General features: G+C 43.0%; 119 protein-coding genes and 1 riboswitch (2 of these 120 running past the window's edge). Of the genes, 78 read left to right on the forward strand and 41 right to left on the reverse strand.

What is annotated here, in order from left to right; translation table 11 throughout:
• Together L3V37_RS09240 and L3V37_RS09245 are read left to right on the forward strand one after the other, a co-directional pair.
• On the forward strand, positions 1-36 hold the final stretch of the coding sequence (locus L3V37_RS09240) for a glycosyltransferase family 2 protein (protein ID WP_130544843.1). Its footprint begins 897 nt before the window's first position; 36 of the gene's 933 nt are visible here — the last part of the coding sequence; the start codon falls outside the window, past its left edge; the stop codon is at positions 34-36.
• Positions 33-896 carry a hypothetical protein gene (locus tag L3V37_RS09245; RefSeq protein ID WP_053303381.1) on the forward strand — a complete coding sequence of 288 codons (864 nt, stop codon included), beginning with the start codon at positions 33-35 and terminating at the stop codon, positions 894-896. The genes L3V37_RS09240 and L3V37_RS09245 overlap by 4 nt, the downstream gene beginning before the upstream one ends.
• Before the next feature lie 48 nt (positions 897-944).
• On the opposite strand, the gene L3V37_RS09250 is transcribed toward L3V37_RS09245, so the two are convergent.
• The 12 genes from L3V37_RS09250 to L3V37_RS09305 all read right to left on the reverse strand — a co-directional run bounded on the left by L3V37_RS09250 (position 945) and on the right by L3V37_RS09305 (position 13,120).
• Entirely contained in the window at positions 945-1,625 is a 681-nt protein-coding gene (locus L3V37_RS09250; protein ID WP_237306203.1) for an acylneuraminate cytidylyltransferase family protein, read from the reverse strand.
• A 2-nt stretch (positions 1,626-1,627) separates the two neighbouring features.
• Positions 1,628-2,263 (reverse strand): HAD family hydrolase, encoded by a 636-nt coding sequence (locus tag L3V37_RS09255; RefSeq protein WP_237306204.1) that lies wholly within the window; start codon positions 2,261-2,263, stop codon positions 1,628-1,630.
• A complete protein-coding gene (locus L3V37_RS09260; RefSeq protein ID WP_237306205.1) occupies positions 2,247-3,857 on the reverse strand; it encodes an aldolase catalytic domain-containing protein in 1,611 nt (536 codons plus the stop codon). Before L3V37_RS09260 ends, L3V37_RS09255 begins: the two co-directional genes overlap by 17 nt.
• Positions 3,858-3,960: 103 nt before the next feature.
• Positions 3,961-5,235 (reverse strand): lipid IV(A) 3-deoxy-D-manno-octulosonic acid transferase, encoded by a 1,275-nt coding sequence (gene waaA, locus L3V37_RS09265; protein ID WP_237306206.1) that lies wholly within the window; start codon positions 5,233-5,235, stop codon positions 3,961-3,963.
• Positions 5,229-6,284, reverse strand: coding sequence for a lipopolysaccharide heptosyltransferase II (waaF, locus tag L3V37_RS09270; protein WP_237306207.1), 1,056 nt, complete (start codon positions 6,282-6,284; stop codon positions 5,229-5,231). Before waaF ends, waaA begins: the two co-directional genes overlap by 7 nt.
• Positions 6,281-7,003: a glycosyltransferase family 25 protein gene (locus L3V37_RS09275; protein WP_237306208.1), complete on the reverse strand. Its 723-nt coding sequence runs from the start codon at positions 7,001-7,003 to the stop codon at positions 6,281-6,283. Before L3V37_RS09275 ends, waaF begins: the two co-directional genes overlap by 4 nt.
• Positions 7,000-7,986 carry a lauroyl-Kdo(2)-lipid IV(A) myristoyltransferase gene (lpxM, locus tag L3V37_RS09280; RefSeq protein ID WP_086459295.1) on the reverse strand — a complete coding sequence of 329 codons (987 nt, stop codon included), beginning with the start codon at positions 7,984-7,986 and terminating at the stop codon, positions 7,000-7,002. The genes L3V37_RS09275 and lpxM overlap by 4 nt, the downstream gene beginning before the upstream one ends.
• A 127-nt stretch (positions 7,987-8,113) precedes the next feature.
• Positions 8,114-9,055, reverse strand: a complete 942-nt coding sequence (gene rfaD, locus L3V37_RS09285) for an ADP-glyceromanno-heptose 6-epimerase (protein ID WP_017634969.1) — start codon at positions 9,053-9,055, stop codon at positions 8,114-8,116.
• A 147-nt stretch (positions 9,056-9,202) separates the two neighbouring features.
• Positions 9,203-11,398: a YjbH domain-containing protein gene (locus tag L3V37_RS09290; protein ID WP_237306209.1), complete on the reverse strand. Its 2,196-nt coding sequence runs from the start codon at positions 11,396-11,398 to the stop codon at positions 9,203-9,205.
• Positions 11,398-12,153, reverse strand: a complete 756-nt coding sequence (locus L3V37_RS09295) for a capsule biosynthesis GfcC family protein (protein ID WP_237306210.1) — start codon at positions 12,151-12,153, stop codon at positions 11,398-11,400. The genes L3V37_RS09290 and L3V37_RS09295 overlap by 1 nt, the downstream gene beginning before the upstream one ends.
• On the reverse strand, positions 12,150-12,830 hold the full coding sequence (locus L3V37_RS09300) for a YjbF family lipoprotein (RefSeq protein ID WP_130544834.1): 681 nt from the start codon (positions 12,828-12,830) through the stop codon (positions 12,150-12,152). Before L3V37_RS09300 ends, L3V37_RS09295 begins: the two co-directional genes overlap by 4 nt.
• Positions 12,831-12,898: 68 nt before the next feature.
• A complete protein-coding gene (locus tag L3V37_RS09305; RefSeq protein WP_130544833.1) occupies positions 12,899-13,120 on the reverse strand; it encodes a hypothetical protein in 222 nt (73 codons plus the stop codon).
• A gap of 397 nt (positions 13,121-13,517) precedes the next feature.
• Between L3V37_RS09305 and L3V37_RS09310 the strand changes: the two genes are divergently transcribed.
• The 12 genes from L3V37_RS09310 to L3V37_RS09365 all read left to right on the forward strand — a co-directional run bounded on the left by L3V37_RS09310 (position 13,518) and on the right by L3V37_RS09365 (position 28,441).
• Positions 13,518-14,036, forward strand: a complete 519-nt coding sequence (locus tag L3V37_RS09310; protein WP_165401602.1) for a porin family protein — start codon at positions 13,518-13,520, stop codon at positions 14,034-14,036.
• Positions 14,037-14,101: 65 nt separating this feature from the next.
• Positions 14,102-16,870: an SLBB domain-containing protein gene (locus L3V37_RS09315; protein WP_237306211.1), complete on the forward strand. Its 2,769-nt coding sequence runs from the start codon at positions 14,102-14,104 to the stop codon at positions 16,868-16,870.
• 181 nt (positions 16,871-17,051) lie between these two features.
• Positions 17,052-17,978: a Wzz/FepE/Etk N-terminal domain-containing protein gene (locus tag L3V37_RS09320; RefSeq protein WP_237306212.1), complete on the forward strand. Its 927-nt coding sequence runs from the start codon at positions 17,052-17,054 to the stop codon at positions 17,976-17,978.
• Between the two features lie 109 nt (positions 17,979-18,087).
• Positions 18,088-19,431, forward strand: a complete 1,344-nt coding sequence (locus tag L3V37_RS09325) for an O-antigen polymerase (RefSeq protein ID WP_237306248.1) — start codon at positions 18,088-18,090, stop codon at positions 19,429-19,431.
• Entirely contained in the window at positions 19,415-20,539 is a 1,125-nt protein-coding gene (locus L3V37_RS09330) for a CDP-glycerol glycerophosphotransferase family protein (protein ID WP_237306213.1), read from the forward strand. The genes L3V37_RS09325 and L3V37_RS09330 overlap by 17 nt, the downstream gene beginning before the upstream one ends.
• 11 nt (positions 20,540-20,550) lie before the next feature.
• A complete protein-coding gene (locus L3V37_RS09335; RefSeq protein WP_237306214.1) occupies positions 20,551-21,939 on the forward strand; it encodes an oligosaccharide flippase family protein in 1,389 nt (462 codons plus the stop codon).
• Positions 21,932-23,218 (forward strand): glycosyltransferase, encoded by a 1,287-nt coding sequence (locus L3V37_RS09340; RefSeq protein WP_237306215.1) that lies wholly within the window; start codon positions 21,932-21,934, stop codon positions 23,216-23,218. The genes L3V37_RS09335 and L3V37_RS09340 overlap by 8 nt, the downstream gene beginning before the upstream one ends.
• Position 23,219: 1 nt before the next feature.
• Positions 23,220-24,197, forward strand: a complete 978-nt coding sequence (locus L3V37_RS09345) for a hypothetical protein (RefSeq protein ID WP_237306216.1) — start codon at positions 23,220-23,222, stop codon at positions 24,195-24,197.
• Positions 24,197-25,234 carry a nucleoside-diphosphate sugar epimerase/dehydratase gene (locus L3V37_RS09350; protein ID WP_237306217.1) on the forward strand — a complete coding sequence of 346 codons (1,038 nt, stop codon included), beginning with the start codon at positions 24,197-24,199 and terminating at the stop codon, positions 25,232-25,234. Before L3V37_RS09345 ends, L3V37_RS09350 begins: the two co-directional genes overlap by 1 nt.
• 2 nt (positions 25,235-25,236) lie before the next feature.
• Positions 25,237-26,109 carry an SDR family oxidoreductase gene (locus tag L3V37_RS09355; protein WP_237306218.1) on the forward strand — a complete coding sequence of 291 codons (873 nt, stop codon included), beginning with the start codon at positions 25,237-25,239 and terminating at the stop codon, positions 26,107-26,109.
• Positions 26,106-27,236: a non-hydrolyzing UDP-N-acetylglucosamine 2-epimerase gene (gene wecB, locus L3V37_RS09360; protein WP_237306219.1), complete on the forward strand. Its 1,131-nt coding sequence runs from the start codon at positions 26,106-26,108 to the stop codon at positions 27,234-27,236. Before L3V37_RS09355 ends, wecB begins: the two co-directional genes overlap by 4 nt.
• Positions 27,236-28,441 carry a glycosyltransferase family 4 protein gene (locus tag L3V37_RS09365; protein ID WP_237306220.1) on the forward strand — a complete coding sequence of 402 codons (1,206 nt, stop codon included), beginning with the start codon at positions 27,236-27,238 and terminating at the stop codon, positions 28,439-28,441. Before wecB ends, L3V37_RS09365 begins: the two co-directional genes overlap by 1 nt.
• Positions 28,442-28,502: 61 nt before the next feature.
• Here L3V37_RS09365 and wecA read toward each other — a convergent pair whose 3' ends face one another.
• Together wecA and L3V37_RS09375 are read right to left on the reverse strand one after the other, a co-directional pair.
• Positions 28,503-29,585: a UDP-N-acetylglucosamine--undecaprenyl-phosphate N-acetylglucosaminephosphotransferase gene (wecA, locus tag L3V37_RS09370; protein ID WP_237306221.1), complete on the reverse strand. Its 1,083-nt coding sequence runs from the start codon at positions 29,583-29,585 to the stop codon at positions 28,503-28,505.
• 137 nt (positions 29,586-29,722) lie between these two features.
• Positions 29,723-31,048 carry an MBL fold metallo-hydrolase RNA specificity domain-containing protein gene (locus L3V37_RS09375; RefSeq protein ID WP_237306222.1) on the reverse strand — a complete coding sequence of 442 codons (1,326 nt, stop codon included), beginning with the start codon at positions 31,046-31,048 and terminating at the stop codon, positions 29,723-29,725.
• Positions 31,049-31,914: 866 nt separating this feature from the next.
• Here L3V37_RS09375 and tviB point away from each other — a divergent pair.
• From tviB to L3V37_RS09440, 13 genes are all read left to right on the forward strand, one after another.
• A complete protein-coding gene (gene tviB / locus L3V37_RS09380) occupies positions 31,915-33,195 on the forward strand; it encodes a Vi polysaccharide biosynthesis UDP-N-acetylglucosamine C-6 dehydrogenase TviB (RefSeq protein ID WP_237306223.1) in 1,281 nt (426 codons plus the stop codon).
• A gap of 43 nt (positions 33,196-33,238) precedes the next feature.
• Positions 33,239-33,613: a four helix bundle protein gene (locus tag L3V37_RS09385; RefSeq protein WP_047009463.1), complete on the forward strand. Its 375-nt coding sequence runs from the start codon at positions 33,239-33,241 to the stop codon at positions 33,611-33,613.
• A 51-nt stretch (positions 33,614-33,664) separates the two neighbouring features.
• Entirely contained in the window at positions 33,665-34,687 is a 1,023-nt protein-coding gene (locus L3V37_RS09390) for an NAD-dependent epimerase/dehydratase family protein (protein WP_130544815.1), read from the forward strand.
• 38 nt (positions 34,688-34,725) lie between these two features.
• On the forward strand, positions 34,726-35,994 hold the full coding sequence (locus tag L3V37_RS09395) for a lipopolysaccharide biosynthesis protein (RefSeq protein ID WP_267135803.1): 1,269 nt from the start codon (positions 34,726-34,728) through the stop codon (positions 35,992-35,994).
• A gap of 7 nt (positions 35,995-36,001) precedes the next feature.
• Complete coding sequence (locus L3V37_RS09400) at positions 36,002-36,880, forward strand: glycosyltransferase family 2 protein (RefSeq protein WP_130544813.1); 879 nt, start codon at positions 36,002-36,004, stop codon at positions 36,878-36,880.
• Positions 36,881-36,882: 2 nt separating this feature from the next.
• On the forward strand, positions 36,883-37,902 hold the full coding sequence (locus L3V37_RS09405; protein ID WP_130544812.1) for an EpsG family protein: 1,020 nt from the start codon (positions 36,883-36,885) through the stop codon (positions 37,900-37,902).
• Between the two features lie 43 nt (positions 37,903-37,945).
• Positions 37,946-39,097: a glycosyltransferase family 4 protein gene (locus L3V37_RS09410; protein WP_130544811.1), complete on the forward strand. Its 1,152-nt coding sequence runs from the start codon at positions 37,946-37,948 to the stop codon at positions 39,095-39,097.
• Positions 39,094-39,690: a sugar transferase gene (locus L3V37_RS09415; protein WP_130544810.1), complete on the forward strand. Its 597-nt coding sequence runs from the start codon at positions 39,094-39,096 to the stop codon at positions 39,688-39,690. The genes L3V37_RS09410 and L3V37_RS09415 overlap by 4 nt, the downstream gene beginning before the upstream one ends.
• The gene (locus L3V37_RS09420) at positions 39,683-40,321 is read left to right on the forward strand and encodes an acetyltransferase (protein ID WP_130544809.1); all 639 of its coding nucleotides are present in this window, start codon (positions 39,683-39,685) and stop codon (positions 40,319-40,321) included. Before L3V37_RS09415 ends, L3V37_RS09420 begins: the two co-directional genes overlap by 8 nt.
• Before the next feature lie 26 nt (positions 40,322-40,347).
• Positions 40,348-41,523 (forward strand): DegT/DnrJ/EryC1/StrS aminotransferase family protein, encoded by a 1,176-nt coding sequence (locus L3V37_RS09425; protein ID WP_130544808.1) that lies wholly within the window; start codon positions 40,348-40,350, stop codon positions 41,521-41,523.
• Positions 41,524-41,798: 275 nt separating this feature from the next.
• Positions 41,799-43,787, forward strand: a complete 1,989-nt coding sequence (locus tag L3V37_RS09430) for a nucleoside-diphosphate sugar epimerase/dehydratase (RefSeq protein ID WP_130544807.1) — start codon at positions 41,799-41,801, stop codon at positions 43,785-43,787.
• 168 nt (positions 43,788-43,955) lie between these two features.
• The gene (locus L3V37_RS09435) at positions 43,956-46,055 is read left to right on the forward strand and encodes a YjbH domain-containing protein (protein WP_237306225.1); all 2,100 of its coding nucleotides are present in this window, start codon (positions 43,956-43,958) and stop codon (positions 46,053-46,055) included.
• 151 nt (positions 46,056-46,206) lie between these two features.
• Complete coding sequence (locus L3V37_RS09440) at positions 46,207-47,373, forward strand: nucleotide sugar dehydrogenase (RefSeq protein WP_237306226.1); 1,167 nt, start codon at positions 46,207-46,209, stop codon at positions 47,371-47,373.
• A gap of 95 nt (positions 47,374-47,468) precedes the next feature.
• On the opposite strand, the gene tpiA is transcribed toward L3V37_RS09440, so the two are convergent.
• On the reverse strand, positions 47,469-48,239 hold the full coding sequence (gene tpiA / locus L3V37_RS09445; RefSeq protein ID WP_005384863.1) for a triose-phosphate isomerase: 771 nt from the start codon (positions 48,237-48,239) through the stop codon (positions 47,469-47,471).
• A 269-nt stretch (positions 48,240-48,508) separates the two neighbouring features.
• On the opposite strand from tpiA, the gene L3V37_RS09450 reads away from it, so the two are divergent.
• The 3 genes from L3V37_RS09450 to L3V37_RS09460 all read left to right on the forward strand — a co-directional run bounded on the left by L3V37_RS09450 (position 48,509) and on the right by L3V37_RS09460 (position 50,705).
• A complete protein-coding gene (locus tag L3V37_RS09450; RefSeq protein WP_237306227.1) occupies positions 48,509-48,856 on the forward strand; it encodes a 5-carboxymethyl-2-hydroxymuconate Delta-isomerase in 348 nt (115 codons plus the stop codon).
• A 162-nt stretch (positions 48,857-49,018) separates the two neighbouring features.
• A complete protein-coding gene (locus L3V37_RS09455) occupies positions 49,019-49,441 on the forward strand; it encodes a DUF805 domain-containing protein (RefSeq protein WP_033905993.1) in 423 nt (140 codons plus the stop codon).
• A 973-nt stretch (positions 49,442-50,414) separates the two neighbouring features.
• Positions 50,415-50,705, forward strand: a complete 291-nt coding sequence (locus L3V37_RS09460) for a GIY-YIG nuclease family protein (RefSeq protein WP_080276962.1) — start codon at positions 50,415-50,417, stop codon at positions 50,703-50,705.
• Here the strand turns inward: L3V37_RS09460 and L3V37_RS09465 are convergent.
• The 3 genes from L3V37_RS09465 to glpX all read right to left on the reverse strand — a co-directional run bounded on the left by L3V37_RS09465 (position 50,699) and on the right by glpX (position 53,222).
• The gene (locus L3V37_RS09465; RefSeq protein ID WP_237306228.1) at positions 50,699-51,049 is read right to left on the reverse strand and encodes a DUF3135 domain-containing protein; all 351 of its coding nucleotides are present in this window, start codon (positions 51,047-51,049) and stop codon (positions 50,699-50,701) included. The two genes, L3V37_RS09460 and L3V37_RS09465, sit on opposite strands and share 7 nt — an antisense overlap.
• Before the next feature lie 160 nt (positions 51,050-51,209).
• Positions 51,210-51,830: a metalloregulator ArsR/SmtB family transcription factor gene (locus L3V37_RS09470; RefSeq protein WP_213885605.1), complete on the reverse strand. Its 621-nt coding sequence runs from the start codon at positions 51,828-51,830 to the stop codon at positions 51,210-51,212.
• Positions 51,831-52,214: 384 nt separating this feature from the next.
• Entirely contained in the window at positions 52,215-53,222 is a 1,008-nt protein-coding gene (gene glpX / locus L3V37_RS09475; protein ID WP_047101877.1) for a class II fructose-bisphosphatase, read from the reverse strand.
• A 348-nt stretch (positions 53,223-53,570) separates the two neighbouring features.
• Between glpX and zapB the strand changes: the two genes are divergently transcribed.
• Positions 53,571-53,813, forward strand: a complete 243-nt coding sequence (gene zapB / locus L3V37_RS09480; protein WP_005379536.1) for a cell division protein ZapB — start codon at positions 53,571-53,573, stop codon at positions 53,811-53,813.
• Positions 53,814-53,948: 135 nt separating this feature from the next.
• Here zapB and rraA read toward each other — a convergent pair whose 3' ends face one another.
• The 7 genes from rraA to priA form a co-directional block, all read right to left on the reverse strand.
• Positions 53,949-54,455, reverse strand: a complete 507-nt coding sequence (gene rraA / locus L3V37_RS09485; RefSeq protein ID WP_005379537.1) for a ribonuclease E activity regulator RraA — start codon at positions 54,453-54,455, stop codon at positions 53,949-53,951.
• A 76-nt stretch (positions 54,456-54,531) separates the two neighbouring features.
• Positions 54,532-55,449, reverse strand: a complete 918-nt coding sequence (locus tag L3V37_RS09490; protein ID WP_237306229.1) for a 1,4-dihydroxy-2-naphthoate polyprenyltransferase — start codon at positions 55,447-55,449, stop codon at positions 54,532-54,534.
• 1,449 nt (positions 55,450-56,898) lie between these two features.
• Entirely contained in the window at positions 56,899-58,230 is a 1,332-nt protein-coding gene (gene hslU, locus L3V37_RS09495; RefSeq protein ID WP_006742475.1) for an HslU--HslV peptidase ATPase subunit, read from the reverse strand.
• Positions 58,231-58,253: 23 nt separating this feature from the next.
• A complete protein-coding gene (gene hslV / locus L3V37_RS09500; protein ID WP_005383176.1) occupies positions 58,254-58,805 on the reverse strand; it encodes an ATP-dependent protease subunit HslV in 552 nt (183 codons plus the stop codon).
• A 115-nt stretch (positions 58,806-58,920) separates the two neighbouring features.
• Complete coding sequence (gene ftsN, locus L3V37_RS09505; RefSeq protein WP_017820300.1) at positions 58,921-59,469, reverse strand: cell division protein FtsN; 549 nt, start codon at positions 59,467-59,469, stop codon at positions 58,921-58,923.
• A gap of 225 nt (positions 59,470-59,694) precedes the next feature.
• Positions 59,695-60,723: a DNA-binding transcriptional regulator CytR gene (gene cytR / locus L3V37_RS09510; protein ID WP_254901949.1), complete on the reverse strand. Its 1,029-nt coding sequence runs from the start codon at positions 60,721-60,723 to the stop codon at positions 59,695-59,697.
• Positions 60,724-61,026: 303 nt separating this feature from the next.
• Positions 61,027-63,231, reverse strand: coding sequence for a primosomal protein N' (priA, locus tag L3V37_RS09515; protein ID WP_237306230.1), 2,205 nt, complete (start codon positions 63,229-63,231; stop codon positions 61,027-61,029).
• A gap of 296 nt (positions 63,232-63,527) precedes the next feature.
• Between priA and rpmE the strand changes: the two genes are divergently transcribed.
• The 29 genes from rpmE (at position 63,528) to rplQ (ending at position 77,864) form a co-directional block, all read left to right on the forward strand.
• The gene (gene rpmE, locus L3V37_RS09520) at positions 63,528-63,749 is read left to right on the forward strand and encodes a 50S ribosomal protein L31 (protein ID WP_005379546.1); all 222 of its coding nucleotides are present in this window, start codon (positions 63,528-63,530) and stop codon (positions 63,747-63,749) included.
• 455 nt (positions 63,750-64,204) lie between these two features.
• Positions 64,205-64,516, forward strand: a complete 312-nt coding sequence (gene rpsJ, locus L3V37_RS09525) for a 30S ribosomal protein S10 (protein WP_004410492.1) — start codon at positions 64,205-64,207, stop codon at positions 64,514-64,516.
• 14 nt (positions 64,517-64,530) lie between these two features.
• Complete coding sequence (rplC, locus tag L3V37_RS09530) at positions 64,531-65,160, forward strand: 50S ribosomal protein L3 (protein ID WP_005379555.1); 630 nt, start codon at positions 64,531-64,533, stop codon at positions 65,158-65,160.
• A gap of 17 nt (positions 65,161-65,177) precedes the next feature.
• Positions 65,178-65,780 (forward strand): 50S ribosomal protein L4, encoded by a 603-nt coding sequence (rplD, locus tag L3V37_RS09535; protein ID WP_005379556.1) that lies wholly within the window; start codon positions 65,178-65,180, stop codon positions 65,778-65,780.
• Positions 65,777-66,079 (forward strand): 50S ribosomal protein L23, encoded by a 303-nt coding sequence (gene rplW, locus L3V37_RS09540; protein ID WP_004398471.1) that lies wholly within the window; start codon positions 65,777-65,779, stop codon positions 66,077-66,079. Before rplD ends, rplW begins: the two co-directional genes overlap by 4 nt.
• A 15-nt stretch (positions 66,080-66,094) precedes the next feature.
• On the forward strand, positions 66,095-66,919 hold the full coding sequence (gene rplB / locus L3V37_RS09545; RefSeq protein ID WP_005383168.1) for a 50S ribosomal protein L2: 825 nt from the start codon (positions 66,095-66,097) through the stop codon (positions 66,917-66,919).
• Between the two features lie 21 nt (positions 66,920-66,940).
• A complete protein-coding gene (gene rpsS, locus L3V37_RS09550) occupies positions 66,941-67,219 on the forward strand; it encodes a 30S ribosomal protein S19 (protein ID WP_004394525.1) in 279 nt (92 codons plus the stop codon).
• A 10-nt stretch (positions 67,220-67,229) separates the two neighbouring features.
• Entirely contained in the window at positions 67,230-67,562 is a 333-nt protein-coding gene (rplV, locus tag L3V37_RS09555; RefSeq protein ID WP_005383164.1) for a 50S ribosomal protein L22, read from the forward strand.
• 18 nt (positions 67,563-67,580) lie between these two features.
• Positions 67,581-68,279, forward strand: coding sequence for a 30S ribosomal protein S3 (gene rpsC / locus L3V37_RS09560; protein ID WP_005383161.1), 699 nt, complete (start codon positions 67,581-67,583; stop codon positions 68,277-68,279).
• A gap of 11 nt (positions 68,280-68,290) precedes the next feature.
• Positions 68,291-68,701 (forward strand): 50S ribosomal protein L16, encoded by a 411-nt coding sequence (gene rplP / locus L3V37_RS09565; protein WP_005379577.1) that lies wholly within the window; start codon positions 68,291-68,293, stop codon positions 68,699-68,701.
• On the forward strand, positions 68,701-68,892 hold the full coding sequence (rpmC, locus tag L3V37_RS09570; RefSeq protein WP_005379576.1) for a 50S ribosomal protein L29: 192 nt from the start codon (positions 68,701-68,703) through the stop codon (positions 68,890-68,892). Before rplP ends, rpmC begins: the two co-directional genes overlap by 1 nt.
• Positions 68,892-69,146, forward strand: a complete 255-nt coding sequence (gene rpsQ / locus L3V37_RS09575) for a 30S ribosomal protein S17 (RefSeq protein ID WP_005379575.1) — start codon at positions 68,892-68,894, stop codon at positions 69,144-69,146. The genes rpmC and rpsQ overlap by 1 nt, the downstream gene beginning before the upstream one ends.
• Before the next feature lie 162 nt (positions 69,147-69,308).
• The gene (gene rplN, locus L3V37_RS09580; protein WP_004410450.1) at positions 69,309-69,680 is read left to right on the forward strand and encodes a 50S ribosomal protein L14; all 372 of its coding nucleotides are present in this window, start codon (positions 69,309-69,311) and stop codon (positions 69,678-69,680) included.
• Between the two features lie 13 nt (positions 69,681-69,693).
• A complete protein-coding gene (gene rplX, locus L3V37_RS09585; protein WP_005379574.1) occupies positions 69,694-70,011 on the forward strand; it encodes a 50S ribosomal protein L24 in 318 nt (105 codons plus the stop codon).
• Between the two features lie 23 nt (positions 70,012-70,034).
• The gene (gene rplE, locus L3V37_RS09590) at positions 70,035-70,574 is read left to right on the forward strand and encodes a 50S ribosomal protein L5 (RefSeq protein WP_005379573.1); all 540 of its coding nucleotides are present in this window, start codon (positions 70,035-70,037) and stop codon (positions 70,572-70,574) included.
• Positions 70,575-70,591: 17 nt separating this feature from the next.
• Entirely contained in the window at positions 70,592-70,897 is a 306-nt protein-coding gene (rpsN, locus tag L3V37_RS09595; RefSeq protein WP_004410442.1) for a 30S ribosomal protein S14, read from the forward strand.
• A gap of 29 nt (positions 70,898-70,926) precedes the next feature.
• Positions 70,927-71,319 carry a 30S ribosomal protein S8 gene (gene rpsH / locus L3V37_RS09600; RefSeq protein WP_005379572.1) on the forward strand — a complete coding sequence of 131 codons (393 nt, stop codon included), beginning with the start codon at positions 70,927-70,929 and terminating at the stop codon, positions 71,317-71,319.
• 13 nt (positions 71,320-71,332) lie between these two features.
• On the forward strand, positions 71,333-71,866 hold the full coding sequence (gene rplF, locus L3V37_RS09605; RefSeq protein ID WP_005379570.1) for a 50S ribosomal protein L6: 534 nt from the start codon (positions 71,333-71,335) through the stop codon (positions 71,864-71,866).
• A gap of 9 nt (positions 71,867-71,875) precedes the next feature.
• Entirely contained in the window at positions 71,876-72,229 is a 354-nt protein-coding gene (gene rplR / locus L3V37_RS09610; protein WP_005379568.1) for a 50S ribosomal protein L18, read from the forward strand.
• A 14-nt stretch (positions 72,230-72,243) separates the two neighbouring features.
• Positions 72,244-72,747 carry a 30S ribosomal protein S5 gene (rpsE, locus tag L3V37_RS09615; protein ID WP_004745894.1) on the forward strand — a complete coding sequence of 168 codons (504 nt, stop codon included), beginning with the start codon at positions 72,244-72,246 and terminating at the stop codon, positions 72,745-72,747.
• A 7-nt stretch (positions 72,748-72,754) separates the two neighbouring features.
• A complete protein-coding gene (gene rpmD, locus L3V37_RS09620; RefSeq protein WP_005379565.1) occupies positions 72,755-72,931 on the forward strand; it encodes a 50S ribosomal protein L30 in 177 nt (58 codons plus the stop codon).
• A gap of 5 nt (positions 72,932-72,936) precedes the next feature.
• Positions 72,937-73,371 (forward strand): 50S ribosomal protein L15, encoded by a 435-nt coding sequence (rplO, locus tag L3V37_RS09625; protein ID WP_005383155.1) that lies wholly within the window; start codon positions 72,937-72,939, stop codon positions 73,369-73,371.
• A 20-nt stretch (positions 73,372-73,391) separates the two neighbouring features.
• A complete protein-coding gene (gene secY / locus L3V37_RS09630; protein ID WP_005379562.1) occupies positions 73,392-74,726 on the forward strand; it encodes a preprotein translocase subunit SecY in 1,335 nt (444 codons plus the stop codon).
• 38 nt (positions 74,727-74,764) lie between these two features.
• Positions 74,765-74,878, forward strand: a complete 114-nt coding sequence (rpmJ, locus tag L3V37_RS09635) for a 50S ribosomal protein L36 (RefSeq protein ID WP_000868186.1) — start codon at positions 74,765-74,767, stop codon at positions 74,876-74,878.
• A 149-nt stretch (positions 74,879-75,027) separates the two neighbouring features.
• Entirely contained in the window at positions 75,028-75,384 is a 357-nt protein-coding gene (gene rpsM / locus L3V37_RS09640) for a 30S ribosomal protein S13 (RefSeq protein ID WP_005383154.1), read from the forward strand.
• An 18-nt stretch (positions 75,385-75,402) separates the two neighbouring features.
• Positions 75,403-75,792, forward strand: a complete 390-nt coding sequence (rpsK, locus tag L3V37_RS09645) for a 30S ribosomal protein S11 (protein ID WP_001118870.1) — start codon at positions 75,403-75,405, stop codon at positions 75,790-75,792.
• Between the two features lie 27 nt (positions 75,793-75,819).
• Positions 75,820-76,440, forward strand: a complete 621-nt coding sequence (gene rpsD / locus L3V37_RS09650) for a 30S ribosomal protein S4 (protein ID WP_005383146.1) — start codon at positions 75,820-75,822, stop codon at positions 76,438-76,440.
• 24 nt (positions 76,441-76,464) lie between these two features.
• Positions 76,465-77,457 carry a DNA-directed RNA polymerase subunit alpha gene (rpoA, locus tag L3V37_RS09655; RefSeq protein WP_005383143.1) on the forward strand — a complete coding sequence of 331 codons (993 nt, stop codon included), beginning with the start codon at positions 76,465-76,467 and terminating at the stop codon, positions 77,455-77,457.
• 26 nt (positions 77,458-77,483) lie between these two features.
• On the forward strand, positions 77,484-77,864 hold the full coding sequence (gene rplQ / locus L3V37_RS09660; protein ID WP_005383141.1) for a 50S ribosomal protein L17: 381 nt from the start codon (positions 77,484-77,486) through the stop codon (positions 77,862-77,864).
• 135 nt (positions 77,865-77,999) lie between these two features.
• Here rplQ and L3V37_RS09665 read toward each other — a convergent pair whose 3' ends face one another.
• Positions 78,000-78,479 carry a DUF2780 domain-containing protein gene (locus L3V37_RS09665; RefSeq protein ID WP_017820297.1) on the reverse strand — a complete coding sequence of 160 codons (480 nt, stop codon included), beginning with the start codon at positions 78,477-78,479 and terminating at the stop codon, positions 78,000-78,002.
• A gap of 154 nt (positions 78,480-78,633) precedes the next feature.
• Entirely contained in the window at positions 78,634-79,254 is a 621-nt protein-coding gene (locus L3V37_RS09670) for an FKBP-type peptidyl-prolyl cis-trans isomerase (protein WP_005383137.1), read from the reverse strand.
• Positions 79,255-79,486: 232 nt separating this feature from the next.
• Between L3V37_RS09670 and L3V37_RS09675 the strand changes: the two genes are divergently transcribed.
• The gene (locus L3V37_RS09675) at positions 79,487-80,083 is read left to right on the forward strand and encodes a LysM-like peptidoglycan-binding domain-containing protein (RefSeq protein WP_237306231.1); all 597 of its coding nucleotides are present in this window, start codon (positions 79,487-79,489) and stop codon (positions 80,081-80,083) included.
• Between the two features lie 91 nt (positions 80,084-80,174).
• On the opposite strand, the gene L3V37_RS09680 is transcribed toward L3V37_RS09675, so the two are convergent.
• Positions 80,175-80,636: a GNAT family N-acetyltransferase gene (locus L3V37_RS09680; RefSeq protein WP_017820295.1), complete on the reverse strand. Its 462-nt coding sequence runs from the start codon at positions 80,634-80,636 to the stop codon at positions 80,175-80,177.
• A 142-nt stretch (positions 80,637-80,778) separates the two neighbouring features.
• Here L3V37_RS09680 and dbpA point away from each other — a divergent pair, with 142 nt between their 5' ends.
• Complete coding sequence (dbpA, locus tag L3V37_RS09685; RefSeq protein ID WP_005379583.1) at positions 80,779-82,158, forward strand: ATP-dependent RNA helicase DbpA; 1,380 nt, start codon at positions 80,779-80,781, stop codon at positions 82,156-82,158.
• A 54-nt stretch (positions 82,159-82,212) separates the two neighbouring features.
• On the opposite strand, the gene L3V37_RS09690 is transcribed toward dbpA, so the two are convergent.
• The gene (locus L3V37_RS09690; RefSeq protein WP_213871821.1) at positions 82,213-82,791 is read right to left on the reverse strand and encodes a Crp/Fnr family transcriptional regulator; all 579 of its coding nucleotides are present in this window, start codon (positions 82,789-82,791) and stop codon (positions 82,213-82,215) included.
• A 97-nt stretch (positions 82,792-82,888) separates the two neighbouring features.
• On the reverse strand, positions 82,889-84,850 hold the full coding sequence (gene cpdB / locus L3V37_RS09695) for a 2',3'-cyclic-nucleotide 2'-phosphodiesterase (RefSeq protein ID WP_237306232.1): 1,962 nt from the start codon (positions 84,848-84,850) through the stop codon (positions 82,889-82,891).
• Between the two features lie 275 nt (positions 84,851-85,125).
• On the opposite strand from cpdB, the gene cobA reads away from it, so the two are divergent.
• The 5 genes from cobA (at position 85,126) to cysC (ending at position 91,035) form a co-directional block, all read left to right on the forward strand.
• Complete coding sequence (gene cobA / locus L3V37_RS09700) at positions 85,126-86,001, forward strand: uroporphyrinogen-III C-methyltransferase (RefSeq protein WP_031780800.1); 876 nt, start codon at positions 85,126-85,128, stop codon at positions 85,999-86,001.
• Between the two features lie 59 nt (positions 86,002-86,060).
• On the forward strand, positions 86,061-86,969 hold the full coding sequence (gene cysD, locus L3V37_RS09705; RefSeq protein WP_005379592.1) for a sulfate adenylyltransferase subunit CysD: 909 nt from the start codon (positions 86,061-86,063) through the stop codon (positions 86,967-86,969).
• 17 nt (positions 86,970-86,986) lie between these two features.
• Positions 86,987-88,417, forward strand: a complete 1,431-nt coding sequence (cysN, locus tag L3V37_RS09710) for a sulfate adenylyltransferase subunit CysN (protein WP_017633444.1) — start codon at positions 86,987-86,989, stop codon at positions 88,415-88,417.
• A 251-nt stretch (positions 88,418-88,668) separates the two neighbouring features.
• Positions 88,669-90,393: an SLC13 family permease gene (locus L3V37_RS09715; protein ID WP_005379596.1), complete on the forward strand. Its 1,725-nt coding sequence runs from the start codon at positions 88,669-88,671 to the stop codon at positions 90,391-90,393.
• 24 nt (positions 90,394-90,417) lie between these two features.
• Positions 90,418-91,035, forward strand: a complete 618-nt coding sequence (gene cysC, locus L3V37_RS09720) for an adenylyl-sulfate kinase (protein WP_005379598.1) — start codon at positions 90,418-90,420, stop codon at positions 91,033-91,035.
• Positions 91,036-91,124: 89 nt separating this feature from the next.
• Here cysC and L3V37_RS09725 read toward each other — a convergent pair whose 3' ends face one another.
• From L3V37_RS09725 to L3V37_RS09755, 7 genes are all read right to left on the reverse strand, one after another.
• Positions 91,125-92,030 carry a TIGR03899 family protein gene (locus L3V37_RS09725; RefSeq protein ID WP_237306233.1) on the reverse strand — a complete coding sequence of 302 codons (906 nt, stop codon included), beginning with the start codon at positions 92,028-92,030 and terminating at the stop codon, positions 91,125-91,127.
• Positions 92,031-92,352: 322 nt separating this feature from the next.
• Entirely contained in the window at positions 92,353-92,847 is a 495-nt protein-coding gene (locus L3V37_RS09730) for a DUF3299 domain-containing protein (protein ID WP_237306234.1), read from the reverse strand.
• Positions 92,848-92,851: 4 nt separating this feature from the next.
• Positions 92,852-94,111, reverse strand: coding sequence for an ABC transporter permease (locus L3V37_RS09735; RefSeq protein WP_237306235.1), 1,260 nt, complete (start codon positions 94,109-94,111; stop codon positions 92,852-92,854).
• The gene (locus tag L3V37_RS09740; protein ID WP_017820286.1) at positions 94,108-94,836 is read right to left on the reverse strand and encodes an ABC transporter ATP-binding protein; all 729 of its coding nucleotides are present in this window, start codon (positions 94,834-94,836) and stop codon (positions 94,108-94,110) included. Before L3V37_RS09740 ends, L3V37_RS09735 begins: the two co-directional genes overlap by 4 nt.
• A gap of 52 nt (positions 94,837-94,888) precedes the next feature.
• Positions 94,889-95,542 carry a DUF2796 domain-containing protein gene (locus L3V37_RS09745; RefSeq protein ID WP_237306236.1) on the reverse strand — a complete coding sequence of 218 codons (654 nt, stop codon included), beginning with the start codon at positions 95,540-95,542 and terminating at the stop codon, positions 94,889-94,891.
• Between the two features lie 134 nt (positions 95,543-95,676).
• Complete coding sequence (locus tag L3V37_RS09750) at positions 95,677-95,976, reverse strand: DUF2607 family protein (protein ID WP_080996158.1); 300 nt, start codon at positions 95,974-95,976, stop codon at positions 95,677-95,679.
• A gap of 227 nt (positions 95,977-96,203) precedes the next feature.
• Positions 96,204-96,755, reverse strand: a complete 552-nt coding sequence (locus tag L3V37_RS09755; protein ID WP_005383122.1) for a YtfJ family protein — start codon at positions 96,753-96,755, stop codon at positions 96,204-96,206.
• Positions 96,756-96,970: 215 nt separating this feature from the next.
• Here L3V37_RS09755 and L3V37_RS09760 point away from each other — a divergent pair, with 215 nt between their 5' ends.
• Entirely contained in the window at positions 96,971-97,171 is a 201-nt protein-coding gene (locus tag L3V37_RS09760; protein WP_005379612.1) for a DUF1107 domain-containing protein, read from the forward strand.
• A gap of 70 nt (positions 97,172-97,241) precedes the next feature.
• On the opposite strand, the gene msrA is transcribed toward L3V37_RS09760, so the two are convergent.
• Complete coding sequence (gene msrA, locus L3V37_RS09765) at positions 97,242-97,880, reverse strand: peptide-methionine (S)-S-oxide reductase MsrA (RefSeq protein WP_005379620.1); 639 nt, start codon at positions 97,878-97,880, stop codon at positions 97,242-97,244.
• 167 nt (positions 97,881-98,047) lie between these two features.
• Here msrA and L3V37_RS09770 point away from each other — a divergent pair, with 167 nt between their 5' ends.
• The 4 genes from L3V37_RS09770 to L3V37_RS09785 are packed head-to-tail and all read left to right on the forward strand — an operon-like array spanning position 98,048 to position 104,324.
• Positions 98,048-99,760: an autotransporter assembly complex family protein gene (locus L3V37_RS09770; protein ID WP_053349698.1), complete on the forward strand. Its 1,713-nt coding sequence runs from the start codon at positions 98,048-98,050 to the stop codon at positions 99,758-99,760.
• Entirely contained in the window at positions 99,757-103,521 is a 3,765-nt protein-coding gene (locus tag L3V37_RS09775) for a translocation/assembly module TamB domain-containing protein (RefSeq protein WP_237306237.1), read from the forward strand. The genes L3V37_RS09770 and L3V37_RS09775 overlap by 4 nt, the downstream gene beginning before the upstream one ends.
• Before the next feature lie 44 nt (positions 103,522-103,565).
• Positions 103,566-103,922 carry a gamma-glutamylcyclotransferase gene (locus L3V37_RS09780; protein ID WP_130544797.1) on the forward strand — a complete coding sequence of 119 codons (357 nt, stop codon included), beginning with the start codon at positions 103,566-103,568 and terminating at the stop codon, positions 103,920-103,922.
• A 39-nt stretch (positions 103,923-103,961) separates the two neighbouring features.
• Entirely contained in the window at positions 103,962-104,324 is a 363-nt protein-coding gene (locus L3V37_RS09785) for a DUF2799 domain-containing protein (protein ID WP_130544796.1), read from the forward strand.
• Positions 104,325-104,397: 73 nt separating this feature from the next.
• Here the strand turns inward: L3V37_RS09785 and ppa are convergent, their stop codons facing one another.
• A complete protein-coding gene (ppa, locus tag L3V37_RS09790; protein WP_005379635.1) occupies positions 104,398-104,928 on the reverse strand; it encodes an inorganic diphosphatase in 531 nt (176 codons plus the stop codon).
• 127 nt (positions 104,929-105,055) lie between these two features.
• Complete coding sequence (fbp, locus tag L3V37_RS09795) at positions 105,056-106,072, reverse strand: class 1 fructose-bisphosphatase (protein ID WP_005383114.1); 1,017 nt, start codon at positions 106,070-106,072, stop codon at positions 105,056-105,058.
• A gap of 312 nt (positions 106,073-106,384) precedes the next feature.
• Between fbp and mpl the strand changes: the two genes are divergently transcribed.
• The 5 genes from mpl (at position 106,385) to thiQ (ending at position 111,958) form a co-directional block, all read left to right on the forward strand.
• Positions 106,385-107,743 carry a UDP-N-acetylmuramate:L-alanyl-gamma-D-glutamyl-meso-diaminopimelate ligase gene (gene mpl / locus L3V37_RS09800; protein WP_237306238.1) on the forward strand — a complete coding sequence of 453 codons (1,359 nt, stop codon included), beginning with the start codon at positions 106,385-106,387 and terminating at the stop codon, positions 107,741-107,743.
• Positions 107,744-107,748: 5 nt separating this feature from the next.
• A complete protein-coding gene (locus tag L3V37_RS09805; RefSeq protein ID WP_025768362.1) occupies positions 107,749-108,387 on the forward strand; it encodes a flavin prenyltransferase UbiX in 639 nt (212 codons plus the stop codon).
• A gap of 37 nt (positions 108,388-108,424) precedes the next feature.
• Positions 108,425-108,561, forward strand: a riboswitch (TPP riboswitch).
• Positions 108,562-108,633: 72 nt separating this feature from the next.
• Positions 108,634-109,626: a thiamine ABC transporter substrate binding subunit gene (gene thiB / locus L3V37_RS09810; RefSeq protein WP_130544794.1), complete on the forward strand. Its 993-nt coding sequence runs from the start codon at positions 108,634-108,636 to the stop codon at positions 109,624-109,626.
• 41 nt (positions 109,627-109,667) lie between these two features.
• A complete protein-coding gene (gene thiP / locus L3V37_RS09815) occupies positions 109,668-111,254 on the forward strand; it encodes a thiamine/thiamine pyrophosphate ABC transporter permease ThiP (RefSeq protein WP_017820277.1) in 1,587 nt (528 codons plus the stop codon).
• Positions 111,254-111,958, forward strand: coding sequence for a thiamine ABC transporter ATP-binding protein (gene thiQ, locus L3V37_RS09820; RefSeq protein ID WP_005379648.1), 705 nt, complete (start codon positions 111,254-111,256; stop codon positions 111,956-111,958). The genes thiP and thiQ overlap by 1 nt, the downstream gene beginning before the upstream one ends.
• Positions 111,959-111,976: 18 nt before the next feature.
• Here the strand turns inward: thiQ and L3V37_RS09825 are convergent, their stop codons facing one another.
• Positions 111,977-112,924 (reverse strand): LysR family transcriptional regulator, encoded by a 948-nt coding sequence (locus L3V37_RS09825; protein WP_213971575.1) that lies wholly within the window; start codon positions 112,922-112,924, stop codon positions 111,977-111,979.
• A 92-nt stretch (positions 112,925-113,016) separates the two neighbouring features.
• On the opposite strand from L3V37_RS09825, the gene L3V37_RS09830 reads away from it, so the two are divergent.
• Positions 113,017-114,073 carry the 5' portion of an alkene reductase gene (locus L3V37_RS09830; protein ID WP_025768366.1) on the forward strand. 20 nt of this gene lie beyond the right edge of the window, so the window shows 1,057 of its 1,077 coding nt (coding positions 1-1,057); it begins with the start codon at positions 113,017-113,019; its stop codon lies beyond the right edge, outside the window.

The following is a 114,073-nucleotide window of genomic DNA, read 5'->3' on the forward strand; positions in this document are numbered from 1 at the left end:
CGAACGGTTTTAAAAGTTTTGCGTAGGTTAAGATGAATAAAATTAAAAATATAAAGCAATCGATAAGTATGAAGAGGCATTTTTCTTCAACTTTCCGTTCATTCAAAAAGCGAAGCGATAAAAGCACTGATTCACCTAAAGACTTTTATCGTACACATGAGAAATGTACGGTTTTAGGTAATGGACCATCCTTAAAGTCAGATATTAATAGTATTGGTACAGATAGTGATGTGATTGCTGTTAATCATTTCTCAGAGTCTGAGCATTTTACGGCGTTGAAACCTAATAAATATATTTTAATTGATAGCTATTTCTGGGATGAAACCACCCATAGCTCTCTGGTGGAAAAAAGAGATAAATTGTTTAAAGATCTAAATGAACTTGTGTCTTGGGAAATGCAATTGATTATTCCTGACTTTGCTGACAGAGAGTTCATTCAAGGCAATATCAAAAACAGCAACATAGCGATAAAAGTGCTGCGAGCAATTCCTAGTAATGTAACTAATATTAAATATGGCCCAATGGCACTATCTTCTGGTATCGTCGCACCTCCAGCTGTCAATGTGCTTATCTTTGCTGTGTATGTAGCAATTCTATGTGAATATGATTCAGTGGAAATATTTGGAGCGGATATGAGCTTCCATAATGATGTCCATGTTGATCAAGAGAGCAACCGGCTTTATATGGTCTACAAGCATTTCTATGGAAAAGAAGAGAAGTTGCCGCTCCTAGAAAATCCTCAAAAGGTCAAACCTTTTAATATGACGGACTTGATGCGATTAACTTTCTTGACGTTTTATGCACATCAATTGTTAAATAAATGGGCTGAGCTCAAAGGGGTAAAAATCGTGAATAGGTCTAGTTTCTCTATGATCGATGCTTATCCTAGACGATGAAATGACAGGTAAATAGACGCTACAATTGTAATGTCTATTTACCGATGATCATTTATTTTTCTGTAACCACATAGATTCAGCGAAAGTAAAGTCCTCTGGCCAATCTATATCAATTGAGCTCTCTGCATCCTGTATGTACATCGAAGGCTTTAGTCCAATTCGATCATTTAGCTTTTTGTAGTTTTCTACACTATTTAAAAAGACTGAGCTATCGATTTCATAAAGAGGTTCAATTGTCTGAGTTCTAGGCCATTTTTCTATATTACGATCGTAGCTAATCGGTCTGTCTTTATTCCAAATAAACCCACGTAGTTCTTTGACCGTCATTAATGAATCATAACCTTCCGTGAGTGCTTGATTATACTGTTTGATAATAGCGCTATAACCTGACTCGTCTAAGAATGGTGAGGTTACATGAGTCCAAAGTACGTGACCCGTAGTAATAATCGAAGGAACATATCTAATAAGATCATCAGTGCTTGTTGAACTTGCCCCTAGGTGCTCTGGGCGTTCATCTATTCGTATGCGAGAATCTTTATATGTTGAAGCAAACTCTAGAACAACGTCATCGTTTGAAGATACGACTATCGAATCCAGATCATTTATATTGATTAACTGATCCAGTTTGATTTTTAGCAACCCACCTTTTACACCAGCAAAGTCTTTGGTATTTTTGTTTGGGATACGTTCACTGCCTTTTCGGCATGGTAAAAAGACATGGACACTCATGCTTACCAACTCCTTAGAATATTGAAACCTTCACTTTTTGATAAGCTTTCAAGCTCTTCTTTTACATTTGAAAAAGGAAGATAGCCAAGAAAATCAATATTATTCTCTTTGGCTGCGTGAAAGTCTGATAATGCGTCACCGATCATTAGAGCCGCGCCTGAAGACTCCTTTAGGATGGTTGCAACGTTATCTGCTTTCGCGGTAGGTGATCCTAGAATTAACGTAAAATATTGCGCCAGCTCTCTTTTAACAAATACTTCTCGTAATTCGTCTTGAGCAGATCCACTCGCTACATAGAGTTTGGCTGGGCAATCTGTAATTGCTGCAATAAAATTAGGCGTCAGTTGAGCTTCCATGTATAGCTCTTCACACTGCTTTGAGTAGCAGTTTAGTATACGTCCGTACAATGCTTCATCTGCATTTGTGATGAAATGTTCAACAAAGTAACTCACATGATGAAAACGCGATTTGCCAAAATTAGCTTTGAAATAATTGCAACAATTGTCTATTTCAAGCTCTGATACTTGGGCCATGCGTAAAGCATTACGCATGGCATCAATTTTAAGGTTATTTGAGTCTAGGATGACACCATCACAGTCAAAAATAACAGTATCATAGCCATCAAATAGTGGGTGCATAAATAGACCCTGCTTTTATTGGATAAGTGGTAGGGGTTAACGCTTGAATTGGTGTACTTCCAAACTGCTGACTAACCATGCTAAAGATCTCATTCATTTCCATTTGGCGTCGGTCAGTCACATCATAACCATCAAAACCAACGAGAGATATCTTCTGCGCTTGACCTATAAAAGCAATACATAACGCATATGCCGCGGTATTGTCATACGGTAGTGTGCAGTAGTTTTTATGAGCGGAGAGAGTATCCTTCTCTATAGTGCTACTGTAATCAATCATCGCAATATTACTAAATTTATTTAGCTCGTCTTCGTCAAAGCGGTTCTTTGGTAAAAAGACGGGCTTGGCTACCTCAGAATAGTGGCTGCTTTCTGACAAGTATTTAGAGTTATGAGATACAGCAAAGTAATCAAAAAGCTCAGTGTTAATCTCATGCTTTGTATTGATGCCAATTACAATAGGCTTTCGAGTCTTAATATATGTCTCGATCGCGACTCTATGTGTTGCCGTATTGGGCGTATTAGTGACCAGTAAGACTTCTTTTCCTGAAAAGATACCTGATAGATCTGATTGGCTTTCAGTCGGTTGGCTTATTTTCCCTACAGTAAGCGCTTCTTCTAAGACATCACCATTATAGCTTGTCGTACCTTCTAGCTTTTTTAAATGCTCGATAGCACCAACAATTTCTTCTGTTCCGTAATTAGGATTAGAAAGCATATTCTGGATATAAGTTGGGTGAATATCGTTTTTGGCCCCCAAGTAATATAGAAGGCTTGAGCCCCAACCATATCTTCTTTGCATTGGCTCAAAATGGCGAATAACTAGTTCATATATTGCTGTTGGCAAGTATTTATCTAGTCCATCAAGTTCGGCGAGCAGGTTTTCGGTCTGGGCATTCCCAGCGCCTCGTCCCATTCCGGTAACGGTCACATCCAACCATGTAACACCATTCGAACGAGCTGTCATCGTATTGGACATTGCTTGACCCATGTTGTTATGGGTGTGGATACCAATGTCGCCATCCCAGTTTTGCTTTACAATTTCGGCAATGCGAGTGACTTCTGCACCATCCATATTACCGAGAGAGTCAGCAAAATAGATAACGTCAGGGTTTGCTTTTGCTACCGCCTGTACCTTTTCCGCAATAACTTGGGATGGTTTTCCGCCCGCTTGCATCAGATTTAGGCCAACGATATACCCCATTTCTTTGAAAGCTTTAATCATGCTTTCACATTGCTCTGCTTCATTGAAATGTGCCGCGATACGAACGAGATCCACTTTACTCTCTTGTGCCGGTACAAAAAGATCGTTGATGGCTGCTTCAACAGGTTTATTCGCATCTAGCAACGTTTTTGCGTCAACCATTACGCCATATGTCGGACCTTTCGGTAGGTGTAGCGTGTTTAGAAACTCTTCAGTCGTATAAGCAAATGGACCACTGTAAACAGATTTAGGATAATTACGAAGCCCTAATTCAACATAATCAATTTTAGCTTTTGCAACTGCAGTGAGGTAAGCGTCAACGACTTCTGGTGAAAAGTCCCAGTGGTTATAGTAGCCACCATCGCGAAGAGTACAGTCTAAAATTTTTTGCATAATGGATATTCTTTTTAAGTTAAACAGGTAAAGTGCTTAGTAAAGTAAAACATACAAGCTTAATAGTAAAAGTGAGGTATTTATCAAACTAATTATTAAGTTATTACTTATCATTTTGGGGGAGTAAGCTCATTGTTCGGTTTAGAGCGCCTTGATTGGATGAGGCCCATTTATTAGCATGCAAAGCTCGGAGTAAATATTTATCTTGTTGAGAAATGATCTCTGTAGTCCTTAGGGCAAGGGTCGTTGAGTCTGGCACAATTAAGATACCATCCACAGCTAGTAAGTTTTCAACAATCTCCTTAAAGTTGAAATAGCTGGGGCCAGTAATGATGACTTTTTCTAACATGGCAGGCTCTAGCACATTGTGCCCACCAACCTTATCTCCAATTAGGCTTCCACCCATAAAGCAGATGTCCGCTGCGCCCATCAACGTTAGCATCTCACCCATAGTATCGCCGAGGTAGACTTGAGTATTCGTCTCTACTGCATGCGTTGAAGTGCGACGCACAGTGTTAAAGCATTGCTGTTGGCAAAGCGTGAATACATCATCAAATCGTTCTGGATGGCGAGGAACCAAAACGAGTAAAGCATTTGGATGAGATTTTAAAACTTGTCTATGTGCATCTAATACCTGTTCGTCCTCGCCTTTGTGGGTGCTAGCTGCAATCCAAATCGGACGAGCGTTTCCAAGTTGGGCTCGAAGCTGCTGTCCTTGCTGTTTCACTTGCTCTGATATTTGAATATCGAACTTAATCGAGCCAGTAACGGATAGTTTCTTTTTCTCAACGCCTAAGCGTTCGAAGCGCTCTGCATCTGAATCCGTTTGGCAGAGTACTTGAGTTAGGCATGGATGAAGCTGGTTAAAAAGCCGCTGTATTTTGGCGTAGTTCTCACACGATTTTTCAGATAGGCGCGCATTCACGACAGTTATAGGGATACCCGCTTTGTGAACATTGTGAAGCGTGTTTGGCCACAGCTCAGTCTCGATGATCAACATTTGTTTTGGTTGTACTGCTTTAAGAAAACTTTTGATAGCAAAACCAAAGTCAATTGGCATATAGCGGTGTTCAATTAAATCACCCAACTTAGTAATCTGTTCAGCTCCGGTACTTGTTGTTGTAGTCACTAGAATAGATTGTTCGGGGTTTTGTTTCTTAAGGGCTTTAATTAAAGGTGTTGCTGCTATGCTTTCACCAACAGATACGGCATGTATCCAAATAGGTTTGTCGTTGCTTTTTAGCTTGGGAGTGATACCAAAGTGCTCTTTCCAGCGAGAGCCAAACTGAGGCTTATTTGGTTTGCTCTTGTACAAACCAAATAAAAGCAGCGGTGACGCTAGAGCGAGTAGTAAGGTATAAACAATACGAACTAACATGAGCTTATCGTAATGGCGTCAAGTTTTTGGATGCTATTTAGCACTTGCTTAGGCGAAAGTTCTGTCAAGCACTTAAGGTGTTTGTATTGACATTCACGCTGGAAACAAGGGCGACAATCAATATCGGTATGAACAATCTCCACTTTTTCTGCGAGTGGGGGGGTGTACTTCGGTGAAGTTGAGCCATACACGGCAACAACATTGCAACCAACCGCAGCTGCCACATGCATTAAGCCTGAGTCATTCGCGACAACTGTCTTGCATGCAGCAAGTAGATCGACCGCTTCAATTAAGCTGGTTTGTCCTGCTAGAACATGAATGTTCTTATGGAATTGCGTCGGGACAAGTGCGCGGATATTGTTACAAGTCTCTAAGTCCTTTTGAGAACCAAACAACCAAATTTGATGCCCAGATCGAGCCATTTGCGTCGCAACTTCAGCGTAGTGTGTTTCGGGCCATTTTTTTGCAGGACCAAACTCTGCTCCTGGGCACAGTCCAATGATTGGTTGGTCTTGCGTTAAGTTGAATTTTTGGATCGTGGCTTTTTGCTCTGCTTCGTTGATTGCGAGGCGTGGGCGAGGTAAGGTTTCAAGCCCGCCAAGAGAGTTAGAATCCACCATTTCTGCTTTTGGATAAGCTAACGCTACATAGCGCTCTACCATGTACTGAAAAGACTTCATGTTAGGGCGTAAGTCATTCAATAAACCATAGCGCATTTCTCCTTTCCAGCCAGTACGAAGAGGAATGTTGGCAAACCATGGGATCAGTGCTGATTTCGCTGATTTAGGCAAGATATAGGCGTGGTCATATTGCTTTTCACGTAATGATTTACCAATTTCCCTGCGGCCTAATAAGTTAAACTCACCATGACCGATAGGCATTTCAATCGCTTGGTGGATTTCTGGCATACGCTCAAGAATCGGTTTACACCATCCTGGAGCGATCACGTCAATTTGGCTATCTGGATGGCGTTGCTTTAATACAATATATAACGATTGCGACATTACCATATCGCCGACCCACGCAGGGCCAATGACTAAAATCTTCATGCTTTGTTTTTCCAGTATAGGAATTTCAAAATTGACTCATAAGTTCTAAAAAGTTCAGCGTATATTTTATTCGCAAGAGTCATTTTGGATTTATCTTTTCTTTTACCACCAATCGTCGAAGCAATCTCTGCTCTAGTAAAGAGATCTGGAGACACGCTGTAAACTTGAACACCATGTCTCCATGGTTTTTCCATGTAGTCATCGACTGGTTCAATAAACTTTTGAGCATGCATAACAAACTTTGAGGCTGCTTTAGGTGTGACGATATAAGCGGTGGTACCACAAGTGCCTGCTGAGTATCCCCCTAGCAAATGATTATCATCAATAGGTACGATTGGGGTGAATACACGCTTCTGAGTGGCAGACAACTTGATGTAGTCATAATTAGAAGTCAATGGAAGGGTATGTTCGAGTGCTTGCTTCAGCCCTTCTACGGGGTCGACGTTGTCTTCTAAGATGACGATCGGTTCATCAAGCTCAACACAGCGAACCCACAACTCGTAATGGCTTGCAAAACAGGCGACTTCACTGGTTTTTAATTGATACCCTTTGCGGCGTAGAGTAATGGTAGGACGACTTTTTTCTGAATGAAGAAAACGGTCAACAGAGCCATCTACTGCATCAAAAAATTCAAACGTAATGCCTTGTTGTTTTAACTTTTCTTCAATACGTTCTCGGCGATCTAGCGATCGAGCCAAGCTTACGACAAATACTTTCACTGCACTTTCCAGTCGCTGTTATATCTTGGTTTAAACAAATTGTAATAGTTATTGCCGTCTTCTTGAGAGTGCAGCAACTGTAGTACCCACATATATTGTTCGGGTTTATCACCGACAAAATATTCAATGGCTTCATTACAGGTACGAGCGTCTTGCTCTTCGCCTTTATCCAGCTCAAACGCTGGTAAAATCTCAATATCAAACGTACCATCTTCAGTGTTCATCGACGCAAATAGAGGCAGTACTTTTGAGCGTGATAGTTTCGCAATTTTGCCTAAACCAGGTAGCGTTGCTTTACGTGTTGCAAAAAAATCTACAAACACACTATGCTCTGGGCCGTGATCTTGATCGGGTAGATAATACCCCACATAGCCATCTCGAATGGATTTCAGAAAAGGCTTAATGCCACCTGAGCGTTCATAAACACGACCACCGTATTGAACTCTTTGCTTGTGCATCAGCCAGTCAGCAACATCATTCTTTTGTTTCTTCGCCATTGCAGAAACTGGCATTCCCATTGAAGCGAGCAAGATAGCAGGCACATCAATTGCCCAAGAGTGGGGAACCATTAAAATCACATTTTCGTTGTTATCAATGTGCTGTCGTAAAATGTCTAGGCCGCGAATTTGGCAACGGTTCTGAAGCCACTTTGGTGAGCGTAAACTTAGTAACCCGAAGCGAAAAAAGAACATGGCCGCTGTGTAGAGTGTTTTTTCTATCAAAGCTTCACGTTCTTGGAACGACTTTTCTGGAAAACACAGCTCAAAGTTAACCCTCGCTCGGTGAGCTGGCCCTTTGTGGGATTTAGACAGTTTTTTGGCAATGGTTTTCGCCAACCACTTTTGTAAACCCAGTGGCATTAATGATAAAGGTAAAAATAAGAGAACACCTAACCACGTGCCCCAGTACTTAGGCGACAGAAAGTGGCGCTTAAACTCAGGGTTATATGCTTTAGGGTCGAAGTCATCACGTTTAATGGTCATGGCGTGTCTAGTTACCTATTCGTGTACGGGCGAAGTGGTTTAAATGAGAAAAAAGATAGTTAGGAATGATACAGGCTATTGCACTTGAGTAAAGGTGGCAGGTTATGGTTCTACCACCTTGTGGTGCTTAACTGTTTTGGATAGTCAAGTATTCGGCAACGCCTTCTGCAACTGTCTTGAATTCAACATCACAGCCTGCGGTGCGCAGTTTGGTCAGATCCGCTTGTGTGAATTCTTGGTAAGCGCCTTTTAGGTGCTCAGGGAATGGGATGGTTTCAATTTGGCCTTTGCCATGATGCTTGATAACTGCTTTTGCTACCTCTTCAAAAGATTCAGCACGGCCAGTACCACAGTTAAAAATGCCTGATACGCCGTTTTCTAAGAACCACAGGTTAACTTTACATACATCACCAACGTAAACGAAGTCGCGTTTGAATGATTCGCTGCCCGCGAACAATTTAGGATTTTCACCTGCGTTAAGTTGGTTGTTGAGGTGGAACGCAACTGATGCCATGCTACCTTTGTGGTCTTCACGTGGGCCATATACGTTGAAGTAGCGGAAGCCGGTGATTTGAGAAAGGGTCTCACCATGTTCTTCAGCGTCTTGCCATAGACGACGAACGTAGTTATCAAACTGCTGTTTCGAGTAACCGTATACATTCAGTGCGCCTTCGTATTCGCGTTCTTCAACGAAAGTATCTGTATCGCCGTAAGTGGCTGCTGAAGAGGCGTAAAGGAATGGAATTTCACGATCTAGACAGTAATGAAGCAACTCTTTTGAGTACTCATAGTTGTTTAGCATCATGTACTTGCCGTCCCACTCAGTCGTTGCAGAACAAGCACCTTCATGGAAAATTGCCTCAATCGGACCAAAATCATCGCCCGCCATAATTTGGGTCAGAAAGTCGTCACGATCCATGTAATCTGTGATGTCCAGATCAACTAAGTTCTTAAACTTTTTGCCATTTTTTAGGTTGTCGACAACCAGGATATCGTTAATACCAGCTTCGTTTAGTGCTTTAACAATGTTGCTGCCGATCATGCCAGCGCCACCAGTTACGATGATCATAGAACTTCCACCATAGATTAAAATTTTCTCAGGAATTCTAGCAAGAAACGAAAAGTAGCGCTATTGGAAGCAGGAAGATAGGTTTTAGTCTTCTATGACTCAGTATCTGGATATGAAAAGGGAGCCGCAGCTCCCTTGATTACTTTATTATTCCACATCCGAACGGTTAGGTCTTTGGTACCAAGGATTTCGTTCGTCGGTTAACTCAATTAAGCTGTATTTGCGGCCGAGCTTCTGCCCTCCGTCACGAGTAAGAGGCTGCCAACTAAAGTTCGCACGATTGTTACTTGGCTTAACGGTCATGATGTCAAACGGAATCGACAAGTAGAAACCTTTAGTAAAGCTACCTTCACCAAATTCGTCCGCAGACAAGTCTGTAAATGAGGCAAAGGCGCCAGCAATTACGCCACTCTTGAACTGCTTAGAAACATTGATTTGTGTACCAACATCACCAGCTAGGAACTGACCAACATCGACTTGGATCATCAAATCTTGTAGGAATTCCCATTGAGGGTAATAGTAACCAGATACAAAACCAGTGAATCCTTTATCAATAACTTGGAACGGACGTCCATATTCTGGCACGTTTTGCCATTTCTCATCGTAAACACCGAAGTAACTTTGTGGATCACGTTGAGAAATTAAGTTGACGTCAGCGCCAATCGCCCAGTTAGCTCCTTGTGGTCGGTAAAGAAACTCGGTACCTACTCCGGCAAACATGCTCTCCAGATAACCCGCGTAGAATTGCTGGTCCATCGTATTGGAATACTCTTGGAACCAAGTCAATTGTAGGTTTGACATGGTTACAGCATGTTCATTTTGGTAAGCTCGGAACATGGTGCGAACACGAGGAACGGTAGTACCATCAGGTGGAGTGACATAGTTAAACTTATCGTAGTTGTTATACCAATCCCAGTATAACGAGCCGCCAATTTCAAGGTTGTCCGTCAGCCAGTATGAGGCATTACCGCTTAGTCCTACACTAAAGAGGTAGAAGTCTTCTGCGTTACCGAGAGTTTGAACAAGCTTCGGTGCAAAACCCCAATCAAAACGTTCAAAACCATCATAGACAGATTCTCCACTTGGCTTATTGCTAGCTTTTGCGGTTGCGTCTTCTATTTTGGGGTTGATGTAATTAACTTGGGCAAAGTCGCGATATTTCTCCTTGGAAATAATCGTTTGTTCGCCGACTAAGCCTCGGCTACGTTCATTGATAGCATAGATATCAATATCGTCAGGCATTTCATTATGAAGTACAGCCGCCGCTTTTTCATGCGCCTCTGTACGGTCACGATATTTCTTTTGCTCACCAACGACAGTTACGGTGTTGTTATCAACATAAATGCGTGTGTTTTGGTAACCCGCAATTTTGTCTAAATCTTCCGTTACACGTTCCCAGTCAACATCAGACAGTTCTTCTGGTTGGTTATCTTCGACTTCTGGTGTAGGCTCATCTCGCCAGAATGATGGCATGTCATTGAAGTTAGTGTTTAGCGTTAAACCTGCGACCAAAGTGTCTCCGCGTTCATAGCTCAAACGGAAATCGGCCATGCCTAGACGGTAGAGAACGCCAACGTTCCATGGTGTGTGTGGTTTCATGTCTACGCCACCACTCACTACAGGGAATTCTTCGCTGTAATCGTTACTGTCGTACTCAATCTTGAAGCGAAGAGGGGCATGTAATGTCTGATATTCAACACCACCAAACAATGCCGCAGGTCCTTTAAACACGCGGTCAAAGTTGGTTGTGCCACCTGTCTCTAAAAAGTCGGAAGGACGTTCACAAAATCGATCTGATAATTTACAAGCCGGATTAGAAATATTGTCACGAGTACCTAGCGAGCCCCAACCCATACCCAAAGTAAAATCAAAAGTACCTAAGTTTGGATTGGAATACCGTTTGGTCGCTGCTACGTATTCACCGTCAAATAGGCCAGTACCAGCAAAGTCTCTCACTCCAACAGAAAGCTCTGGAAGATATTCGGATTCGTTCAATAAACGAATTTTGAAATCGATGCCTTTATCTGTAAAGTTGGTATCACCAGAGAAACTTGGGTCGCTACTATAAAGCAAATCTCGAACAGAAGTATAACGAATGGTTGTTTCTAGCCAAGGCATGAGTTGCAGAGTGACATTGTAAAAGAGGTACTCATCACTACCGGTAACAGAAAAGTTGAATTCACCTTCAGGAGCCATACGTCCAGTTGGCATTTGCATTAAACCAACACCACCGAAGTCTGTTTGGGATGGTCGTAAAGGGGGCGCCTCAAACGGCATCTCTTGAGCCCAAACCAATGCTGGGCCCATTAAAGAAAGAGTTAAGCTTTTTCTAATTGGCATCATTATGGTCTCTTCGTAGCATTTGGTATTAGTTGAGTGAGTAGGCGGACAATATCTTGGTCCATTTCGGAGTATTCAAGCTCACCAAATGGGACATATACCAATGTCAGAGGTGGTAAGTAATATTGTGTTGTTAACCAAGCTCCATGATGCGGCTCAACTACATGACCATCTGGGTAGATCAACACTGGCGGTGTTGATAACGCACCAATGCTACTTTTCAAATTCTCTATTTGTCTTTGCAAAGGTATGCCTGCTTGCGCCTTAACGGAATACACGCTATCCAGGTTTCCTAAGTAATACACCTTTTCTTCGCGTAGAGGGCTGGCGAGCAGGTAATCGCCGCGCAACAGTGGGTTGTCGAATTTATTTAGTCGAATTTTATCAACATCGATCGCAGACAGTAAGCGTGGAGCAAAATTTTGATTTTTAATGAATTTGTAGAGTGGGTGTGTAACCAAATTGTGTTGAATCATTTGATTGAGCACTGAGTTTTTCAAAGCGGTAGAGGTTTTCTCGGCGCGTTCCGATTTATCAAACAAAGTGGTACCAAGAGAGTATTGCAGAGAGACACTTTGCTCCTTAGCTAGTGCTAACACATTTTCTAGACGAGCCGGCCCTTGGAATTGTAGCTGTTTGCCTACTTCTAGCAATTCAACATTTAATGGTTGCATAGCAGAGGTATCTGTTTGAGCGAAGCTAGGAGTGCTCAAAAGCGGCATGACCAAACCGAGTAATGTTAGTAGTCGCTTGCTCATGATTTGCTGTACCCCTTCAAAATGGTTAACTCGACCGGGATCATGTTTGGCCCTAGATGTTGTATGGTTTTAACAACTTGACCTTGTTCATTGATCCAATAGTAGTTTTCGACCGATTGAGAAAGGCTGCTAAACTCAACAACTTCTTTATATACGTCGGTCATCGTATTGGATATAGGTGTTGTTAATGTTTCTTGGCCTGAGTAAGAACGAGTTACATTTGCTGGAAAACCATAACGGTATTGTGTTGCCCAATCGTATGAGAGTGCGTAGTTGACATCGGTTGAGTCTAAAGAATAATCTGGAACGTCACCGTAAACGCCCGCTAAGTCCCCACTCTGTAGACCAATCGTTTTGACAATATGCCCGTTTTCAGTAACGACCATAGCGTTGTCAGCACTTACCCATTTCAGTTGTATTTTTCCATTGAGAGGATTTCGCTCTGCAAAAGCTAAAACAACAAATACCTGTTTTTGATTCCCAAGTTTTAAATAGGCACTGGCATAAGGAACGGCATTGATTTCTTCTGGTGTCATGTCTACATCAATGTAGTTACCGTAAGCTTCTTGGACGGTTGCTGAAACATCATTGAATTTCTGTGTGCAGCCAAAGAGTAAACCTAGTAGCGGAAGAGTGAGAAGTGGTTGTATCCATTTGGACGTTCTGAAGATGTTCATTATTCCCTCTTACAAATAAAATCGCCCTGAATCATTCAGGGCGATTGTCTTCTATCTACAAAACGGAATTAGTTAGTAGAAGTAGAAGTAGAAGTAGATGTTGAAGTAGATGTTGAATCGCTATCTGACGCTGCAACTGCTACTACAGTTACTGCTGCTGCTGCACCTACTGCTACAGCTGTTGTGCCTGTTGCAGATGCAGAAGCTGCTTCTGCCGAACCTGCTTCTTCTGCTGCAAATGCAGTTGATGCGCTTAGAGCCATAAGAATAGCTAGAGCTGTATTCTTCATTATTAATCCTTGTATATCCGGTATAAAAACATCGATGTTTGGTAGCATAAAAAATGCTCCAAAGTATATTTTAGATAAAAAAACCTTAGCATGTAAATAGTTTCTTATTTTGCCATGGCTTTCGATCTCATTTCTAACACCAACGTGACATAGCGCGGTTATCTTATTCCCTTACTTGCTGATAAACCATCAAGCGTGCATAATTTGGCGGCCTGCTTCCTCAGTATGGCTAAAGTGTTTGGAGGGAGCTAGGCGTTTTAATATAAAGAAAGCGATACAGTGGCTAACGCTCAACGCCGCCGGGCGGTAGCGTGCCAAAAAATCAATAATTAGTGAGTCTTCGAGGCGTATGTTTAAGTCCGTAGCACTCATTATTACCAGTACTAGGAACTTTTACGTGATAAGAAAACAGCATTGTTTAGGAATACTTAGTGTACTGGGCTTAAGCCTGAGTTCTTTTTCAGCATCTGCAGATTTTTACGCTGGTGCTTTAGTCAGTTACTCAAATGCCGAATTGAAAAGCTCACCTTCTGAGTCCGTTAAAGAGGGAAGCCCTTTCCTTCTAAGTGCACAAGCAGGGTACTTTTTTAACGATTATATTGGTTTAGAAGGACGCTATGGAACATCAGTTCAGCGTGATAGTGGGCTTGCCGTTGATAGTGCGATGAGTGGCTTCTTTAAGCTAAATATGCCTGTTTCAGAGCGAGTTGCACTTTACGGTTTAGCAGGGTACTCGAGCGTTCAACTTGACCTACAAAATGTAGGATCTTACAAAGAACAAGGATTCAGTTTTGGGTTAGGTATGCATTACGCTTTGAACAAGCAAAGTGCAGTTGTGTTTGAGTTCGTTGATAATGTTTCAGAAGACCAAGTTCGCCTTAACTCGATTACACTGGGTTTCCAGCACAGATTCTAATTTAAATACCTAGAGCTCAAATTTGAGCGCTAGGGCCTTTTATTCAATTATTATAGTGGCATATCATGTTTAAAGGATATCTCTCCATTGCCGTTTGTGTCTTGGCAAGCATGTTTGCGTCTTACTCGACTGCGCAAACACCTACTCCAGAGCAAATAAAAATGTTTCAGAACTTACCGGCAGACCAGCAGCAAGCACTGGCGAGTAAGTATGGCTTTAGTATCCCTTCAGGTTCATCCTCCCAGTCTACGTCATACTCCAATCCGCAAATCATGCAATCTCGCCCTCAACTAAGTGGGGCGAGTTCTACTGAACTAGAAAAAATATGGGATGCCAAGAAAGAGGATGATGAATTACAACGCTTTGGCCTTGAACTTTTTGCCGGCTCTCCAAGTACCTTTGCTCCGATCAGTGATGTTCCAGTTCCAGCGAATTACACTGTTGGTGCAGGTGATGAAATCATCGTGCAGTTGTTTGGTAAGGAGAACGAAACACATCGCTTACGTGTAAATCGTGCAGGAACAATCAACTTTCCTTCTCTTGGGCCGGTAAATGTTGCCGGTATGCACTTTTCCGATGTTAGAGACTCTCTAACACAACGTGTAAAAGAGCAAATGATAGGTGTTCGCAGTGATATCTCATTAGGTGAATTACGCACCATGCAAGTATTTGTCATGGGGGATGCATATAAGCCAGGCGCGTACACGGTTAGCGCATTAACGACAATATCACAGGCTATCTACTACAGCGGTGGCTTTGGTGAAAGTGGAGCACTACGTGATGTTCAGCTAAAACGTGACGGAAAAATTATTCGTAAGTTGGACATGTATGATCTGTTACTAAAAGGTGATGCGAGTGATGATGTGCGCTTACTTCCAGATGATGTTGTTTTAATCGGCTCTGTTAAAGATACTGTGTCTATAGAAGGCGAGATTAACCGTCCTGCAATCTACGAGGTTAAGCCGGGTGAAACTTACCAACAACTTATTCAAATAGCAGGTGGTTTTACTGCCAATGCGTATAAAGAACAGTTAGAAATCAAACGTTATGCAACGCATGGGACTCGTGAAGCGGTCACTCTCGATTTTAGTAAGAGTCAAGATAAGCAAAGCAAAGTAAAAAATGGCGATGCTATTAATGTCTTGAAAAAAAGCGAAGAGCTTACTCGATATGTTCAAATTGAAGGGGATGTCAGACACCCTGGGTATGTAGAATGGCATCAAAATCTACGTATTGCTGATTTGTTTAAATCTGTTGACGCCGCATTCAATGCGACTGCTGATGTTAACTACGCCGTTGTTGTTCGAGAAGTAAATACTCAACGTGATATCGAAGTATTTCAGATCAATCTCGCGAATGCGATTTTATCTCCTAACAGCAAAGACAATATGTCTCTGCGTTCTCGTGACCGAGTTCTAGTCTTCAACCGTTTCAATAACGAAGATTTAGATACACTCGCTAACGATGAAGAAATTACAAAAGCGAAAACACTCGAGCAAGCCCAAAAACAAGCGGAGATGGAGCAACAGAAAGAACAGCAGCAGATGAGCTCGTCGGTTGCAATGGTTAATAACCCAGCAGGTTCGGTAATCGCAGGCAACAATGCGATGACTAGCAATAATCAGCAACAAACTAATTTTAATAACCAACAGAATCATGTTGGCTGGAACCAGCAAGAAAAAGAAGAAAGAAAAATCATTTTCCGCGGTAAAGAGATTACAGAGGAAGACTTTGAAAAGCTGAAGCAGAATACTCGTCGCACTTTACTTGCACCCGTATTGCTGCAGCTCCAGCAACAGTCTCGTTTAGGTTTAGCCCCTCAAATTGCTGAAGTATTTGGTGAAGTGAAGCACCCAGGTCGCTACCCAATTACACCAAGAATGACGGTATCAACGCTGATTGAAGCTGCTGGTGGTTTGACTTACAACGCATTCACAATCAATGCAGAACTAGCACGAACCGCGATTAACAGTGCAGATGAACGTGCATACATTGATGTTGAACGTATTGATTTGCGTAAAGCAATCCAAGGCAATGCTTCAGACGATGCAATTATCGTAGGCCGAGATCGTTTGAACATCCTCGAAAAGCCAAATGTGAAGCTACAAAGCACAGTCACTTTACAAGGTGAAGTTCGCTTCCCAGGAACTTACACGACCCGTCAGGGGGAGACATTGAGTGAGCTTTTGGAGCGTGCAGGAGGATTGACCGAATTTGCACACCCTCAAGGTGCAATATTTACTCGTGAAGCTTTACGTCTACAAGAGCAGAAGCTACTGAACCAATATGCGGCAGATATGCGTGCAGAAACTGCGAAGAAAACATTCAGGGCTGACAGCAATATTGGCTCAGTAATTACCGACCCTCAGAAAACCCTAACTTTTGTTGAAGAAGCAAGCAAAAGTAAGGCTCTGGGTCGTATGGTCGTACAGCTCAACCGTATTCTTGATGGCGAACGTTCAGCAGACTTTATGCTCGAGGATGGAGACTTCCTCTTTGTTCCTACCTTCCGAAATACGGTATCAATCATGGGCGAAGTTCAGGTTCCAATTACTTATTTGTTAGACAACAAACTCGATGTGGACGATTACCTAAACAAAGCGGGTGGTGCTAAAAAGCAAGCAGACGAAGATCGTATTTTTGTTGTGCGTGCAGACGGATCTGTTTACAAGCCTTCTTCTGGTTATTGGTTTGGGAATAACCAAGAGGGATTAAAAGCTGGCGATACTATCGTTGTGCCAATTGATACCGATTACCGTGATGCATTAAGTACCTGGACAGCTGCAACGCAGATCTTGTACCAAACTGGTGTTGCGATTAATGCTTTGAAATAAAATTAATACAAAGGGGCTAGTTAATATTATGTAGCCCCTAATTATGATTCTTACGAATGAGCCTACAAAATATTATCTGAAAAATATATGAACTTTTAACTCTTCATATTGAAAATAATTAATTGTAAATTAATTATTTATAGTTAATCAATGGTTCGAGAGAAGACACTAGGATTAATTAATGGAACCTAATAACAAAATAAATTTCACTGATGAGTTTGATCTGAATGAGTTGCTTAAAACTCTTTGGAAAGGTAAATGGATAATAATTGCTACAACTTTTTTTTTCTCTATTGCTTCAGTAATATATGCCTTAAGTCTACCTAATATCTACAAATCCGATGCATTACTTGCACCAGCAGAAAGTTCAGGCAATGGTGGGTTGTCTAAAATGTCTAGCCAGCTAGGGGGCCTAGCTGCTTTAGCTGGAGTTAATCTCGGTGGTGGTGAGTCATCGCAAACTGACTTGGCTGTTCAAGTTATGAAGTCTCGTCAGTTTGTTGAATTATTTATTAATAAGCATGATTTATTAGTTCCCTTAATGGCGAGTAAAGGCTGGGACGTTGCTGCCAATACGCTGATATTAGATGTCGAAAAGTATAATACAACCGAAAAAAAGTGGGTCAGAGAGCCAAAGGGGCTTAGGGGGCCAAAACCTACGGCACAAGAGGCCTTTGAGGTTTTTAAACGAGATATTTTTAATATAACACGAGATAAAGACTCTGGTTTATATACTTTGTCAATAAAGCATTATTCGCCATATGTAGCAAAACAATGGGTTAACTGGTTAATCCAGGATATCAATGATGTTATGCGTGAGCGTACAATTTCAGAAACTTCTCAAAATCTAGCATATTTAAATACACAACTTCAAAAAACGTCGGTTGCTGATATGCAGAGCACTTTTTATAAACTGATTGAAGAACAAACGAAAAGTTTAATGCTTGCAGAAGTACAAGAAGAATTTGTGTTCAAAACAGTAGATCCTGCTGTAGTGCCTGAACTGAAAAGTGAACCAAAACGCTCACTAATTGTTGTTCTTGGTTTTTTATTTGGTGCACTTTTTAGTGTTATGTTGATTCTAATTAAATTTGCTTTAAGAAAGTGATCTTATTGATTGGAAGCATAGATGAATCCAACAAGTGATAGGCGATATGCTGCTCAGTGATTCTACAAAGAAAACCTCAATGACATCAATGTCGATATTTATGTTGTGTATGTACATTGCTTCATATTTTACATTGTTATCATTTGGTTATTATAGTGATCTTCTCTACTTTATTTTTATAGTGTTATCATTTCTCTTGAATGCGATGCTTACTTATAAAGGTAACATGAAGTTGGGGTTCGGTTTTCTCCTCGTATCAATGACATATTTGTTTCAGCTAGCTCGCCCGGTGTCGATCTATCTAGTAGACTATGATGTTATACCTACTTATTTTGGGTTTATTGTCGAGGGCGATATAGGCAGACAACTATATTCAGCATCATTGTTGGAGATTTTGATATTAATAAGTACATTTAGCTTAGCTTACTATTTATGTAATGTTGATCGTAAATCTAATTTAATAAATTACTCCCCCCCTCATTCAGTCAAAAAAGATAGTTATTTTTTTGTTATGATGGCGTTTGCACTGATATACATTAGTGTATTTGCTATAAATATGCATAGTTTATTTTCCTATGTTTCCGTAGAAGGCTATTTAGGGTTATATAAATACTTTACACAAATGGCTCAATCGCCGACTTTTTCTTATAAGTTATATAACTACATGTCATTGTTGACATATTCTTTGTTTGCATATAATTATGTTTACAATGGGAATAAGTTCATTAACAAAATATTTATTTTTATTTTATTAATCAAAGGGCTTGTTTTTCTATTTCTAGGTCAGAGGGGCGGGTTATTTGCGCTTATCGTTTTCTTTATATATTTGCATTCAGAGCATAAAGGCGTAAAGTTTACGAAAGTGATTTTGATTGCCTTGAGTCTTATCTTATTATCTCAGGTAATTTTCTTTGTCAGGCTAGATATGTCTTTTAGCGATATATCATTAATATCATCTATAGGTAATTTTTTATACAATCAAGGTACATCATTTTATGTTTACGCAATTTCAAAGGAAATCGATTTACCTTTGTCCTCTATTTTGAACTCTACAATCCCATTTATAAAAGTTGTTTACTCTATTTTTAGTCCGGGCATTCCTACGTATGAATTTTATCCTGGTCATTTTTTGACAAGATCTTGGAGTCAAGAAGCTTACGACGCTGGTATGGGGTTTGGGTGGACAATTTTTTCCGATGTTTATCATATCTTTCGTGGGAATCTAATCCTAATGATTTCTGGCTTCTTTGGGTTTGGTTGGTTAATTAATAAAATTGAATATTCAAAGAAAAGAAGTATAAGGTATATATTTCTTTCTCTTGCACCTACCCTTTTATTTTTACCTCGAGCAGGTTTAACAACTATAGTACCACTTATAGTTGTTTCTGTTTTTATGCTTTATTTTTTTAGATTAATTCTTGTAGAAAGGCTTGTAGATGAAAAAAATAGCTAGAATTTTGCTTCTTCCCCTTTCATTAATAGCTATCTTTTTTCCAAAAAGAAAAGATATTGCTATTTTCTCAAAATTAGACGAAAACCTTTGGGGAGGGAACGCAAAATATTTGTCTGCATTTATGGGAGAAATGCGTCTAAAAGGCAGTGACAATGTAGAACCTTATATCTTAACAGCAAACAAGGGAAGCAAAGAGGACAACGAAATATACATATACTCGTTAAAAGGTATCCATTTACTGCTATGTGCTAAATGGGTTTTCTTTCATCATGGCCCTTTAGAGTTTTTAATCCCTTTATTTCCATTCAATAGGCGCTGTATCCATTTAAACCACGGCATACATTACAAGAGAAGTGGATATGCAAGCGAGCACTTTAGCAGGCAACTATTCCCAGTTGGATACTATATACCTGAACATATAGTATCATCTAATGTTGATGCTTTAGCTGCATGTTCATTTTATCACCTCAAACTCCCAAATTGTTATACTTTCGGTTTAGCAAGAAATGACATTATTTCTCTCAAAAAAGACGAATTACCGCAGTATGTTAGAGATGAAATTGATGAGTTACACTCAATACTAAGAGGCAGAAGAGCCATTTTGTATGCTCCAACATGGCGAAATGGAGATTCCTCTCGAAATTTTTCAGATCTGGAATACCAAAAGCTAAGTGATTTTTTATCAACTACCAACTCAGTTCTTTTGTATGCTGGTCATCCTTTGATGAAGGGACGTGTCGTAGTAGAGAACGAATTTATTTTAGATGCTAATAAACTAGAAATAGATATACAAGTAATACTTAGAAGCGCAGATGTCCTAATTACAGATTATTCGAGCGCTTGGGTTGACTACACATTGAGATCAAAAGGAAGATTGATTGGCTTTTGCTATGATCTTAATGAATATTTGGATAATGAACGTTCTTTTATATTCGATTTTGAGAGTTCATTTCCAGGAGAAATAACAACTAGTTTTGATGGTCTAATGAAGTCGTTATCATCAACTGAATTCACAGACTTTACTGTACCTAGGAAGTTTTTTCATTCAAACTTATCTGGTAGTAGCGCTGAAAGGCTTGTTGACTTTATCAAAAGCCAAAATGAATAAGGTATTATTAAGTGCTCAATAGTGTAGTGAAAAACCTAATATATGCGGTATCTTCCCAAGGTATTGGTTTGTTTTTAGGCGTTCTTCGAGCATCAGTTATTCCTGTATACCTAGGCGTTACCGATTTCGGCACTTGGCAAGTATATGTCCTATATCTAAGTTTCATAGGCTTCTTTACTTATGGATATAATGACGGAATATACTTAAAATATGGTGCTTACAATGAAAGTGATATAGATTTTAAACTTATACGAACAAGTTTAATATTTTATATGTTCTCTGGCTTTATTACGATATTCATTATTGCGTTGTTTATTGGATGTAGTGAATTTGATAAAAACAAAGAAATCGCTCTATATGCTGTTTTGCCAAATATACTACTACTATCTGTCATTGCATATTATTCAGTAATATTTCAAGTTACGAATCAAATTAAAAAATTCAGTTATTATATGTTAGTTGATAAGGTGTCATTTGTTTTAATGTTGATCTTAATTCTAGCATGTAATCTTCTAAGTTTCTTAAATCTAATTCTAATAGATATCGCTAGCAAAATTATTTTGGTCTTTGCTCTTTTTTATAGTCATCGACAATATTTTTTCGGTCGATTAGAGAAGATTAGTGCCGGATTTTTTACGTATATTAATAGTGTCAAGATCGGAGTAAACTTATTATTCTCGAATGTTATTGGCATTTTGGTTCTGACAATAGGTCGACTTTATGTTGAAAGAAACTTCACGCTAGAGGAGTTTGCGATTTATTCTCTAGGGATAATGCTGACCAATGTAGCGTTAATGGCGGTAAGTGCGATCAGTTTGGTAGCATATCCAGCCATAAAAAGAGCTGATGAAAACAAGTATGGCGATATATATGTTTCAATTAGTAATATATATACGATAGGTTTATCATTTATCTTCTGCTTTTATTTTATAATCTACTTTTTGGTTTTTAACTTCATGAAGGATTACCTTGAGTTATTAAACTATCTAAATCTTCTTTTTGTTATTTGTGTTTTACAGGGGAAAATGCAATTATTATTAAATACTTATTATAAGGTTTTGAGAAAAGAAGTAGAGATGTTAAAGGCTAATATTACAACTATATTATTGTGCGTAATTTTTATTGCTCTATCATCTGTATTTTTAGATAGCGTTGAGGGTGTGGTTTTATCTATCTTACTGTCAATTGCCGTACGAGTTATTCTTTCAGAGTATTATATCAGAGATATTCTTAATTTGTGTAAGAGTACCATTTTCGTTGATTTCTTTATTTGCTCTTCATTTCTGTTTCTCACGTTTTTTAAATATGATTATATATCAATTTTTCTTATGATTATAATTTTATTTGTGACGATTTTTGTGCACGGAAAAAATATATTAGGCTTAGTGAAAAATGCGTAGTAAAAAATTACAAGTTGTAGTTATTGTTGGAGCTTATTTACCATCTCCTTCTGCTGTAGGTTTGTGTGCAGAGAAAGTCGTGAATGAATTAAAATATGATTATGATGTGACAGTCATCTCTGTTAGAAATTCCAAATCTTACAACAAAAGTGAACGCCTTAATGGGTATAATGTTGAAAGAGTAACGACTAACTATTACGATAAGTTATTTAACTATAAAAATTCATTAGGCTTTTTAGACTCAAAATACTACGAAACCTATTTGAGAACTAGTAGGCTGGCTAAGATATTTTTATCGAAACATACAGTAGATGAAGATGTGTTGGAATCCTATTATAGGAAACTGGTTGAAATAAAAGAAGAAAAGAAAATAGACGTTATAATACCGCTGTGTTTTCCATTTGAATCGGTGCTTTCAGCTATTAAATATAAAAATATTGTCGATAAAGATACAATAGTAATACCATATATATTTGATAATTTTTCTAATAGTGCTAGCCTTCATAGAATAAAGTTAAATAAAAAAATAAAGCAAGCATGGAATGTTGCTTTAGAGAAGAATATGCTGCAAGAGTCTAGTAAAGTTATCGCTATGCATCCTCTAAAAGAACACTTTGATTGTGTGTCTAATAACATGCCCATGAGCCAAAAAGTTATTTACACCGAACACCCTTTATTGGAGCAACCTTCGGCATCTGATATTAGTCTAGACAAAATGGATAAAGCTTTATTATTAGCATATTCTGGAGGTTTGTTTAAAGTGGTTCGTGAACCATCTTACATGCTGAATATGCTAGATGCGCTGTCTGACACAAATAACATCGAATGTGATATTTATGCTTTTGGTAACGCTTGCGATGAAGTTTCTAAGTATTGTGAAAATTCTCCTAATGTACAATTCTTAGGGAAAGTTGATCGTAAAGAGTTGTTATCTGTTTATCCAAATATTGATGTTTTGATCAATTTAGGTGAGGTTGAGGGAAAGCAAATATCAAGTAAAATATTTGAATATATGGCGATGGGAAAGCCAATTATCAATATCTCTTTTGTCGAAGGGTGCATCGTCTCTAAGATCTTAAAAAATTATCCTTTAGCCATTTCGATTTGTACTAAGAATAGCTTTGAATACAACGTAGATCGTGTAAGAAAATTTCTTGATGAAAAAGGTAAAGAAAGAGTTTCATTTGAACTTGTTAAAGATATTTATAATGATGCGTTGCCAAGTTATACGGCAAATATTATAAATGATATAATTATAAACTCTAGAGGGAACTGTTAAAATGAAAGTGTTAGTAAATGCTTCAGCTGCGAGAGAGGGTGGAGCTTTGACTATTTTGAATTCTTATCTAGAAAGCAAAGTTAACGATAATAATGAATATATAGTGTTATCACCTGTTCGACCAAACACAAATAGTAAAAATATTAATTGGCATAAAGCTTGTACTTTTGGCTTTGGTACTTATTTTTTTTCTTTAATTTATGTCCTTTTCTACTATGCAAGGTTTGATTGTCATAAAATAATAAGCTTTAATAATATTAATACAATATTTCCGATTAGGAGCAGAATTACTTACTTCCATAATTTTTTGATCTTAGACTCGCCAGAACATAAGTATAAACTGTTAAGGTTTACTTTACGGCACTTAAATCAACAGGGCTGCTTGTATATTTTTCAAACTCCTTATGTAGAAGAACGATTTAAGGAGTGTATTAGGTCCACCGTAGCCTCTCAGGTTTGCTGGCCAGGTATTGATATTCCTTTAGAGCTACCAAGGCTAAAGCGTTATTTATCCGAAACCTTAGATTCTTCGAAACGTATGCTAGTGTGGCCTGTATCCGATCCAAGCCTCTCCCACAAAAATTTCAAACTTGTCAATAGAGCAGCAGATAGAATAAAAAAATTACAGATTATTATACCTAGCTTAAGACCTAAAACTTGTCAGAATGAAGGAATTACATATGTAGGTCCTCTAGATAGAGCGCAATTGCTTCGTTTGATATCGTGTACTGAAGGTGTGATAATTACTTCTGAAGTAGAGACTGTATGCTTACCAATTTTTGAAGCAATAGGCATAGGAAAAAATGCTTATGTTTACAAGCAACCTTATTTAAAAGGTATAAGAGAAAGTTGGCCCTGCTTAAACGGGCTTATCGAGTTTAACTCAATTGAAGAGCTTGAAGAGGTGTTTAATCAAGCTCCTTCTTCTAAAGTAACCCAAATTCAAAATGATTTTTGCAAATGTGATTGGAGTTTTTGATGTTTAACAATAAAACATTACTTATTACCGGAGGAACTGGCTCATTTGGTAATGCTGTTCTTCGTCGTTTTTTAAATACTGATATTAAAGAAATTCGTATTTTCTCACGTGATGAGAAAAAGCAAGACGACATGCGTAAACACTTCCAGTCAGACAAACTTAAATTCTACATTGGCGATGTAAGGGACCCACAAAGTGTATCGAATGCAATGCGTGGTGTTGACTATGTTTATCACGCTGCTGCTCTTAAACAAGTTCCGTCATGTGAGTTTTATCCCCTTGAGGCGGTGAAAACCAATGTCCTAGGTACTGAAAATGTCTTAGAGTCTGCTATCAATCATAATGTTGAGCGAGTGGTTTGTTTAAGCACAGACAAAGCTGTGTATCCAATCAATGCCATGGGTATATCTAAAGCAATGATGGAGAAGGTTATCGTAGCAAAAAGCCGTAACCTTGAAAGCACGAACACCACTATTTGTGGCACACGCTATGGTAACGTTATGGCATCGCGTGGTTCAGTTATTCCTCTATTTGTTCGACAGATTGTAAGTGGCAATCCTATAACTATTACCGACCCAAATATGACACGCTTCATGATGACATTGGATGATGCTGTTGATCTCGTTCTACACGCTTTTCAGAATGGCTCTAATGGCGACATTTTTGTTCAGAAAGCTCCAGCTGCAACGATCGAAGTCCTTGTCAAAGCAATCCTCGATATTATGGGTAAGCCTGATCATCCTGTGAATATCATTGGTACTCGTCACGGTGAAAAACAATATGAGGCTTTGTGTAGCCGCGAAGAGATGTTTGTCGCTCAGGATCAAGACAATTACTATCGTATTCCAGCGGATAACCGTGATCTTAACTACTCTAAGTACTTTGAAGAAGGTGAGAAGGATTTATCTGCAATTGAGGATTACAACTCTCATAATACCGAACGTTTAGACGTAGAAGGGATGAAACAACTGCTGAGAAAGTTGGACTTTATTAGAGAAATTGAAGCAGGGAATGTAGTTGTTCCTGAAGGAGTGTAGTAATGAACGTTTTAATTCTCGGTGCAACGGGAATGCTTGGGTATAGTCTGTTCTCTAATCTGAGTGAAATAGAAACATTGAATGTTTTTGGTTCTGTCAGAACGCTAGAAGGAAAATATGGTTTCTTTAAAGACTATCCTGACAAATTAATCGAAAATGTAGATGTTAATGACTTTTCTAGTATAGAAAATGCGATAGTTAAGGCCAATGCCGATATCGTTATAAACTGTATTGGGTTAATAAAACAGCATGATGTCTCAAAGCAACATATCTCTGCAATAGAGATTAACTCTCTATTACCTCACAGACTTGCTAGTCTTTGTGACAAATATTCTGCTCGATTAATACATTTCTCTACCGATTGTGTGTTTGATGGAGAGCGAGGAGATTATAGAGAAGATGACTTGCCAACAGCGACAGATTTATACGGCAAATCAAAGTGTCTAGGAGAGGTTAGCTATGGCTCTCATCTTACTCTCCGGACGTCTATTATTGGGCATGAGTTATCTTCTTCAGTCAGTCTAGTTGATTGGTTTCTAAGTCAAGAGAAAGAAGTAAATGGCTTCACAAAGGCTGTTTTTTCGGGGCTTCCTACCAGTTATATCGCCAAGATTTTGGTCGAACGAGTATTTAATAACCTAGATTTGAAGGGACTATACCACTTGTCTGTTGACCCAATAGATAAGTTTAGCCTTATCTCTTTAATTTCAAAGGTTTATGGTAAAGATATCGTGATTCATGAGAACGCAGACCTCATCATAGATCGCTCCTTAAACTCAAAACGTTTCCAAGAGCTAACAAAGTTTACTCCACCGACATGGCGTGAGCTAATTGAATACATGCATAAAGATTACCTAAAGAGGTACATTTCGTGAAAAAGTTAAAAGTCGTTACGGTAGTAGGTACTAGGCCTGAAATTATTCGTTTATCAAGAACCATTGCTAAATTAGATCAGCATTGCGAGCACTTGTTAATCCATACAGGGCAAAACTATGATTACGAACTGAATCAAATATTCTTTGATGATCTTGGAATTCGTTCACCAGACTATTTTCTTGAATGTGCAGGGTCAACTGCTGCAGAAACTATGGCTCAAGTCATAAGTAAGTCTGACAAATTATTTGAAGAGTTAGTTCCCGATGCAGTGTTGATTTTAGGTGATACCAACAGTGCTTTAGCCGCTATTTCTGCAAAACGTAAAAAGATTCCTATTTTCCATATGGAAGCCGGGAATCGCTGTTTTGATCTACGTGTTCCAGAAGAAATAAATCGTAAAATCGTTGATCATATTTCTGATGTAAATATGCCATATAGCACCATCGCCCGTGATTATTTATTGCGTGAAGGTGTCAATCCTGATCTAATCGTAAAGACTGGTAGTCCTATGGACGAGGTGTTGTCTTACTATGAGGAAAAGGTTGCTGAATCTGACATATTATCTCGGTTGTCATTAGCTTCTGGTCAATACTTCTTAGTTAGCGTTCACCGTGAAGAGAATGTAGATTCAGAGAAGAACATTAATGCCTATGTTGAAGCCCTGAATACGATTGCAAATAAATACAGTTTACCTGTCATTGTTTCTACCCATCCTAGAACTCGTAAAAAAATAGATGCACTCAATCTTAAATTCGATGAAAGGGTTCAATTATTAAAGCCTTTAGGTTTCACTGATTACGTTAGACTACAGAAGGAAGCTAAGGTAGTTCTCAGCGATAGCGGTACAATTACGGAAGAATCATCAATTCTTAACTTTCCTGCTGTAAATATTCGCGAAGCTCAAGAAAGACCTGAAGGTTTTGAGGAGGGTGCGGTGATGTTTACTGGAATGAGTGTTGTTCGTATTCTTCAAGCAATTGAGATATTAGAGACACAATCTCGTGGAACAGAACGACTGATTAATAAAGTTAGTGACTACATTGCACCTAATGTCTCAGATAAAGTACTGAGAACTATATTAAGCTACACCGATTATGTAAATCGTGTCGTTTGGAAAAAATATTGATGCATATAGCATTGATTATCGATGATTACCTGCCACACAGTACACGTGTGGCAGCAAAAATGTTTCACGAACTAGCCGTCCAATTGGTTTCTACTGGTCATCAAGTGACGGTAATTACGCCATCAGAAGGGCAGAATGAAAGCTTGACTAAAGATACTTTGGATGGGGTTGATATTTGGCGATTCTCTAGTGGTCCAATAAAGGATATATCCAAAGTAAAAAGGGCTATTAACGAAACTCTGCTGTCTACACGAGCATGGCGCGCAATATCTAATGAAGTCAAGCAAGACACATTTGATGGCGTGGTTTATTACTCACCATCAATATTTTTTGGCAGCCTAGTGAGTAAAATAAAACGCCGTTGTAATTGTAAGTCTTATTTAGTCTTGCGTGATCTATTCCCCCAGTGGGTCATTGATGCAGGAATGATCAGATCTGGATCATTGATAGAAAAATATTTTCGCTATTTTGAAGACCACTCATACCGACAAGCAGATATGATTGGCTTAATGTCAGAGAAAAATAGAGCAATATTCAATGATATGACTAAAGCCCGCTACTCCACTGAAATATTGCGGAACTGGGCTGCGCTATGCCCACATGAGCCAGATCTTAGAGACGACAGTATCAGAAAACGACTTAAATTAGATGGCAAAGTAATTTTCTTCTACGGCGGTAACATTGGCCACGCTCAAGATATGGCAAACCTAATGCGCCTCACAAAGAGTATGAGTAATAAAAGTAATGCTCATTTTCTTTATGTAGGACAAGGTGACGAAGTCGATTTAATTAATGAGCTTGCTCAAGAATGGAAACTTGACAATTTTTCCTATCTGCCTTCAGTCGATCAGGAAGAGTTTAAATCTATTCTCTCTGAGATAGATGTCGGTCTATTTTCACTATCAGCCGAGCATACCGCGCATAACTTTCCTGGGAAGCTATTGGGTTATATGGTGCAATCAATTCCTATCCTTGGCAGTGTTAACGCTGGTAATGATTTGATGGATGTTGTTAACAGTAATAACGCTGGGTTTATTTCGGTCAATGGTAATGATGGTGAACTACTTAATAATGCTGTTGCGTTATATGAAAGTCAGCAATTAAGAGGCGAGATAGGTCATGCCGCTTATTCTTTGCTAGAAAAAGAGTTCTCTGTAGAGTCGGCAGCAAGAACGATAATAAATTCACTTAATATTGCCACTTGATATCAGTTGACTTACTGCTCAAAAAAGCCCTGTCGTTATTAATGACAGGGCTTTTTATTTATTAGGTTATGTTAGCTGATGTTTCTCGGTTTGACTTGGCTTCGATCTTCGCTCGAACAAAACTCGTAATTCGCCATACATAAGCAAGTAAAATGGAATACACAACAAAGCAGGCAATGAAGGTATAGAACATCACTGGTTCAGAAATACCCGCCAGCTCACCGTAAATACCAAAAGCAGCATAAAGAGTCGCGATACCGCAGATTGCTACTAGGGTTTGCTTAGGGCTTAAACCCATACGTTGGAAAATATGATGCAAGTGTTCTCTGTCAGGTTTGAATGGCGAATCCCCGCGGCGAACGCGGCGAATCATGATGGCCGCCATGTCCATCAACGGAACCGCAATTAACCACAATGCTGTTACTGGACGCATCAAAGGTTTGCTTTCTGCTTGGCTGACACCGAGCAACAGCCAAATAACTGTAAAGCCAATCATCATGCTGCCTGCGTCACCCATAAATACTTTTCGAGCGCGCCCTAAAATACCCAAGTTCATGAAAATATACGGCAGCATGGCAACAATAATTACCACACAGAGGTAAGCTAAGCCGTGTTGGGCATCTACCCTCAATAAATAGGCAAGAGCGCCAAAGGTTACAATAGAAAGCCCACCCAGCAGACCATCAATGCCGTCTACCATATTAAAAGCATTGATTGCACCTATCACCGCTAACACTGTAATCACAATGCCAGTCCAACCTAAGTTGATTTCACCAAAACCGAACATGTTTCCTAAACTGTGCAGTTCAATACCGGCAATATGAATCATCACTAAAGACAAGCCAGCCTGAACTCCCATGCGTATCTTGAAACTCAAGTCGACCTTATCGTCGATGGCTCCGATAAGCGTTAAGAGTGCGATAGAACATACATACAGCCAACTGTATTCGATAACTTGTGGTTTAAAGGTGAGAAACTGGATAAGAACAATGCAGATAGAGATCCCACCGATAAGTGGAACAGCACCTTCATGTAACTTCCTTTCGTTTGGTTTATCGACTAAGCCAACCGACTTAGCAACCTTACGCATGAGAAACAAAGTGGCAAACGAAGAAAAGAAGATAAATAGAAGTTCCAGAAACATAATAGTGCCAACTGCCATTGTAATTATTCGACGGCTATTTTAACCGACAAGGTAACTATCTCAAGGAGAAAATAAGCAACGAAATGGTAGCAAAACGTTACTTTTACACTATTTCTCCTGATTTACTTATCAGTAAATTAAAGCACAATGTTCGTTTTTTTCCTGGCAAAATCTTGATACAGCTCCGCTTTTGCCATTCTTTCACCATGAATCAAATGCACTTCTTTTGGCGGCGGATTAATTCCTTCTACAAATCGAATTAGATCAGATTGATCTGCATGAGCAGAATAGCCAGACATCGTATGTATTTGAGCTTTCACTTTAATTTTCTTTCCTTCGATATCAACCTCACTCGCCCCTTCTTGAATTTCTCTGCCTAGCGTTCCCTCTGCTTGATAGCCAGCAAACAGCACATCATTACGACTATCTGGTAACAACGCATTGAGGTAATTCACCACTCGACCACCTTCGCACATCCCAGAAGCCGCAACCACAATAGCAGGTTCAGACGTGCTCGCCAGACGATTCACCAATCTCATATGTTCAGCATGAGTCTCAATCGTAATACATTGTTCAAACGCTAAAGGGTGACGATGTTGCTCCAAACGCTGCTTCGCTTCTTTACCCCAAAGCTTTTTAAAGCGCCGATAAGTCTTTGTCACCTTTATTGCTAAAGGCGAATCAAGAATAATCGGTAGGGCTCCATGTAAAGACTCCTGGTACAAAAGCTGTTCAATATCGAATAACAGTTCTTGTGTTCTACCTACACTAAAAGCAGGAATAACAATCACACCACCATCTTCCAGTGCATGTTCGACAATAGAAAGCAGCCGAGCACTTCTACTTTTCACACTTTCATGGTGCTTATCACCATAGGTCGATTCAATAAACAAATAGTCCGCTTTTTCTGGCGGCTTAGGATCAGGAAGTAAAGGCGTATCACTTGGGCCGAGATCGCCGGAGAATACAACTACGTCATTATTTGAGAGTTTAAATTCCAAATAAGCAGAGCCTAAAATATGGCCTGCAGGCTGAAAGCGTAAATAAGCCAACCCCTTAAGAGGAAGCCATGTGTTGTACTGGCACGGCACCAATCGCTGCTTAATTAGATTTAAGATGTGCTGTCTTTGATGCTTGCCTAAACCCAGTTGTAGCTTTAATCCATCCTCTAGCATAAGAGGGACCAACTCAGCAGTAGCTTGTGTGCAGTAGATTTTACCTTTAAAACCCGCAGCGAGTAACCACGGTAATCGGCCTATGTGGTCAATATGAGCATGAGTCAGCACCAGTGCTTTTACCTTGGCTAAGGAAAACTCTATCGCCATCGAACGGCCATGACGGCCCACCAATGCATCTTTACCCTGAAATAACCCGCAGTCGATCAAAATGCTCCCGTGCTCGAATTGCAGTTCGTGACAAGAGCCTGTCACCGTATTCTTCCCACCATGATGAAGTACTTTCATAACGATCTCCTTTTCATGAGCATCAATGTAATGAATTCAAGAAAGAAGAGGGAGAGGCAACCAGCCAGATAAACACAAAAGTAGGAGTCAAAATGCTAGGAGAGTGTTAAATGGTATTTTTAGTTGCACTAAACTGTGATGCATATTCCACATAGTCAACTTTTTGCATTTTGTCATAAATAAAAATGAATAAATGCGTATTATAAAACGCGTTTTAAGTAGGCAGAATTTACGATTTTCTGGTTAAACTGACAGTTTGCATTTTGTCCAGTTGTCATAAAAAAGCCATTTTTTTGTCAGTGTTGTGCTTTTCGTTGCAACCTGTTTGCTATACAATCCTTTGCCTTGAGCACGAATGATAAAAAAACAAATGCATTGCCTTTAGGAGCCAGACCTAAGGGCGGTAGCGTGCCAAAAAGCAAAAAAAGTTCTCCGAGTGACATAAAAATGTCGCCAGACAATAAATACAATTAAGCACACTGTTGCATTTCTGGCAAGGTCGGCTTTTATAAAAAGTGCGCTTAAACAAATAATTAACTAAATGTCCCATAACGTCAGAGGGACAATTCAAAGCTGCGATGGCAGTTTTTGAGTGATAATTGGCTAGGCATAAGGTTCCTCCCTTCTATTTACTATTCATGTATCTAGTTCCGTAGCGCGTTCTCGTTGCACATATACTCATGTGCCATATCAACGTGTCTAAGGCATGCCTAAAACATCTATATTCGCTATTCGAATACAAATCACTCTAACAAGTATTAAGAATTTTTAAGGGTGCCTTGAGCGTCCTTAGTCTATCTACGCCTTTAGTTACCCTAACCAGACCTAAAGGCGTTCTAAAAATCTAAACTTGCTAGGAAATAAAAATGAACTTTTCATTAGAAAACGCCAGAGTTGGCATCATTGGCTTAGGTTACGTTGGTTTACCACTCGCGGTGGAATTTGGCAAAAAGTCACCAACGATTGGATTCGATATCAACCAAGACCGTATCGATGAACTCTCTGCCGGACGCGATAGCACATTAGAATGCAGCGATAATGAATTAGCAGAAGCAAAATACCTTTCTTATACTTCCTCTCTTCAAGAACTCAAAGAGTGCAATGTTTACATTGTTACCGTTCCTACTCCAATTGACGAACACAAACAACCGGATTTAACGCCTCTTATTAAAGCTTCAGAAGCATTGGGTACAGTAGTCAATCAGGGTGATATCATCGTTTATGAATCAACCGTATACCCGGGTGCAACAGAAGAAGATTGCATTCCGGTTATTGAGCGTGTTTCTGGCCTTAAGTTTAACCAAGACTTTTTCGCAGGCTACTCTCCAGAGCGAATCAACCCAGGTGATAAAGAACACCGAGTTACGAACATTCTTAAAGTAACAAGTGGCTCAACGCCAGAAGTTGCAGAGTTCGTCGACCAACTTTACAAAAAAATCATCACTGCAGGCACACACAAAGCGTCATCAATTAAAGTAGCCGAAGCTGCCAAAGTCATTGAAAACACTCAGCGTGATGTAAACATTGCATTAATCAACGAGCTATCCATCATCTTCAACAAGCTGGGTATCGATACGCTAGAAGTGTTAGAAGCGGCAGGCACCAAATGGAACTTCTTACCATTCCGCCCAGGCTTGGTAGGCGGTCACTGTATTGGTGTTGACCCTTACTACCTAACGCATAAAGCGCAAGCAGTAGGCTACCATCCTGAAATGATTTTGGCTGGCCGACGCCTAAACGATGGTATGGGGCAATACGTTGTTTCTCAGCTGGTGAAAAAAATGCTGAAAAAACGTATTCACGTAGAAGGCGCAAACGTACTTGTTATGGGCCTAACATTTAAAGAAAACTGCCCAGACCTTCGTAATACCAAAGTGGTGGATATTATCTCTGAGCTAAAAGAGTACAACATCAACGTCGATGTTATGGACCCTTGGTGTTCAAATGATGAAGCGCAACATGAATATGGCTTAACGCTTTGCGAAAAAGAAAAGCAAGGTAATTACGACGCGATCATCATGGCGGTATCTCATAACGAATTTAAAGAAATGGGTGTCGAGAAAATTCGTACGTTGGGTAAACCAGAACATGTATTGTACGACCTGAAATACGTTCTAGATAAAGAAAGCGTAGATATGCGTTTGTAAGGAAGGTCCTAGGGCCTAGAAGCTATAACCTCAGAGCCGAGCCATGAAATTCGAGCAATTAGACGTTTGGAAGCGTTCATCACGTTTGGCGAGTAACGTCTATAAACTCATGCGAGATTGCCAAGATTATGGCTTTAAAGATCAAATAACGCGATCAGCTTTATCTGTTCCCTCTAATATCGCAGAAGGTCTTGAAAGAGAAACTGCGAAAGAAGAATCAAGATTTCTCTATTACGCAAAAGGCTCGTTAGGTGAACTCCTTACGCAAACCTATATTGGCATCGATATAGGTTACATCGATAAAGAAAGTGGCTTATTCATTGTTGCAGAATGCAAAGAGATAGCAGCAATGATCGCCGCTTTGATTAAAATCCGGAAAGGTTTTGTTAGGGAAGAAAAGGGAGATTATGTTTCCTAGACCCTAGACCCTAGACCCTAGACCCTAGACCTTCCCCATACGGAAAACACAATGACCAAATACGAACAAATCCAACAAGAACTAGTTGAATCACCAAAGACGTGGTTAGTAACGGGTGTTGCGGGCTTTATTGGCTCAAACCTACTGGAAAAACTACTCAAGCTTGATCAAACCGTAGTGGGTTTAGATAACTTCGCGACAGGCCATCAACACAACTTAGATGAAGTAAAAGGCCTAGTAAGTGAAGCACAGTGGGACCGTTTTACCTTTATTGAAGGAGACATCCGAGAGCCGAAAACATGCCAACAAGCCGTAAAAGGTGTTGATTACGTACTACACCAAGCAGCACTCGGTTCTGTACCTCGCTCTATCGCTGATCCACTAACGACAAACGCAGCGAACATCACCGGCTTCTTAAATATGCTGGATGCAGCAAAAGAAGAAGAGGTATGCAGCTTTACTTATGCTGCAAGCAGCTCGACATACGGTGACCATCCAGCATTACCAAAAGTGGAAGAAAATATTGGTAATCCGCTTTCTCCTTATGCAGTCACTAAATACGTAAATGAGCTTTATGCTGGTGTATACGCCCGTACTTACGGTTTTAAAACGATAGGGCTTCGTTATTTCAATGTATTTGGCCGTCGACAAGATCCAAACGGCGCTTATGCTGCTGTAATTCCAAAATGGACAGCGGCAATGATCAATGGCGAAGACGTCTACATTAATGGTGATGGCGAAACAAGCCGAGATTTTTGCTACATCGACAACGTAGTACAAATGAACCTGTTAGCAGCAACAGCGGAAGAAGATGCAAAAGACGAAGTGTATAACGTCGCCGTTGGTGACAGAACTACGTTGAATGACCTGTACTATGCAATTAAAAATGCGCTGAACGATAATGGTGTTCTAGTAGATGCTGAGCCTAAATATCGAGAGTTCCGAGCTGGTGATGTGAGGCACTCTCAGGCTGAAATATCAAAAGCTAAAAATAAGCTAGATTACTTACCAGAGTTCAAAATATTGAAAGGTATAAGTGTCTCCATGAAATGGTATAAAAATGAAGCTCTATAATGACTAAAGACATATTTCACAGATTGTTGAATCATAAAATGATAAGGAATGTTCTTATTCTTATGTCAGGAAGTGCGGGGTCTCAGGTAATAGGTATTTTATTTATACCTATTATAACAAGATTCTATGGTCCTGAGGCTTATGGAATATTAGGTGTTTTTATTGCTTGTCTTGGAGTTTTAATTCCATTATCTACCTTTGGTTTTCCTGGTGCAATTGTGCTTCCCAAAGACGAAAGAAAAGCAATTAATTTGGCTAGATTATCAATATTAACCTCGTTGATTGTGTTCCTTTTTTCTTTTGTTATTATTTTTTGTTTTGGTGAGTATGTTTTTAATCAAATCAGTGATGGTAAGTTGATTGATTTTATGTACTTAATTCCTATAGGAATGCTAATGGGAGGGTGGCTTGACGTTTCGCACCAGTTATTAATACGAAAAGGCGATTTTAAAACAATAGCTTCTATTTCCATATTACACTCCTTTTTGAATTATGGTGGACAAGCCCTATTGGGCGTTTTAAATCCAATAACTAAGTTTCTATTGGTAATCCATGTTGCTAGCTCAGCTATCAGAGTTATTACTTTAAATAAATTAGGAATGTTTGGATTCTTTAGTTTTGGATTTCTTAAGTTGCCAAATAATTTTAAGGAAATTATATATGAATATAGGGAGTTTCCTTGTTATCGAGCACCTCAGATGATTATAAATGCTCTTTCTCAAAGTGTGCCTGTTATTCTATTTGCTTCTTTGTTTTCTCCTGTTTCAGCCGGTTATTATGCTTTGACTAGAACCATATTAAACGTACCCATTAGGCTTTTAGGTAACTCTCTTCAGAATGTTTTTTATCCCAATTTTAATAATTTAGTCGTTAACTTGAAATGTTGCTCCAATCTCTTGTTAAAAACGATGTTTATATTGTTTTTACTAGGTTTAGTCCCATCCCTGATAATTTTTATTTATGGTCCTGATCTTTTTTCTATTGCTTTCGGTGAAAAATGGAGAACATCAGGTTCTTATGCGCAATGGCTTACTTTATGGCTTTATTTGGTTTTGATTACTCGACCAGTTGTAGCTGCTATTCCAGTATTGGGACTTCAAAGATGGTATTTGGTTTTTGAGGTTGTTAGTATTATTGTTAGATGTTTGGTTTTTGTTTTTTCAGCATCGTTTGAATTAGATGAATTGTCAGTGGTGGCTATATTTAGCTTGTCTGAGGTTATTTTGCATATAATTCTGGCTGTAAAGGTTTATATGTCTTCAGTTAGTCATGATGTGAAAGTTAATCAAATAAAATTTATTGGATAATATAATTATGAAGTTAGGTGTTTCAGTTGTTATACCATTGTATAATAAAGAAGAGTTGATTGAAAGTTGTTTGATGTCCGTCATTAATCAGTCTAAGAAAGTTGATGAGATCATAATCATAAATGACGGCTCTAAAGATAACTCTGTAAATGTTGTTAAAGATGTAATTGAAAATAATAAAGATCATAATATCATACTTTTTGAACAAGAAAATCAAGGTGTTTCGGTTGCAAGGAATAAAGGAATAAGCCTTGCGAGCTTCGAGTATATATGCCTCTTGGATGCCGATGATTTGTGGAAAAAAGAATTTATCTCTAAGGTTCATGAATTAATTTATAACTATCCTGATGCAAGTATGTATTGCTTGGGGCATGAAGTTGTGAGAAAAACGGGAAGATTTAAGCCTAAACATGGGTTAAAGAATGGTTTTCAAGGCTATGTGGATGACTTTTTTAAGTCTTCACTGGCTGGAAGTGTAGCTAAAAGTTCAAAAGTTTGCATTAAAAAGAGTAAGCTTGAACAAGGGAATTTGTTTCCAGAAGGTGTTACGGCAGGAGAAGATTTGTATGTCTGGATTAGCTTAGCTTTAAAAGGGAAAGTCGTTTGTGATACTGAATCTTTATGTATAGTTAATCAAATAGAAGATGAGTCCAGAGGAGCTCGAGTTAATTCAGTTCCATATCCATTAGAGTATTACTCAAGAAATAAAGAAGAATTAACTTTCCATGCCAAAAATTATATTTCTCTAATAGGATATAAACATGCAATATCGGCATTGTTCAAGGGTAATATTAATCTTTTTATAAAGAGATGGGGTCTTACATATAAATTTTCCAGAGTTAGGGCTGTAATACCATTTTATCTTATATATATAGTGATTAATTAATCATGCTTCTTGTTGGAAAAAAGAATAGTTATTTTTTTGTTGTATTTTCCTTTATTTTTCTATTTGCTATACTCCCTTTGTCCTTTTTAGTAGGTGGTAGAGATATAAGCATTGGTACTGATACGGAAAATTACTATAATTTATATTATTGGTTTGTAGAAAGTAAGTATATGGCTCTGGAGCCTGGCATCTATATATTTGCATATATATCTGATTTGCTAAACGGTGGGGCTTTTCTGTTCTTTTCTTCTATTTTTATATTTTATTATTTTTGTATAAGTTTCTCTTATTATAATTTTTTCTATTCAAAGTTGGCGTTACAAGAATTTCTTGTGTTTTATGTTTTTATTTGGGGGGCTTTATTGGCATCTAGTTGGTTTCAAGTTGCCACAATTAATGTATTGAGACATGGATTAGCTTTAACAATTCTTTATTCTTCTGCTTCAATGTTGATGAATAAAAAATATATGTTTGGAGGGTGTCTATATGTTGTTTCGATACTCTTTCATTATTCTTTAATTATGGTTTTTCCTTTTGTTTTTTTATTTTTATTGAAAGAGAGGATGTTTTATTTTTCATATTTTTTGTTGGCAGTTTTTTATCCTTTAGGAGTGAATGAGGTTTTAATTAGCTTTCTCTCTAGTATAACTGGAATTCCTTTATATTCTTTAGTGTCAAGTTATGCTGAGGATAATTTGCTATATGTGGGTTTTAACCTGTATTTTTATCTCTATACTATATTTTGGACGTTATCTGGATTATTTGTAATCAGGTTTTTTTGTAGACCAGAAATGAAGTCGCTTCTTAAAGATATGCTTAGGATTTATAGCGTCTTATCAATGATATATTTTGTTTTTGGGTTTGCTGCATTTTCCAATAGATATGCTTTTTTTTCTTGGCTTTTTATCCCATTTCTTCAAACTGCACTAATGTCATCTGTTAATGTTATCTCTAATATAAAAGCTTACATTGCATTGCTTTTTTTAATTATTGGCTTTATTAACTATTACTTTTTATTTTAAATTTAATAAAATTTTTTCTTAACGATATAAATGGTTTTTACGTATGAGAGTTCTTGTTTTAGGGGCAAAACCTGCATCTTTATATAATTTTAGAGGGTGCTTTATAAAGAAATTGTCTTCTTATGGCTGTAGCGTATGTTCTATTGCTTCTGGAGCTTCTGAGCAAGAGATTAAGAAAATTAATGAACTTGGGTCTGAGTATAAAGATATACATATTGGTAGAAGTGGTATCAACCCATTTGTTGACTTTAAAACATACTACTGCTTACGGAAACGGTTAAAGAAAGATAGTTACAATATAATATTATCATATACTATTAAGCCAGTGATTTGGGGGGGATTAGCTGCTCGCTCGGTTCCTGACTGTAAGTTTTATGCGTTAATTACCGGGCTTGGATTCGCTTTTCAAAAAGGTGGTTGGAAGAAGAGGTTATTGAATAAGCTTGTTGCCTTTCTATACAAAGCCGCTTTAAAAAATTCAGAAAAAGTAATTTTTCAGAATCCAGACAATAAAAATGTCTTTATCGAACAGGGAATAATTCCAGAAGATAAAGCTTGTATTGTCAATGGTTCCGGGGTTGATCTATCACACTACACTTTATCGCCTTTAGCTGTAGAGAAAACAAGGTTCTTGCTTATTGCTCGTTTATTGGGCGATAAAGGTATTCGAGAATACATACGTGCAGCTAATATTGTTAAGAAACAGTACCCAACCGCACAATTCCAATTAGTTGGACCTGAAGATCCATCACCTGACGGAATTTCAATAGCAGAACTGAATGATTTGAACATTGATAACGCAGTCGAATACAAGGGTGCTACTGCAGATGTAAGACCATTTATCGAAGAATGCACAGTTTTTGTATTACCGTCTTATCACGAGGGTTTGCCAAGAACTGTACTGGAAGCCATGGCAATTGGTCGACCTATTCTTACGACAGACGTTCCTGGTTGTAGAGAGACAGTAGTAGATGGATTAAATGGTTTTCTAGTTGAGAGAGGAAATGTAGAACAGTTAGCTTCAAGAATGATTTGGTTTGTAGAAAATTCAGAAAAGTTGTCAGGAATGGCTCAAGTCAGCAGAGCGATGGTTGAGGAAAAATTTGATGTAAATAAAGTGAACGAGGATCTCAGTCGAATTATGAATTTAGATAACATTAATAATTGTCAAAGAAGTAATGAGAGATATAAATGAAGCGTTTAGTTGATTTTCTAGCTGCCTTGATGGCTCTAATATTGCTTTCACCAATAATAATAATTACAACAATGTTGATTTTCTTTAAGTTAGGATCTCCTGTCTTATTTACACAAGATCGTCCTGGAAAAAATGGAAAGACATTTAAGATGTTCAAGTTTAGAACTATGACAAGTGAAAAAGATGATTCAGGGCATCTATTACCAAATGAACAGAGAATGACAAACTTTGGTAATAAATTAAGGTCGACTAGTCTAGATGAACTCCCTGGCCTAATTAATGTTTTGAAGGGAGATATGAGTTTAGTTGGACCTCGACCATTATTAGTTGAGTACTTGCCTTTATACAGTGAAGAGCAAGCTAGACGTCATGAAGTTAGACCCGGTATTACTGGTTGGGCTCAAGTTAATGGAAGAAATGCAATTTCTTGGGAAGAGAAATTCAAACTCGACGTATGGTATGTAGATAATCAGAGTTTTTTTTTAGATTGCAAGATTATTTTGTTAACGATAAAGAAAGTATTTATTAGAGAAGGGATTAATAGCTCTGATAATATTACGATGCCCAAGTTTAAGGGTGAGGTAAATGAGTAAGTCATTAATAATTGTAGGAGCAAGCGGGTTAGGTAAAGAAGTTGCTTGGTTAGCAAAACGCTTAGGTATTGATATTCTGGGTTTCTTAGATGATAGAGAGGAACTTATTGGATGTAGTTTTTATCATTATCCAGTTTTGAATACGGTATCTAATTGGTGTGAATATAAAGACTGTTATTTTTCTGTAGCTATAGCATCTCCTAGAGTGCGAAGAAAGATAGTAGAAAAAATGAAGTTATCGGACGAGCCAAAGTTTGTAACGCTAATCGATCCAAGCGTTGTCATTGAAGAAGTTGATAATATTGGATTAGGGTCCATTATTTGTGCAGGTTCTGTTATCACTGCAGATGTTATCATTGGCGAATTTGTAATAGTCAATAAATTAGTTTCAGTTGGGCATGACGTAACCATTAACGATTTCTGTACTATCTCACCCAAAGTAATGCTAGGTGGAAACGCTAATATTTTAACTGGTACTGAAATAGGTGCTTCATCTTCTATTAGGCAAGGGCTTAGTCTAGGTGAAGGCTCTGTGGTTGGAATGGGTAGTACAGTAGTAAAAAATGTAGATTCAAATAGCCTCTATTTCGGTTCTCCAGCAAAAAAAGTAAAAGAATTGTCTCCATTTTAGCTTCTATAACTTGTCAGGAAATAATAATGCTTAATACTCCATTTTCACCATGGCCTTCTTTTACTCAAGAAGAAGCCGATGCAGTTAGTCGTGTACTACTGTCAAACAAAGTAAACTACTGGACGGGTAGTGAGTGCCGTGAGTTCGAAAAAGAATTCGCAGCTTGGGTTGGATGTGATCATGCTGTTGCACTAAGCAACGGCACCCTTGCACTTGATGTCGCGCTTAAAGCGTTAGCGATTGGTGAAGAGGACGAGGTTATTACGACGCCTAGAACGTTTCTTGCTTCTGCGTCCTCTATTGTTACGGCTGGTGCTAATCCTGTTTTTGCGGATGTAGATCTAAACAGCCAAGCCATTACTGCTGAGTCGATTGAAGCTGTGCTGACACCAAAGACTAAAGCGGTCATCGTTGTTCATTTGGCTGGTATGCCAGCAGAAATGGATGCCATCATGGCGCTTGCAGAGAGACATGGTTTTTATGTTATTGAAGATTGTGCTCAAGCACATGGCGCAAAATACAAAGGGCGCAGTGTCGGCACAATTGGTCACATTGGTGCTTGGTCATTCTGTCAAGATAAGATCATGACGACAGGCGGTGAAGGCGGCATGGTGACCACGAATGATAAAGATTTGTGGTCAAAAATGTGGTCTTACAAAGATCATGGTAAAAACTATGACGCGATTTATAACCGTCAGCATCCACCAGGCTTTCGCTGGTTGCACGACAGCTTTGGAACCAACTGGCGTATGACTGAGCTACAAGCTGTGGTTGGTCGTATTCAATTGACTCGCATGTCAGAGTGGACGGCAAAACGCCAAGCCAATGCGGCACAAATCGATGAGGCTGTTGCAGATCTCAATATCGTTCGACGCGTTCACGTGCCTGAGCATTCGCAGCACGCTGAATACAAACATTACCTTTTTGTTGAGCCTAAACATTTGGCAGAGGGCTGGACGAGAGATCGCATTGTGGAAACCATTGTGGAACGTGGTGTTCCGGCTTATCAAGGTAGCTGCTCTGAGGTGTATTTAGAAAAAGCATTTGATAATACGCCATGGCGACCAGAAAAACGTTTGCCGAATGCAGTGCAGTTAGGTGAAACCAGTTTAATGTTTTTGGTTCATCCAACATTATCGTCAGAAGAAGTCGCTAAAACGTGCGGTGTGATCCGTGAAGTGTTGTTAGAAGCGCAGAAGTAAACCAGTTCGGTCTAAGTGGGACGCATAAATAATAGTGCTTTAATATGTCGTTATTTATGTTTTCCTGTAACAGCGTCCCACCACTTGATGAAAATGTAAAATGTCTGCTACGCAGATTGCTTAAAAGATGCGATGCAGTGAGAGAATATGCAATTAATGGTTCTATACATAATCATCAAGTTGTATAATCTTTGCTCAGGCTATCTCATAATATTAACTAGCATTACCACCAAACTCTAAAAATAAACTTGGGGTAATGAGGCTTACATACTGTCATGATTGAAAATAATTCCAAACTTAACGTCATTTGGTCTTTACCGAGATATCAAAAGCGCCTTATTAGTATCGGAGTGGATTTCTTTATTATCTCTGCTGCTTTTATGTTTGCTTATTGGTCTCGCATTGGTGAATTCCGCCCACTTCCAGATACAAGCAGTAACTATGTACTGTTGGCAACCATTGTGTGTACGCTTGCTGTTTTTGTCTCGTTTGGCCTCTATCGAGCGGTGCTACGCTATTTAGGCTTTCATGTTCTGGCAGTCGTCGGGTTGGGTACGATTCTATCTGCGCTTTGTGTGGCCAGTTTTGCTTTCGCATTTGATGCCCAACTACCACGCTCGATTCCTTTTATTTATGCCGCTTTTCTTGCGATCGGGGTAGGGACTAGCCGTCTGCTGGTAAGGAGCTTGGTTGCTCAATCGGTACACAAAGCCGGAGCGCCAGTTCTTATTTATGGTGCGGGTAGTGCCGGTCGTGAGCTTGCGTTTGCGCTGCGACAATCAGAAACCTACCGAGTTATTGGCTTTGTCGACGAAGACAAAACGCTTCAAAACACAATGCTAATGGGTTACCGAGTCTATACAGCGGATAACGCGATGAAGGCGATTAGAAAGTATGAAGTAAAAAAAATCTTACTTGCTATTCCTAGCGCTTCAAACAAACGCCGTAAGGAAGTCTTAGATAGAATTTCTAAACTGCCTGTTGAAATCCAAACCGTTCCAGATATGAAAGATATCCTTACGGGTAAGGCGAAAATTGATGAACTGAAAGAGGTTCCGATTGGTGATTTGTTAGGTCGAGACCCTGTTCAGCCGCAACAAGTATTAATGGAAGCGAACATCAAGAATCAAGTAGTGATGGTGACGGGAGCTGGTGGTTCAATTGGCTCTGAGTTATGTCGTCAGATTTTAAACTACTCGCCAAAATCATTGATCTTATTTGAACTGTCTGAATTTGCGTTGTATCAGGTGCACAGTGAATTGAGTCAAATCATTAAAGCTAACAATCTGAGCATTGTCGTCGTTCCATTGGTTGGCTCTGTGCAGAGACAAAATCGCTTAGAAACTACTATGAAAGCCTTCGAGGTGGACACGGTTTACCATGCTGCGGCGTACAAACATGTTCCGCTGGTGGAGTACAACGTTGTTGAAGGTGTAAGAAACAATGTGTTTGGCACTTACTATACAGCGCAAGCGGCGATTGATGCAGGTGTGAAGAATTTTGTTCTTATTTCTACTGATAAGGCTGTTAGACCAACGAACGTGATGGGTGCGACTAAACGTATGGCTGAGTTAGGGCTACAGGCGTTGGCGGAGCAACAAAACCGAATTCGTGAGAGCAACCCTAATCTGGGTACGCGTTTCTGTATGGTGCGCTTTGGTAATGTTTTGGGTTCGTCTGGCTCGGTAATTCCTGTATTCAAAAAACAGATTGAGAAGCGAGAACCTATTACGGTCACCCACAAAGACATTACTCGATACTTTATGACAATTCCAGAAGCTGCCCAGTTGGTTATTCAAGCTGGGGCGATGGGTAAAGGTGGCGATGTATTTGTTCTCGATATGGGGGAGCCCGTTAAGATTGTCGATCTAGCGAAGAACTTGGTTTACCTGTCAGGGCTCGAAGTTAAAGATGAAAACAATCCTCATGGCGATATAGAGATTCTCTTCACAGGTTTGAGACCGGGAGAGAAGTTATATGAAGAGCTGTTGATTGGAGATGACAATGTTTCCGAAACGGCACACGCACGTATTATGACAGCGCAAGAAAGTTACCTACCACTAAAAGAGTATGAAATCTTAATCGACAAGCTCGATGTCGCCTGTCACAACTTCCAACACGAAGTGATTCGTCGCTTGTTACTCGATGCTCCTACAGGCTTTAATCCAGTGGATGGCATTGAAGATCTCGTATGGAAGCAAAATACTCGCACTGCGGAGTTATATACTTTTGAGCCAAAGCAAAGTAATGCAAGTGAAACTTGATGCTTTTTTCTGGTTGGTAAATAATAGAAAAATTAATAAGATATGTTGTCTTGGTGCTCGCAGTGTTGGTTTGTTTACTACGAGCGTAACGTGAACATGTCGTAATCTCAAAAAGGCACTTCTGAGTGCCTTTTTCTGTATTCAATACATTAACAGTGGCTAAAACTGATGGCACAGAAAACGATAAAAACAGGGATAGCAGCATTATCGCTGCCGCTACTGGTAAGTACTTCTCTTACCGCTCAGGAGTTGGCGACGCTGCCTTCGAACCAAAGCTTTACCGGATTGACTTTTACGCCCAATGCACAGTCTTTAAATTACGGCGATTTTTCTTTTACGTACGCTCAAGGCTTACCATTTAGGACGGCAGTTCAAGATTTAGATTCTCTTAAGTTTTCGTTTGGCTTGCTTGAGGGGTTAGAAGCTCACGGAAGAATCGTCACAGATGATTACACCTCCAACTGTTTTTATGATTGTGGAGACATTCGTGATTTATCTATGTCTTTCAAGTATCAGGTCCCTAACTTTTGGGGTTCGGAGAATCTCGACTTTGCTCTAGGTATTCAGGATTTGGGTGGCGCCGGAAATCAGTTCAGCACTAAATACGTAGTTGCAGATTACTCGTTCGACTTTGCTCCGGTTCGCGTTTCTGCAGGTTATGGGCTTTCTGATATTGAATTAGGTGTGATGGATGGCCCATTCGGTGGTATTGAATATCAACCATTGAGCTTTTTACAGGTTAGCGGAGAATACGATGCTGTGGAGTTTAATTCTTCGGTCAAGCTTTTTACCCCACAAGGCACATTGCCTTATGATGTGACAGCCTCGCTCAGTTATCAGCTTTACTCTGGCCACAATACTGATGAACAAAATATTTGGAACGCGGCACTTTCAGTACCTCTAGTTACTGGGTATACACGTTCTCGCGATTACTCGCGCAATAATCTCACGTTAATGGAAAAGCTGTCTTTGGAGCAGAATAAAGCTAAAGAGGCTTCTATTTCTGCTTTAGTGAGCGCGCTTCGTAATGAAGGCTTTGTGAATATTCAAATCGGTTTGCTGAATCAAACAACAGTAGTGGCGCTAGAAAACCGTCGTTATAACCATAACCAAGTAGATGGTTTAGGTGTTGCTATGGGGATCATCTCTAGCCACCTAGGTCAAAACGCGGTATCAGAAGTGGGTGGTGATTCAGAGCGTATTGAGCTATTTATGCTCGCAAACCAAAAGCCCGTTGTTAGTGTGCAAGCGAATTCAACGTGCTATCAGAGTTTTATCAATGGTTCTGCTGCGTGCGAGGATATTAAGTTCACGACACGAGATTTAGCCGAAAAACTTGAGTTGGTTAACTGGAAAACAGAGCGCGTAAATAGCGGCGCACTAGACTCTCAACTTGTCTTTTCACCAATGGTTCGTCATGCCGTTGCGACCGAGTTTGGTGTTTATGACTACTCTTTTGCGATGTCGAGTAACTTATATACCTACCTTTGGTCTGGCGCGGCTGTCGATGTTCGCCATATTTTGCCGTTAGCGGAAACTGACGATTATGAAAAATGGGGATACTTTGAGGATAGTGCTTACGAAAATGATATCGAACGCGCAATGTTGCACCAATTCTTCCGTTTACCTTATGTCGATATTGCGAACCAAGTATCCGTCGGTCTGGCGAAAACAGATTATATTGGCGCGAGAAGTGAGTCTACATGGTTTTCTCAGTCTGGTGCGCACGCTTTGAGTTTGGAAATGAGCTACTTCCAGCACGTCGATGAGAAAGATGAAAATGGCTATGAAACTCTCGATCGTCAAACTTCGCTAGCTCGCTATACTTTTTCAATGCCCGAATGGGATTGGCAGTTTAACGCGACAGCGGGTGAGTTTTGGCGGGGCGATGTTGGTGCTAAGCTAACAACATCGCATTGGTTTGAGGATATTGAGGTTTCTGCTACTTATCAGGTTACTAAGTACAAAGATACTGATGAAGAGCAGTTTGTCGCTGTGTCAGTCAAGCTACCACTAACACCTTGGCGTGATATGTCTCCTGGCTTATTGCAGGTTCGAGGTAACGAAGCTTATGACTTTAATGTGATGACGCGAGTAGGCAATGACGTCAATTTCTTAAGTGATGGACAAGGTGATGAGCTTATCATGGACAACAGCATGCTACGTCGTTACTTCAACCGTGGTCGTTATGGTAGCGATTACTTTGAAGAGAATAAGATTCGCTTACGTAACGCCTACCTGCGTTACTTATCAACTCAGTTAGACTAAACCCATAGAACAGTACGATGTATAAAAGCGGCCAATGTGCCGCTTTTTTATTTTCTAATGTGTGAAGCTTAGGTTGCACAATATTGTTTCACTATCCAAAAATTAAAACTATTGATATTCTGATATAAGAACTAAAGATTAGGGTATTGGAATGAAAATAGCGGTTGCCGGTACGGGGTATGTCGGGCTCTCTAATGCGATGTTGTTAGCCCAAAACCACCAAGTTGTTGCACTTGATATTGTAGAAAAAAAAGTTGAGTTGCTTAACAACAAGTGTTCACCCATTGTGGATAAAGAAATTGAAGATTTTCTGTCTAATCGAGAACTAGACTTTACTGCTACCACGGACAAAGAGCTCGCCTACAAAGGTGCTGATTTTGTTGTTATAGCAACGCCAACGGATTATGACCCACAAACCAATTACTTTAATACGGCTTCCGTCGAAGCGGTGATAAAAGATGTAATGGCGATTAATCCAAATGCTGTAATGGTAATTAAGTCTACAGTGCCTGTGGGTTATACTGCACGCATTAAGCAAGAGTTAGGTTGTGAAAATATTATTTTCTCGCCAGAGTTTCTTCGCGAAGGCAAAGCACTTTACGATAACCTCCACCCATCTCGCATCATTGTTGGTGAGCGCAGTGCACGTGCTGAGACATTCGCCAATCTTCTAGTTGAAGGGGCGGTAAAAGAAGACATCCCAGTTTTGTTTACTGATTCTACAGAAGCTGAAGCGGTTAAGTTGTTCTCAAATACTTACCTTGCAATGCGCGTAGCTTATTTCAATGAGTTAGATTCTTACGCTGAGGCGCATAATCTTGATTCTCGCCAAATTATCGAAGGTGTTGGTTTGGACCCCCGTATTGGTAACCACTACAACAATCCTTCATTTGGATATGGTGGTTATTGTTTACCAAAAGATACCAAGCAACTTCGTGCAAACTATCAAGATGTCCCAAACAGTATTATTGGGGCCATAGTGGAAGCAAATCGAACTCGTAAAGACTTTATTGCTGAGTCTATTCTCAAACGAGAACCTAAAGTGGTTGGGATATACCGTTTGATAATGAAAGCTGGCTCAGATAATTTCCGCGCTTCGTCTATTCAAGGTATTATGAAGCGTATCAAGGCAAAGGGTATTGAAGTGGTGGTGTATGAACCAGTACTTCAGGAAGACGAGTTCTTTAACTCATGTGTAATCAACGATCTGAATGAGTTTAAACACAGTGCCGATGTGATTGTCTCTAACCGTATGGTTGAAGAACTTACTGATGTGGCTGATAAGGTGTACACGCGAGACCTATTTGGTAGTGATTAGACTTTAGTTAAGATGATCGTGTGTAATCTAGTACACAAACAAAAAGGGATGCATGATGCATCCCTTTGTTATTTTTACTCTCAGTAAAAACGAGATTAAGCTTTTGCTTTAGCCGCTGCTTTAGCGATTGCTGCGAAGCTTTTCGCGTCTAGAGAAGCGCCGCCAACAAGAGCGCCGTCGATGTCTGGTTGTGAGAAGTAAGCTTCAGCGTTTTCTGGCTTAACAGAACCGCCGTATTGGATGATTACTTGTGCTGCAACTGCTTCGTCTTTCGCTGCGATTAGTGCGCGGATAGAAGCGTGGATGCGTTGTGCATCTTCAGCTGTTGCTGCTTTACCAGTACCGATAGCCCAGATTGGTTCGTAAGCGATGATTGCGCCGTTTAGAGCTTCAACACCGTAAGTGTCGATAACTGCGTTGATTTGACGTGCACATACTGCTTCAGTTTCGCCAGCTTCGTTTTGCGCTTCAGATTCACCGATACAGAAAACTGGAGTTAGACCGTTTTCTTTTAGGAAGTTGAATTTCTTAGCGATGAACTCGTCAGATTCGTTGTGGTATTCACGACGCTCTGAGTGACCGATGATGATGTGAGTAGCACCGAAATCTTTCAGCATTTCTGGAGACATATCGCCAGTGAACGCACCGCTGTTGTTTAGGTCAGTGTTTTGAGCACCTAGGATGATCTTGTTACCGCCTTCAGCGATTACGCGCTCTGCTAGGTCGATGTAAAGTGCTGGTGGAGCGACTGCTACGTCAACACCTTCAACGCCTTCAAGTTCAGCGTTAAGACCAGTTAGCAGCTCAGTTACCATTGCTTTGCTGCCGTTTAGTTTCCAGTTACCCATCACTACAGGACGACGCATAGGAATATCTCCCTTATCTTTAATGTAAATAGTCAATTAATGTAAAAAATCTACGTAGGAATATAACAGAATAATGTGAACAGATCATGATTGGCGTCATGTCTTGTCCGGCTTTCTTTGCTGATTCGACCAAGCATCGATCCTGTTATTTTTGTCAAAAGCAACCGATTGGTGATCGCGTAGACAGAATGATAGTTCATTCCTCGGAAATTGCTGCTGAGATTGGTATTACTACGCGCTGGAATTAATTGTTGTAGAAAGGAGTCAAAATGCCAAATCTCGTTTTAGAGTATTCAAACTCGGTGGAAGAACGCGTCAATGTTCAGGGGTTGCTGGAGGATTTACATAAAACGGCGTTAGAAAGTGGCCTTTTTGAACTCGCGTCGGTGAAATCTAGAACGCTCCGGTGCCACAATTGGTTAATAGGAGAGGAGGGAGATAGCCTCGATTTTATCCATATCAACTTTGATTTGTTATCTGGTCGCTCCCAAGAACAAAAGCGAGAACTGTCACGAGCCTTGATGGCGACACTTCAAGAGCAAGCTAGTTACGTGCACAGTTTAACGGTCAATATCCGAGACATGGATATAGATAGCTTCCAAAAGGTAGTGAACTAGGTTGCGCTGAATTGCCCGAGAATAGCGAGGGGTTATTGTTACGAATTCTCAGCCTTGCTCTGCTTGTTATAAGGGTGTTGTGGGCACCCAAGCTATCGGTGTCCTTTCCAAACTATATCGACTCGGCTAATCTATAACCTTTCTACTTTGGGGTAAAATTTGATGTCGACTAAAGAGTTACTGTTTTCTTTTCAAGGACGTATAGACCGTAAAACCTACTGGATTTGGAACGTAATTTACTATGTGTCCATTCTAGGCTTTGGTGCCGGTATCAGCCAACTGCTTCCTACTCTCTCCTATGTGCTTCTTCCTATTTTCTTGGTGGTTCTGTTGATCCCTGATTTGGCGATCACCACCAAGCGTTGGCACGACCGCAACAAATCGATCTATTGGCTAGCACTGAATATTCCGCTGATTATCGGACGAATTGCCACGCCAATGACTAGCCCTGCCGCGCAAGAGCCGTCGACCCCACAGATGTTCGTCGCTTCCATTTCTCTGATTTGTGGTTTATGGATTCTAATTGAATGTGGTTTCTTAAAGGGAACATCAGGACCAAACCAATATGGCCCTGAGCCGGAGTAATCGCTTCAAGTACCGTGCGTGCTGAAAGTAGATTCTTAGTCTCGCTAAGGCTCGCTAGAATGACGAACTCTTTTGATTTAGAGGCTGTTAAACTCACCGTCATTCTGAACTGCGAGGGACGATCGTGATTCAGAATCTATCATCCAATTGTACGGTGGTTTAGGTGAACGGGAAAGAATAGGAGCTTGCTGATACCAGATCCTTAGTCTCGCTAAGGCTCGCTAGAATGACGAGCTCTTTTGATTTAGAGGCTGTTAAACTCACCGTCATTCTGAACTGCGAGGGACGAGCGTGATTCAGAATCTATCATCCGGTTGAGCAGTGGTTAAGCTGAGCGGGAAATAATAGGAGCTTGCTGATACCAGATTCTTAGTTTCGCTACAGCTCGATTGAGTGACGAGCTCCTTTGATTTAGAGTCTGTGAAAGCCACTGTCATTCTGAACAACGAGGAATGAGCGTGGTCCAGAATCTATCATCCGGTTGAGCAGTGGTTAAGCCGAGCGGGAAAGAATAGGGGCTTGCTGTTACTAGATTCTTAGTCTCGCTAAGGCTCGCTAGAATGACGATCCTTTTTGGTTTGGAGGCTGTTAAAGTCATCATCATTCTGAACAGCGAGGAACGAGGTGACTCAGAATCTATCATCCGGCTGAGCAGTGGTTAGCTGAGCGGGAAAGAATAGGAGCTTGCTGATACCAGATTCTTAGTTTCGCTGCGGCTCGCTAGAATGACGGACTCTTTTGATCTAGAGGCTCTTAAAGTCATCGTCATTCTGAACAACGAGGAACGAGTGTTGTTCAGAATCTATCGTCCGATTGCGCAGTGGCCAAGGTGAGTGCGAAAGAATAGGAGCTTGCTGTTATGAGATTCTTAGTCTCGCCAAGGCTCGCTAGAATGACGCTCCCCTTTGGTTTAGAGGTTGTTAAAGTCAATTACAATGGAAAAGTAACAGCGAATAATGAAGGAGAATGAATCATCGATAAGACACCTTGCGTTTATATCCTAACGTCAAATAACAACGCCGTTCTCTACATAGGTGTTACCAGTCAGCTGCCCCAAAGAATATGGCAACATAAAAATGGAGTGGTGGAAGGATTTACTAAGAAATACAACGTTCATAAGCTCGTTTACTTTGAGTTATTCGACGATATGGCTAATGCTATAAACCGAGAAAAGCAGCTCAAGCAGTGGAAGCGTGAGTGGAAGTTAGCCTTGGTGAGAGAAACGAACCCTAACTTTCTCGATCTATCTACTGAGTATCAGTAAAAATCATCCCTATCTTTAAACGCGTTTAAGCTAACCACATCCGCTTTTTGTGTTGGTGCGGCTTCCCCTTGTAGCGCTGCTTTGAACTTCACGACCTGTTTTTGCAACTCGTTCATCAATACCACATTGGTGTGATGAGGGTTTTTACACGTTCTGATGACTCTATCGATGTGGCTTTGTTGAGCCCACAATCTTTCTTTCATATTTTCTGATGCGCTCTCGATCATCTCTTTCGCCATCTCATGACGAAATTGCTCAAAAGCTTCTGGGTCTCGCTCTGCCATTCGAACCATTTCATCGAATGGAGGAAGCGTTTGGGATGGGATATGACGTAGATTAGACATCGATGCTCTCCAAATCCTTATGGAAGTTGCCTTTAGTTACTAAAAGCCTATACCACTAGAAAGAGGAGAGAGGATGAATTCTTCAGCCGTCTCACTTATAAGAGAAGCTTTCAAGCTTGAGATTGAATAAGTGCGGCATGTCGATGTTTGGTTGTGGTGGTTACTGCAGTTGTTGGATGCGGTAAACGCAGCGTCTTTGGCCACTAATGATGTGTTCGGTACGCTCTACTTTGGTGTCATGCCCAAGTAAAGACTGAAAGACACTTAATTCTGATTGGCACAAGCTTGGGCAGCGAGTTGCGGCTTTACAAATCGGACAGTGATTTTCGATCAAGATGAATCCGTTCTCATCTTTCTCGAGCTCTGCCATATAGCCTTCTTGCTCTCTTAATGTGACAAGTGTTTCTAGTTTACTTTGCAGAGAGTCGCATTGCTCAAGATGCTGACGATAACTTTGTAACGTGAGTTTTTCCCTTTCTGATGTGACTTTTTCCAGTCCATCTTTGCCAAAGATATGTTCGACAGCTTCTATAAACTGAATGGTCAACTCACCGTGACGGTCAGCAAATTGCTCATGACCTTTTTGAGTGAGAGACCAATGACGAGCAGGGCGACCAACTTTTACTTTTACGTCATGGATAGAAAGAATGCCATCATCTTCTAAACTTTGCAGGTGCTGACGAGCCCCCATGGTTGTCATCCCTAGCTCAGAAGAGAGTTGTTTTGCAGTGACGGAGCCATCACGCTTAACGATTTGCAATATCCTATCTACGGTCTTCATATACCCACCATTTATACGTCAGTACATATTATGCGCGATAGGGTTAGTAAAGAAAAGTGTTGACTTAATTTGAGTGTGGATTTGTAGGGCTATGTTCATATGAGCCAATATATGTCGTCATTCTGAACAACGAGGAACGAGGTGATTCAGAATCTATCTTTTGGTTGAGCAGTGGTTAAGGTGGTCAGGAAAGAATAGGAGCTTGTTACTATTAGATTCTTAGTCTCGCTGGAGCTCGCTAGAATGACGAGTTCTTTTGATTTAGAGCTTATTAAAGTCACCGTCATTCTGAACAACGAGGAACGAGAGTGATTCAGAATCTATTGCCCGGTTGTGCGGAAAGAAAGGCTCAAGCTCAGACTGAGCGAGAGCCTCGAGAAATGCTTAAAGAATAATATCACGCACTTCTGGATCTTTACGATCTAAGTAGTGAGTCGATTTGATGCGGCGAATAGTTCGGCATCGACCGCGTACGAGCAGCGTTTCTGTGGTTGCAATATTGCCTTGACGAGAGATACCTTCCAGCAAGTCACCTTTAGTGATGCCTGTAGCTGAAAATACCACATTGTCGCTACGAGCCATGTCTTCCATTTTGAGGACAACATTCGCTTTTACGCCCATTTCATCGCAGCGTTTTAGTTCATCTGCACCGTAAATGCGGTTTTCTTCAGTATCGCCTTTTACCTCATGACGAGGAAGCAGGCGACCGTGCATGTCACCGTCTAGCGCTCGAATTACCGCTGCTGATACAACCCCTTCTGGCGCACCGCCAATACAGTACATCATGTCCACTTCACTGTCTGGCATACAAGTTAGAATAGAGGCAGCGACGTCACCATCAGGCACCGCAAAGACACGTACGCCCATTGCTTGCATTTCTGCAATAACGTTATCGTGGCGAGGTTTCGCAAGGGTAATAACGACTAGGGTATCAAGTGGCTTGTTCAGGGCTTTTGCTACGTTCTCTAGGTTTTCTTTTAACGGCTTTTCTAAGTCAATTACGCCTTTTGCACCAGGGCCAACAACCAGTTTTTCCATGTACATATCTGGCGCTTTAAGAAAGCTGCCTTTCTCACCTGCGGCAAGTACGGCTAGTGCGTTCGATTGTCCCATTGCCGTCATACGCGTTCCTTCAATCGGGTCGACTGCAATATCTACTTCATCACCACCAATACCCACTTGCTCACCAATGTACAGCATTGGCGCATCATCGATTTCACCTTCACCAATGACAATTTCACCACTGATATCTGTTTTGTTCAGTAGCGTGCGCATAACTTCAACAGCTGCGCCATCGGCTGCGTTTTTATCGCCACGGCCAAGCCATTTGTAACCAGCCAGAGCTGCACCTTCAGTCACACGGGAAAATGCCATTGCTAAATCGCGTTTCATGATGTCTCCAAGTAAGCAAGAGGGAAGAAGAATTTGCGCGGCGATTCTATCACAAGGTCGAGTAAACGTTTGCCTTTTTGCGAGGCTTTTACTTTATCTAACTTGAATTTGATCAATACTTAGGGCGATTTTCAGAGTAGCGGGACGCAAAATCCTTGCTCAAAAATGCTTCGGCGACAAGAAAAGTCAGCGTTTAGTGAGATTGCGCTGATTTTTTGACCGAATGATGCAAAATATCGAATATAGTGAGTGTTTCTCATCGCGACGCTGAGTAGAATGAACCTTATATAGGTTAGGTGTGCATCAATCTCGCACATCGTCCCAACGGAATAACATAGGTAGGCCAAGATGTCTTTTGAAGTACTAGAACAACTAGAATCTAAAATTCAAACTGCAGTTGACACAATCACTCTTCTTCAGATGGAAGTCGAAGAGCTGAAAGAAGATAAAGCTAAACTTGCGGAAGAAGCTAACGAGCTTCGCTCTCAACGTGAAGAGCTAGAGCAAAAAGCACAACAAGCACAGCAAGAGCACGCACAATGGCAAGAGCGCATTCGTGCACTACTTGGCAAAATGGACGAAGTGGAATAATTCAGCTTCTTCATTCCAAATTAAAAACACCCGCGTTAAGCGGGTGTTTGTGTTTTAGGGAAGTAGAAAATGTTAAGACAAGGCTAGGCGCTAAGAGCCAAGAGAAGGCCCTATAACTTAGGCGCCTAAGACTCGTTATGCTTCTTCATCCAACTCTAAATCAATATTCAATGGTTCTGGCGACAGGATAATTCCGGTGCTATCAGCATAAATGTAATCTTCTGGAAGGAAGCTAACGCCGCCAAAGTTGACTGGTACATCCAATTCGCCAATACCCTGACTGGTCGCTCCAACAGGAATAGAAGCGAGGGCTTGAATGCCTAAGTTCATATCTTCAAGTTCATCTACTTCACGAACACAGCCGTAAACGACAATGCCTTCCCACTCGTTTTCTTCCGCAATGGTTGCGATTTCTGCATCGATAAGGGCTTTACGTAGGGAACCGCCACCGTCAATTAACAAAACGCGACCAAGTCCATCTTGCTCTAATGTCTCGCGGATCAACGAATTATCTTCAAAACACTTGATGGTGGTGATTTGCCCGGCAAATGAAGCGCGACCGCCAAAGTTACTGAACATTGGTTCAACCACATCTACCTGGTCGAGGTAGATATCACAGAGTGCTGAGGTATTGTATTCCATAGCGTACCTTTCTAAACAGAAATTGGTTGTCTTTGAGTATATCTAGGCATTAAGTCAATGCAATGACAATCCTTTTTTAACTCACTAGAGTTTGAGCTACCACAATTGTTGCAAACAAAACGTTGGTGACTAGAGAGCATTTCACGATGACTGGCATCATTGGTGCTATCTGAGCGGGCTTTTGTGTATGCCAAACTGCTTTACCATGATCGGCCACGAAATAAATACTAAGTAAAAATGGCAAGCTAATCCAAACGGGTTTGTCTTGAATTAACAAGTAAGCCGCAAAGGCAAGGATAGCTCCGCCAAGTAAGATAAAGTGGTACTGCTTGGCTTTACGTTGACCTAAGCGTACCGCCACCGTGCGTTTACCACACTCTCGGTCGTTCTCTATATCACGCATATTGTTGATGTTGAGTACTGCAACAGCGAGTAAACCGCAGCCTAAAGCAGGTAAGAATAGCGTGGTGTCTACGTGACCGGTATGCAAGAAGTAGGTACCGGATACGCCGAGTAAACCAAAAAACAAGAACACTGATATATCGCCAAGCCCCACGTAACCGTATGGTTTGCTACCCATGGTATAAGCAATGGCTGCGAGAATGGCCAAAATTCCCAGCCCGATAAAAGTAACAATGCTTTCCAGTGAACTTAGTGAATAGAAAACTAACACCAAGCCTGAAATGGCGGTCAGAACGATGTTAAAGATAATCGCTTGTTTCATCTGTTTAGCACTTACCGCGCCTGACTGCATCGCTCGTAATGGGCCGAGGCGTTTGTTGTTATCTGTACCTTGAACGGCATCGCCATAGTCGTTTGCCAGGTTGGACAGAATTTGCAGCAATGTCGCGGTTACGAAAGCCATGATGGCAATCGTCAGTGAGAAATGACCCGCCGAGTAGGCGAGCACGCTACCTGTTAAGATAGAAACCAATGCCAGAGGTAATGTTTTTGGACGAGCGGCTTCAAGCCAGATCTGTAGAGATTGTTTCATGGAAATTTCGTGCTAGTAACCAATGTGCCCAGTATAAGCACAAAGAGGCAGATACGCTATTGACCTAAAACAACTCAACTAGAAGTCAAAGGGTTATTCAGAATCTATCATCCGGTTGTGCAGTGGTGAAGGTGAGTGGGAAAGAAAGGCGTTTGCTGTTAGCAGATTCTTAGTCTCGCTTGAGCTCGCTAGAATGACGAGATCTTTTTTGATTTAGGTGTTGTCAAAGTCACCGTCATTCTTAAGAACGAGTGTGATTCAAAATCGATCATCCGATTATGCGGTGGTGAAGGTGAGTTGGAAAGAAAGGCGTCTGCTGTTAGCAGATTCTTAGTCTCGCTTGAGCTCGCTAGAATGACGAGATCTTTTGATTTAGATGTTGTCAAAGTCACCGTCATTCTGAACAACGAGGAACGAGTGTGATTCAGAGTCTATCGTCCGGTTGTGCAGTGGTTAAGGTGAGTGGGAAAGAATAGGAGCTTGCTGTTAGCTGAGTCTTAGTCTCGCTTGAGCTCGCTAAAATGACGAGGTCTTTTGATTTAGATGTTGTCAAAGTCACCGTCATTCTGAACAGCGAGGAGCGAGTGTGATTCAGAATCCATCATCCGATTGTGCAGTGGTGAAGGCGAGTGGGAAAGAAAGGTGTTTGCTGTTAGCAGATTCTTAGTCTCGCTTAAGCTCGCTAGAATGACGAGAGCTTTTGATCTAGATGTTGTCTAAGTCACCGTCATTCTGAACAGCCAGGAACGAGGTTATTCAGAATCGATCATCCGATTGTGCAGTGGTGAAGGTGAGTTGGAAAGAAAGGCGTTTGCTGTTAGCAGATTCTTAGTCTCGCTTGAGCTCGCTAAAATGACGAGGTCTTTTGATTTAGATGTTGTCAAAGTCACCGTCATTCTGAACAGCGAGGAGCGAGTGTGATTCAGAATCCATCATCCGATTGTGCAGTGGTGAAGGTGAGTTGGAAAGAATAGGCGTCTGCTGTTCCCAGATTCTTAGTCTCGCTTGAGCTCGCTAAAATGACGAGGTCTTTTGATTTAGATGTTGTCTAAGTCACCGTCATTCTGAACAGCGAGGAACGAGTGTGATTCAGAATCTATCATCCGATTGTGCGGTGGTGAAGGTGAGTGGGAAAGAAAGGCGTTTGCTGTTAGCAGATTCTTAGTCTCGCTTAAGCTCGCTAGAATGACGAGAGCTTTTGATCTAGATGTTGTCTAAGTCACCGTCATTCTGAACAGCGAGGAACGAGTGTGATTCAGAATCTATCATCCGATTTTGCAGTGGTAAAGGTGAGAGAGAAAGAATAGGCGTCTGCTGTTAGTAGATTCTTAGTCTCGCTTAAGCTCGCTAGAATGCGAGATCTTTTGATTTAGGTGTTGTGACAGTGGCCGCCATTCTAAACAAAAAGCCCAGAAACAAGGTTCTGGGCTTTGGTGGGATAGATTGCGGTTAAAGAATAAAGCGGCTTAGATCTTCATCTTCAATCGTGTCGCCTAGGCGCTCTTTCACATAAGCGGCATCGATAACAAACTTCGCGCCAGATTGCTCCGCTGCGTCGTAAGAGATTTCATCCATCAAGCGTTCCATTACGGTGTGTAAGCGACGAGCACCGATGTTTTCGGTGCTTTCGTTGACCGTCCATGCCGCTTCCGCGATTTGCGTGATGCCGTCTTCTGTGAATTCGATGTCCACATCTTCCGTTTTCATCAACGCAACGTACTGCTCTGTTAGAGAGGCTTTTGGTTCTGTCAGAATGCGTTTGAAGTCGTTGCTGCTTAGTGCTTCTAGCTCAACACGAATTGGTAGACGACCTTGCAATTCTGGGATCAAGTCAGATGGTTTTGCCACTTGGAATGCACCAGATGCAACAAACAGAATGTGGTCTGTTTTTACCATGCCGTGCTTGGTTGATACCGTGCTGCCTTCAATCAATGGAAGTAGGTCGCGCTGAACACCTTCGCGTGAAACGTCTGGGCCTGAGCTCTCGCCGCGTTTACAGATCTTGTCGATCTCATCGATAAATACGATGCCGTTGTTTTCAACGTTGAAAATCGCTGCTTCTTTCAGCTCTTCTTGGTTAACCAGTTTCGCCGCTTCTTCTTCCGCTAACGCTTTCATTGCGTCTTTGATTTTCAGCTTACGTTTTTTCTTAGTGTCGCCTGCTAGGTTTTGGAACATGCCTTGCAGCTGGTTAGTCATCTCTTCCATACCAGGAGGCGCCATGATCTCTACGCCCATTTGTGGTGCGGCTACGTCGATTTCAATTTCTTTATCGTCTAGTTGGCCTTCACGCAGTTTCTTACGGAAGATCTGGCGAGTGTGAGAAGACTCTTCCGTTTGCTCTGCTTGACCCCAACTATCACGTGCTGGTGGCAGTAGCGCATCAAGAATGCGTTCTTCCGCTTGTTCTTCTGCGCGGAATTTCACTTTTTCCATCGCTTGTTGATGCGTCATTTTCACAGCGACATCTGTTAGGTCACGGATGATGGTTTCAACTTCTTTACCAACGTAACCCACTTCGGTGAATTTTGTCGCTTCAACTTTGATGAAAGGGGCATTTGCCAGTTTTGCGAGGCGTCGTGCGATTTCAGTCTTACCAACACCAGTAGGGCCAATCATCAAGATGTTTTTTGGCGTCACTTCGGCACGCAGGCTTTCTTCAAGCTGCATGCGGCGCCAGCGGTTACGAAGTGCAATCGCAACCGAACGCTTGGCTTTTTCTTGACCGATAATGTGGCGGTTCAATTCATGAACGATTTCGCGAGGCGTCATTTCAGACATATTCTTTCCTTACTTCGTTACGATTACGCGGTTGGTTTTTCAGGCTCTACTGTTGAGTCTAGCTCTTCTACCGTGTGGTGATGGTTAGTGAAGACACAAATATCACCCGCGATATTGAGAGCTTTTTCCGCGATCTCACGAGCATCTAGATCTGTGTTTTCTAGTAGGGCGGTTGCGGCAGCTTGTGCGTAAGCACCACCAGAGCCAATCGCAATCAGGTCGTGTTCTGGCTGTACGACATCACCATTACCGGTAATGATTAACGATGCGGTTTCGTCGGCAACGGCAAGTAAGGCTTCGAGCTTGCGCAGAGCACGATCGCTACGCCAGTCTTTGGCTAGCTCAACTGCCGCTTTGGTTAGGTGACCTTGGTGCATTTGCAGTTTGCTTTCGAAGCGCTCAAAAAGGGTGAAGGCATCCGCAGTACCGCCGGCAAAGCCCGCTAGTACTTGGTTGTTGTATAGGCGGCGAACTTTGCGCGCATTACCTTTCATTACGGTATTGCCTAGAGATACTTGGCCATCACCCGCGATGACGACTTTATTATTTCGACGTACAGATACAATGGTAGTCACAGTCGACCTCTTGATTATTTCTCTTTGGATTTAATTCAGTATATGGGGGAGGAGAAATGGGGATTCAAGGGGGCAAAAAGAAAGGCCCTAGGATCTTAGTTCCTAGGGCCTGAGTTTAAAGATTTTCTTTCCAAATCGCACACGGCTCGATTTTCGCGCGTTGCAGTTTATGACGGTCACGTTCTGCATCACGTTTGAACTTATACGGACCTAGCACCACGCGATACCATGAACTGCCTTCTTTCTTACGAATCTTGCTCGACATCCCTTGGAACGCGATTGCAAGCTTGCGCTCTTCGGCTTGTGCCTGAGTTTTGTACGCGCCACACTGCATGATGTAAGGAATTTTAGAAACTTCAATTTCTTTGGCCACAACTTCAACTTCACGTTTCGGTAGTGACTCAACATATTCCCATTTTTCTTCTGGTGGTGGCGGCAAGTCTTTTTTCGGCTTTGGTTTGCTTACAGTGGTTGTTGGCTGCTTCACGACTGGTTGTTTAGGTTCTGGGTCGCTACTCAAAAGGTAAAGACCATAGCCAAAACCGCCCACAAGCAAGATAGCGAGCAGGCCACTGCGCCAAGGTTTTTTTCTTCTCGGCGGCTGTTTTTTTGTCGACTTTTTTGGGGCGCCTCGCCCCCGTCTTACATAATCTCTGTTTGCCACGGTTATTTCTGGTCATCAAGGATTCTTGCAAATATGTTAATCCAGAACGAGTTGAGAAAACACCCTATTGATAGAATCTTGATAGCTAAAGCGCGACAACGCCCGAGTGTAGGAGTGTGTTTCCGTTCTCACTTACATTTATTCAGGGATACACAAAAAGCAGGAGGGGTAAATAAAAAAGCGGCGCCTTAGCACCGCTTTGGGGATGAATACCTAATCTTTAGGTTAAGGGCGCTGTGGTGGCGCTGCACTTCCACGAATGACGAGATTAGTTTCAAGCAGACGCGAGCCTGAATGCACGTCGTGGCCTTTTAACATCTCGAGCATCATTAGCATCGCTTGTCGACCAATCTCATAGCGAGGTTGAGAGATGGTGGTCAACGGTGGATCGCAGTACTGAGCGAAGTTAATGTCATCAAAGCCCACAACAGAGAGATCTTGCGGTACTCGTAAGCCAAGCTTTTTCGCTTCTTGAATTGCGCCGATGGCCATTGTGTCACAGTGACAGAAAATAGCCGTTGGTGGTTCTGGCAATTCGAGCAGTTTACGAACGGCTTTTGCTCCGCCATCAAAAGAGAACTCAGTAATGACACTATATTGTGGATCTTTATTGATGCCGGCACGGCGCAGGGCTTGCTGGTAGCCTTGCTGGCGGAACTGACACAATATTGCTGTATCTGGTCCAGAGATTTGAGCAATGCGTTTATGACCTAATTGAGTCAGGTAATTCACCGCTTCAAATGCTGAGGTCAGGTTATCAATATGTACTGTCGGAAGCTCGAGCTCTGGCGCAAATTCACACGCCATTACCATCGGAGGTAAGTTCTTTTGCTCTGGCTTACTGACATCGAATGGTAGATCTGTACCAAGCAGTAGCATTCCATCTGCCTGCTTAGTAAATACGAGGTTAACGAAAGAGCTTTCGCGTTTCTTCTGTTGTCCGCTATCACCCAGCAGGACTAGATAGCCATGTTCCATGGCTGCATCTTCAATACCGCGAATAATTTCAGAAAAATAAGGATCACAGATGTCGGGAACGATAGTAACAATGGTTTTTGATTCGTTTCTACGTAAGTTACGCGCTAATGAGTTTGGAGAATAACCCGCTTCAAGTACGGCATCTTCTACTCTCTTTCTTGTAGAAGAAGAGACTTTCTCTGGATTCATTAAGGCTCGAGATACCGTAGCCGTAGACACTCCCGCAAGCTGGGCAACATCCTTCATTGTCGCCATAGTTTTTAACCTCTCATTTATTTTTTGCCAAGATGACGTTATTCCGGTTTGAAATCAGAGTAATCAAACCGAGTTAGAGCTGTGTTTGCTCTTCGCTCAGTTCGTGTTAACGAGTGGGAAAATGGATTCTTCACCGCGATATCAATTTGTGGGAATAGTCATTGTTTTAATCTAAGCCTGTGCAAACAAGTCACTTTAGACTTTTCTAATTTGGATAGTCTATTCATTTCTAAAGTGAAAGTTACGGTCTGTTTAACAAAAATTGTAATCTTGGTGTGATTCTGGTCACATTAAATGGTAATTCATTACATAGTTAAACGTTTGCTAGCTGAGATCTTGTGGTTCTATGTCTAAATTCCAGCGTACTTTCTTAGCATTTGGCAACAACTCAATAGCAGGTTTGGCACTGGTTAATAACTTTTGCATCAATGAACGATGCTGAGTTTGCAGTAATAGTTGCCAACGGTATTTACCAGCCCGCTTGGCCAAAGGTGAAGGAGTAGGGCCTAACACCATGCAGGAATCATCGAACAGAGGGTGTGACTCTAACGTAAAGCGAACCTGACGCAGGAAGTCTTCAACTACCTCACTTTGGTTCGCCTCTGCTTTAAACAGAGTCAAGAAACTATAAGGCGGAAGCTGAGCCAGTTTGCGTTCTTCCAGAGCCGTCATAGCAAAGTGGCGATAGTCTTTTTGAAGCAGGGCCTGCAGCAAGCTGTGCTCAGGATGGTGGGTTTGTAGGATAACCTCGCCAGGTTTACTTGCGCGGCCGGCACGACCTGCGACCTGAATAAACAACTGCGCTAGTCGCTCGGAAGCGCGGAAGTCACTACTATAGAGAGAGCCATCAACATCCAAAAGAGCAACGAGCGTTACATTTGGAAAATGGTGCCCCTTAGCCAGCATTTGGGTGCCAATCAGAATTTGATGTTCACCTTTACGAATCGATTCAAGGGCATCTTCCAAACTACCTTTGCGACGTGTGCTGTCTCTGTCGATGCGAATGGCGTTGTATTCTGGAAATAACTGAGCCAATTGTTGTTCGAGTTGTTCCGTTCCTACGCCGACGGTAACCAATTGGGTTGAACCACACCCCTGACATTGATGAATTACCGGTTGTTGTGAGCCGCAGTGATGGCAGCGTATTTCGTTGCTGTAATGGTGGAACGTATAGTACGCATCACAGCGTTTACATTCTGCAATCCAACCGCATTCATGGCACATCAAAGCGGGCGAAAAGCCTCGGCGGTTAAGAAACAACATTACTTGATTACCAGCTTTTAAATGCTTGCGCATTTCGGCAATCAGTTGGGCAGATAAGCCACTTTCTAAATACTGACCTTTTACATCTAACACTTTATTGGTGGTTGGTACGGCAGAGCCAGCTCGTTGGGTTAGTGTTAAATGGTGATACTTGCCTGACAAGGCATTGTGCAATGTCTCCAGTGCAGGTGTGGCTGAGCCCAGAACAATCGGAACTTGTTCTTTATGAGCGCGCATTACAGCAACATCGCGTGCATGATAACGCAAGCTATCTTGCTGTTTGTAAGAGGTGTCATGTTCCTCGTCCACAATGATAATCCCGAGATCAGCAAAAGGCGCGAGTAGGGCAGAGCGTGTGCCGATAATGATTCCGGCCGCTTTGTCGCGTGCAGAAAGCCACGCATTCAGGCGCTCCGTCTCGTTTAACCCGGAGTGGATGACGTCAACTGGCACATTAAAACGGCGTTTAAAGCGGTTGATGGTTTGGGGCGTTAAGCCAATCTCTGGTACTAAAACCAAGGCTTGTTTACCTTTCTCTAAGACCGGCTTGATCAGGTTGAGGTACACTTCTGTCTTACCTGAGCCCGTGACGCCTTCTAATAAATAGGAGGCAAAACCTGTTTGGCTATTTACACTCGCAATAGCCAGCGCTTGTTCGTGGTTGAGCTTTGGCTTCTCGACGTCGCATTCAACGTGCTGTCCCCACTGGGTGATTACATGCCTCTTCTCGATACGTTCAATCCAGCCTTTCTCTTCTAAAGACTTTAGTACTGTTGAGGCTATCTCTTGGTCGACAAATTCCTGGTGAGGCAAAGCGCCGTTAACCAACATTTGCAAGACCTTCTGTTGTTTGACCGCTCGACGATCAAGCCCTTGCATCAGCTTGTCTTTACCGGATTCGGTAATTTGCCACTCTTGTAGCGTCGCAAAATCTGCAGGCTTTCCTTTACGTAGAGCTGCTGGCATCGCATTGTGTAGCGTATCTCCAAGTGGGTATTGGTAGAACTGGCTGCACCAAGTCAGCAACGAATAAAGCTTTTCAGACCATATCGGCTGAGAATCAAGAACTGCTTTGATTGGCTTGAGTTGATCTTTGGGAAAGTCCGAGTGATTAACCATCGCGGTGACGATGCCAACTAACGTTTGGCGTCCAAAAGGTACGGAAACGCGTCCACCAATGATCGGAAACAGGTGCCCCGGAATGGCGTAATCAAATTGTTTGTCGAGCGGAACGGGTAATGCCACTCTAGCAATGGTTGGACGCATAAATTCTTAGCTATTAAAAAAGAGGGAAAGGAAATGAGAGTCTATTAAAATCGGTATGGAAATTCGAGTAAAGCAATGCGATTCAGCGTGAATCGTGCCTCTATGATTAGTCTGGCTAAAAAAGTGGCGAAAAAGTTGCCAAATGTGTTGATCCGAGCAATGTGATTCTTTACTATATCGCGCCTTGAGATATGGCTTCGGCAATTAGTTGATGCGGTATCCCATTTTATTATTAATTGCGTGTGGTGTGCGGCTTAGATTCGTATAGCGACACGGCCTACTATTGAGGTTATCCCATGAAAGCTGGTATCCACCCAGAATACAAAGCAGTAAAAGCGACTTGTTCTTGCGGCAACTCTTTTGAGTTCAACTCTACTCTAGGTAAAGAGTCTATCCACCTAGACGTATGTGACAAGTGTCACCCATTCTACACTGGTAAGCAACGTATCGTTGATACAGGCGGCCGTGTTGATCGCTTCAACAAGCGTTTCGGTGCACTATCAAGCGGTAAGAAATAATAGCAGCCGCTATTACGATTACAGTTTAGAAAAGGACGCTTCGGCGTCCTTTTTGTTTAATGGCTACCAAGCGAAGAGGAATGTATAGGGTTTGGAATATTCCCGATTATTTTTCACTCAGCGCTTGCAACCTAAAGTGTGATCTGTATAATGCAGCGCACTGGTTAAGCCAGTTGTGAACCAATGAGCAGTGAGGAGCGAGCAAATCTAAGGATTTGTGAGGTAATGTATACTCAGCTTATGTTCGCGGTTAATACAATTAGCTATCTTTTCTTCGGAAAAACTATCCTCAAAGGTGACTTTGGCATATAGGGATAGTTAATCGAAAATTAACTGACAATGCGTCCTAATCTTGGATGCTACGGTTTCACATAAATCAATCGGCATTCTCTCGTCTTGACGAGTTTGAGTGGCGATATTGTTTGTGTAATTTATTAAATTTGGAGCTCTGTCTCATGCAGAACCAACGTATCCGTATCCGCCTAAAAGCTTTCGATTACAAACTAATCGATGCTTCTACAGCGGAAATCGTTGAAACAGCTAAGCGCACTGGCGCACAGGTTCGTGGTCCAATCCCACTGCCAACTCGTAAAGAGCGTTTCACAGTTCTTATCTCTCCACACGTTAACAAGAAAGCACGTGACCAGTACGAAATCCGTACTCACAAGCGTCTAATCGACATCGTTGAGCCAACAGACAAGACTGTTGATGCTCTAATGCGTCTAGACCTTGCTGCGGGCGTTGACGTTCAAATTAGCCTAGGTTAAGGGAGATTAGAAGTATGATTGGTCTAATCGGTCGTAAAGTGGGCATGACCCGCGTATTTACTGAAGAAGGCGTTTCTATCCCAGTAACAGTTGTTGAGGTTGAAGCTAACCGTGTTTCTCAAGTGAAAACTCTTGAAACTGACGGCTACGCAGCAATCCAGGTTACAGCTGGTTCTAAGAAAGCTAACCGTGTAAACAAAGCTGAAGCAGGTCACTTTGCTAAAGCTGGCGTTGAAGCTGGTCGCGGTCTTTGGGAATTCCGTTTAGAAAACGGCGAAGAGTTCGAAGTTGGTTCAGAACTAACTGTTGAACTATTCAACGAAACTAAGAAAGTAGACGTTACTGGTACATCTAAGGGTAAAGGTTTCCAAGGCGCTGTTAAGCGTTGGAACTTCCGTACTCAAGATATGACTCACGGTAACTCATTGTCTCACCGTGCTCCTGGTTCTATCGGTCAATGTCAGACTCCAGGTCGCGTATTTAAAGGCAAGAAAATGGCAGGTCACATGGGTGCTGAGCGTGTAACGACTCAAAACCTAGAGATCGTACGTGTTGACGCTGAGCGCAACCTGCTTCTTATTAAAGGTGCAGTCCCAGGCGCAACTGGCGGCAACGTGATCGTTAAACCAGCTGTTAAAGCATAACGTCTCAGGAGTAAGTAATGGAACTAATGGTTAAAGGTGCCGATGCACTAACTGTTTCCGAAACTACTTTCGGACGTGAGTTTAACGAAGCTCTTGTACACCAAGTAGTTGTTGCGTACGCAGCAGGTGCTCGTCAAGGTACTCGTGCTCAAAAAACACGTTCAGAAGTTTCTGGCGGTGGCGCTAAGCCATGGCGTCAAAAAGGTACTGGCCGTGCGCGTGCTGGTACAATTCGTAGCCCAATCTGGCGTACAGGTGGTGTTACTTTTGCTGCGAAACCACAAGATCACAGCCAAAAAGTAAACAAAAAAATGTACCGTGGTGCTATGAAGAGCATTCTTTCTGAGCTTGTTCGTCAAGAGCGTCTAATCGTTGTTGATAACTTCTCAGTTGAAGCACCAAAGACTAAAGAGCTAGTTGCTAAGCTTAAAGAGCTTGAGCTAACTGACGCTCTAATCGTGACTAGCGAAGTAGATGAGAATCTATTCCTAGCTGCTCGTAACCTATACAAAGTTGACGCACGTGATGTTGCTGGTATCGATCCAGTATCTCTAATCGCGTTTGACAAAGTTGTAATGACTGCAGAAGCAGTTAAGCAAGTAGAGGAAATGCTAGCATGATCACTGAAGAGCGTATCCTAAAAGTTCTACGTGCACCGCACATCTCTGAAAAAGCAACTATGGCAGCTGAGAAAGCGAACACTATCGTTTTCAAAGTAGCTAAAGATGCGACTAAAAAAGAGATCAAAGCAGCTGTAGAAAAGCTATTTGAAGTTGAAGTTAAGTCTGTAAATACTCTTATCACTAAGGGTAAGACCAAACGTCAAGGTCTACGCCAAGGTCGCCGCAGCGACGTTAAGAAAGCGTACGTTACTTTGAAAGAAGGTCAAGATCTTGACTTCGTTGGCGGCGCGGAATAACAGGAGTAGTTAAAAATGGCTATTGTTAAATGTAAGCCGACTTCCCCTGGTCGTCGTCACGTTGTTAAAGTTGTTAACGCTGACCTACACAAGGGCAAGCCATACGCACCTCTTCTAGAGAAAAACTCTAAGAACGGTGGTCGTAACAACAAGGGTCGTATCACAGTACGTCACATCGGCGGTGGTCACAAGCACCACTACCGTGTAGTTGACTTCAAACGTACTAAAGATGGTATTCCAGCGACAGTTGAGCGTCTTGAATACGATCCAAACCGTAGCGCAAACATTGCTCTAGTTCTTTACAAAGACGGTGAGCGTCGCTACATCCTAGCACCTAAAGGTGTTGTAGCTGGTGATGTTATTCAGTCTGGTGTTGATGCACCAATCAAAGCTGGTAACACTCTACCAATGCGTAATATCCCAGTAGGTTCAACAGTACATAACGTTGAACTTAAGCCTGGTAAAGGTGGTCAGCTAGCTCGTTCGGCTGGTGCTTACGCTCAAATCGTTGCTCGCGACGGTGCGTACGTAACTATCCGTCTACGTTCTGGCGAGATGCGCAAAGTTCTTTCTGAAGGCCGTGCAACAATCGGTGAAGTTGGTAACTCTGAGCACATGCTACGTGAACTTGGTAAAGCAGGTGCATCACGTCATCGCGGTATCCGTCCAACGGTTCGTGGTGTTGTAATGAACCCGATTGACCACCCACATGGTGGTGGTGAAGGCCGTACTTCTGGTGGTCGTCACCCAGTATCTCCTTGGGGTATGCCTACTAAAGGCTTCAAGACTCGTAAGAACAAACGCACTGACAAGTACATCGTACGTCGTCGTAACAAGTAATCTATATAAAGAGGAATCGCCATGCCACGTTCTCTCAAGAAAGGTCCTTTTATTGACCTACACTTGCTGAAGAAGGTAGAGAAAGCGGTGGAAAGCGGAGACAAAAAGCCTATTAAGACTTGGTCCCGTCGTTCAATGATCATCCCTACGATGATCGGTTTGACCATCGCTGTCCATAATGGTCGTCAGCACGTACCAGTATTTGTAACTGATGAAATGATCGGTCACAAACTGGGTGAATTCGCACCAACACGTACTTACCGCGGTCACGCTGCGGATAAGAAAGCTAAGAAGCGCTAAGGAGTAGATAATGGAAGCAATTGCTAAACATAACTTTGCTCGCATTTCGCCTCAGAAAGCTCGCTTAGTTGCGGATCTAATCCGTGGTAAATCTGTTGACCAAGCTCTAGAAATCTTAACGTTCAGCAACAAAAAAGCTGCTGCACTAGTTAAGAAAGTTCTAGAGTCTGCTATCGCTAACGCGGAGCACAACGAAGGTGCAGATATTGACGATCTGAATGTCGCAAAAATCTTTGTAGATGAAGGCCCAACCATGAAGCGTATTATGCCTCGTGCTAAAGGTCGTGCGGATCGTATCTTGAAGCGTTCAAGCCACATCACTGTTGTTGTAGCAGATCGCTAGAGACTAGGAGAGTAAGCAATGGGTCAAAAAGTACATCCAAATGGTATTCGTCTAGGCATCGTTAAGCCTTGGAATGCTACATGGTTTGCTAACACCAAAGATTTCGCTGACAACCTAGACGGCGACTTCAAGGTACGTCAGTTCCTTACAAGTGAACTGAAAAAAGCGTCTCTATCACGTATCGTTATCGAGCGTCCTGCTAAGAGCATCCGTGTGACTATTCACACTGCTCGTCCAGGCGTTGTTATCGGTAAGAAAGGTGAAGACGTTGAGAAGCTACGCGCAGCTGTAGCTAAAATTGCAGGTGTACCAGCGCAAATTAACATCGCTGAAGTACGTAAGCCTGAACTAGATGCGCAACTTGTTGGTGACAGCATCGCGTCTCAGCTAGAGCGTCGTGTTATGTTCCGTCGTGCTATGAAGCGCGCAGTACAAAACGCAATGCGCCTAGGCGCTAAAGGTATCAAAGTGGAAGTAAGCGGTCGTCTAGGCGGCGCTGAAATCGCACGTTCAGAGTGGTACCGTGAAGGCCGTGTGCCTCTACACACTCTACGTGCTGACATTGATTACGCAACTTCTTCGGCTCACACTCAATACGGTGTGATCGGCATTAAAACTTGGATCTTCAAAGGTGAAATCCTAGGTGGTATGCCAGCAGCTAACGCTGTAGAGCCTAAAGGCGACAAGCCTAAGAAGCAGCGTAAAGGCCGTAAGTAAGGAGTCGACAGATGCTACAACCTAAACGTACTAAGTTCCGTAAGGTTCAGACTGGTCGTAACCGTGGTCTAGCTAAAGGTACTGATGTAAGCTTCGGCGAATTCGGTCTTAAAGCTGTTGGCCGTGGTCGTCTAACTGCTCGTCAAATCGAAGCGGCACGTCGTGCAATGACACGTCACGTTAAGCGTCAAGGTAAAATCTGGATCCGTGTGTTCCCAGACAAACCAATCACAGAAAAACCACTTGAAGTTCGTCAAGGTAAGGGTAAAGGTAACGTTGAGTACTGGGTAGCCCAAATCCAACCTGGTAAGGTTATGTACGAAATGGGTGGTGTACCTGAAGAATTGGCACGTGAAGCGTTCCGTCTTGCGGCACGTAAACTGCCTTTCAAAACTACATTTGTAACTAAGCAGGTGATGTGATGAAAGCACAAGATCTACGCGAGAAAAGCGTTGAAGAGCTTAACGCTGAGCTAATGAATTTGCTACGCGAACAGTTCAACTTGCGCATGCAAGCTGCGACTGGTCAACTACAGCAAACTCATACTCTGAAAGCTGTACGCCGTGATATCGCACGTGTGAAAACTGTTTTGACTGAGAAGGCAGGCGCATAATGAGCGAAGTAAAACGTACTCAACAAGGTCGTGTTGTTAGCGACAAGATGGACAAGTCTATCACTGTTGCTATCGAACGTTTCGTAAAACACCCAATCTACGGTAAATACGTAAAACGTACGACTAAAGTACACGCACATGACGAGAACAACGAGTGTGGCCTAGGCGACACAGTTGAAATCGCAGAGTGTCGTCCACTGTCTAAGACTAAGTCTTGGACTTTGGTAAAAGTTCTAGAAAAGGCGAAGATTTAATCTCGTTAATTCTATGAAACTAAAGCGGCTCCAAAATATTTTTGGAGCCGTTTATTTTTTGACTACCCAATCACAAAAAAGGGTGGTACAATTCGCGTCCCTTTTAAAGAGGCAGCCCGACCCGTGATGGGTCTAGTTATTAATATTTAGCGGAGCACTAACATGATCCAAATGCAAAGTATGCTGGACGCAGCTGATAACTCAGGCGCACGCAGCGTAATGTGTATTAAGGTTCTGGGTGGCTCTCACCGCCGTTATGCACATATCGGTGACGTCATCAAAGTTACTGTGAAGGAAGCAATCCCTCGCGGTAAAGTTAAAAAAGGTGATGTTCTGAAGGCGGTGGTAGTGCGCACCCGTAAAGGCGTACGTCGTCCTGACGGTTCTGTCATTCGCTTCGACCGAAATGCTTGCGTATTGCTAAACGACAATACTGAGCAACCAATCGGTACACGTATCTTTGGTCCTGTGACACGCGAACTTCGTGGCGATAAGTTCATGAAGATCGTTTCACTGGCTCCAGAAGTTCTGTAAGGAGCACGTAGAAATGGCAGCTAAAATCCGTCGTAATGACGAAGTAATCGTTCTTGCTGGTAAAGACAAAGGCAAGAAAGGTAAAGTAACTAAGGTTCTAGCAACTGGTAAAGTTATCGTTGAAGGTATCAACCTAGTTAAGAAACATCAGAAACCTGTTCCAGCTATGGGTATCCAAGGCGGTATCGTAGAGCAAGAAGCAGCTATCGACGTTTCTAACGTGGCTATCTTTAACGCAGCTACTGGTAAAGCTGACCGTATCGGTTTCCGTTTTGAAGACGGCAAAAAAGTTCGTTTCTTCAAGTCTAACGGCGAAACCGTTTCTAACTAATAGAAGTAATTTGGAGTTCTACTATGGCGAAACTGCATGATTACTACAAGTCGTCTGTAGTCGCTGAACTGACCAAACAGTTCGGTTACACAAGCGTCATGCAAGTCCCTAGAATCGAGAAAATCACCCTAAACATGGGTGTTGGTGAAGCAATTAACGATAAGAAACTGCTAGAAAATGCAGCGTCTGATATGGCAACGATCTCTGGTCAAAAGCCACTTATCACAAAAGCGCGCAAATCTGTTGCAGGTTTCAAAATCCGTGAAGGCTACCCTATCGGTTGTAAAGTAACCTTGCGTGGCGAACGTATGTGGGATTTTCTTGAGCGTTTAATTAACATCGCTCTTCCACGTGTACGTGACTTCCGTGGTGTTAGCGCTAAGTCTTTTGACGGTCGCGGTAACTACAGCATGGGCGTTCGCGAGCAAATCATCTTCCCGGAAATCGACTTTGATAAAGTTGATCGAGTACGCGGTCTAGACATCACTATTACGACGTCTGCTGGTACTGATGAGGAAGGCCGTGCTCTGCTGGCTGCCTTTAACTTCCCATTCCGTAAGTAAGGTGAAGGGTTACTGTTATGGCTAAAAATTCAATGAAAGCACGTGAAGCAAAACGTGCGAAGCTAGTAGCTAAGTTCGCTGAAAAGCGTGCAGCGCTAAAAGCTATCATCAGCGATGTAAACGCATCTGAAGAAGATCGTTGGAACGCGGTTCTTACACTGCAATCTCTTCCACGTGATTCAAGTGCATCACGTCAGCGCAACCGTTGCAACCAAACTGGTCGTCCACACGGTTACCTACGTAAGTTCGGTCTAAGCCGTATTAAGGTTCGTGAAGCTTGCATGAAAGGCGAGATTCCGGGTCTTCGTAAGGCTAGCTGGTAATTGCCACTTAATCATTTGGAGTAAATCATATGAGCATGCAAGATCCGATTTCGGATATGCTGACCCGCGTTCGTAACGGTCAGGCAGCAAACAAAGTTGCTGTAAAAATGCCTTCTTCAAAGCTTAAAGTTGCAATTGCTGCACTACTAAAAGCTGAAGGTTACATCGTTGACTTCGCTGTTGAAGGCGAAGCAAAACCTGAGCTAGAAGTTACACTTAAGTACTTCCAAGCTAAACCAGTAATCGAGCAACTTAAACGTGTTTCTCGTCCAGGTCTACGTGTTTACAAGAAGAAAGATGAACTTCCTTCTGTAATGGGTGGTCTTGGTATTGCTATCGTTTCTACTTCCAAGGGTCTTATGTCAGACCGCGCTGCACGTAAAGCAGGTCTTGGTGGTGAAATCATCGCTTACGTAGCTTAATAAGGAGTAGACTATGTCTCGTGTTGCAAAAGCACCTGTCGCTATTCCAGCTGGCGTAGAGGTGAAACTAAACGGCCAAGAAATCACTGTAAAAGGTGCGAAAGGCGAACTAACTCGCGTTCTTAACAACGCAGTTGTAATCGCTCAGGAAGAAAATAACCTGACTTTCGGTCCTAAAGAAGGTGTTGCTAACGCATGGGCTCAAGCAGGTACTGCTCGCGCTCTAGTTAACAACATGGTTGTTGGTGTTACTGAAGGCTTTACTAAGAAGCTAACTCTTAAAGGTGTAGGTTACCGTGCTGCTATCAAAGGCAACGCTGTAGGTCTAACACTAGGCTTCTCACACCCAGTTGAGCACGAGTTGCCAGCGGGTATTAAAGCTGAATGTCCAAGCCAAACTGAAATCGTGATCACTGGTGCTGACAAGCAACTAGTTGGTCAAGTTGCGGCTGACATTCGTTCTTACCGTGAGCCTGAGCCATACAAAGGCAAAGGTGTTCGTTACGCAGATGAAAATGTGCGTACTAAAGAAGCTAAGAAGAAGTAAGGTAACACTATGGATAAGAAAGCATCTCGCATCCGTCGTGCTACACGTGCACGTCGTAAGATTGCAGAACTGGGTGCGACTCGCCTAGTTGTACACCGTACTCCTCGTCACGTGTACGCACAGGTTATCGCGGCTAATGGCTCTGAGGTTATCGCAGCAGCTTCTACTGTAGAAAAAGCGATCCGTGAGCAAGTGAAATACACTGGTAACGTTGATGCAGCTAAGGCAGTGGGTAAAGCTATTGCTGAGCGCGCTCTAGAGAAGGGCGTAACTGCAGTTGCATTTGATCGTTCTGGTTTCCAATACCACGGTCGAGTAGCGGCGCTAGCAGAATCTGCTCGCGAAGCTGGTCTGAAATTCTAAGGTAGGGTTGGAAGATGGCTAAAGAACAACAAGTTCAAGCGAATGATTTGCAAGAAAAGCTAATCGCAGTTAACCGTGTTTCTAAAACGGTTAAAGGTGGTCGAATCATGAGCTTCACTGCACTAACAGTAGTTGGTGACGGTAACGGTCGTGTAGGTTTCGGTTACGGCAAAGCTCGTGAAGTACCTGCAGCGATTCAAAAAGCAATGGAAAAAGCGCGTCGTAACATGACTACGATCGCTCTAAACGAAGGCACTCTTCACCACCCAGTGAAAGGTCGCCATTCGGGCTCTAAAGTTTACATGCAGCCTGCTGCAGAAGGTACTGGTGTTATCGCAGGTGGTGCGATGCGTGCAGTACTAGAAGTTGCTGGTGTACACAACGTACTATCTAAAGCTTACGGTTCTACGAACCCTATCAACATCGTTCGTGCAACGATCGATGCACTAGGTAGCATGAAGTCACCAGAAATGGTTGCTGCTAAACGTGGTCTAACTGTTGAATCTATTTCGGAGTAAGAACACCATGGCAACTATTAAAGTAACTCAAACTAAAAGCTCAATTGGTCGTCTGCCAAAGCACAAAGCTACTTTGCGCGGTCTAGGTCTTCGTAAAATCAACCACACAGTAGAACTTGAAGATACTCCGTGTATTCGCGGTATGATCAACAAGGTTTACTACATGGTTAAAGTTGAGGAGTAATCAGAATGCGTTTGAATACTCTAGCACCGGCTGCTGGCGCGAAAACTTCTGCGAAGCGAGTAGGTCGTGGTATCGGTTCAGGCCTAGGTAAAACTGGTGGCCGTGGTCACAAAGGTCAAAAATCACGTTCTGGCGGCAGTGTTCGTCCAGGTTTCGAAGGCGGTCAGATGCCTCTGAAACAACGTCTACCAAAATTCGGTTTCACTTCTCGTAAGAGCCTAGTGTCTGCTGAAGTTCGTCTAGCTGAGCTAGCGAAAGTTTCTGGTGACGTAGTTGATCTAAACAGTCTTAAAGCTGCTAACATCATCACTAAGAACATCGAATTTGTAAAAGTTGTTCTTTCTGGTGAAATCAACAAAGCAGTGACTGTTAAAGGTCTACGTGTGACTAAAGGCGCTAAAGCTGCAATCGAAGCTGCAGGCGGTAAAATCGAGGAATAATCTCGAGGAACGAGGTACAGATGGCTAAGAAACCAGGACAAGATTTTCGTAGTGCTCAGAGCGGCTTAAGTGAACTAAAGTCGCGCTTGTTATTCGTAATTGGTGCACTTTTAGTATTCCGAGCCGGCTCTTTTGTGCCGATTCCTGGTATTGACGCTGCTGTACTTGCCGATTTGTTCGAACAGCAAAAAGGTACCATCGTTGAAATGTTTAACATGTTCTCCGGTGGTGCTCTTGAGCGTGCATCTATATTAGCATTGGGCATCATGCCGTATATTTCGGCATCTATTGTTGTCCAATTGCTAACTGTAGTTCATCCAGCGTTAGCTGAACTCAAAAAAGAGGGTGAAGCAGGCCGTCGTAAGATAAGCCAATACACACGCTACGGCACGCTTGTACTTGCAACCTTCCAAGCTATAGGTATTGCAACTGGCCTACCAAACATGGTCGACAATCTGGTTGTTATCAACCAAACCATGTTTACGCTAATTGCTACCGTAAGTTTAGTAACCGGTACCATGTTCTTGATGTGGTTAGGTGAACAAATTACAGAGCGCGGAATTGGTAACGGTATTTCGATACTGATTTTTGCAGGTATTGTTGCTGGATTGCCTTCTGCAATCGGTCAAACAATCGAGCAAGCGCGTCAAGGTGAATTGCATGTACTTCTTCTGTTGCTAATCGCGGTATTAGCTTTTGCAGTAATTTACTTCGTTGTTTTCATGGAACGTGGTCAACGCCGAATCGTCGTTAACTATGCGAAACGTCAACAAGGTCGTAAAGTATTTGCTGCGCAAAGCTCGCATTTGCCTCTTAAAATTAACATGGCAGGTGTAATTCCAGCGATTTTTGCATCAAGTATTATCTTGTTCCCAGGAACATTGGCTCAGTGGTTTGGTCAAAACGGTGAGAGCAGCGCGTTCGGTTGGTTAACTGACGTGTCTTTGGCTCTTAGCCCAGGTCAACCGTTGTATGTAATGCTTTATGCAGCAGCAATTATCTTCTTCTGTTTCTTCTACACGGCGTTGGTTTTCAACCCGCGTGAAACAGCAGATAACTTGAAGAAGTCTGGTGCATTCGTACCCGGTATCCGCCCAGGTGAGCAGACAGCGAAATACATTGATAAAGTAATGACACGTTTAACCCTTGCTGGTGCACTGTACATTACCTTTATCTGTCTGATTCCCGAGTTCATGATGGTCGCGTGGAACGTACGTTTCTACTTCGGCGGTACATCGCTACTAATCGTAGTTGTTGTAATTATGGACTTTATGGCACAGGTACAGACTCATCTGATGTCTCAACAGTATGATTCTGTGTTGAAGAAAGCGAATCTGAAAGGCTACGGCCGTTAATCCGGCGGTAGACTCAGTTTCATTTACGGAGTTTAGCAATGAAAGTTCGTGCTTCCGTTAAAAAAATCTGCCGTAACTGTAAAGTAATCAAGCGTAACGGTGTCGTTCGCGTGATTTGCAGTGAGCCAAAGCACAAACAGCGCCAAGGCTAATTAGCAGAAATTTTTACTTGAAAATGAAGGTTGGGTCGAGTATATTCCTCGGCCTACCTTTTGCGTGCAAAAGAAGTAGTATTCCGCAGCGTATCCATAACGGGCTTTGCTGCGGCTAATTCTTTTATAGAAACACTTAGGAGTGAATAATGGCCCGTATAGCAGGCATTAACATTCCTGATCAGAAACATGCAGTAATCGCTCTAACAGCGATCTACGGCATCGGTAAAACTCGCTCTCAAGCTATCCTAGCTGAAGTGGGTATTGCTGAAAATGTTAAGATCAGTGAACTAACTGAAGAGCAGATCGATCAACTGCGTGATGGTGTAGCTAAGTACACTGTAGAAGGTGATCTACGTCGTGAAGTATCTATGAACATCAAGCGTCTTATGGACCTTGGCTGTTACCGTGGTCTTCGTCATCGTCGCAGTCTACCACTACGTGGACAGCGTACTAAAACCAACGCTCGCACCCGCAAGGGTCCGCGTAAGCCGATCAAGAAATAATCGGGAAGGTAGAGTACAATGGCTAAACAACCAACTCGCGCTCGTAAGCGCGTACGCAAGCAAGTTGCAGATGGCGTTGCGCACATCCATGCTTCTTTCAATAACACAATCGTAACCATTACTGACCGTCAAGGTAACGCTCTTGCATGGGCTACTGCAGGTGGTTCTGGTTTCCGTGGTTCTCGTAAGTCTACTCCGTTCGCTGCACAGGTTGCTGCTGAGCGTTGTGCTGAAATGGCTAAAGAATACGGCCTAAAGAACTTGGAAGTTATGGTTAAGGGTCCTGGTCCAGGTCGCGAATCTACTGTTCGTGCACTAAACGCCGCTGGTTTCCGCATCACAAACATCGTTGATGCTACACCAATCCCTCATAACGGTTGTCGTCCACCTAAGAAACGTCGCGTATAACGTTTCTAGGACAATTGGAGAAGAATCATGGCAAGATATTTGGGTCCTAAGCTGAAGCTTAGCCGTCGTGAAGGCACTGACTTATTCCTTAAGTCTGGTGTTCGCGCGATCGATACCAAGTGTAAAATTGATAACGCACCAGGTGTACACGGCGCTCGTCGCGGTCGTCTATCTGAGTATGGCGTTCAGCTTCGTGAGAAGCAAAAAGTACGTCGTATGTACGGCGTTCTAGAAAAACAATTCCGTAACTACTACAAAGAAGCTGCTCGCCTAAAAGGCAACACTGGTGAAAACCTACTTCAGCTTCTTGAAGGTCGTCTTGATAACGTAGTTTACCGCATGGGCTTTGGCGCAACTCGCGCAGAAGCACGTCAGCTAGTTAGCCACAAAGCTATCCTAGTAAACGGTAAAGTTGTAAACGTTCCTTCTTTCAAAGTAGCGGCTAATGACGTTGTTTCTATTCGCGAGAAAGCTAAACAGCAAGCTCGTATCAAAGCAGCTCTAGAAGTTGCTGAACAACGTGAAAAACCAACTTGGATTGAAGTAGATGGTGGCAAGATGGAAGGTACATTCAAGCGTATGCCTGAGCGTTCTGATCTATCAGCTGACATCAACGAACAATTGATCGTCGAGCTTTACTCTAAGTAAGGTTTAAACTAAAGAGAGGACACAATGCAGGGTTCTGTAACAGAATTTCTTAAGCCACGTCTAGTTGACATCGAACAAATCAGCTCGACTCACGCAAAAGTAACTCTTGAGCCATTAGAGCGTGGCTTTGGTCATACTCTGGGTAATGCACTTCGCCGCATCCTTCTATCTTCTATGCCAGGTTGTGCTGTAACAGAAGTAGAAATTGAAGGCGTACTTCATGAGTACAGCACGAAAGAAGGCGTTCAAGAAGATATTCTTGAAATTCTTCTAAACCTTAAAGGTTTGGCTGTGCGCGTTGCCGAAGGCAAAGATGAAGTGTTCATTACTTTGAACAAATCAGGCTCGGGCCCTGTGGTTGCAGGTGACATCACCCATGATGGTGATGTAGAGATCGCTAACCCTGAACACGTAATTTGTCACCTAACGGATGACAACGCTGAGATCGCAATGCGTATCAAAGTTGAACGTGGTCGTGGTTATGTTCCAGCTTCTGCGCGTATCCATAACGAAGAAGACGAGCGTCCTATCGGTCGCCTACTAGTAGATGCTACTTACAGCCCAGTAGACAAAATTGCCTACGCTGTAGAAGCAGCTCGTGTAGAACAGCGTACTGATCTAGACAAGCTTGTTATCGATATGGAAACAAACGGTACTCTAGAACCTGAGGAAGCAATCCGTCGTGCAGCTACAATCCTAGCTGAACAATTGGATGCATTCGTAGATCTTCGTGATGTACGAGTTCCTGAGGAGAAGGAAGAGAAGCCAGAATTCGATCCGATCCTACTGCGTCCTGTAGACGATCTTGAACTAACAGTTCGCTCTGCTAACTGTTTGAAAGCAGAAGCGATTCACTACATCGGTGATCTAGTACAACGTACTGAGGTTGAGCTACTTAAAACGCCTAACCTTGGTAAAAAATCTCTTACTGAGATTAAAGACGTACTTGCGTCACGTGGTCTGTCTCTGGGCATGCGCCTAGAAAACTGGCCACCTGCATCAATCGCTGAAGATTAATCGATACTAGTTAGAAGGATTAGGTCATGCGCCATCGTAAGAGTGGTCGTCAACTCAACCGCAACAGCTCACATCGCAAAGCGATGTTCAGCAACATGGCTAGCTCTCTAGTACGTCATGAAGTTATCAAGACTACTTTGCCAAAAGCAAAAGAGCTACGTCGCGTAGTTGAGCCTTTGATTACACTAGCTAAGACTGACAGTGTTGCTAACCGTCGTCTAGCATTTGCACGTACTCGTGACAACGAAGTAGTTGCAAAACTATTTAACGAACTAGGTCCACGTTTTGCTGCTCGTCAGGGCGGTTACACTCGTATCCTAAAAGCTGGCTTCCGTGCTGGTGATAAAGCTCCAATGGCTTACATTGAGCTTGTAGATCGCCCAGCTGCTGAAGAAGCTGCTGAGTAATCAGTTCGTAAGAACGAGAAAGCCGAGCATTAGCTCGGCTTTTTTGTATCTGTAATTCAGTAAACCTTTATATCCAGCCTGCATTTATTTCAACCCATGCAGACTGGCAATTTAAAAAGTGATTATCACTTGTGCTTATTTACTAGTATTCCACAACCCGCCCAACGAACTTAGAAGCCCTTCGCTAGCGCCTTGCTTGTTCAAGTAATCCAAGATGACTGGAGCAAACTGACTGATCATAGATGGGTCTAAACCTAACGTATCGAATGCACTTTTTACTGCACTGATATTCTCAATATTTCCTAGTAAGCTTTGTGCTCCTTGCAAGTTTGAAAGTCCAGGAATCAAAGACTGTAATTCACTACTATTTTCTTGCGAAAGCTGGCTTTGAGCCAAAGCGAGTAGCGCACCACTGCCTCCGGCTGCTTGCTCAGTGGATACTGGTAATTGGCTAGTTAGCATGTCTGTTAATGGAGATGACTCGGTGTTCAAGCTGCTGCCGACCATGTCCATCAGGCCACTTTCTTTACTTTTTTGAGTGACTGAATCTAAGAATGCGTGCGCACTACCAATGTTGATTGATAGGAGTGCTAGAGTTAGGAGTGTTTTACGCATAGTACCTCCAAAGGTTGAGCGTTTTTTAAAAGTGATTTTATTTTTAAAGGCTATCAGAGTGAAAGGTTCAGAGGTGAGAAAGTCTATTCAGTTTAGACAAAAAAAACGGCGCTAGTGCGCCGTTTTATTTAATCATAATTGAAAATGGTTTCAATTAGATAATATCTAATAGTTCTACTTCGAAAACTAAAGCTGCAAATGGAGGGATAGCCGCACCAGCGCCACGCTCACCGTACGCAAGATCTTGTGGTACGTATAGCTTCCACTTAGAGCCAACAGGCATTAGTTGTAGTGCCTCTACCCAACCTTTGATTACACCTGTAACAGGGAATTCAGCAGGTTGACCGCGAGATACAGAGCTATCGAATACAGTACCGTCAGTTAGCTCACCGTGGTAGTGAACGCGAACTGAGCTTTCTGCTGTAGGAACTGCACCAGTACCTTCAGAAATGATTTCGTACTGAAGACCAGAGTCTAGAACGTTAACTTCAGGTCGTAGAGCGTTGTCTTTTAGGAACGCTTCGCCTTCTGCTGCCGCAATTTTTGCTGCTTCTTGGCGAGCTGTTTCTGCACGAGTGTGAAGTTCTTGTAGTGCTTTGTTGATTTCATCAATTTCGATTGATGGCATGTCACCAGTTAGTGCTGTTGCAATACCTGCTGCGATAGCATCAACGCTAAGACCTTCAAGACCAGAGCCTGCAAGTTGCTGACCCATTTGCAGACCAATGCCGTAGCTTGCTTTTTGTTCTGCAGTTTCAAATTTAATTTCAGACATGAATGTCGCTCTTATTAGGAGTGATAAAAGTAACAGGATATCAGTTTCGAGCTTAGGTTTAAATGATTGCGACTGAATGCTTAATTGAGGCGGCCAGGTTGTGACTTATCTCTTACTCCAAGTGAAATTTCTGCTAATTTAATCCCAATTCCATTTTAGTTTGGTGAAAAACATATACTCTCCGCGTCGGTATTTTTATACTGGCCGTAGAAGTATTAAGGGACTCATTACAATGAATCGTCGCAGAAAGAAAAAGCAGCAAGTCGACTATGTCGAATTGGTTAAACAAAAATTCGCTGCTATCGACTGGAAGCAGCCGTTCAACAAAGAGCAATGGTTGGAGCGTATACTGCCTGTTAAGCAGTTTTGGTTGCGTCTGCCTAAATTTCATCAGCGTGCTTTGATGGTCTTGGTGCCATTGATTCTGGTACTCCTTGTTATTCCTTTGCCGAATAAAACAGACCAGCCAGTTGAGCAGACTGAGGTCGATCATCAACGCGTAGCGATTGAGCTGAACGCGCAGAGTTTAAGCCAGCAGAGAACCTCTCAGAACTCTGGACCGAAATCTGAAGACTGGAAAGAGTACACGGTTAAAAATGGTGATACATTAGCGCAGGTTTTCAGAAGTAATCAGCTCTCTATGGCGGATCTTAGCGCTCTGGTCAAAATAGAAGGCAGTGATAAGCCGCTAAGCCAAATAAAGCAGGGACAGTTGATTCGCTTTAAGCTTAGTGACGAAGGTGAGTTAGATATGCTACAGCTGGAAAAAAGCGGGCGGTCCGTTATGTTTTTCCGTTTATCGGATGGGACCTTTGGACGTAACAAGTAAACGCTTCAAATGAAAAGACGCGAAGATATCGCGTCTTTTTAGTCAGTTTTTCATAGCGATTAGTTTTCATAGTAACCAATCGAGTTGAAGCTTATAGCGCTACGGATTCTTTCCGCATATCCACATGAGGGATACCATCTTCAAGATAGCACTCTGAGATAACCTTGAATCCATGACTAGCATAAAACTGGATGAGGTGTTCTTGAGCACCTATATCTATTGTTTGTCCTGGCCATAATGTTTCGCATTGTGCCAAGGCCTTGTCCAATAACTTATGACCTAAGCCACCGCCTCGCGCGGTCTGCTTTGTCACCACTCGACCAATACTCACATTGTCATACGTGGTGCCTGCGGGCAGTAATCGTGCGCAAGCAACCAGTTCATCACCGTGATAGCCTATTAGATGATAAACGCCTTCGAGTGTGTCCTTACCATCCAGTTCAGGATAAGGGCAGGTTTGTTCAACAACGAATACATCCACACGCAATTTCATCATTTCATACAGCTGTGTGGTTGTTAGCTGAGCAAAGGGCAAAGTAATCCAAGTGAGCATGTTGTTATCCGTAATGAGAATAGAGTGACTGACTTTACTTTGTTTTGAGCTCATACTCATTAACAAAGGTTAATTAGCACTGGTTTTCCCACCAAATCTGGTGATAATGTGCCCTCTTTCCATCTCACCTGAGGATATCCCCGTGAGCAAACAAACATTCGATCAAGTTGGGCTGAACCCAGCGTTACTCGCCACACTTGATTCCCTGAACTATACCCACATGACGCCAATTCAAGCTTTGAGCTTGCCTGCAATCCTAAAACATCGTGATGTCATCGGGCAGGGTAAAACGGGCTCAGGTAAAACCGCTGCATTTGGTTTAGGGGTTTTATCGAACCTCAACGTCAAACGCTTTCGTGTCCAGTCATTAGTATTGTGTCCAACACGTGAGCTTGCAGACCAAGTAGCGAAGGAAATTCGTACTTTAGGTCGCGGCATTCATAATATTAAAGTGCTTACTCTCTGCGGTGGGATGCCTATGGGGCCACAAATTGGTTCGTTAGAGCATGGTGCGCATATCCTAGTTGGTACTCCTGGTCGTATTTTGGATCACCTTGAAAAAGGCCGAATTGATCTTAGCGAACTGAATACCTTGGTGCTAGATGAAGCTGATCGCATGTTGGACATGGGTTTCCAAGACGCATTAGATGCAATCATCGATGCAGCGCCAAAGCAGCGTCAAACTCTACTTTTCAGTGCTACTTTTCCAGAAAAAATTGAGCAAATTGCGCAGCGTATAATGCAGACACCGGAAGTGATTAAGGTGGAATCGACGCATGATACCTCAAGCATTGCGCAGTACTTCTATAAAGTTGAAGGCTCGGAAGCACGTGATGAAGCATTGGCGAATTTGCTGCTGACTCACCAGCCAGAGTCCGCGGTGGTTTTTTGTAATACCAAAAAAGAAGTGCAAAGTGTCGCAGATGAGTTGCATCACAAAGGATTCAGCGTTATCGATATCCATGGGGACTTAGAGCAGCGTGAACGCGACCAAGCATTGGTGCAGTTTGCTAACAAGAGTGTGTCTATCCTTGTTGCAACAGACGTTGCAGCGCGTGGTTTGGACGTTGATAATCTTGATGCTGTCTTTAACTTTGAGCTATCGCGCGATCCTGAGGTTCATGTGCACCGTATTGGTCGTACAGGTCGTGCGGGTAGTAAAGGTTTAGCGTTCAGCTTTTTTGGTGAGAAAGACGGTTTACGTGTAGCTCGTATTGAAGAATACCTAGAGATGGACGTGGTACCAGCAACATTGCCTGCCAAATCAAATCAGCAGCCATACCAAGCGAAGATGGTTACGATTAACATTGATGGCGGTAAGAAACAGAAAGTACGACCGGGTGATATTTTAGGTTGTTTGACAGGAAAAAATGGTATTCCAGGCTCTCAAGTCGGAAAGATTCACCTGTTCCCTGTACGCGCTTATGTTGCCGTCGAAAAGTCTGTGGCTAAAAAGGCTCTACAGACCATTAGTAACGGCAAGATGAAAGGGCGCCAATTCCGGGCGCGAATTCTTAAATAGCTCAAATAGCAGAGAAAAAGCTCTTCGTTTGAAGAGCTTTTTTCTTTTTTGAGTTTATTTGAGAGTGTGATCTTTGGTTAAGCGCGCTTTGATTCGGCTCAAACTGATTGGCGTAATGCCCAGGTAGGCCGCAATTTGACTATCGGTAATACGTTGCTTTAAATCTGGGTAATGAGCGCAAAATAATTGATATCGTTCTTCTGGAGAGTAGAGCAACATAAAGCGTTCTTTGTTCTCTTTATTAATCAGTTGGTTTTCGAGTAGCTTTAAGTAAATGGCGTGCTTTTCTGCTCGCCAGTGATGCAACGTTTCAATTGGCAAGCAAAATAGCTGACAAGCGCTCAGCGTTTCCAATAAGTAAGGCGAAGGTTGGTCCTTTATTATGCTCTCAAACCCGATAACCCAGTCCTTCTCCCAATAAAATTCTTTACTGAATTCTTTGCCGTGCTCAGTAAGATAGCTTGCGTGGCATAACCCCTCAATGATGAAGTAAAGGTGTGAGCTAAACTCCCCTTGGTGATTAAGAATGTGGCGTGTAGGCAGTTCGAGCAACTCACCATTTTCAATAAGTTGGTTTGCTTCTGTCTCTAAAAAGCCATGTTTGACTAAGTCTGAAAAAAGATCGCTGTGCATGTGATAACTCAGAAACGGTTTTCTTTATTTTAACGGGTTTTATTGATAACAAAAAAGCGGCTCATGAGAGCCGCTTAGTGTTGTTGTCAAATCAACCTTATTTATTCAGATCGATTTGATAAATTGCGAAACCAATGTCGTCTGTTGACACGCGTTTCATTGGGTATTGTCCTTTCTCTTTGATGAACTGCGCCGCTTTATCGCTAGGGGAGGTTTCGAAACGAATATCTAGCTTGTTATCGGACTTAATCGGTGCGAAAGACCAGTTGTTGTCAGCGCTTGGTGTCACTTCTCCTTTTTCTTCACTCACGCGAGAAATATAAGTGGCGACGACAGAGCGGTTTTCATCTGGTGCGTCAAATGCAATGAAATCTGGGCCTGTACCAGGGAAAGTATTGCTATAAGCACGGTAGTTATTGGTTGCGATGATGAAATCTTGCTTCGGATTGACAGGCTTACCATTGAACGTCAGGTTCACAATACGCTGAGAATCTGGATTAATCACTTTACAATCCGCATCGTACTTCGGCGGTTGGGTAACGTCGATTTGGTAGTTAACCCCGTCAATAACATCGAAGTTGTAAGTACGGAAATTATCCCAGTCAATCAAAGATTGCGGTTTAGGATTGTTGATGTCGATGTGGTTGAATTGACCCGCACTGCACTCTAGCCATTCGCGAACTTCTTTACCTTTCACTTTCATCGCAACCAAGGTGTTTGGGTATAAGTAAAGATCGGCCGCATTACGGAAGGTGAGCTGACCGGATTCTACTTCTGTAAAGTTATTCGGATCGTTCTTACGACCGCCGACTTTAAATGGTGCTGCCGCACTCAGTACTGGAATGTCAGAAAGGTCTGGGTCGCCTTGAATAAAGCGTTCTACGTAGTCTTTCTGAGCAAGGTTAACGATTTGAATGGTGGGGTCGTCCTGCACTAATGCCAAGAAGCTGTACATGACATCATTTGCTTTGCCGATTGGTTGGTTTACAAATTCACGAGTGCCTTTGTGATCTTCTTCTAACGCTTTCACAATATCTTCATCGGCTTTAGCTAATGACTTCTTATTTACTTTATCGAAGATAGGGCGTGCTTCTGCTTGGCCTTCGACGACTTGCCATCTGCCGTCTTTCTCTTTCAGCATCAAATCCATCACACCTACGTGACTTCCCCAGCGGCCCGGCATCACGGACGTTACACCATTGATGGTCCCTTTATCTATATCAACACCAGGTAGGTTTGCGAAGTCTTTCCCTGGAAAGACGGCGTGAGAGTGGCCAAAAGCAATTGCATCAATACCTTCAACTTCTGTGAGGTAGTAAACAGAGTTTTCAGCACCTAGCTTGTATGGATCAGTAGAAATGCCCGAGTGTGGAATCCCCACAATCACGTCTGCGCCTTCTTTCTTCATTTGAGGAATCAGTTTCTCTGCTGTTTCCTTAATGTCTTTAGCAAAGACTTTGCCTTCTAAGTTCTTCTTATCCCACACCATAATTTGTGGTGGTACAAAGCCGATGTAACCCACTTTTATTTGATGCGCTTCGCCGTTTGTGTCTTTAAAAGTGTGAGTTTTGATGAGGTAAGGCTTGAAGTAATGCTCACCGGTTTGTTTATCAAATACGTTTGCGTTGATGTAAGGGAAGTTTGCCCCCTTCAACGTCTTTTGTAGAAAATCTAAGCCATAGTTGAACTCATGATTGCCAATGTTGCCCACATCGTAGTCTAGCTGGTTCATCGCTTTGTAGACTGGGTGCACGTCGCCGGGATTAATCCCCTTTGCTGCCATGTAATCGCCCATTGGGCTGCCCTGAATTAAATCACCGTTATCTACTAGTACCGTGTTTTCTGCCTCGGACTTAGCTTGTTTCACTATTGTCGCTGCGCGACTTAAACCGATTTGCTGTGATGGTTGGTCTTTGTAGTAATCGTAATCCATCACGTTGGTGTGAATGTCGGTGGTTTCGATAATACGAAGCTTGATGGTATCGGCCATTACTGGGCCAGCAAGCGTTAGCATGCCACTTAATACTGCGAGGGAAATAGGATGAACTGCCACTTTCATTTGGTGCTCCAATTCAATGATAAGGGGAAATCGTACTGCGTAATGTATCAAACACAGATGCAACTCGATGATAAAGATACAGAAAACTGTGAACATTAATCAGTTTACTGAACCTTATTCATATTAACCGCCGACTTTTTCACGCTTTTGAATGAGACCAAACAAAAACTTCTTAGCAGATTTTTGAATAAAAAATGAAATTTTAGAATTTCAGGTAATATAAACGCCCCGCCATAATGCTTGCATAACGATATCAATGGACGATGAGCAAGCACATGGCAACGAACGATTCAGTCACTTCTTTTCCTAAACCAAAGCCCCGGTTAGTTTCTGACAACCCAGTCGCTGGTGTTACTCGTTTTGCAAAGCAATCGCTACAGCCTGGTGAAGTCGCCTTAGTAGGTGCAGGACCAGGCGATCCTGAACTTCTGACGGTGAAAGCACTGAACTGCTTGCAGCAAGCTGACGTGGTTTTGTACGACTACTTGGTGTCTGAAGAAATCATGGCATTGATTCCAAGCGATACGATTTTGGTGTGCGTTGGGAAGCGAGCTGGGCATCACAGTGTGCCGCAGGAGAAGACGAATCAGCTTTTGGTGGATTTTGCCAAGCAGGGCTACAAAGTAGTGCGCATTAAAGGTGGTGATCCGTTTGTATTTGGTCGTGGTGGTGAAGAGTTAGAAGTGCTTGCTGATGCCGGCGTTCGTTTTCAAGTTGTCCCTGGCATTACCGCAGCAGCTGGCGCAACCGCTTATGCTGGTATTCCACTGACTCATCGTGATTATGCGCAATCGGCCATCTTTGTGACTGGCCACTTGAAAGAAGAAAGTGATGAGATGGATTGGTCCACGTTGGCGCGTGGGAATCAGACTTTAGTGATCTACATGGGGCTGATGAAATCACACTATATTCAGAATCAACTCATTAAGCATGGTCGTTCAGCGTCGACTCCGATTGCCATTATTGAGCGTGGCACGCAGATTCAACAAAAAGTATTTACGGGAGAACTCTCCCAACTCTCTGATTTATCGAAGGAAGCACAGTCGCCATCTTTGATTGTTGTCGGAGAGGTAGTGCGACTGTCTCAAAAGTTAGACTGGTTTTTGTCTAGTACTGAATTCAACAAAAGTGCTATTGCCAACTCCATATAATTTCAGACCAAAGATTAGAGACGTAATGCGCCTTCAAGCTTAAAAAGGAAATACAAAACATGGACCAACAACGTTTAACTCACCTTAAACAACTCGAAGCGGAGAGTATCCACATCATCCGTGAAGTTGCGGCTGAGTTTGATAACCCAGTCATGATGTATTCGATTGGTAAAGACTCATCAGTGATGCTGCACCTAGCGCGTAAAGCTTTTTACCCAGGTAAGATTCCATTTCCATTGCTGCATGTCGACACCGATTGGAAGTTCCGCGAGATGATTGAATTTCGTGATCGCACCGCGGCCAAATACGGTTTTGAGCTTTTGGTACATAAGAATCCAGAAGGTCTAGCCATGGGCTGTAGTCCGTTTGTTCATGGTTCTTCTAAGCACACTGACATCATGAAGACTCAAGGCTTAAAACAAGCGCTGAACAAGTACGGTTTTGATGCGGCCTTTGGTGGCGCGCGCCGCGACGAAGAGAAATCACGGGCGAAAGAGCGCGTGTATTCATTCCGCGATAAGAACCATACATGGGACCCTAAAAACCAACGTCCTGAGCTATGGAAGACGTACAACGGTCAGGTTAATAAGGGTGAGAGCATTCGTGTATTCCCGCTGTCTAACTGGACTGAGCTTGATATCTGGCAATACATCTATTTAGAAAACATCGAGATCGTGCCGCTTTACCTCGCGGACAAACGCCCAGTTGTTGAACGCGATGGCATGCTGATCATGGTTGATGATGATCGTATGGAGCTTCAACCGGGTGAAGTGATTGAAGAGAAGAGTGTGCGCTTCCGTACCCTTGGTTGTTATCCATTGACTGGGGCCATCGAGTCTGAAGCAAACACTTTAACTGGCATTATCGAAGAGATGCTGGTGGCAACGTCGAGTGAGCGCCAAGGCCGAGCGATCGACCACGATCAGTCAGGATCGATGGAGCTTAAGAAACGTCAAGGTTACTTCTAAGGATCTAAGGAAAGATAATGAACAGTGCAGTTGAAGCTCAATTAGCCGAGCTTGGTATCGAAGGCTATTTAACACAACACCAGTACAAGTCGTTACTTAGATTCTTGACTTGTGGCTCGGTGGATGACGGTAAAAGTACATTAATCGGTCGCTTACTCCATGACTCAAAACAAATTTATGAAGATCAGCTAGCGGCAGTGCACTCAGACAGCCAACGTGTGGGTACCACGGGTGAAAAGCCTGACCTTGCGTTGTTGGTCGATGGCTTACAAGCTGAGCGCGAGCAGGGGATCACGATTGATGTGGCTTACCGCTATTTCTCGACGCAGAAACGTAAATTCATCATTGCAGATACTCCTGGACACGAGCAGTACACACGTAACATGGCTACAGGTGCATCGACATGTGACTTAGCTGTGATTCTGGTTGATGCACGTAAGGGCATTCTCGATCAAACTCGTCGTCACTCTTTCATTTCCAACCTGTTGGGTTTGAAGCACTTTGTTGTGGCGATCAACAAGATGGACTTAGTGGATTACTCCCAAGAGCGCTTTGAAGAGATCCGCGACGAGTATTTGAAGTTCTCTGAGAATCTGACAGGGGATATTGATATTCAAATCATCCCGATCTCAGCGCTTGAAGGGGACAATGTGGTGGATAAAGGCCAAAACCTGACTTGGTTTAAAGGCCCATCATTGCTTGAGCTTCTTGAAACGGTCGATGTGGATCAAGAAAAAGGCGCGGGTGAATTCCGCTTCCCTGTGCAATACGTTAATCGCCCTAACCTAGATTTCCGTGGTTTTGCGGGGACCATTTCTTCTGGCTCGATCAAAGTCGGTGATGCAATTAAAGCATTGCCATCGGGTAAAACGTCAACTGTGGCACGTATTGTGACCTTTGATGGTGATATCGAAGAAGCTCGTGCCGGATTAGCTGTCACTCTGACGCTAAGCGATGAGATCGATATTAGCCGTGGCGACTTAATTGTTCTAGATAATGCTCAAGTGGAAACCACAAACCATTTGCTTGCCGATGTGGTGTGGATGACAGAGCAACCCCTGCAACCGGGTCGTGACTATGACATCAAAATCGCAGGTAAGAAAACCGTAGGTCATGTTGAAGCGATTCGTCATCAATATGACATTAATAATCTCTCGACTCATAGCTCGGCAGAGCTGCCATTGAATGGTATTGGTTTGTGTGAATGGTCTCTTAATGAGTCAGTCGCGCTGGACAATTATCAAGACTGTGCAGATACCGGTGGCTTTATCATTATCGATCGTCTGACAAACGTGACGGTTGGTGCCGGCATGGTTAAAGAGAGCCTCGCCGTGGTTGAGCGCGATTTGACGGACATCTCTGCGTTTGAAGTTGAGCTTAATGCGCTTGTCCGTAAACACTTCCCACACTGGGAAGCAAAAGACGTCAGCCAGTTTCTGAAAAAGTAACTGGCTTACCCAAGTACGATAATTTCAGGCTCTGTCTGCTGTTGTACTTGGGGCGTCGCTACCTAACTGAATTGCGAAATGTCGTTAGGTATTCTCCTAATACCAGAATGCTTCGGTGGAGCCCAAGAAAACCGAGCATTCTGATGTTCTTTTCGCTTGCGCTGATTTTTGTCTGTTTACTCGTTTGTCGGTGTTTCATGGATAAATGAGTCGTTGTTGTGCCCTTTGGGGCTATTTGGTAAGGAAAGGCTATGTGGGAACAAGGGTTTGTGTTAGCGATTTTGCTTGGCATTATCACTTGCTTGCTTGTCACGAAAATTAAGCCTAGTTACGTCTTTGCGGGTGCCGCTTTTATTGCATTCATGGCAGGGATGATGGATTCAGCCACTATCGCATCCAATTTTACCAACTCTTCATTGTTAACCCTGGTTTTATTGATTCTTGCATCCTGTGCTCTAGAAAAAACACTGCTGATCAGTTGGGTGAGCCGAAGTATCTCTGAGGGTCAGTTAGGCAGCGTGATTGCTAAGCTCGGTGTGTCGACCGCCTTGCTTTCTTCATTTACGAATAATACCGCTGTGGTTGTCTCATTGATTGGGGCGATTAAGCGTAATCAGCAGCATGCACCTTCGAAATTACTTATTCCCTTGTCTTACGCCGCCATTTTTGGTGGCACGTTAACTTTGATTGGTACGTCGACTAACTTAATCATCAACAGCTTTGTCGAAGACGCAGGCTTACCGAGCCTGAGCTTTTTTACACCTACGATGATAGGTTTGGCTGTGCTGGTGGGAGGGATGCTGATTCTTATCCCGCTCAGCTACTTGCTACCGAATTATGATGATCAAAACCAAGAAGATTTACCTTACTTTCTTGAGTCTCGCGTTGAGCCTGGATCACCGCTAGTTGGGCGTACGATCAGCGAGAATAATTTACGTGCGCTGCGCAAACTGTTTCTTGCAGAAGTGGTGCGCGATGGTGTTACTGTTTCTTCTGTGGGACCGGATTTTGTGCTCAATGCAAAAGACCGCCTGTTATTTTGTGGCGATGTTGAGAGCGTCGCGACCCTGCAAGAAATTCCGGGCCTCAAGTTGTTTGGTCAGCAGCACTTAAATGGGCAAAACTTTATCGAAGTTGTGGTGAGCTCGTCGGCGACGTTTTGCTACAAAACCCTCAAAGAGAGCCGATTCCGCGACCGATTCGATGCCGTTGTTGTGGCGATTCGCCGAGGCCACGAACGCCTAGAAGGTGGCTTGGGTAGCATTACCTTAGCGCCTGGGGACACGTTAGTTCTGGTTCCAGGAAAGCGTTTTGAGTCTGAACGCCGAGCTCATCGTAAAGAGTTTGTTTTAGTGCATGACTTGGACTCTAGCGCTCGGCTTGATACGAATAAGTCTTCCATTGTATTACTGGGCTTTGCAGCCGTAATTGGATGCGCTCTATTAGAGTTAGTGCCGATTATTAAAGGTCTAGCTGCGTACCTTATCGCGCTTATTGCGTTTGGTATTGTGCAGATTTCAGAACTGCGCCGCCGTTTTCCGATCGATATCGTCGTGATTGTCGGTTCCGCTTTGTCTATTGCTCAACTGATGATCTCTTCTGGATTGTCAGAAAGAATGGGAGTGATGTTTATTGAAGCGTTTAATGGCTGGGGAGTATTTGGTGCCTTGGTGGCGACTTATATCATGACATTGGTACTCACTGAATTGGTGACAAACAATGCCGCGGCTGCGCTTTCTTTTCCTATCGGCTATAGCATGGCGGTGGGTTATGGCGTGGATCCGATGCCATTCATCATGGCGGTTTTGTTCGGCGCGAGTGCGAGCTTTATCTCTCCCTACGGTTACCAAACTAACCTGCTGGTGTACAGCGTAGGAAATTACAAATTGACCGACTACGTGAGAATTGGAGTGCCAATTTCGATTGTGTACTCTGTATTAGTACTTACTTTGATCCCGGTCTTTTTCCCGTTTTAATTCCGATATTTACAAGGATACGTTATGACTGCCGAAACGACGGTAAAAGATGAAAACATTGTTTGGCACCAGCATTCGGTTGATAAACAGTTTCGTGCTGAATTAAAGAAGCAAAAACCTGCCGTATTGTGGTTCACTGGTTTATCTGGAGCGGGTAAATCAACCGTAGCAGGGGCGTTGGAAAATCGCCTTGCAGCATTGGGTTACCACACCTATTTATTGGATGGTGACAATGTACGACATGGTTTGTGTAGCGATTTAGGTTTTTCTGAACAGGACCGTCGCGAGAACATTCGTCGTATTGGTGAACTGGCGAAGTTGATGGCAGATGCGGGTTTAATTGTTCTGTCGGCGTTTATTTCACCGCATCGTGCAGAGCGGAAGTTAGTACGCGATTTATTGCCAGAAGGCGAGTTTATCGAAGTGTATGTCAATGCATCTCTAGAGGTTTGCGAAGGTCGAGATCCTAAGGGTTTATACCGTAAAGCCCGTGCGGGAGAGATTCCTAATTTCACTGGTATTGATTCGGAATATCAAGCGCCAGAGAACCCTGAAATCGATTTGCCCGCGGGAGAAAAGAGTGTCGATGAGCTGGTGGATTTGTGCTTAATCGATCTTAAACAACGCGGTGTGATCCGATAAAAAAGCATTTAGATCATAGGTGACCTAAAGCTCTTTGAGCAGCTGGAGAAGTATTTGGATCATAGGTGATCAAATGCTTCTCAAGCTGGCTAGACGGTATGATGAACCGTACTTTTAGCTTCACTATGGACACTAAACCTATGATTTAACAGTGCAAGTATTTGATCGTAGTATTCGGCATGTGGTTTGTTTCCGAGTAAGGTACAGAGCTCATTGCCTGTGGGTGTGAATCGGTAATATAAAAGGCGGACACCTTTGCTGTTTACGTTCAGTGATAAGTTTTTACCTTGGTAGGTGAGGAGCAACGGTGTCTCGATACTAATTTCGCCAGATTCAAGTTCGGCACTGTGCAGCAGCCCTAATTCAATTAAGAGCAACAAGCTTGAATACGGCAGTTGAAAACTTCCCATATTTAGGCTGTTAGCGACGTCTCGCTTGCCGAAGCTAAATATGCCTCCTTGCGCTTTGTAACCAATCAGCAGTTTTCTGCTGTGATCCCCTCCAAAACTGCACGCTAAAGAGGCGGCTCTTTGCAGAGTTTGTGCTTCCTTTGGTGACATATCTTTGAGGTTTTTCAACGCTTTCATGGACGTTGAGCCCGGATTGGTCACTTCACGCTTCATCACTTGAGCCCATAGCTTTTGCATCGCGCTGTTATGGATGTCTTGAGCCATCTCAAAAAATCGATGCAACCAATCTTGGTCTGGCTCTCCCGCTGTCTCATCTCGGCATGAACTGTGCGCTAATTTTAAAATCTGTTCTAAGTTTTTTTGTCGCTGTTCTTGGCGTCTTTGCTCTCGCAATTGGGCTCTTTCAAACGCAGATTTGGCTGGCGGTTCGGTTTGCAGTAAGGCGTCAAGACCGTGTATTTGGGCTATGGTTTTTACCTTACTAGCACTGTCTTTTATGTAGCCTTGTTTCTTTTCTTGTTGCGTATTTTTTTTTGTGTCTGACTGATGTTCGATGACAACAGGTTGCTTTGTCGGGTCTGCCATTCGTTTTCCTACCAAGAACTGCGCGGTTCGTACGTTTAAATTTACACCTTATCTGACCAAGCGACCATACAGGAGTTCTCAGTTTTTGAACGAATAGGGCTATTCAAAATGATAATGAGTTGTTAAAATTGTTATCGTTATTTTGGAGGGGCTATGAAGTTCTCAGAAGCAGGTAAACTCAAAAAGCACCTGTCGATAGCGTTTCTTTTGGTTATTTATGTGGGCGTATTAGCGTATTTATCTCGTTATATCGTGTAGCACAAAGCTAAAAAAGGCGCCAGTGTGACGCCTTAGGTGTAGCGAGGCTTATCGACGACTTAAATTACATATCGTCGTAGGCTTCTATTTCTGATCCCTCAATAACGTAAGCCGTTTCTGCTAGTTCGTGGTTTATCGTCTCGGTTTTCATCGTTCCAACCACATATATAACATCCCACAACTCTTGAACAGGCGCGCCTTTCGGAAACTTCACGTAAATGATCTGGTTTGGAGGCGGTGGTGGCACGTGAATACAAGCTCCAAAATATGGCACTAATAAAAACTCGGTGACGGTATCGGCATCACCTTCAAGTGGGATAACAAACCCCGGAATTTTAACTTGGCTTCCGTTCAGTTCTGGTCGAACATTACCAATCTTGGACTGCTGCGCTGCGCCACCACTGTGATCAGATGCAGGCATGCCTATACTGTCGAACAATTTACGCTCTTTTTCTGGAACAAGGTCAATCCAGTCAAGCTTCAATGGTTCTTCGCTGGCCATAACAGGCGCTGTGAATGCGACGACCAGCAAGCAACTTGCGAGTATTTTTTTCCACATTTTATTAAATCCTTATTGTCATTCCGTCACTCAGTGACTGTCGGTAGGCGCGGAGTGCGGGAATGAAACCAATCACAATACCAGCGCATTGTACGAAACCTAATAGCATCCACTCATAAGTAGATAAGATGCTTAAGGTGAGATGTATTCCATAGTGCTGTTGGATGATCGGCTGCGCGATAGCAAGAATGGCATACAGCCCAGTAACGCCAGTAATAATACCAGCAGCAGTAAGCAAGCTAGCTTCACTAATTAAGAGTGAGAAAACATGACGAGGCCTTGCTCCCATGGCACGCAAAATCGCCATTTCACGGCGGCGTTCCTGTAGGCTAGTTAATAGACTGCTTAACATACCTAACAACCCTGCAATCACGACAAAACCAGATACTGCCATTAGGGCTTGCTCTGCAACCGACATCATTCCCCATAACTCATGCAACGCAACGCCGGGCATAATGGTGCTAAGCGGCTCTTTGGGGTAGGTGTTAATTTGTCTTTGCAGGGCGAAAGTTTGAATACGAGATTTCAAACCAACGAGCATAGCGGTAATTTGTTTGGGCTGAAAGTCTCTGTTTTTGAGATCTTGTGCCTTGGGTGTCGGGCCCAAACGCGCACCACTTTCCCACCCAACGTGAATGGCTTCGATGGCTTCCAATGATACATGGACAGTTTTGTCGACTGGTGTTCCTGTAGGAGCAAGGATACCGACAACTTTAAATGGCAGATTGTCATGACGGCTAAAGCCAACGTCGCTAATGCCGTGGGCAATGATGATTTCGCTACCGATATCATAACCAAGTTGTTTAGCGACATCAGAACCTAGTACGGTTTCAAATAAACCATTGAATTCTCTACCCTTGCTGAATGTTAGTGGTTGCTTACTTCCAAACTTGTAATGCTCAAAGTAACTGTGATTGGTTCCCATAACTCGGAAGCCTTTATGCGAGTCGCCAAGCGAGATTGGAATAGCCCAATCGACTGAACGATGATTGGCAAACTCTTGGTAGCTTTTCCAATCGATGTTGTTGGTCGCATTACCAATACGAAACACAGAATAGAGCAATAGGTTCACTTGCCCAGAGCGTCCACCAATAATGAGGTCTGTGCCTGAAATTGTATTGGCGAAGCTATCCTTGGCTTGAGTTCGGATACGCTCGACGCCCAAGAGGAGTACCACTGAAATCGCAACGGTCATGATGGTTAGAATTGCCGTCGCTTTGCGGTTCATCAAGCTCTTCCAGGCGAGCTTTACAACAGCACTCATGATATGGCTCCTAGGCTAGATACTTGATTAATGTCGGGTAGATTGAGCGTGCGATCGAATAAGGGTTCGAGTGTTGGGTCGTGGCTAACGAATACCAGTGTGGCATTGGCTTGATTCGCTTGCTCCATAAGGAGCTCAATAAATGCTTTACGATTGTCATAGTCTAAAGCTGAGGTTGGTTCGTCAGCGATCACTAACTCTGGATGTCCTATCAGAGCTCGAGCCGCAGCCACACGTTGTTGTTGACCAATACTCAATTCAGAGACAGGGCGTGTATGAAGCTCGTTTGGCAAGTGCAGTCGTTCTAGTAGGGCCTGAGCCTGTTCATTTAACGTTTGAGATGAGGCACCTAAATGGGCACGGTCACGTCGTATTTTACTGAACTGACATGGCAATAATACGTTTTCAAGTACGTTAAGGTACGGCAATAAATTGAACTGTTGAAAGATGTAGCCAATATGATTGGCGCGAAAGCGGTCTCTCTGACTGGCACTTAAACTAGCAAGGTCAGTATCGAGTACAGATAGAGAGCCTGAAGTTAATGTGTTAATCCCCGTCAACAAAGCGAGCAAGGTCGATTTACCGCAGCCACTTGGACCTTTGATAAACACATGCTCGCCTTGTGTAATGTGTAATTTAGGGATGTGGATGGTTGCGTTGATTGAACCGGGCCAGAAAAATTGGGCATCCTCTAGCTCGACAACATTTGGTGTGGTTTCAGTCATATTAAATCACCAAAGCTGTGGCGTGTAAGTGGGTACTTACACGCCACTCGTGTTATTTGATTACGATTTGGGTGTTATCTTTGCTTAATTTAATTGCTGATTGCATGGTATCAGTGAATATATTGACGCTGATGGACTCTGTAGTTGGGAATTGGTTGAACCAATCGGTTTGGATTTGGCTAAGCTGATTAACTTGTTCGCAACTGAAGCGATATTGCACCGAAAATTCACCGTGACCGCCATGATCGTGCGCCTCATCATGATCGTCATTGTGGTCATGTTTATCATGATGTTCATTATGATCATGGTGTTCGTGCCCTTCATGATCGTGATGTGCATGGTCATCATGGTCGTGCTCACTATGATCATGTTCCTCATGAGTTTCGCTTAGGTTGTGGCTCACGTAAGCTTCTTCAACATTACAATCAGCTTGTGAGTTAATAGCGAACAATGCGTTGCTGTCTTCGAGTGTAGCGACGGCTTGTTTAAGCGCTTGCTCTTGTTGCGCGTTTTCTGGAGCATGTTCGAAACCCACAACATCAGCTCCAGGAGCTGTGATCTCTACTAACAGATCTTTGCCATCTTGGGCGATATTAAACTCGACGTGACCATGCACATGAGCACCATGCTGGCGGTATTCGTTTGCATTCGCTGCTGTCGATAAAGTGAGGCCAATAGCAAGGGCTAAAACGTGTTTTGATGACATTGTATTTTTCCTAATTTTACTGGCATTAACCAAAGGCGGTATTGCTCAGATTCGAGTTTCACTAAGTTATTGTTCCCTGACACACTAGGTGCGGAAATGAACTCAATAATTTTGAGTGTGGAATAGTTTGGAAATTAAGCAAAATAAGGAGGGGCACGAGCAGCGCCAAGAACTTCTTCGCCGTACACGAGGTGCAAAAAAACATGATGATGCTGGGCGCGCGTAAAAGTCGGTGTAGAGAGGGTAGGTTGTACCTTTGCTATACCGTGCTGAACACCAGAAAATAATTGGCAATGATGATGGGTATGATGGTCGGGCGTCAGATCAACTTGATGAAGTACAACCGCAAAGTTCCAAGCGATCAGCAACGCAACACTGAAAAATAAAGCAGTGCGATACCAATATCTTAGTATTTTTTGCTGGTGGTGGTACATCTGAGCTCCTCTTACCGACTGTTATAATATAACACCCATAATGAATAAAAGTTCACTCTTTTGTTGGCTAGCAGAAAAATTTAACTCAACACATACGTGCCGAAAAATATTGGTAATACTCTCTGATGGAAGTGTCGCACTTATAAAGAGCAGAGTTATCACTGCCCATGCTTCTAATCAAATTCATATAGCTCCTTACAACAGGAACAAGGAGCCATTCAATGAAGCTAGATGTTCTGTTTAATAAGCTCAATGACTTTTGTTATCTCATCTTGCTCAAGTGCGCCCTCTTTGACAAACAGAACTTTGCCCGTTTTGTCTTGAACAATAATGGCCGAACTTTCTTCTTTCAGGTCCCAAGTATTAGCAACTACGCCATTTTCATCAAGAACCATGGATGACCATGGGAACTCTTTTTTGCTGTCTTGAGCTGAAGACTTCACGAAAGAGCCTGTCCCCCAAATTGCATCATCTTGGTTGATGATAGTCGTCGTCTGGTAGCTTTCTTGTGGAAAATTTGCCGCTGTTATTGCCGACATTAAAGGGGCATTCATCTCTTTTGAACTGCTACGGCCTGCGATGGCTTGAATAACACGAACTTTGCCTTGCATATGTTGAGTTGCCCAGGGTTGGTATGCAACGCCTTCGCCTTGTAAAACAATCTCGCCGTAAGCGGCAACATTGACAGGAGGAACGCTTTTTCCTACTGACAAGTTGTGTGCAAAGGTCAAGCTTGGCGTTAAGGCCAGTAGTAGAGGTAGGAGAGTCTTAGTTTTCATATTGTTATATTCCGTACGAGGTTTGGAAGCTTCCAGTATATATCCAGATCTTAGAAATTTGTAGGACCGTTGATAACATTTATTTAACGTATGGAGTGGTGTAATCTTGCGTTATATTTAGAATTTGCTAAAATGATTTCCGTCGCAAATTGCGCATTAAGATTGCAGAGGAAAAATAAGCAATCCGTGTTTTCTCAAAGGAATTGAGGTGAGTTATGCTACGTGAGTTTGCTGTATATCGACCATTACAAGTGGCCCGTTTTGTTAAAACGTTGTTCAAAGGTCAATTTTTTATTGTTGGGGTTGGCTGTTTTCAGTTCGACAATGGCAAAGTGTTACTACCTGACGTCAACGATCATAAAAGGCTCACCATCTTTAAAGAAGTCAACCAAGTGATAGCATCATTATCGGCTTAGTTAGCTTGGTACCCACTTAGATTTAGAAAAGAGCGACCATATCGGTCGCTCTTTTTGTTGCTGGTTAGGTTTATCCTTGGAGGCTTGGTGGGAAGCAAACTCCCGTTCCTCCGATACCACAGTAACCATCAGGGTTTTTCGCCAAATATTGCTGGTGGTAGGTTTCCGCAAAGTAATACGGACCTGCTGGTTGTATTTCGGTGGTGATGTTCGCGCGTTGCTCTTCTTGCAGTGCTTGCTGATACAAGAGTTTCGATTTCTCTGCGCTCTCGAGCTGCTCCGTCGAATAAGTGTAAATTGCAGAACGATATTGAGTACCTAAGTCGTTACCTTGACGCATTCCCTGAGTTGGGTCGTGTTTTTCCCAAAAAACAGCCAGTAGCTTTTCTAATGAGATGACGCGTTCATCGAAAACGACTCGTACGACTTCTGTATGACCCGTTTTACCTGTACAGACCTCTTCATACGTGGGATTGGGTGTGTACCCCCCAGCGTAACCGACCGAAGTAGATACAACGCCGTCGAGTTGCCAAAATACGCGCTCAGCGCCCCAAAAACAGCCCATTCCGAGCAAAATCTGCTGTTGGTGTGACGCCAGAGGCGCCTTTAGGTTAGATTTATTTACAAAATGATGATCGTCAATCTGCATTGGTTGATCTCTACCTGGCAAGGCATCTTCTATACTGATCAATGTTTGTTTGTTGAGCATGGTATTTGTCCTTCAATACGTGTCTTAAATTTGCGAACTTTTTCATTTCGTCTGTATCTGATGCTGTTATGAGATAGACCGCGTTAAAGCTATTAATATTACAGACTTAGAATCTAATTGGCGTTATCATTATTTACGTTTACTTAACCTCATTCAGCCATAAAAGCATGATAAAAAAAGCTCTCCCCACCATCGTTGGCCTGTTTGCCTTTTCTCATGGTGCCTATGCCGATGTTTCTTTGACTTTGAAAGGCATTGATGGCGCTTTAGAAGAGAATGTCAGTGCGTATCTATCATCTATTCCAGAGAAGGATTACTCCACTTCTCTGCGTTTTCAAGCGAGATTAGATCAAAGTATCACTGAAGCGCTTAACGCGCTTGGGTATTATCATGCAAAAATTTCATACTCTATTCCTGAAGCGAATGATGAGTTAATTGTGCTCATCAAGCCGGGCTTGCCAGTGAAAGTGAAAGTCATGGATGTGGCCATCACCGGAGAGGCTAAAGACGATGAAGAGTTTGCAAAACTTATTGAGCGCTCTCCGCTCAAAGTTGGTCAAGTTTTGAATCAAGGCCAATACGACAGCCTTAAGTCAGGCATTCGTAACTTGGCGCTTCAGCGTGGTTACTTCAATGGTGAGTTTACGCTAAGTCGATTAGAGGTTATCCCTGATCTGAACGAAGCTAATGTCCGTTTGCACTACAGCAGTGGAATACGTTTCAATTTTGGCGACGTTTCTTTTATTGGCAACCACATCTGGGAAGACCGTGTCGCATCATTACAACCTTTTAAAGAAGGGGACCCATACAACGTTTCGAAGCTGGGCGAGTTTAATCAGAAGCTATCAAATACGGAGTGGTTTTCCTCAGTTTTTGTTGAGCCTGAATTGGATAGGCTTGATGATGGCCGAGACTTGCCAATTAAAGTGTCTTTATCTCCTGCTTCGAAGAATCAGATTGAGACGGGTATTGGTTACTCAACGGATGTCGGCGTTCGAGGAACGTTGAAGTGGAAGAAACCTTGGGTGAGCTCCCGAGGACACAGTTTCAACACCGCTTTATCCCTATCTAAGCCAGAGCAAACTGTGACTGCTTCTTACAAAATTCCTTTAGAGGATGTCGCTAACGATTATTATCAAGTTCAATATGGGCTTAAAAACCTAGACAACCGTGACACACAGAGTATCGAGTCTAACCTTGCAGTGGAACGTCATTGGTTAGCAGACGGTGGTTGGCATAATACCGTTTATGTTCGTCATTTGTACGAGAGCTTTACGCAAGGTTTACAAGATGATGAATTCAACTTCGTACTTCCAGGTGCGACATTTTCTCGGACTAGGGTTCGAGGGGGCAATATGCCAATGTGGGGAGACAAGCAAAGCATCACTATTGAGTATGGTGATACCGCTATGCTTTCTGAAACTAGAGTGCTCCGCTTAATTGGCTCGACTTCTTGGATTCGTGGTATTGGAGAGAATCATCGTGGTTTGTTCCGCTTAGAAGGTGGTGCGAATATTACCGATGAACTTGAAAAGCTATCACCGTCGCTGCGTTTCTTCGCTGGTGGTGACAATAATATTCGTGGTTACGGCTATGAATCTATTTCACCTGTGGATGAGAGTGGTGCTTTGACGGGTGGTAAATACATTGTTAGCAGTACATTAGAATACCAATATCGTGTTTATGGAAACTGGTGGGCTGCAACGTTTTACGATATTGGTGATGCGTTTAATGAAACACCAGATTGGAAATCAGGTGCTGGTGTTGGTATCCGCTGGGCGTCTCCGGTGGGCCCTGTTAGTTTTGATTTTGCATGGGGGTTGGATGCAAAACCAGAACGAGAGTTTCGTATCCACTTCTCATTGGGGCCTGAGCTATGATCAAAATGATGTTTAAGTGGACCAAATGGCTGTCGCTCAGTTTGATTGGTCTATTGCTGTTGCTCATCATTATTGTCGCGACAGTTTTGTTTACCCACCCAGGCCTCAAATTTGCCTTGTGGGGAGCTGAAAAAGCATTACCACAATTGCAGATTGAAACAGTGCAGGGTTCATTGTTTCCTCGCTTCGAACTGCATAACGTCAGTTTTGTCGATGAGTCTTTGAATATCGACGCCAAAGTCGAGCGTTTAGCATTGGCAGTGAACTTCCGCTGTTTCTTTGACCCTAAGGTCTGTGTCGATGAGTTAAGACTGCAGGGGCTTGACTTTAAGATGCCAGAGCTACCGCCAGCAAGCGAGGAGCAAGAGGAAACACCACCACTGCGTTCTATCAGTACGCCAGTGCCAATTTTTGTTAATAAAGTCAGCTTTAATGACATCAATGTCAATGTGCTGGGCAATCAAATTGATTGGCAAACGTTCTCGACCGCTTTGTCGATGCAAGGTGATCGTTTGGTGATCGCACCTACTGCGTTGAAAGACATTAATGTTGCGCTCGCACCAAGTGAAGCGGCCCCAGAAGCGGTTGTTGAAGAGCCGAAAGAAGCCGATGCTACTCCGCAAGATATTGTGTTACCCGAAGTATGGATTCCGCTGACGGTGGAAGCGCGTCGTCTTGATATTCACAATTTCAAACTGGCGGGTGAAACGCCAGTGATCGTCAATCATCTTGGTTTGGTTGCAAGAGCAGGCGGTGAACGTGTTGATGTCAAAACGTTAGAGCTCGACATGCCAGAAGTGGAAGGCAAGTTGAGCACACAAGTGACGCTTTCTTCTGATTACCCTATCAAAGCGCAACTGGACGCGTTAGTGAAGCAAGCGGATGCGAAGGGACAAAAACTGTCGCTTTCGGTCTCGGGTTCGGTTGGTGATTTGTCACTAAATGCTACGCTTTCTGAGCTTGTACAAGCGGAGATCAAAGGTGATATTCAACCGCTTAAAACGCAGTTGCCGTTTGATGTTTCGATTAAAAATGTTCAAGCGCAATGGCCGCTATTTGGGCAAAGTGATTATCAGGTTTCTGTACCAAGTTTGGCGGCAAAAGGCTCACTTAACGGCTACGAAGTCGCATTAGAAACCAAAGCGTCAGGCAAAGATATTCCCGCCGTTGATGTCGCACTAAACGGCAAAGGTACGTTAGAGCAAATTGACCTCGAAAGCCTTGTAGTGAAAACCCTGGGAGGCGAACTCTCTGGGAAAGTCATGGCCAATTGGGCCGAGCCAATCAACTGGCAAGCTGACTTAAACCTGAAAAACATTCAACCAGGTTTACAATGGAAAGAAGCAGAAGGGGATATCAGCGGTAACCTTTCGACTTCGGGGTCGTTAACAGAACAAGGCGGTTGGCAGGTCAGTTTGCCTAAGTTAGACATTGACGGCATTTTGCGAGGGTATCCGCTGAATGTTGAAGGGCAACTTGAAGCGTCTGATAAGAACGGCAAAGGCGAAGACATCCAACTTACCACTCAGGGTTTAGCGCTTTCTCATGGTCCAAACCAACTCAGTGCAAAGGGTAAGATAGATAAGCAAATTCTGATGGATGTTGAGGTTAACTTCCCTGATTTTGCGAAAAGTGTTCCGGATCTTGCAGGTAAGATGCAAGGTAAAGTCGCACTACGTGGTAGCTTGAAAGAACCAGACATCAATCTTGATCTCGCTTTAAATCAGATTAACTGGCAGCAACAGGCGAACGTAGAAACGATCACCTTAAAGGGCGATGTGAAGCCTCTGCCAGCACCAAAAGCGAATATAAGCCTTATTGCGAACAACATTACCTATGACGACATAATAGTTGATAGCGCTGACCTTGAAGTCTCTGGGGATGAAAAACTGCATCAACTGACGCTCGATGTAGTATCTGACCTGGTGTCGACCAGTTTAGAAATTGAAGGGACATTCCAGCAGAAACCAGAAATGATTTGGGATGGGGCGCTGCGCCGCTTGACGCTGAGCTCGCAACAAGGCCCGTGGGCGTTGCAAAAATCGACCGCGGTGAAGGTCAATATCGACAAACAGATCGCGAACGTTCAAGCGCATTGTTGGTTGCAAGCGGAGTCGAGCGTATGTCTAACCGAAGACATTAGTGTCGGTAAGAGTGGCCAGGCGAAGTTAGCCATCAATGATTTTGATTTTGACCAAATCAAACAATTCCTGCCGCCAGAAACCAAGCTGCAAGGCTCGGTTAATGCACAGGCTTTTGCTAAATGGGCACCAGAGAAAAAGCCTGAAGTAACCTTAAGTGTCAATATGCCAAAAGGCCAAGTTGAACAAGCGCTTGAACAGCCAATTAAAGTCGGTTGGGAAAGCTTCAACTTTAAAGCAGCATTAGCGAAAGACAAGCTTGATGCCGAGTGGCTATTTGATGTGAAAGATAACGGCGACTTGTCTGGTAAGGTTTCTTTACTGAATGTCTCGACTGAAAAGCCCACTATTGATGGTAAGGTTTCACTCTCTACGTTCCACTTGGATTTCTTGGCACCGTTGATTGGTGAGTACAGCTTGTTTAAAGCAAACATGAATACTGACCTAGCGATATCAGGTGACGTCATGCATCCGAAGGTGAATGGTCAGTTCTTGATTGACCAAATGAAGCTACAGGGTGAAGTCACACCGATAGATATAAACTCAGGGCAGGTCGTCATCAACTTTAAAGGCCATCAAGCGGACTTGGATGCCGGAATTTTAACCCCGGATGGTGAGTTGAACGTTACCGGTGATGCCGACTGGCAGGACTTACAGAACTGGCGCACTAAAGCGCGTGTATTTGCTAAAGAGCTCAATGTTGATGTGCCTCCAATGGTAAAAATCAAAGTGGAGCCTGACATGACAATAGATGTGACCCCTCAGCTTGCGAAAATTGAGGGTGATATTAATTTGCCATGGGGCAGAATTGTCGTCGAAGAGCTTCCACCAAGTGCGGTAGGCGTATCGAGTGATACCGTTATTCTCGATAAAAACTTGCAGCCAGTGGACGATGTCGCTGCGATGCCGTTTGATGTGGAAACGAACATCAACATTAAAATTGGTGATGACTTCCAACTTGCCGCTTTTGGCTTAAAAGGTGGGTTGAAAGGGAACCTAAACGTGACACAAAAAGACAAAGGTCCTTTCATCGTTGGTGAAGTGAATGTTGTCGACGGTTCTTATCGTTCGTTTGGTCAGGACTTATTGATTAAAGAAGGTAAGATTCTGATGAATGGTCCACCAGATCAACCTTACTTGTCTATCAAAGCGATTCGTAATCCAGACAATACCCAAGATGATGTCATTGCAGGGGTACAAGTGTCGGGCCCAGCATCTGATCCGAGTATAGAAATTTTCTCAGAGCCCGCGATGAACCAAGCCAATGCACTTTCTTATCTACTTCGTGGTCAAGATATTGATGGTGAAGCCGGTGGTAATGCAATGACGACTACCTTAATTGGTTTAAGCTTGGCGAAGAGTGGGCGTGTGGTTGGTGAAATCGGTGAAGCCTTTGGCGTACAGGATTTACAGCTGGACACTGCTGGTTCGGGCGATGATTCGCAAGTGACGGTGAGTGGTTATATTCTGCCAGGTTTGCAGGTGAAATATGGTGTCGGCATCTTTAACTCTCTAGGTGAGTTCACTGTGCGTTACCGATTGATGCAAGACTTGTATTTAGAAGCGGTATCTGGTGTAGATAGCGCCGTTGACCTACTCTATCAGTTTGAGTTCGATTAAAGTGCTTTAACCTAAGCATACACAGTCATGACTAAGGAGTGGTTATGCAGCATTTGATTTTTGTCTACGGCACGTTACGCAAGGGAGAGTACAACCATCAGTATTTGCGCTCGGCGCAGTTTCTTGGTTTACATGAAACGGATGCTCAATTTGCAATGTATGACTTAGGCCCTTATCCAGCATTGTCTGATGGGCAACGCTCGATTCAAGGTGAGGTGTACCTGATTGACAGTGAAACCTTATCTGAGCTAGATAGGTTAGAAGATGTGCCAGTGGAATATCGCCGAGAGAGCATCGTTACGCCTTTTGGCCAAGCTTGGATCTACTTATATCAAGATACTGAGCAATTAACCGAAGAAATCGCTTCCGGAGATTGGTGTCAAAGGTGTGAGCTATACTGACATTATCAATAGCAACGAGCTAAACACTAAGGAGTCACGATGAAAACATTCGTAATTGGAGCAATGGCGTTGCTTCTTGCTGCATGCGCACAAACAACACTACCGACTTCGAATAATGTGACCGATTGGCAAGTGTTTGGTAAGCAGTCAGCTTTAGATGGATTACGGGAGTTATCTGAGGAGCGAATTGCGAAGCTGGATGATGTTAACCATGTGACGCCAGAACTGATAATGGCTTATCAAGCGGGTTACCAGCAAGGCAAGCAAGAGTATTGCGAGCAAAGTGCTTATATGCTCGGTGTTATCGGGCGGCCGTATTTTGGCATTTGTGATGATGTTGACCCCTTCTTTCAACATGACTACGACGCTGGACGAATGTCTTCAGCAGGCGCACCTATCTAGTTGACACAGGTAAGATGAAAGCAAAAGAGCTGCCCTAGAGCAGCTCTTTTTAATTTTGTATCAGCAGTGATGCTTATTTTTTCTGAGCTCGCTCGTAAGATTCTAGGATTTCAGCTTTGGCGGCAGCAACATCTGCCCAACCATCCACTTTCACCCATTTGCCTGCTTCAAGCTCTTTGTAACGCTCAAAGAATTGCGTGATCTGCGCTTTCAGTAGTTCTGGGATATCGTCCACATCTTGGATGTGCTCGTACTCTTTCGAGATTTTTGAGTGGGGAACCGCAAACACTTTTGCATCTTCACCCGATTCATCTGTCATCTTCAAAACGCCAACAGGACGGCAGCGAATGACTGAACCTGGCATGAGTGGGTATGGTGTTGGTACCAATACGTCGACTGGGTCGCCATCAAGAGACAGGGTATTGTTCACGTAGCCATAGTTGCATGGGTAGAACATTGGTGCAGACATGAAACGGTCGACAAATACAGCACCAGAGTCTTTATCTACTTCGTACTTGATTGGATCTGCATTTGCAGGAATTTCGATAACGACATAGATATCTTCAGGCAGCGACTTGCCTGCTGGTACATGGTTTAAGCTCATTAGAATATTCCTTTTCATTAACGATGAGTCACACAAAAGCGGCTTCATCTGATGATAAATTCGCGTTTCACTTTAGCGACAAAAACGCGGCAGGTAAACACCTGCCGCGTTGGACAAAGGTCTGAAATTATTCTTCGTCGCGGTGCAGTTCAAGGAACTCTTCAACTTTGCGAACCATGTTCTTCGAACCCACAAAGAAAGGTACACGCTGGTGCAACTCAGTAGGCTTGATGTCCATAATGCGATTCACACCGTCCGATGCAATGCCGCCAGCTTGCTCAATGAGGAATGCCATAGGGTTACATTCGTAAAGCAGGCGTAGCTTGCCTTGCGGGTGGCTTTGTGTGCTTGGGTAAAGGTAGATACCGCCTTTCAGTAGGTTGCGGTGGAAATCAGCAACCAGCGAGCCAATGTAGCGAGAAGTGTATGGGCGACCGTCTTCTGGCACGTTTTCTTGGCAGTACTTGATGTACTTCTTCACCCCTTGAGGGAAACGAATGTAATTACCTTCGTTGATGGAGTAGATCTTACCATCATCAGGAATCATCATGTTTTCATGAGAAAGACAGAAGCTGCCGATAGATGGGTCGTAAGTAAAGCCGTTTACACCGTTACCAGTTGTGTATACCAACATGGTGGAGGAGCCGTAAATTACGTAGCCCGCAGCCACTTGTTTGTGACCAGGTTGTAGGAAGTCTTCTTCAGTTGGTGGGGTACCGATTGGAGAAACACGACGGTAAATCGAGAAGATAGTACCAACAGAGACGTTCACATCGATGTTAGAAGAACCATCAAGTGGGTCCATCAGTACTACATATTTGGCGTTTTGGTTGAGTTCTTTATTGAACGCAACTGCTTCGTCTTCTTCTTCACTGGCAACGCCACACACTTGATCACGAGCTTCAAGCGCGGCTTTGAACTTATCGTTCGCGTAAACATCGAGCTTTTGCTGATCTTCACCTTGGACATTTTCCGTGCCTACAGCACCAGTGATATCACCGAGACCCGCTGCGTTGATTTCGCGGTTAACGATTTTTGCAGCTAAACGAATGGAGGCTAAAAGGGATGATAGATCACCGCTAGCGTGGGGGAAATCCGCTTGTTTTTCGACAATGAACTCGCCTAGGGTGCGCAGTCCTGACATGGTTAATCCTTACATTTTCATTTCATTGGGGGTAGTGCGCAAGTGAGCATCTCTTTATGGATGTTAAACGATTGCGCTGGATGTAAGTTTAAGTCGCAGATCTTTTTAATGGTAATGAAGTAACTGTTTGAGATCTCAATTTATTTGTAGACTTGTTTGAGGGATTCATCAGTAAGCAAGAGGTTGTACAGTCTGTGTTCAACCTTGTCATATTTGTGAAAGGGACTGCAAGAAGAAGGCTAAAGTCACTCGCTTTTCAGGCGGTAATCGCGATAATGAAAGCATTAAAAAACGCATTACAAGGTTTAGTTTATGCACATTCATATCTTGGGTATCTGTGGCACATTTATGGGCGGCGCAGCGATTCTAGCGCGCCAATTAGGACATAAAGTCACTGGTTCTGATGCCAACGTTTATCCGCCAATGAGCACACTGCTTGAGTCTCAAGGTATTGAAATTATTGAAGGCTTTGACCCGTCTCAACTCGACCCCCAACCAGATCTTGTGGTGATTGGTAACGCGATGAGCCGTGGCAACCCGTGTGTCGAGCATGTGCTCAACACTAACATGCGTTACACCTCTGGCCCGCAGTGGCTCAACGAGTTTTTGCTGCATGATCGTTGGGTATTGGCGGTATCGGGTACACATGGGAAAACGACCACGTCGAGCATGCTTGCTTGGATACTTGAAGATTGTGGTTATCAACCGGGTTTCTTAGTCGGTGGGGTACTCGGTAACTTCGGAGTGTCTGCTCGTTTGGGTGAAAGCATGTTTTTTGTCGTTGAAGCGGACGAATATGACAGTGCTTTTTTCGATAAGCGTTCTAAGTTTGTGCATTACCATCCTCGCACTTTAATCATGAATAACCTTGAGTTCGATCATGCTGATATCTTCGATGATCTAGAAGCGATCAAGCGCCAATTCCATCATTTAGTGCGAACTGTACCGGGCAATGGATTGATCTTAGCGCCGAGAAAAGATCAGGCGTTAGCGGATGTATTAGAGCGTGGCTGCTGGACTGAAAAACAGTTCTCTGGTGAGAATGGTGACTGGCAAGCGCACAAATTAGTGCTTGATGGCTCAAAATTTGACGTTGCGTTGCAAGGCGAGAAGGTTGGTACCGTCGAATGGAATTTGGTGGGTGACCACAATGTGGATAATGCGCTGATGGCAATCGCTGCTGCACGACATGTTGGAGTCACTCCGGAGCTTGCTTGCCAAGCATTAGGGCGTTTCATCAATACCAAGCGCCGTTTAGAGCTGAAAGGTGAAGAACAAGGTGTGACGGTTTACGATGATTTTGCGCATCACCCAACGGCAATTGAACTTACAGTCGGTGGTTTGCGTAACAAGGTAGGTGAAAAACGCATCCTTGCTGTGTTAGAGCCGCGTTCTGCCACCATGAAGCGTGGCGTACACAAAAACACACTTGCAGAGTCACTACACAGTGCAGATGAAGTCTTCTTGTTCCAGCCAGATAATATCGAGTGGTCTGTGCAAAACATTGCCGACCAATGTACACAGCCAGCGTTTGTCGATGCGGATATAGATAACTTTGTAGCCAAGATCGTCGAACGTGCGCGACCAGGTGACCAAATTCTAGTCATGAGCAACGGTGGCTTTGATGGTATTCACGGAAAACTTCTTGAGCAGTTAAAACAAAAAGCCTGATTGATATGCAAAACAAAACACAACCCTCTCATAAAAAAGCCATCACGTTGGCATTAACGGGCGCTTCTGGTGCTCCCTACGGCCTTCGTCTTTTAGAATGCTTGGTTGCGGCGGATTATCATGTCTACGTTCTGATTTCTTCGGCGGCTCGTGTTGTGATGGCAACCGAGCATAATCTTAAGCTACCAAGTGGCCCAGAAGCGGCGCAGCAAGCATTAGTAGAGCACCTGAACTGCAATCCAAATAACATCACCGTTTGCGGTAAAGACGATTGGTTCTCACCGGTTGCGTCTGGTTCTGCTGCACCAAAGCAAATGGTGGTTTGCCCATGTTCTGCGGGAAGCGTTGCAGCGATTGCGCATGGTATGTCAGATAACTTGATCGAGCGGGCCGCTGATGTGGTAATGAAAGAGCGCGGGCAGCTGTTGCTCGTGGTTCGCGAAACACCATTCTCAACGCTGCATCTGGAGAACATGCACAAACTGTCGCAAATGGGCGTCACCATCATGCCAGCGGCTCCGGGCTTCTATCATCAGCCAAAGAGCATTGAAGACTTAGTGGATTTTATGGTGGCGAGAATTCTCGACCACTTAGGTATTGAGCAAGGTTTGGTGCCTCGTTGGGGTTATGACCAGCGCTCGTGAGCTGATTGTGTAACCACTCAAATACCTTTACAATCCATCCAACTCATCGGGGAGCAAACCCATTTAGCATTGAGTCAATCAATGCATTGGGGCGCTGAGACCTAAGTGTTTAACTAGGGACCCGTATTACCTGAACCAGATAATGCTGGCGTAGGAATTGAGTCTGGATATTGGAAGTCCTTAATAGCCGCCTCAAACCCTGTGCCGCTCAACTTATTTCTCTGAAATACTCATGGAGAGCGAGCAGTGAAACCCACTCTAAATCTGATTGCCCTAGCTGCAATCACCTCTACTTCAGCGTTTGCCGCTGAAAACACATTAACCATCTATACCTACGACTCTTTTGCCGCAGATTGGGGCCCAGGTCCTAAAATCGAGCAAGCTTTTGAAGCAAAATGTGGCTGTGACGTTAACTTCGTAGCGTTGGACGATGGTGTGTCGATTCTGAATCGTCTTCGTCTTGAAGGCGGTAATAGCAAAGCGGACATCGTATTAGGTTTGGATAACAATCTGATGGCAGAAGCGAAGAAAACCGGTCTGCTTGCCGAGCACAATGTGGATACGGCCAACACAGTGTTACCAAACGGCTGGAGCGACACGACGTTTGTACCGTACGATTACGGCTACTTCGCGTTTGTGTACAACAAAGAGAAACTGGCTAATCCGCCGAAAAGCATGAAAGAGCTGGTGGAAACGCGCGACGATCTGAAAGTGATTTACCAAGATCCGCGGACTTCAACGCCGGGCCAAGGCTTAATGCTATGGATGAAATCTATTTATGGCGACGATGTGACGCAAGCGTGGCAGAAGCTAGCAAGCAAAACCGTAACGGTTACGAAAGGTTGGTCTGAGGCGTATTCTATGTTCCTCAATGGTGAGTCCGATTTAGTGCTTTCTTACACCACCTCACCTGCGTACCACTTAATTGCGGAAAACGATTCGAAGTTTGCTACGGCGAATTTTGCTGAAGGCCACTACATGCAAGTTGAAGTCGCCGCCAAAGTGAAAGGGGCAAAAAATTCAGAACTTGCTGATCAATTTATGAGTTTCATTTTAAGTGATGAGTTCCAATCGGCGATGCCAACGGGTAACTGGATGTACCCAGTCACTGACGTTGAGTTACCTAAAGGTTTTGAAACTTTGAGTGTTCCAAGCAAGTCGTTGAGCTTTAGTGCTGATGAAGTGGCAAAAATGCGTAAGTCTTGGATTCGCGAATGGCAAAGCGCATTGACGTTTTAGCTGACGTTTCCACCCTCATCTGAATGAGATAGGTTTTACCTTTGAATTCTGTTCCAAAAATAGGTTTAGGGGTCGCGATGATCATCGCGACCTTTGTTATTTCTGCCCTAGGTGCTTTGATTGTTCAAGCCCCTTCACTTGATGTGTCTGTGGTATGGGGCGACCCGTACTATCAACATGTCACCAAGTTCAGTTTCTACCAAGCGTTTCTTTCCACATTGCTCAGTGTTGGCTTTGCCATTCCAGTAGCGCACGCACTTTCGCGTCGCCAATTTATTGGTAAATCATTACTGCTTAAGCTGTTTGCATCGACACTGGTTTTGCCGGTTTTGGTTGGTGTTTTTGGGCTGTTAGCGATTTATGGCAACAGTGGTTTGTTGGCGCAGTGGTTGCAAAGTTTCGACACTAAACTGCCATTCTCTATTTACGGTTTGAACGGCATTTTACTCGCCCATGTGTTCTTTAATTTACCTTACGCGGCACGATTGCTTCTGCAAGCCTTGGAGTCTATTCCTGCCGAGCAGCATAAGCTTTGCGCGCATCTTGGGATGAGCCATTGGGATAAGTTTCGCTGGGTAGAATGGCCGCGTTTAAGGCAGCAGCTTCCCCACGTTTGTGGGTTGGTGTTTATGTTGTGCTTTACCAGTTTTGCCACTGTAATGGCGTTGGGGGGCGGGCCAAAATCCACCACCATTGAATTGGCCATTTACCAAGCGATTAAGTTTGATTTTGATTTACAAGCTGGGGCGTTATTGGCGCTGTGGCAGATGCTGTTATGTGGACTGCTTGCTATTGGAGTGCAGAAGTTAACAAGGCCTGTTTCTATCAGTGCTGGAAGCACATCGGTACAGCAATATTTAACGAAGGATCATGGGTGGTCAAAAGCTTGGGATAGCTTTTGGATCATAGGTGCCTTTTTACTGGTAATACCGCCGTTATTGATGGTGTTACTGAGTGGCATCAACCAACAAGTTTGGACAGTATTAACCGATGAGCGTTTTTGGTCTGCGCTATTGAACTCCCTCAAAGTCGCCTGTGTCGCTAGCGCGCTTGCGGTCGCTGCAGGGGTGTCCATACTATTGACCAGTCGCCGTTGGCGGTTGCAGTACAAAAACACGCGAGCCGATCAGATTGAGTTAATCGGCACCGTTATTTTGGTGACTCCAGGTCTGGTGATTAGCACCGGTTTATTCTTACTACTGCGCGCATTTACCGATGTTTTTAGCTTGGCATTTTTTGTCGTGATTTTGGTGAACGGTTTGATGGCTTTGCCTTACGTGATCAAAACGCTAGCGCAGCCAATGCTGCACATTGAACAACAGTATCAGTATGTATGTGCCAGCTTAGGCATGCGTGGCTGGCAACGGTTTAAAGTGGTGGAGTGGCAGGCGCTACGCAAGCCGTTTGCACATGCGTTTGCGATCAGCTTTATGTTTGCAATAGGGGATTTAAGTGCCATAGCACTGTTTGGTGGACAAGAGTTTCGTACCTTACCTCTGTATTTGTTCCAGTTGCTTGGCAGTTATCAGATGGACGCAGCTGCGGTGGTATCGGTGACCCTATTGTTGTTGAGTGTGGGCTGTTTTGCCTTGATTGAGAAAGTATTGAAAACGAAGGAGAGAGCGTAATGTTAGTGTTGGATGATGTGCAGTACACCTACCAACGTGAACTGTTTCGTTTTGACTTAACGATTGAGCAAGGACAGATTGTATCGCTGATGGGACCAAGTGGGGCAGGGAAGTCAACCTTGCTGGCGTTGGTGGCAGGATTCATCCATCCTGACCGTGGTGATATTTGTGTTGATGGTGAGTCCATTGTGCGTAAAGAGCCTTATCTGCGTCCGTTCTCTATGTTGTTCCAAGAGCACAATTTGTTTGCTCACTTATCGGTGCGTGACAACATCGGTTTGGGCTTACACCCGGGGCTAAAGCTCACGGTGGACCAAAATCGTCAGATTGAACAAGCCGCGCAGCAAGTTGGTGTTGCAGAGTACCTCGACCGTTTGCCAGAGCATCTTTCTGGTGGCCAGCGTCAACGTGTTGCCTTAGCGCGTTGTTTTGTTCAGCCTCATCCCATGTGGCTATTGGATGAGCCGTTCTCGGCGCTTGATCCGGTGTTGCGTGAAGAGATGCTGAGCTTGGTAAAAAAACTCGCAGCAGAGCGGGGAATAACCGTATTGATGGTCACGCACCATTTAAGCGATGCCAAAGCGATTGCCAGCCACTTTGTGTTTGTGGCAGATGGTAAAGTGGAAGCCGCGGGTGATATGTCTGCATTGAGTGAACAGCATGCTAGTGAGAAGCTTGCGGCATTTATCCGAGCAGCATGCTAGTGCCTGATAGTTGCTAGGTTATGCTTCTCCGCAACACAAACCATGCCGAGGTCCAAATTCAAATTGAGATCTTAAGCTCATGATATGGTCAATCATTGCTTGTACACGCCGTGGGCGGTTTGCTCCAGGACGATAGACTAAATAAATAGGCATTGGTACCGTGTGCCATTGCGGTAACACTCTGACTAAGGTGCCACTTTCTAGCTCTTGCGTCATGTTCTGCACAGGTAAGTTAGCGATGCCTAGTCCTTTAAGTGCGCCTTTCAATATTGCTTCTACAGTTGTACTTGAGAAGTTACTGGTTATTGAAACATTGACGGTATTATCGTGTGAGATCAGCGTCCAAGGCCCTATTTCTGAAACATATTGATACCTCAAACAGTTGTGTTTTGTCAGGTCTTCTGGCGTTTCAGGTACGCCGAACTCAGCTAAATACTCAGGGCTAGCAGCCAGAACTCGAGTGGTATAGCCTAATTTTTTTGCGATCAATCGATCATCAACTATCTGACCGACTCGAATTGCCATATCAAAGCCGTGTGAAAAGAGATCAACAAAATCGTTCGATGCTTCTAACGCAATTTGTACTTTTGGCCATTGTTTTAAAAATGGCAAAAAGATGTGTTCCGCCATATACGCATCCAACGCTGGTGGCGCGGAAATACGCAGCCGGCCTTGGATCTGTTGTTCCATCTCCTGTACGTCATGGCCAATTGAGTGGAATTCCTCAACTAAGCTTGCAGCACGCTCTAAAACCATTTGGCCAGCTTCGGTGATCACTAACTTTCGGGTTGTGCGCTCTAGGAGTTTGGCTTCAAAGTGTTGTTCGAGTTTGGTTATGGCTTTACTAACAGTAGATTTCGGTAGGCTTAACTCCAGCGCGCACTTGGTTAAGCTCAGTAGTCGACAGCTTGTGACAAAGATAGAAAGCGTTCTAAAGTCAATTGTTTCTAAATTGCGAACAATCACTTTCAATTATCCATATTGTTTCAATATTAATCTGATTATAGTCTGGCACCTCATCCTTAGCCATCAAGTTATTGTCATTTGAGGTAAACAACATGTCCAACTCTGTAGACTTATTTTCTCCTATCGAACTCGGTCAATTAGCATTAGATAACCGTGCCATTATGGCGCCTTTAACGCGAGCTCGTGCTGGCGCAGACCATATTCCTAATGACCTTATGGTTGAATACTACGCTCAACGTGCGAGTGCCGGACTTATCATTGCTGAATGCACCATGGTGATGGAAGGTACGTCTGCTTTCATGGCAGAGCCGGGTATTTACAACGAAGAGCAAATCGCAGCTTGGAAAAAGGTAACGGATGCGGTTCATGAGAGAGGCGGTAAGATTGTACTGCAAATTTGGCATGCGGGACGAGCTTGTCATCCTGATCTGAATGAAGGAAAAACACCTGTAGCGGCGAGCGCATTGGCCATTCGTGATGAATTAGTCCATACCCCTTCGGGTAAGCAAGCATATACGGTACCACGAGCACTCGAAGTGGATGAGATAGCTTCCATTGTTGCGGCGTTTAAACAAGGTGCAGAAAACGCCAAGAAAGCAGGCTTTGATGGGGTCGAGATACATGGCGCCAATGGTTATCTTATTGATAACTTCCTTCGTGACGGTTCAAATTTACGTACCGATGAATACGGTGGTTCGGTTGAAAATCGTGCTCGATTTTTACTTGAGATAGTGAAAGAAGTCGTTGAGGTGTGGGGACCTGGAAGAGTCGGTCTACGTACATCTCCGCTAAATGGATTTAATGACATGAAAGACAGTGATCCAGTTGGCTTGGTGCGTTACTTAGCAGAGCAACTTAATTCTTTCGATCTTGCTTATTGGCACGTGATGCGTGCGGATCTGAAAGGCGTACAAAAAGCAGATGTTCTCAAGCCAGCACGCGAAAACTATCAAGGTCACTTAATGGCGAACGTGGGCTACAGTGCACAAGAAGCGGCAACAGCAATTGCAGAAAACAAAGTTGATGTGGTCGCATTTGGCGTTCCCTTTATCGCAAACCCAGATTTAGTCGAGCGATTTAAGAAAAATGCACCTCTTAATGAGGCGAAACCAGAACACTTTTATTTGGGTGGAGCAGAAGGTTATACCG

It is taken from the genome of Vibrio sp. D54 (assembly GCF_021728075.1).
Taxonomy (GTDB): domain Bacteria; phylum Pseudomonadota; class Gammaproteobacteria; order Enterobacterales; family Vibrionaceae; genus Vibrio; species Vibrio alginolyticus.

Excerpts from the sequence above, each read along its gene's own strand:
- L3V37_RS09245 (WP_053303381.1), top strand. The coding sequence starts at position 33 with ATGAATAAAATTAAAAATATAAAGCAATCGATAAGTATGAAGAGGCAT.
- L3V37_RS09250 (WP_237306203.1), bottom strand. The coding sequence starts at position 1,625 with ATGAGTGTCCATGTCTTTTTACCATGCCGAAAAGGCAGTGAACGTATC.
- L3V37_RS09255 (WP_237306204.1), bottom strand. The coding sequence starts at position 2,263 with ATGCACCCACTATTTGATGGCTATGATACTGTTATTTTTGACTGTGAT.
- L3V37_RS09260 (WP_237306205.1), bottom strand. The coding sequence starts at position 3,857 with ATGCAAAAAATTTTAGACTGTACTCTTCGCGATGGTGGCTACTATAAC.
- waaA (WP_237306206.1), bottom strand. The coding sequence starts at position 5,235 with ATGTTAGTTCGTATTGTTTATACCTTACTACTCGCTCTAGCGTCACCG.
- waaF (WP_237306207.1), bottom strand. The coding sequence starts at position 6,284 with ATGAAGATTTTAGTCATTGGCCCTGCGTGGGTCGGCGATATGGTAATG.
- lpxM (WP_086459295.1), bottom strand. The coding sequence starts at position 7,986 with ATGACCATTAAACGTGATGACTTCGACCCTAAAGCATATAACCCTGAG.
- rfaD (WP_017634969.1), bottom strand. The coding sequence starts at position 9,055 with ATGATCATCGTAACTGGTGGCGCTGGCATGATCGGCAGCAACATTGTT.
- L3V37_RS09290 (WP_237306209.1), bottom strand. The coding sequence starts at position 11,398 with ATGATGCCAATTAGAAAAAGCTTAACTCTTTCTTTAATGGGCCCAGCA.
- L3V37_RS09295 (WP_237306210.1), bottom strand. The coding sequence starts at position 12,153 with ATGAGCAAGCGACTACTAACATTACTCGGTTTGGTCATGCCGCTTTTG.
- L3V37_RS09300 (WP_130544834.1), bottom strand. The coding sequence starts at position 12,830 with ATGAACATCTTCAGAACGTCCAAATGGATACAACCACTTCTCACTCTT.
- L3V37_RS09305 (WP_130544833.1), bottom strand. The coding sequence starts at position 13,120 with ATGAAGAATACAGCTCTAGCTATTCTTATGGCTCTAAGCGCATCAACT.
- L3V37_RS09315 (WP_237306211.1), top strand. The coding sequence starts at position 14,102 with ATGTTTAAAGGATATCTCTCCATTGCCGTTTGTGTCTTGGCAAGCATG.
- L3V37_RS09320 (WP_237306212.1), top strand. The coding sequence starts at position 17,052 with ATGGAACCTAATAACAAAATAAATTTCACTGATGAGTTTGATCTGAAT.
- L3V37_RS09325 (WP_237306248.1), top strand. The coding sequence starts at position 18,088 with ATGTACATTGCTTCATATTTTACATTGTTATCATTTGGTTATTATAGT.
- L3V37_RS09330 (WP_237306213.1), top strand. The coding sequence starts at position 19,415 with ATGAAAAAAATAGCTAGAATTTTGCTTCTTCCCCTTTCATTAATAGCT.
- L3V37_RS09340 (WP_237306215.1), top strand. The coding sequence starts at position 21,932 with ATGCGTAGTAAAAAATTACAAGTTGTAGTTATTGTTGGAGCTTATTTA.
- L3V37_RS09345 (WP_237306216.1), top strand. The coding sequence starts at position 23,220 with ATGAAAGTGTTAGTAAATGCTTCAGCTGCGAGAGAGGGTGGAGCTTTG.
- L3V37_RS09350 (WP_237306217.1), top strand. The coding sequence starts at position 24,197 with ATGTTTAACAATAAAACATTACTTATTACCGGAGGAACTGGCTCATTT.
- L3V37_RS09355 (WP_237306218.1), top strand. The coding sequence starts at position 25,237 with ATGAACGTTTTAATTCTCGGTGCAACGGGAATGCTTGGGTATAGTCTG.
- L3V37_RS09365 (WP_237306220.1), top strand. The coding sequence starts at position 27,236 with ATGCATATAGCATTGATTATCGATGATTACCTGCCACACAGTACACGT.
- wecA (WP_237306221.1), bottom strand. The coding sequence starts at position 29,585 with ATGTTTCTGGAACTTCTATTTATCTTCTTTTCTTCGTTTGCCACTTTG.
- L3V37_RS09375 (WP_237306222.1), bottom strand. The coding sequence starts at position 31,048 with ATGAAAGTACTTCATCATGGTGGGAAGAATACGGTGACAGGCTCTTGT.
- tviB (WP_237306223.1), top strand. The coding sequence starts at position 31,915 with ATGAACTTTTCATTAGAAAACGCCAGAGTTGGCATCATTGGCTTAGGT.
- L3V37_RS09385 (WP_047009463.1), top strand. The coding sequence starts at position 33,239 with ATGAAATTCGAGCAATTAGACGTTTGGAAGCGTTCATCACGTTTGGCG.
- L3V37_RS09390 (WP_130544815.1), top strand. The coding sequence starts at position 33,665 with ATGACCAAATACGAACAAATCCAACAAGAACTAGTTGAATCACCAAAG.
- L3V37_RS09395 (WP_267135803.1), top strand. The coding sequence starts at position 34,726 with ATGATAAGGAATGTTCTTATTCTTATGTCAGGAAGTGCGGGGTCTCAG.
- L3V37_RS09400 (WP_130544813.1), top strand. The coding sequence starts at position 36,002 with ATGAAGTTAGGTGTTTCAGTTGTTATACCATTGTATAATAAAGAAGAG.
- L3V37_RS09405 (WP_130544812.1), top strand. The coding sequence starts at position 36,883 with ATGCTTCTTGTTGGAAAAAAGAATAGTTATTTTTTTGTTGTATTTTCC.
- L3V37_RS09410 (WP_130544811.1), top strand. The coding sequence starts at position 37,946 with ATGAGAGTTCTTGTTTTAGGGGCAAAACCTGCATCTTTATATAATTTT.
- L3V37_RS09415 (WP_130544810.1), top strand. The coding sequence starts at position 39,094 with ATGAAGCGTTTAGTTGATTTTCTAGCTGCCTTGATGGCTCTAATATTG.
- L3V37_RS09420 (WP_130544809.1), top strand. The coding sequence starts at position 39,683 with ATGAGTAAGTCATTAATAATTGTAGGAGCAAGCGGGTTAGGTAAAGAA.
- L3V37_RS09425 (WP_130544808.1), top strand. The coding sequence starts at position 40,348 with ATGCTTAATACTCCATTTTCACCATGGCCTTCTTTTACTCAAGAAGAA.
- L3V37_RS09430 (WP_130544807.1), top strand. The coding sequence starts at position 41,799 with ATGATTGAAAATAATTCCAAACTTAACGTCATTTGGTCTTTACCGAGA.
- L3V37_RS09435 (WP_237306225.1), top strand. The coding sequence starts at position 43,956 with ATGGCACAGAAAACGATAAAAACAGGGATAGCAGCATTATCGCTGCCG.
- L3V37_RS09440 (WP_237306226.1), top strand. The coding sequence starts at position 46,207 with ATGAAAATAGCGGTTGCCGGTACGGGGTATGTCGGGCTCTCTAATGCG.
- tpiA (WP_005384863.1), bottom strand. The coding sequence starts at position 48,239 with ATGCGTCGTCCTGTAGTGATGGGTAACTGGAAACTAAACGGCAGCAAA.
- L3V37_RS09450 (WP_237306227.1), top strand. The coding sequence starts at position 48,509 with ATGCCAAATCTCGTTTTAGAGTATTCAAACTCGGTGGAAGAACGCGTC.
- L3V37_RS09455 (WP_033905993.1), top strand. The coding sequence starts at position 49,019 with ATGTCGACTAAAGAGTTACTGTTTTCTTTTCAAGGACGTATAGACCGT.
- L3V37_RS09465 (WP_237306228.1), bottom strand. The coding sequence starts at position 51,049 with ATGTCTAATCTACGTCATATCCCATCCCAAACGCTTCCTCCATTCGAT.
- L3V37_RS09470 (WP_213885605.1), bottom strand. The coding sequence starts at position 51,830 with ATGAAGACCGTAGATAGGATATTGCAAATCGTTAAGCGTGATGGCTCC.
- glpX (WP_047101877.1), bottom strand. The coding sequence starts at position 53,222 with ATGAAACGCGATTTAGCAATGGCATTTTCCCGTGTGACTGAAGGTGCA.
- zapB (WP_005379536.1), top strand. The coding sequence starts at position 53,571 with ATGTCTTTTGAAGTACTAGAACAACTAGAATCTAAAATTCAAACTGCA.
- rraA (WP_005379537.1), bottom strand. The coding sequence starts at position 54,455 with ATGGAATACAATACCTCAGCACTCTGTGATATCTACCTCGACCAGGTA.
- L3V37_RS09490 (WP_237306229.1), bottom strand. The coding sequence starts at position 55,449 with ATGAAACAATCTCTACAGATCTGGCTTGAAGCCGCTCGTCCAAAAACA.
- hslU (WP_006742475.1), bottom strand. The coding sequence starts at position 58,230 with ATGTCTGAAATGACGCCTCGCGAAATCGTTCATGAATTGAACCGCCAC.
- priA (WP_237306230.1), bottom strand. The coding sequence starts at position 63,231 with ATGCGTCCAACCATTGCTAGAGTGGCATTACCCGTTCCGCTCGACAAA.
- rpmE (WP_005379546.1), top strand. The coding sequence starts at position 63,528 with ATGAAAGCTGGTATCCACCCAGAATACAAAGCAGTAAAAGCGACTTGT.
- rpsJ (WP_004410492.1), top strand. The coding sequence starts at position 64,205 with ATGCAGAACCAACGTATCCGTATCCGCCTAAAAGCTTTCGATTACAAA.
- rplC (WP_005379555.1), top strand. The coding sequence starts at position 64,531 with ATGATTGGTCTAATCGGTCGTAAAGTGGGCATGACCCGCGTATTTACT.
- rplD (WP_005379556.1), top strand. The coding sequence starts at position 65,178 with ATGGAACTAATGGTTAAAGGTGCCGATGCACTAACTGTTTCCGAAACT.
- rplW (WP_004398471.1), top strand. The coding sequence starts at position 65,777 with ATGATCACTGAAGAGCGTATCCTAAAAGTTCTACGTGCACCGCACATC.
- rplB (WP_005383168.1), top strand. The coding sequence starts at position 66,095 with ATGGCTATTGTTAAATGTAAGCCGACTTCCCCTGGTCGTCGTCACGTT.
- rpsS (WP_004394525.1), top strand. The coding sequence starts at position 66,941 with ATGCCACGTTCTCTCAAGAAAGGTCCTTTTATTGACCTACACTTGCTG.
- rplV (WP_005383164.1), top strand. The coding sequence starts at position 67,230 with ATGGAAGCAATTGCTAAACATAACTTTGCTCGCATTTCGCCTCAGAAA.
- rpsC (WP_005383161.1), top strand. The coding sequence starts at position 67,581 with ATGGGTCAAAAAGTACATCCAAATGGTATTCGTCTAGGCATCGTTAAG.
- rplP (WP_005379577.1), top strand. The coding sequence starts at position 68,291 with ATGCTACAACCTAAACGTACTAAGTTCCGTAAGGTTCAGACTGGTCGT.
- rpmC (WP_005379576.1), top strand. The coding sequence starts at position 68,701 with ATGAAAGCACAAGATCTACGCGAGAAAAGCGTTGAAGAGCTTAACGCT.
- rpsQ (WP_005379575.1), top strand. The coding sequence starts at position 68,892 with ATGAGCGAAGTAAAACGTACTCAACAAGGTCGTGTTGTTAGCGACAAG.
- rplN (WP_004410450.1), top strand. The coding sequence starts at position 69,309 with ATGATCCAAATGCAAAGTATGCTGGACGCAGCTGATAACTCAGGCGCA.
- rplX (WP_005379574.1), top strand. The coding sequence starts at position 69,694 with ATGGCAGCTAAAATCCGTCGTAATGACGAAGTAATCGTTCTTGCTGGT.
- rplE (WP_005379573.1), top strand. The coding sequence starts at position 70,035 with ATGGCGAAACTGCATGATTACTACAAGTCGTCTGTAGTCGCTGAACTG.
- rpsN (WP_004410442.1), top strand. The coding sequence starts at position 70,592 with ATGGCTAAAAATTCAATGAAAGCACGTGAAGCAAAACGTGCGAAGCTA.
- rpsH (WP_005379572.1), top strand. The coding sequence starts at position 70,927 with ATGAGCATGCAAGATCCGATTTCGGATATGCTGACCCGCGTTCGTAAC.
- rplF (WP_005379570.1), top strand. The coding sequence starts at position 71,333 with ATGTCTCGTGTTGCAAAAGCACCTGTCGCTATTCCAGCTGGCGTAGAG.
- rplR (WP_005379568.1), top strand. The coding sequence starts at position 71,876 with ATGGATAAGAAAGCATCTCGCATCCGTCGTGCTACACGTGCACGTCGT.
- rpsE (WP_004745894.1), top strand. The coding sequence starts at position 72,244 with ATGGCTAAAGAACAACAAGTTCAAGCGAATGATTTGCAAGAAAAGCTA.
- rpmD (WP_005379565.1), top strand. The coding sequence starts at position 72,755 with ATGGCAACTATTAAAGTAACTCAAACTAAAAGCTCAATTGGTCGTCTG.
- rplO (WP_005383155.1), top strand. The coding sequence starts at position 72,937 with ATGCGTTTGAATACTCTAGCACCGGCTGCTGGCGCGAAAACTTCTGCG.
- secY (WP_005379562.1), top strand. The coding sequence starts at position 73,392 with ATGGCTAAGAAACCAGGACAAGATTTTCGTAGTGCTCAGAGCGGCTTA.
- rpmJ (WP_000868186.1), top strand. The coding sequence starts at position 74,765 with ATGAAAGTTCGTGCTTCCGTTAAAAAAATCTGCCGTAACTGTAAAGTA.
- rpsM (WP_005383154.1), top strand. The coding sequence starts at position 75,028 with ATGGCCCGTATAGCAGGCATTAACATTCCTGATCAGAAACATGCAGTA.
- rpsK (WP_001118870.1), top strand. The coding sequence starts at position 75,403 with ATGGCTAAACAACCAACTCGCGCTCGTAAGCGCGTACGCAAGCAAGTT.
- rpsD (WP_005383146.1), top strand. The coding sequence starts at position 75,820 with ATGGCAAGATATTTGGGTCCTAAGCTGAAGCTTAGCCGTCGTGAAGGC.
- rpoA (WP_005383143.1), top strand. The coding sequence starts at position 76,465 with ATGCAGGGTTCTGTAACAGAATTTCTTAAGCCACGTCTAGTTGACATC.
- rplQ (WP_005383141.1), top strand. The coding sequence starts at position 77,484 with ATGCGCCATCGTAAGAGTGGTCGTCAACTCAACCGCAACAGCTCACAT.
- L3V37_RS09665 (WP_017820297.1), bottom strand. The coding sequence starts at position 78,479 with ATGCGTAAAACACTCCTAACTCTAGCACTCCTATCAATCAACATTGGT.
- L3V37_RS09670 (WP_005383137.1), bottom strand. The coding sequence starts at position 79,254 with ATGTCTGAAATTAAATTTGAAACTGCAGAACAAAAAGCAAGCTACGGC.
- L3V37_RS09675 (WP_237306231.1), top strand. The coding sequence starts at position 79,487 with ATGAATCGTCGCAGAAAGAAAAAGCAGCAAGTCGACTATGTCGAATTG.
- L3V37_RS09680 (WP_017820295.1), bottom strand. The coding sequence starts at position 80,636 with ATGCTCACTTGGATTACTTTGCCCTTTGCTCAGCTAACAACCACACAG.
- L3V37_RS09690 (WP_213871821.1), bottom strand. The coding sequence starts at position 82,791 with ATGCACAGCGATCTTTTTTCAGACTTAGTCAAACATGGCTTTTTAGAG.
- cpdB (WP_237306232.1), bottom strand. The coding sequence starts at position 84,850 with ATGAAAGTGGCAGTTCATCCTATTTCCCTCGCAGTATTAAGTGGCATG.
- cobA (WP_031780800.1), top strand. The coding sequence starts at position 85,126 with ATGGCAACGAACGATTCAGTCACTTCTTTTCCTAAACCAAAGCCCCGG.
- cysD (WP_005379592.1), top strand. The coding sequence starts at position 86,061 with ATGGACCAACAACGTTTAACTCACCTTAAACAACTCGAAGCGGAGAGT.
- cysN (WP_017633444.1), top strand. The coding sequence starts at position 86,987 with ATGAACAGTGCAGTTGAAGCTCAATTAGCCGAGCTTGGTATCGAAGGC.
- L3V37_RS09715 (WP_005379596.1), top strand. The coding sequence starts at position 88,669 with ATGTGGGAACAAGGGTTTGTGTTAGCGATTTTGCTTGGCATTATCACT.
- cysC (WP_005379598.1), top strand. The coding sequence starts at position 90,418 with ATGACTGCCGAAACGACGGTAAAAGATGAAAACATTGTTTGGCACCAG.
- L3V37_RS09725 (WP_237306233.1), bottom strand. The coding sequence starts at position 92,030 with ATGGCAGACCCGACAAAGCAACCTGTTGTCATCGAACATCAGTCAGAC.
- L3V37_RS09730 (WP_237306234.1), bottom strand. The coding sequence starts at position 92,847 with ATGTGGAAAAAAATACTCGCAAGTTGCTTGCTGGTCGTCGCATTCACA.
- L3V37_RS09735 (WP_237306235.1), bottom strand. The coding sequence starts at position 94,111 with ATGAGTGCTGTTGTAAAGCTCGCCTGGAAGAGCTTGATGAACCGCAAA.
- L3V37_RS09740 (WP_017820286.1), bottom strand. The coding sequence starts at position 94,836 with ATGACTGAAACCACACCAAATGTTGTCGAGCTAGAGGATGCCCAATTT.
- L3V37_RS09745 (WP_237306236.1), bottom strand. The coding sequence starts at position 95,542 with ATGTCATCAAAACACGTTTTAGCCCTTGCTATTGGCCTCACTTTATCG.
- L3V37_RS09750 (WP_080996158.1), bottom strand. The coding sequence starts at position 95,976 with ATGTACCACCACCAGCAAAAAATACTAAGATATTGGTATCGCACTGCT.
- L3V37_RS09755 (WP_005383122.1), bottom strand. The coding sequence starts at position 96,755 with ATGAAAACTAAGACTCTCCTACCTCTACTACTGGCCTTAACGCCAAGC.
- L3V37_RS09760 (WP_005379612.1), top strand. The coding sequence starts at position 96,971 with ATGCTACGTGAGTTTGCTGTATATCGACCATTACAAGTGGCCCGTTTT.
- msrA (WP_005379620.1), bottom strand. The coding sequence starts at position 97,880 with ATGCTCAACAAACAAACATTGATCAGTATAGAAGATGCCTTGCCAGGT.
- L3V37_RS09770 (WP_053349698.1), top strand. The coding sequence starts at position 98,048 with ATGATAAAAAAAGCTCTCCCCACCATCGTTGGCCTGTTTGCCTTTTCT.
- L3V37_RS09775 (WP_237306237.1), top strand. The coding sequence starts at position 99,757 with ATGATCAAAATGATGTTTAAGTGGACCAAATGGCTGTCGCTCAGTTTG.
- L3V37_RS09780 (WP_130544797.1), top strand. The coding sequence starts at position 103,566 with ATGCAGCATTTGATTTTTGTCTACGGCACGTTACGCAAGGGAGAGTAC.
- L3V37_RS09785 (WP_130544796.1), top strand. The coding sequence starts at position 103,962 with ATGAAAACATTCGTAATTGGAGCAATGGCGTTGCTTCTTGCTGCATGC.
- ppa (WP_005379635.1), bottom strand. The coding sequence starts at position 104,928 with ATGAGCTTAAACCATGTACCAGCAGGCAAGTCGCTGCCTGAAGATATC.
- fbp (WP_005383114.1), bottom strand. The coding sequence starts at position 106,072 with ATGTCAGGACTGCGCACCCTAGGCGAGTTCATTGTCGAAAAACAAGCG.
- mpl (WP_237306238.1), top strand. The coding sequence starts at position 106,385 with ATGCACATTCATATCTTGGGTATCTGTGGCACATTTATGGGCGGCGCA.
- L3V37_RS09805 (WP_025768362.1), top strand. The coding sequence starts at position 107,749 with ATGCAAAACAAAACACAACCCTCTCATAAAAAAGCCATCACGTTGGCA.
- thiQ (WP_005379648.1), top strand. The coding sequence starts at position 111,254 with ATGTTAGTGTTGGATGATGTGCAGTACACCTACCAACGTGAACTGTTT.